Source organism: Actinophytocola sediminis, from assembly GCF_054779715.1.
Genome location: NZ_BAAGXS010000057.1, coordinates 57,214 through 161,020 on the forward strand (window position 1 = coordinate 57,214; position 103,807 = coordinate 161,020).

General features: G+C 70.6%; 112 protein-coding genes and 2 pseudogenes (1 of these 114 cut by a window edge). 42 read left to right on the plus strand and 72 right to left on the minus strand.

Features of this window, described 5'->3' with window-relative positions; translation table 11 throughout:
- From glpX to ACYVIP_RS28600, 3 genes are all read left to right on the plus strand, one after another.
- Positions 1-247, plus strand: partial view of a class II fructose-bisphosphatase gene (gene glpX, locus ACYVIP_RS28590; protein WP_460401812.1) — the end only. 818 nt of this gene lie to the left of the window's left edge; 247 of the gene's 1,065 nt are visible here — the last part of the coding sequence; its start codon lies off the left edge, out of view; the stop codon is at positions 245-247.
- Between the two features lie 188 nt (positions 248-435).
- Positions 436-1,020, plus strand: a complete 585-nt coding sequence (locus tag ACYVIP_RS28595) for a L,D-transpeptidase (protein WP_460401814.1) — start codon at positions 436-438, stop codon at positions 1,018-1,020.
- Positions 1,021-1,031: 11 nt separating this feature from the next.
- Entirely contained in the window at positions 1,032-1,379 is a 348-nt protein-coding gene (locus tag ACYVIP_RS28600) for a DUF2784 domain-containing protein (RefSeq protein WP_460401816.1), read from the plus strand.
- Here ACYVIP_RS28600 and ACYVIP_RS28605 read toward each other — a convergent pair.
- Complete coding sequence (locus tag ACYVIP_RS28605; protein WP_460401818.1) at positions 1,372-2,364, minus strand: NAD(P)/FAD-dependent oxidoreductase; 993 nt, start codon at positions 2,362-2,364, stop codon at positions 1,372-1,374. The two genes, ACYVIP_RS28600 and ACYVIP_RS28605, sit on opposite strands and share 8 nt — an antisense overlap.
- A gap of 88 nt (positions 2,365-2,452) precedes the next feature.
- Here ACYVIP_RS28605 and ACYVIP_RS28610 point away from each other — a divergent pair, with 88 nt between their 5' ends.
- Positions 2,453-3,847, plus strand: a complete 1,395-nt coding sequence (locus ACYVIP_RS28610) for a class II fumarate hydratase (protein ID WP_460401820.1) — start codon at positions 2,453-2,455, stop codon at positions 3,845-3,847.
- Complete coding sequence (pdxR, locus tag ACYVIP_RS28615; RefSeq protein WP_460401822.1) at positions 3,848-5,212, plus strand: MocR-like pyridoxine biosynthesis transcription factor PdxR; 1,365 nt, start codon at positions 3,848-3,850, stop codon at positions 5,210-5,212. It abuts the gene before it with no gap.
- Here the strand turns inward: pdxR and ACYVIP_RS28620 are convergent.
- Positions 5,199-6,245, minus strand: coding sequence for a MerR family transcriptional regulator (locus ACYVIP_RS28620; RefSeq protein ID WP_460401824.1), 1,047 nt, complete (start codon positions 6,243-6,245; stop codon positions 5,199-5,201). The genes pdxR and ACYVIP_RS28620 overlap by 14 nt on opposite strands.
- A 67-nt stretch (positions 6,246-6,312) precedes the next feature.
- On the opposite strand from ACYVIP_RS28620, the gene ACYVIP_RS28625 reads away from it, so the two are divergent.
- Genes ACYVIP_RS28625 through ACYVIP_RS28635 form a run of 3 tightly spaced genes read left to right on the plus strand, consistent with a single transcriptional unit; the run spans position 6,313 to position 7,428 of the window.
- On the plus strand, positions 6,313-6,750 hold the full coding sequence (locus ACYVIP_RS28625) for a hypothetical protein (protein WP_460401826.1): 438 nt from the start codon (positions 6,313-6,315) through the stop codon (positions 6,748-6,750).
- Entirely contained in the window at positions 6,747-7,094 is a 348-nt protein-coding gene (locus ACYVIP_RS28630; RefSeq protein WP_460401828.1) for a DUF5615 family PIN-like protein, read from the plus strand. Before ACYVIP_RS28625 ends, ACYVIP_RS28630 begins: the two co-directional genes overlap by 4 nt.
- Positions 7,095-7,143: 49 nt before the next feature.
- Positions 7,144-7,428 (plus strand): hypothetical protein, encoded by a 285-nt coding sequence (locus tag ACYVIP_RS28635; RefSeq protein ID WP_460401830.1) that lies wholly within the window; start codon positions 7,144-7,146, stop codon positions 7,426-7,428.
- On the opposite strand, the gene ACYVIP_RS28640 is transcribed toward ACYVIP_RS28635, so the two are convergent.
- Both ACYVIP_RS28640 and ACYVIP_RS28645 read right to left on the minus strand, forming a co-directional pair.
- Positions 7,409-7,594 carry a DUF397 domain-containing protein gene (locus ACYVIP_RS28640; RefSeq protein WP_460401832.1) on the minus strand — a complete coding sequence of 62 codons (186 nt, stop codon included), beginning with the start codon at positions 7,592-7,594 and terminating at the stop codon, positions 7,409-7,411. The two genes, ACYVIP_RS28635 and ACYVIP_RS28640, sit on opposite strands and share 20 nt — an antisense overlap.
- Before the next feature lie 14 nt (positions 7,595-7,608).
- A complete protein-coding gene (locus ACYVIP_RS28645; protein ID WP_460401834.1) occupies positions 7,609-8,457 on the minus strand; it encodes a helix-turn-helix domain-containing protein in 849 nt (282 codons plus the stop codon).
- A gap of 115 nt (positions 8,458-8,572) precedes the next feature.
- On the opposite strand from ACYVIP_RS28645, the gene ACYVIP_RS28650 reads away from it, so the two are divergent.
- Genes ACYVIP_RS28650 through ACYVIP_RS28665 form a run of 4 tightly spaced genes read left to right on the plus strand, consistent with a single transcriptional unit; the run spans position 8,573 to position 13,460 of the window.
- Positions 8,573-8,860, plus strand: coding sequence for a hypothetical protein (locus tag ACYVIP_RS28650; RefSeq protein WP_460401836.1), 288 nt, complete (start codon positions 8,573-8,575; stop codon positions 8,858-8,860).
- 7 nt (positions 8,861-8,867) lie between these two features.
- Positions 8,868-10,379: an ATP-dependent DNA ligase gene (locus ACYVIP_RS28655; RefSeq protein WP_460401838.1), complete on the plus strand. Its 1,512-nt coding sequence runs from the start codon at positions 8,868-8,870 to the stop codon at positions 10,377-10,379.
- Positions 10,380-10,403: 24 nt separating this feature from the next.
- Positions 10,404-11,837 carry a GuaB1 family IMP dehydrogenase-related protein gene (locus ACYVIP_RS28660; protein WP_460401840.1) on the plus strand — a complete coding sequence of 478 codons (1,434 nt, stop codon included), beginning with the start codon at positions 10,404-10,406 and terminating at the stop codon, positions 11,835-11,837.
- 45 nt (positions 11,838-11,882) lie between these two features.
- Positions 11,883-13,460 (plus strand): P-loop ATPase, Sll1717 family, encoded by a 1,578-nt coding sequence (locus ACYVIP_RS28665; RefSeq protein ID WP_460401842.1) that lies wholly within the window; start codon positions 11,883-11,885, stop codon positions 13,458-13,460.
- Here ACYVIP_RS28665 and ACYVIP_RS28670 read toward each other — a convergent pair.
- The 3 genes from ACYVIP_RS28670 to ACYVIP_RS28680 all read right to left on the minus strand — a co-directional run bounded on the left by ACYVIP_RS28670 (position 13,440) and on the right by ACYVIP_RS28680 (position 16,635).
- A complete protein-coding gene (locus ACYVIP_RS28670) occupies positions 13,440-14,135 on the minus strand; it encodes a DUF998 domain-containing protein (RefSeq protein ID WP_460401844.1) in 696 nt (231 codons plus the stop codon). The two genes, ACYVIP_RS28665 and ACYVIP_RS28670, sit on opposite strands and share 21 nt — an antisense overlap.
- An 81-nt stretch (positions 14,136-14,216) precedes the next feature.
- Positions 14,217-15,554, minus strand: a complete 1,338-nt coding sequence (locus tag ACYVIP_RS28675) for a PhoH family protein (protein WP_460401846.1) — start codon at positions 15,552-15,554, stop codon at positions 14,217-14,219.
- Between the two features lie 289 nt (positions 15,555-15,843).
- Positions 15,844-16,635, minus strand: coding sequence for an isoprenyl transferase (locus ACYVIP_RS28680; protein WP_460401848.1), 792 nt, complete (start codon positions 16,633-16,635; stop codon positions 15,844-15,846).
- Between the two features lie 38 nt (positions 16,636-16,673).
- On the opposite strand from ACYVIP_RS28680, the gene ACYVIP_RS28685 reads away from it, so the two are divergent.
- The 3 genes and pseudogenes from ACYVIP_RS28685 to ACYVIP_RS28695 all read left to right on the plus strand — a co-directional run.
- Positions 16,674-17,111 (plus strand): CoA-binding protein, encoded by a 438-nt coding sequence (locus ACYVIP_RS28685; RefSeq protein WP_460401850.1) that lies wholly within the window; start codon positions 16,674-16,676, stop codon positions 17,109-17,111.
- Between the two features lie 100 nt (positions 17,112-17,211).
- The gene (trhA, locus tag ACYVIP_RS28690; protein ID WP_460401852.1) at positions 17,212-17,838 is read left to right on the plus strand and encodes a PAQR family membrane homeostasis protein TrhA; all 627 of its coding nucleotides are present in this window, start codon (positions 17,212-17,214) and stop codon (positions 17,836-17,838) included.
- A gap of 266 nt (positions 17,839-18,104) precedes the next feature.
- Positions 18,105-18,341, plus strand: a pseudogene (locus ACYVIP_RS28695) (UTRA domain-containing protein); the annotation flags it as partial.
- 389 nt (positions 18,342-18,730) lie between these two features.
- Here ACYVIP_RS28695 and ACYVIP_RS28700 read toward each other — a convergent pair.
- Entirely contained in the window at positions 18,731-20,875 is a 2,145-nt protein-coding gene (locus ACYVIP_RS28700) for a hypothetical protein (RefSeq protein ID WP_460401854.1), read from the minus strand.
- 447 nt (positions 20,876-21,322) lie between these two features.
- Here ACYVIP_RS28700 and ACYVIP_RS28705 point away from each other — a divergent pair, with 447 nt between their 5' ends.
- Together ACYVIP_RS28705 and ACYVIP_RS28710 are read left to right on the plus strand one after the other, a co-directional pair.
- On the plus strand, positions 21,323-21,523 hold the full coding sequence (locus ACYVIP_RS28705) for a hypothetical protein (protein WP_460402020.1): 201 nt from the start codon (positions 21,323-21,325) through the stop codon (positions 21,521-21,523).
- Positions 21,524-21,560: 37 nt separating this feature from the next.
- A complete protein-coding gene (locus ACYVIP_RS28710) occupies positions 21,561-22,037 on the plus strand; it encodes a hypothetical protein (RefSeq protein ID WP_460401856.1) in 477 nt (158 codons plus the stop codon).
- 135 nt (positions 22,038-22,172) lie between these two features.
- Here the strand turns inward: ACYVIP_RS28710 and ACYVIP_RS28715 are convergent, their stop codons facing one another.
- From ACYVIP_RS28715 to mca, 4 genes are all read right to left on the minus strand, one after another.
- A complete protein-coding gene (locus ACYVIP_RS28715; protein ID WP_460401858.1) occupies positions 22,173-22,766 on the minus strand; it encodes a hypothetical protein in 594 nt (197 codons plus the stop codon).
- A gap of 122 nt (positions 22,767-22,888) precedes the next feature.
- The gene (locus ACYVIP_RS28720; RefSeq protein ID WP_460401860.1) at positions 22,889-24,895 is read right to left on the minus strand and encodes a thioredoxin domain-containing protein; all 2,007 of its coding nucleotides are present in this window, start codon (positions 24,893-24,895) and stop codon (positions 22,889-22,891) included.
- Between the two features lie 5 nt (positions 24,896-24,900).
- Complete coding sequence (locus tag ACYVIP_RS28725; RefSeq protein ID WP_460401862.1) at positions 24,901-25,221, minus strand: hypothetical protein; 321 nt, start codon at positions 25,219-25,221, stop codon at positions 24,901-24,903.
- Positions 25,218-26,099, minus strand: a complete 882-nt coding sequence (gene mca / locus ACYVIP_RS28730) for a mycothiol conjugate amidase Mca (protein ID WP_460401864.1) — start codon at positions 26,097-26,099, stop codon at positions 25,218-25,220. Before mca ends, ACYVIP_RS28725 begins: the two co-directional genes overlap by 4 nt.
- Positions 26,100-26,248: 149 nt before the next feature.
- Here mca and ACYVIP_RS28735 point away from each other — a divergent pair, with 149 nt between their 5' ends.
- Together ACYVIP_RS28735 and greA are read left to right on the plus strand one after the other, a co-directional pair.
- A complete protein-coding gene (locus ACYVIP_RS28735) occupies positions 26,249-26,689 on the plus strand; it encodes a DUF4307 domain-containing protein (protein WP_460401866.1) in 441 nt (146 codons plus the stop codon).
- A 176-nt stretch (positions 26,690-26,865) separates the two neighbouring features.
- On the plus strand, positions 26,866-27,363 hold the full coding sequence (gene greA, locus ACYVIP_RS28740; protein WP_460402022.1) for a transcription elongation factor GreA: 498 nt from the start codon (positions 26,866-26,868) through the stop codon (positions 27,361-27,363).
- Between the two features lie 62 nt (positions 27,364-27,425).
- Here greA and ACYVIP_RS28745 read toward each other — a convergent pair whose 3' ends face one another.
- The gene (locus ACYVIP_RS28745) at positions 27,426-27,902 is read right to left on the minus strand and encodes an Lrp/AsnC family transcriptional regulator (protein WP_460401868.1); all 477 of its coding nucleotides are present in this window, start codon (positions 27,900-27,902) and stop codon (positions 27,426-27,428) included.
- A 135-nt stretch (positions 27,903-28,037) separates the two neighbouring features.
- Here ACYVIP_RS28745 and hppD point away from each other — a divergent pair, with 135 nt between their 5' ends.
- Positions 28,038-29,225: a 4-hydroxyphenylpyruvate dioxygenase gene (gene hppD / locus ACYVIP_RS28750; protein WP_460401870.1), complete on the plus strand. Its 1,188-nt coding sequence runs from the start codon at positions 28,038-28,040 to the stop codon at positions 29,223-29,225.
- Between the two features lie 52 nt (positions 29,226-29,277).
- On the opposite strand, the gene ACYVIP_RS28755 is transcribed toward hppD, so the two are convergent.
- Positions 29,278-30,168: an alpha/beta fold hydrolase gene (locus ACYVIP_RS28755; RefSeq protein ID WP_460401872.1), complete on the minus strand. Its 891-nt coding sequence runs from the start codon at positions 30,166-30,168 to the stop codon at positions 29,278-29,280.
- Positions 30,169-30,319: 151 nt separating this feature from the next.
- On the opposite strand from ACYVIP_RS28755, the gene ACYVIP_RS28760 reads away from it, so the two are divergent.
- Complete coding sequence (locus tag ACYVIP_RS28760; protein WP_460401874.1) at positions 30,320-30,571, plus strand: hypothetical protein; 252 nt, start codon at positions 30,320-30,322, stop codon at positions 30,569-30,571.
- 9 nt (positions 30,572-30,580) lie between these two features.
- Here the strand turns inward: ACYVIP_RS28760 and ACYVIP_RS28765 are convergent, their stop codons facing one another.
- From ACYVIP_RS28765 to ACYVIP_RS28775, 3 genes are all read right to left on the minus strand, one after another.
- Positions 30,581-31,738 carry a cystathionine gamma-synthase gene (locus ACYVIP_RS28765; RefSeq protein WP_460401876.1) on the minus strand — a complete coding sequence of 386 codons (1,158 nt, stop codon included), beginning with the start codon at positions 31,736-31,738 and terminating at the stop codon, positions 30,581-30,583.
- 107 nt (positions 31,739-31,845) lie between these two features.
- Entirely contained in the window at positions 31,846-33,126 is a 1,281-nt protein-coding gene (locus ACYVIP_RS28770) for a hypothetical protein (RefSeq protein ID WP_460401878.1), read from the minus strand.
- A gap of 100 nt (positions 33,127-33,226) precedes the next feature.
- Positions 33,227-34,603 carry a cystathionine beta-synthase gene (locus ACYVIP_RS28775; RefSeq protein WP_460401880.1) on the minus strand — a complete coding sequence of 459 codons (1,377 nt, stop codon included), beginning with the start codon at positions 34,601-34,603 and terminating at the stop codon, positions 33,227-33,229.
- A 241-nt stretch (positions 34,604-34,844) separates the two neighbouring features.
- Here ACYVIP_RS28775 and ACYVIP_RS28780 point away from each other — a divergent pair, with 241 nt between their 5' ends.
- Positions 34,845-35,657, plus strand: coding sequence for an SGNH/GDSL hydrolase family protein (locus tag ACYVIP_RS28780; protein ID WP_460401882.1), 813 nt, complete (start codon positions 34,845-34,847; stop codon positions 35,655-35,657).
- Positions 35,658-35,695: 38 nt separating this feature from the next.
- Entirely contained in the window at positions 35,696-36,916 is a 1,221-nt protein-coding gene (locus tag ACYVIP_RS28785; RefSeq protein WP_460401884.1) for an acetyl-CoA C-acetyltransferase, read from the plus strand.
- Here ACYVIP_RS28785 and ACYVIP_RS28790 read toward each other — a convergent pair.
- Positions 36,909-37,646: an NAD(P)-dependent oxidoreductase gene (locus tag ACYVIP_RS28790; protein WP_460401886.1), complete on the minus strand. Its 738-nt coding sequence runs from the start codon at positions 37,644-37,646 to the stop codon at positions 36,909-36,911. The two genes, ACYVIP_RS28785 and ACYVIP_RS28790, sit on opposite strands and share 8 nt — an antisense overlap.
- A 91-nt stretch (positions 37,647-37,737) precedes the next feature.
- Here ACYVIP_RS28790 and ACYVIP_RS28795 point away from each other — a divergent pair, with 91 nt between their 5' ends.
- A complete protein-coding gene (locus ACYVIP_RS28795) occupies positions 37,738-38,394 on the plus strand; it encodes a TetR/AcrR family transcriptional regulator C-terminal domain-containing protein (protein WP_460401888.1) in 657 nt (218 codons plus the stop codon).
- On the opposite strand, the gene ACYVIP_RS28800 is transcribed toward ACYVIP_RS28795, so the two are convergent.
- Positions 38,391-39,686, minus strand: a complete 1,296-nt coding sequence (locus ACYVIP_RS28800; protein ID WP_460401890.1) for a geranylgeranyl reductase family protein — start codon at positions 39,684-39,686, stop codon at positions 38,391-38,393. The genes ACYVIP_RS28795 and ACYVIP_RS28800 overlap by 4 nt on opposite strands.
- A 148-nt stretch (positions 39,687-39,834) precedes the next feature.
- Here ACYVIP_RS28800 and ACYVIP_RS28805 point away from each other — a divergent pair, with 148 nt between their 5' ends.
- Both ACYVIP_RS28805 and ACYVIP_RS28810 read left to right on the plus strand, forming a co-directional pair.
- Positions 39,835-40,383 (plus strand): DUF4328 domain-containing protein, encoded by a 549-nt coding sequence (locus ACYVIP_RS28805; protein ID WP_460401892.1) that lies wholly within the window; start codon positions 39,835-39,837, stop codon positions 40,381-40,383.
- A gap of 24 nt (positions 40,384-40,407) precedes the next feature.
- On the plus strand, positions 40,408-41,073 hold the full coding sequence (locus ACYVIP_RS28810) for a DUF4328 domain-containing protein (protein WP_460401894.1): 666 nt from the start codon (positions 40,408-40,410) through the stop codon (positions 41,071-41,073).
- Here ACYVIP_RS28810 and ACYVIP_RS28815 read toward each other — a convergent pair.
- The 8 genes from ACYVIP_RS28815 to ACYVIP_RS28850 all read right to left on the minus strand — a co-directional run bounded on the left by ACYVIP_RS28815 (position 41,039) and on the right by ACYVIP_RS28850 (position 47,188).
- Positions 41,039-41,776, minus strand: coding sequence for a demethylmenaquinone methyltransferase (locus ACYVIP_RS28815; RefSeq protein ID WP_460401896.1), 738 nt, complete (start codon positions 41,774-41,776; stop codon positions 41,039-41,041). The genes ACYVIP_RS28810 and ACYVIP_RS28815 overlap by 35 nt on opposite strands.
- A gap of 22 nt (positions 41,777-41,798) precedes the next feature.
- A complete protein-coding gene (locus ACYVIP_RS28820; RefSeq protein ID WP_460401898.1) occupies positions 41,799-42,920 on the minus strand; it encodes a glycosyltransferase family 4 protein in 1,122 nt (373 codons plus the stop codon).
- An 82-nt stretch (positions 42,921-43,002) separates the two neighbouring features.
- Positions 43,003-44,070, minus strand: a complete 1,068-nt coding sequence (gene paaE, locus ACYVIP_RS28825; RefSeq protein ID WP_460401900.1) for a 1,2-phenylacetyl-CoA epoxidase subunit PaaE — start codon at positions 44,068-44,070, stop codon at positions 43,003-43,005.
- On the minus strand, positions 44,071-44,565 hold the full coding sequence (gene paaD, locus ACYVIP_RS28830) for a 1,2-phenylacetyl-CoA epoxidase subunit PaaD (RefSeq protein WP_460401902.1): 495 nt from the start codon (positions 44,563-44,565) through the stop codon (positions 44,071-44,073). It abuts the gene before it with no gap.
- Positions 44,562-45,458 carry a 1,2-phenylacetyl-CoA epoxidase subunit PaaC gene (gene paaC / locus ACYVIP_RS28835; RefSeq protein WP_460401904.1) on the minus strand — a complete coding sequence of 299 codons (897 nt, stop codon included), beginning with the start codon at positions 45,456-45,458 and terminating at the stop codon, positions 44,562-44,564. Before paaC ends, paaD begins: the two co-directional genes overlap by 4 nt.
- Positions 45,459-45,465: 7 nt before the next feature.
- A complete protein-coding gene (gene paaB, locus ACYVIP_RS28840; RefSeq protein WP_460401906.1) occupies positions 45,466-45,759 on the minus strand; it encodes a 1,2-phenylacetyl-CoA epoxidase subunit PaaB in 294 nt (97 codons plus the stop codon).
- A complete protein-coding gene (paaA, locus tag ACYVIP_RS28845) occupies positions 45,756-46,694 on the minus strand; it encodes a 1,2-phenylacetyl-CoA epoxidase subunit PaaA (RefSeq protein ID WP_460401908.1) in 939 nt (312 codons plus the stop codon). Before paaA ends, paaB begins: the two co-directional genes overlap by 4 nt.
- Positions 46,695-46,738: 44 nt before the next feature.
- Positions 46,739-47,188 (minus strand): DUF3592 domain-containing protein, encoded by a 450-nt coding sequence (locus ACYVIP_RS28850; protein ID WP_460401910.1) that lies wholly within the window; start codon positions 47,186-47,188, stop codon positions 46,739-46,741.
- A gap of 171 nt (positions 47,189-47,359) precedes the next feature.
- Here ACYVIP_RS28850 and ACYVIP_RS28855 point away from each other — a divergent pair, with 171 nt between their 5' ends.
- Complete coding sequence (locus ACYVIP_RS28855) at positions 47,360-49,744, plus strand: immune inhibitor A domain-containing protein (protein WP_460401912.1); 2,385 nt, start codon at positions 47,360-47,362, stop codon at positions 49,742-49,744.
- Positions 49,745-49,811: 67 nt separating this feature from the next.
- Here the strand turns inward: ACYVIP_RS28855 and menD are convergent, their stop codons facing one another.
- Together menD and ACYVIP_RS28865 are read right to left on the minus strand one after the other, a co-directional pair.
- Positions 49,812-51,494, minus strand: coding sequence for a 2-succinyl-5-enolpyruvyl-6-hydroxy-3-cyclohexene-1-carboxylic-acid synthase (gene menD / locus ACYVIP_RS28860; protein WP_460401914.1), 1,683 nt, complete (start codon positions 51,492-51,494; stop codon positions 49,812-49,814).
- Positions 51,491-52,807, minus strand: coding sequence for a hypothetical protein (locus ACYVIP_RS28865; protein ID WP_460401916.1), 1,317 nt, complete (start codon positions 52,805-52,807; stop codon positions 51,491-51,493). Before ACYVIP_RS28865 ends, menD begins: the two co-directional genes overlap by 4 nt.
- Before the next feature lie 72 nt (positions 52,808-52,879).
- Between ACYVIP_RS28865 and ACYVIP_RS28870 the strand changes: the two genes are divergently transcribed.
- From ACYVIP_RS28870 to ACYVIP_RS28885, 4 genes are read left to right on the plus strand one after another with little or no spacing between them, the layout of a single operon-like run.
- Positions 52,880-53,803 (plus strand): 1,4-dihydroxy-2-naphthoyl-CoA synthase, encoded by a 924-nt coding sequence (locus ACYVIP_RS28870; protein WP_460401918.1) that lies wholly within the window; start codon positions 52,880-52,882, stop codon positions 53,801-53,803.
- 30 nt (positions 53,804-53,833) lie between these two features.
- Positions 53,834-53,980, plus strand: coding sequence for a hypothetical protein (locus ACYVIP_RS28875; protein WP_460401920.1), 147 nt, complete (start codon positions 53,834-53,836; stop codon positions 53,978-53,980).
- A 59-nt stretch (positions 53,981-54,039) separates the two neighbouring features.
- On the plus strand, positions 54,040-55,170 hold the full coding sequence (menE, locus tag ACYVIP_RS28880; protein WP_460402024.1) for an o-succinylbenzoate--CoA ligase: 1,131 nt from the start codon (positions 54,040-54,042) through the stop codon (positions 55,168-55,170).
- A gap of 34 nt (positions 55,171-55,204) precedes the next feature.
- Entirely contained in the window at positions 55,205-56,080 is an 876-nt protein-coding gene (locus tag ACYVIP_RS28885; protein WP_460401922.1) for a 1,4-dihydroxy-2-naphthoate polyprenyltransferase, read from the plus strand.
- Here ACYVIP_RS28885 and cds1 read toward each other — a convergent pair.
- Genes cds1 through ACYVIP_RS28900 form a run of 3 tightly spaced genes read right to left on the minus strand, consistent with a single transcriptional unit; the run spans position 56,073 to position 57,916 of the window.
- Positions 56,073-57,164, minus strand: a complete 1,092-nt coding sequence (gene cds1 / locus ACYVIP_RS28890) for an L-cysteine desulfhydrase Cds1 (protein ID WP_460401924.1) — start codon at positions 57,162-57,164, stop codon at positions 56,073-56,075. The two genes, ACYVIP_RS28885 and cds1, sit on opposite strands and share 8 nt — an antisense overlap.
- Positions 57,165-57,168: 4 nt before the next feature.
- Positions 57,169-57,462 carry a DUF4229 domain-containing protein gene (locus ACYVIP_RS28895; RefSeq protein WP_460401926.1) on the minus strand — a complete coding sequence of 98 codons (294 nt, stop codon included), beginning with the start codon at positions 57,460-57,462 and terminating at the stop codon, positions 57,169-57,171.
- Entirely contained in the window at positions 57,452-57,916 is a 465-nt protein-coding gene (locus ACYVIP_RS28900; RefSeq protein WP_460401928.1) for an Lrp/AsnC family transcriptional regulator, read from the minus strand. Before ACYVIP_RS28900 ends, ACYVIP_RS28895 begins: the two co-directional genes overlap by 11 nt.
- Positions 57,917-58,062: 146 nt before the next feature.
- Here ACYVIP_RS28900 and ACYVIP_RS28905 point away from each other — a divergent pair, with 146 nt between their 5' ends.
- Together ACYVIP_RS28905 and ACYVIP_RS28910 are read left to right on the plus strand one after the other, a co-directional pair.
- Positions 58,063-58,278 (plus strand): BldC family transcriptional regulator, encoded by a 216-nt coding sequence (locus ACYVIP_RS28905; protein ID WP_460401930.1) that lies wholly within the window; start codon positions 58,063-58,065, stop codon positions 58,276-58,278.
- Between the two features lie 79 nt (positions 58,279-58,357).
- The gene (locus tag ACYVIP_RS28910) at positions 58,358-58,600 is read left to right on the plus strand and encodes a hypothetical protein (protein WP_460401932.1); all 243 of its coding nucleotides are present in this window, start codon (positions 58,358-58,360) and stop codon (positions 58,598-58,600) included.
- A gap of 6 nt (positions 58,601-58,606) precedes the next feature.
- On the opposite strand, the gene ACYVIP_RS28915 is transcribed toward ACYVIP_RS28910, so the two are convergent.
- The 20 genes from ACYVIP_RS28915 to ACYVIP_RS29010 all read right to left on the minus strand — a co-directional run bounded on the left by ACYVIP_RS28915 (position 58,607) and on the right by ACYVIP_RS29010 (position 78,372).
- Positions 58,607-59,968 (minus strand): AAA family ATPase, encoded by a 1,362-nt coding sequence (locus ACYVIP_RS28915; RefSeq protein WP_460402026.1) that lies wholly within the window; start codon positions 59,966-59,968, stop codon positions 58,607-58,609.
- Positions 59,969-60,419: 451 nt separating this feature from the next.
- Positions 60,420-61,136 carry a hypothetical protein gene (locus ACYVIP_RS28920; protein WP_460401934.1) on the minus strand — a complete coding sequence of 239 codons (717 nt, stop codon included), beginning with the start codon at positions 61,134-61,136 and terminating at the stop codon, positions 60,420-60,422.
- A gap of 102 nt (positions 61,137-61,238) precedes the next feature.
- Positions 61,239-62,183 carry a c-type cytochrome biogenesis protein CcsB gene (gene ccsB, locus ACYVIP_RS28925; protein ID WP_460401936.1) on the minus strand — a complete coding sequence of 315 codons (945 nt, stop codon included), beginning with the start codon at positions 62,181-62,183 and terminating at the stop codon, positions 61,239-61,241.
- The gene (gene resB, locus ACYVIP_RS28930) at positions 62,183-63,727 is read right to left on the minus strand and encodes a cytochrome c biogenesis protein ResB (RefSeq protein WP_460402028.1); all 1,545 of its coding nucleotides are present in this window, start codon (positions 63,725-63,727) and stop codon (positions 62,183-62,185) included. Before resB ends, ccsB begins: the two co-directional genes overlap by 1 nt.
- Before the next feature lie 38 nt (positions 63,728-63,765).
- On the minus strand, positions 63,766-64,593 hold the full coding sequence (locus tag ACYVIP_RS28935; protein WP_460402030.1) for a cytochrome c biogenesis CcdA family protein: 828 nt from the start codon (positions 64,591-64,593) through the stop codon (positions 63,766-63,768).
- 101 nt (positions 64,594-64,694) lie between these two features.
- Entirely contained in the window at positions 64,695-65,264 is a 570-nt protein-coding gene (locus ACYVIP_RS28940) for a TlpA family protein disulfide reductase (RefSeq protein ID WP_460401938.1), read from the minus strand.
- Positions 65,261-65,893: a histidine phosphatase family protein gene (locus ACYVIP_RS28945; protein WP_460401940.1), complete on the minus strand. Its 633-nt coding sequence runs from the start codon at positions 65,891-65,893 to the stop codon at positions 65,261-65,263. Before ACYVIP_RS28945 ends, ACYVIP_RS28940 begins: the two co-directional genes overlap by 4 nt.
- Positions 65,890-67,200: a glutamate-1-semialdehyde 2,1-aminomutase gene (hemL, locus tag ACYVIP_RS28950; protein WP_460401942.1), complete on the minus strand. Its 1,311-nt coding sequence runs from the start codon at positions 67,198-67,200 to the stop codon at positions 65,890-65,892. The genes ACYVIP_RS28945 and hemL overlap by 4 nt, the downstream gene beginning before the upstream one ends.
- A complete protein-coding gene (locus ACYVIP_RS28955; RefSeq protein WP_460401944.1) occupies positions 67,190-67,543 on the minus strand; it encodes a hypothetical protein in 354 nt (117 codons plus the stop codon). Before ACYVIP_RS28955 ends, hemL begins: the two co-directional genes overlap by 11 nt.
- 31 nt (positions 67,544-67,574) lie before the next feature.
- Complete coding sequence (locus tag ACYVIP_RS28960; protein ID WP_460401946.1) at positions 67,575-68,126, minus strand: hypothetical protein; 552 nt, start codon at positions 68,124-68,126, stop codon at positions 67,575-67,577.
- A 28-nt stretch (positions 68,127-68,154) separates the two neighbouring features.
- On the minus strand, positions 68,155-68,580 hold the full coding sequence (locus tag ACYVIP_RS28965) for a hypothetical protein (protein ID WP_460402032.1): 426 nt from the start codon (positions 68,578-68,580) through the stop codon (positions 68,155-68,157).
- A 26-nt stretch (positions 68,581-68,606) separates the two neighbouring features.
- A complete protein-coding gene (locus ACYVIP_RS28970) occupies positions 68,607-69,176 on the minus strand; it encodes a hypothetical protein (protein ID WP_460401948.1) in 570 nt (189 codons plus the stop codon).
- Positions 69,177-69,206: 30 nt separating this feature from the next.
- Positions 69,207-70,178, minus strand: a complete 972-nt coding sequence (gene hemB / locus ACYVIP_RS28975; RefSeq protein ID WP_460401950.1) for a porphobilinogen synthase — start codon at positions 70,176-70,178, stop codon at positions 69,207-69,209.
- 9 nt (positions 70,179-70,187) lie between these two features.
- Positions 70,188-71,774 carry a bifunctional uroporphyrinogen-III C-methyltransferase/uroporphyrinogen-III synthase gene (locus ACYVIP_RS28980; protein ID WP_460401952.1) on the minus strand — a complete coding sequence of 529 codons (1,587 nt, stop codon included), beginning with the start codon at positions 71,772-71,774 and terminating at the stop codon, positions 70,188-70,190.
- 40 nt (positions 71,775-71,814) lie between these two features.
- Positions 71,815-72,780 carry a hydroxymethylbilane synthase gene (hemC, locus tag ACYVIP_RS28985; RefSeq protein WP_460401954.1) on the minus strand — a complete coding sequence of 322 codons (966 nt, stop codon included), beginning with the start codon at positions 72,778-72,780 and terminating at the stop codon, positions 71,815-71,817.
- Positions 72,777-74,090 carry a glutamyl-tRNA reductase gene (locus tag ACYVIP_RS28990; protein ID WP_460401956.1) on the minus strand — a complete coding sequence of 438 codons (1,314 nt, stop codon included), beginning with the start codon at positions 74,088-74,090 and terminating at the stop codon, positions 72,777-72,779. Before ACYVIP_RS28990 ends, hemC begins: the two co-directional genes overlap by 4 nt.
- A complete protein-coding gene (locus ACYVIP_RS28995) occupies positions 74,087-74,914 on the minus strand; it encodes a redox-sensing transcriptional repressor Rex (protein WP_460402034.1) in 828 nt (275 codons plus the stop codon). The genes ACYVIP_RS28990 and ACYVIP_RS28995 overlap by 4 nt, the downstream gene beginning before the upstream one ends.
- A 114-nt stretch (positions 74,915-75,028) precedes the next feature.
- Positions 75,029-76,549: a molybdopterin-dependent oxidoreductase gene (locus tag ACYVIP_RS29000; protein WP_460401958.1), complete on the minus strand. Its 1,521-nt coding sequence runs from the start codon at positions 76,547-76,549 to the stop codon at positions 75,029-75,031.
- Between the two features lie 57 nt (positions 76,550-76,606).
- Positions 76,607-76,837, minus strand: a complete 231-nt coding sequence (locus ACYVIP_RS29005; RefSeq protein WP_460401960.1) for a glutaredoxin family protein — start codon at positions 76,835-76,837, stop codon at positions 76,607-76,609.
- Positions 76,837-78,372 carry an AMP-binding protein gene (locus ACYVIP_RS29010; protein WP_460401962.1) on the minus strand — a complete coding sequence of 512 codons (1,536 nt, stop codon included), beginning with the start codon at positions 78,370-78,372 and terminating at the stop codon, positions 76,837-76,839. The genes ACYVIP_RS29005 and ACYVIP_RS29010 overlap by 1 nt, the downstream gene beginning before the upstream one ends.
- Positions 78,373-78,562: 190 nt before the next feature.
- Between ACYVIP_RS29010 and ACYVIP_RS29015 the strand changes: the two genes are divergently transcribed.
- From ACYVIP_RS29015 to ACYVIP_RS29025, 3 genes are all read left to right on the plus strand, one after another.
- Entirely contained in the window at positions 78,563-79,201 is a 639-nt protein-coding gene (locus tag ACYVIP_RS29015; protein ID WP_460401964.1) for a sigma-70 family RNA polymerase sigma factor, read from the plus strand.
- Positions 79,202-79,299: 98 nt separating this feature from the next.
- Positions 79,300-80,559: a DUF5667 domain-containing protein gene (locus ACYVIP_RS29020; RefSeq protein WP_460401966.1), complete on the plus strand. Its 1,260-nt coding sequence runs from the start codon at positions 79,300-79,302 to the stop codon at positions 80,557-80,559.
- Between the two features lie 76 nt (positions 80,560-80,635).
- Positions 80,636-81,559, plus strand: coding sequence for an HAD family hydrolase (locus tag ACYVIP_RS29025; protein WP_460401968.1), 924 nt, complete (start codon positions 80,636-80,638; stop codon positions 81,557-81,559).
- A gap of 48 nt (positions 81,560-81,607) precedes the next feature.
- Here ACYVIP_RS29025 and ACYVIP_RS29030 read toward each other — a convergent pair whose 3' ends face one another.
- The 13 genes from ACYVIP_RS29030 to ACYVIP_RS29090 all read right to left on the minus strand — a co-directional run bounded on the left by ACYVIP_RS29030 (position 81,608) and on the right by ACYVIP_RS29090 (position 93,187).
- Positions 81,608-82,576 (minus strand): lysophospholipid acyltransferase family protein, encoded by a 969-nt coding sequence (locus ACYVIP_RS29030; protein WP_460401970.1) that lies wholly within the window; start codon positions 82,574-82,576, stop codon positions 81,608-81,610.
- The gene (locus ACYVIP_RS29035; RefSeq protein WP_460401972.1) at positions 82,569-83,486 is read right to left on the minus strand and encodes an NAD-dependent epimerase/dehydratase family protein; all 918 of its coding nucleotides are present in this window, start codon (positions 83,484-83,486) and stop codon (positions 82,569-82,571) included. The genes ACYVIP_RS29030 and ACYVIP_RS29035 overlap by 8 nt, the downstream gene beginning before the upstream one ends.
- Before the next feature lie 190 nt (positions 83,487-83,676).
- Positions 83,677-83,778, minus strand: a complete 102-nt coding sequence (locus tag ACYVIP_RS29040; protein WP_018684825.1) for a 30S ribosomal protein bS22 — start codon at positions 83,776-83,778, stop codon at positions 83,677-83,679.
- Between the two features lie 142 nt (positions 83,779-83,920).
- Positions 83,921-84,139, minus strand: a complete 219-nt coding sequence (locus ACYVIP_RS29045) for a helix-turn-helix domain-containing protein (RefSeq protein WP_460401974.1) — start codon at positions 84,137-84,139, stop codon at positions 83,921-83,923.
- A 130-nt stretch (positions 84,140-84,269) separates the two neighbouring features.
- Complete coding sequence (proC, locus tag ACYVIP_RS29050; RefSeq protein WP_460401976.1) at positions 84,270-85,097, minus strand: pyrroline-5-carboxylate reductase; 828 nt, start codon at positions 85,095-85,097, stop codon at positions 84,270-84,272.
- A gap of 38 nt (positions 85,098-85,135) precedes the next feature.
- Positions 85,136-85,984 (minus strand): thioesterase family protein, encoded by an 849-nt coding sequence (locus ACYVIP_RS29055; protein ID WP_460401978.1) that lies wholly within the window; start codon positions 85,982-85,984, stop codon positions 85,136-85,138.
- Between the two features lie 57 nt (positions 85,985-86,041).
- Entirely contained in the window at positions 86,042-86,968 is a 927-nt protein-coding gene (locus ACYVIP_RS29060) for a proline dehydrogenase family protein (protein WP_460401980.1), read from the minus strand.
- A 141-nt stretch (positions 86,969-87,109) separates the two neighbouring features.
- Complete coding sequence (locus ACYVIP_RS29065; protein WP_460401982.1) at positions 87,110-87,892, minus strand: sugar phosphate isomerase/epimerase family protein; 783 nt, start codon at positions 87,890-87,892, stop codon at positions 87,110-87,112.
- 7 nt (positions 87,893-87,899) lie between these two features.
- A complete protein-coding gene (locus ACYVIP_RS29070) occupies positions 87,900-89,282 on the minus strand; it encodes a hypothetical protein (protein WP_460401984.1) in 1,383 nt (460 codons plus the stop codon).
- Between the two features lie 79 nt (positions 89,283-89,361).
- Positions 89,362-90,300 carry a Ppx/GppA family phosphatase gene (locus ACYVIP_RS29075; protein ID WP_460401986.1) on the minus strand — a complete coding sequence of 313 codons (939 nt, stop codon included), beginning with the start codon at positions 90,298-90,300 and terminating at the stop codon, positions 89,362-89,364.
- Positions 90,301-90,344: 44 nt separating this feature from the next.
- Complete coding sequence (locus ACYVIP_RS29080; RefSeq protein WP_460401988.1) at positions 90,345-91,031, minus strand: response regulator; 687 nt, start codon at positions 91,029-91,031, stop codon at positions 90,345-90,347.
- The gene (locus ACYVIP_RS29085) at positions 91,028-92,182 is read right to left on the minus strand and encodes a sensor histidine kinase (RefSeq protein ID WP_460401992.1); all 1,155 of its coding nucleotides are present in this window, start codon (positions 92,180-92,182) and stop codon (positions 91,028-91,030) included. Before ACYVIP_RS29085 ends, ACYVIP_RS29080 begins: the two co-directional genes overlap by 4 nt.
- A 108-nt stretch (positions 92,183-92,290) precedes the next feature.
- Positions 92,291-93,187, minus strand: coding sequence for an oxidoreductase (locus tag ACYVIP_RS29090; protein ID WP_460401994.1), 897 nt, complete (start codon positions 93,185-93,187; stop codon positions 92,291-92,293).
- Between the two features lie 95 nt (positions 93,188-93,282).
- Between ACYVIP_RS29090 and ACYVIP_RS29095 the strand changes: the two genes are divergently transcribed.
- Positions 93,283-93,951, plus strand: coding sequence for a helix-turn-helix domain-containing protein (locus ACYVIP_RS29095; RefSeq protein WP_460402036.1), 669 nt, complete (start codon positions 93,283-93,285; stop codon positions 93,949-93,951).
- A gap of 107 nt (positions 93,952-94,058) precedes the next feature.
- On the opposite strand, the gene ACYVIP_RS29100 is transcribed toward ACYVIP_RS29095, so the two are convergent.
- The 5 genes from ACYVIP_RS29100 to ACYVIP_RS29120 form a co-directional block, all read right to left on the minus strand.
- Positions 94,059-94,808: a phosphoglyceromutase gene (locus ACYVIP_RS29100; protein WP_460402038.1), complete on the minus strand. Its 750-nt coding sequence runs from the start codon at positions 94,806-94,808 to the stop codon at positions 94,059-94,061.
- Between the two features lie 437 nt (positions 94,809-95,245).
- Positions 95,246-95,725, minus strand: coding sequence for a type III secretion system chaperone family protein (locus ACYVIP_RS29105; RefSeq protein ID WP_460402040.1), 480 nt, complete (start codon positions 95,723-95,725; stop codon positions 95,246-95,248).
- Between the two features lie 23 nt (positions 95,726-95,748).
- Positions 95,749-97,044, minus strand: a complete 1,296-nt coding sequence (gene mshA, locus ACYVIP_RS29110) for a D-inositol-3-phosphate glycosyltransferase (protein ID WP_460401996.1) — start codon at positions 97,042-97,044, stop codon at positions 95,749-95,751.
- Between the two features lie 13 nt (positions 97,045-97,057).
- Positions 97,058-97,906, minus strand: a complete 849-nt coding sequence (locus tag ACYVIP_RS29115; protein WP_460401998.1) for an alpha/beta fold hydrolase — start codon at positions 97,904-97,906, stop codon at positions 97,058-97,060.
- Positions 97,879-99,033 (minus strand): L,D-transpeptidase, encoded by a 1,155-nt coding sequence (locus ACYVIP_RS29120; protein ID WP_460402000.1) that lies wholly within the window; start codon positions 99,031-99,033, stop codon positions 97,879-97,881. Before ACYVIP_RS29120 ends, ACYVIP_RS29115 begins: the two co-directional genes overlap by 28 nt.
- Positions 99,034-99,149: 116 nt before the next feature.
- Between ACYVIP_RS29120 and ACYVIP_RS29125 the strand changes: the two genes are divergently transcribed.
- From ACYVIP_RS29125 to ACYVIP_RS29135, 3 genes are all read left to right on the plus strand, one after another.
- Positions 99,150-99,890: an SDR family NAD(P)-dependent oxidoreductase gene (locus ACYVIP_RS29125; RefSeq protein WP_460402002.1), complete on the plus strand. Its 741-nt coding sequence runs from the start codon at positions 99,150-99,152 to the stop codon at positions 99,888-99,890.
- 310 nt (positions 99,891-100,200) lie between these two features.
- Positions 100,201-100,392, plus strand: coding sequence for a hypothetical protein (locus ACYVIP_RS29130; protein WP_460402004.1), 192 nt, complete (start codon positions 100,201-100,203; stop codon positions 100,390-100,392).
- Positions 100,393-100,394: 2 nt separating this feature from the next.
- Positions 100,395-101,111, plus strand: a complete 717-nt coding sequence (locus tag ACYVIP_RS29135; protein WP_460402006.1) for a Crp/Fnr family transcriptional regulator — start codon at positions 100,395-100,397, stop codon at positions 101,109-101,111.
- On the opposite strand, the gene ACYVIP_RS29140 is transcribed toward ACYVIP_RS29135, so the two are convergent.
- Positions 101,108-102,208, minus strand: coding sequence for a UDP-N-acetylmuramate dehydrogenase (locus tag ACYVIP_RS29140; protein ID WP_460402008.1), 1,101 nt, complete (start codon positions 102,206-102,208; stop codon positions 101,108-101,110). The genes ACYVIP_RS29135 and ACYVIP_RS29140 overlap by 4 nt on opposite strands.
- 25 nt (positions 102,209-102,233) lie before the next feature.
- On the opposite strand from ACYVIP_RS29140, the gene ACYVIP_RS29145 reads away from it, so the two are divergent.
- Together ACYVIP_RS29145 and ACYVIP_RS29150 are read left to right on the plus strand one after the other, a co-directional pair.
- On the plus strand, positions 102,234-102,734 hold the full coding sequence (locus ACYVIP_RS29145) for a DUF2505 domain-containing protein (protein WP_460402010.1): 501 nt from the start codon (positions 102,234-102,236) through the stop codon (positions 102,732-102,734).
- The gene (locus tag ACYVIP_RS29150) at positions 102,713-103,519 is read left to right on the plus strand and encodes a methyltransferase domain-containing protein (protein ID WP_460402012.1); all 807 of its coding nucleotides are present in this window, start codon (positions 102,713-102,715) and stop codon (positions 103,517-103,519) included. Before ACYVIP_RS29145 ends, ACYVIP_RS29150 begins: the two co-directional genes overlap by 22 nt.
- On the opposite strand, the pseudogene ACYVIP_RS29155 reads toward ACYVIP_RS29150, so the two are convergent.
- Positions 103,509-103,807: pseudogene (locus ACYVIP_RS29155) on the minus strand (hypothetical protein); the annotation flags it as partial. The gene ACYVIP_RS29150 and the pseudogene ACYVIP_RS29155 sit on opposite strands and share 11 nt — an antisense overlap.

A 103,807-nucleotide genomic window follows, 5' to 3' on the forward strand; every position in this document is an offset into this window, starting at 1 on the left:
CCTGGTCAGCGGTGACAACGCGTTCTTCTGCGCCACCGGCATCACCGACGGCGACCTGTTGCGCGGCGTGCACTACCGCAGCGGCGGCTGCACCACGCAGTCGATCGTGATGCGGTCGAAGTCGGGCACCGTGCGGATGATCGACGGCTTCCACCGGCTGACCAAGCTGCGCGAGTACTCGACCGTCGACTTCGACCGGATCGAGCGGACGGTCGACGACGACTCGCCACTGCCGCCCCTGCCCTGATCGGCGGAAGTCAACCAAATCCACCTGGATTCCGTATGGAGCGGTGGAAGCCGGGTGCGGGCCCCCCGTACCCGCATCCGGCATCTGCTTACGTCCATAGGTAACGGTTCGCGCACGGCGTCCGGTCAACCGGCAACCTAGATCGCCGCTATGGCGTCTTCCCTGCCAAAGGGCCGGAAGGAGCCATGATGCGGCTGCGCACGATGATCCTGAGCCTGACCGCGACCGCGGTCGCCCTGCTGTCGGCCTGCGGGTCGGCGGACACGGCGACCCCGCCGCCGTCGACGCCGGTACTGCCGTCGGTGCCGCCGCATCCGACCACCACCACCTCGCCCACCCCACCGGTGACCAAGCTCCCGCCGCCACCGAAGGTGGCCGAGGCGGAGGTGACCATCACCAAGACCACGCCACCACCCCCGGCCGGCGTCCCGTGCGGCGGCGGCGTGGACGCGTGCATCGATCTGTCGGCGAACAAGTCGTGGCTGTTATCCGGCGGCGAGCTGGCCTACGGCCCGGTGCCGATCACCCACGGCAGGCCCGGCTACCTGACCCCGCCGGGCAAGTTCACCGTCGGGTGGAAGGACATCGACCACCTCAGCAGCGAGTTCAACAACGCGCCGATGCCGTACTCGGTGTTCTTCAACGGCGGCATCGCCTTCCACGAGGGCAGCCTGAGCGACCTGTCCCACGGCTGCATCCACCTGTCCAACGCCGCGGCCAAGGCCTTCTACGACGGCCTCGCCGTCGGTGACGTCGTGCAAGTGGTCCCGTAACGTCTACTGCCGTGGCCAGTCTGCTCGCCGAGCTCACGATGGCCGTGCACTTCGCGGTGCTGGCGTTCATCGTGTTCGGCGCGTTCCTGGCGTGGCGTTGGCCTCGGCTGTTGCTCGTGCACCTGCCGTTCGCCCTGTGGGGGCTGGCCATCGCCACGCTGAACTTCCCGTGCCCGCTGACCGCCCTGGAGGACAGCCTGCGCGACCGGGCGCAGGTGGGCTTCATCGAGCGCTACGTCGACGGCGTGCTCTACCCCGACCAGTACCTGGTGCTGTCCAGGGTGCTCGCCGCGGCGCTGGTGCTCATCGCCTACACCGGCGCGATCGTGCGCTGGCGGGCGCGGGCCCGGGTCAGCTGACGTCGCTGGAGTGGCCGGGGAACAGGTGCGCGTCCGGGTCGAGCGCGACCGCGATGTTGTTCACCGCGGTGGCCGCCTCGCCGAAGCCGGTGGCGATCAGCTTGACCTTGCCCGGATAGGCGGCGACGTCGCCCGCCGCGTAGATCCGGTCGCGCGCGGTGCGCATCGTGGTGTCCACCGCGACCGCGCGGCGCACGATCTCCAGCCCCCAGGCCTCGATCGGACCGAGGTCGGCGGTGAAGCCAAGCGCGGCCACCACCGTCTGCGCCGGCAGCACCACCGGACCGGCCTCGCCCTTGACCTCGAGCTCCACCTCGGCCAACGTGCCGGACTCGTCCCCGCGCAGCGCGACCACCTGCGCGTCGGTGACGATCGGCACACCGAGCTCGCCGACCTGCCGCACGGTCGCGGCGAAGGCCCGGAACTTGTTGCGCCGGTGGACCAGGGTCACGCTGCGGGCCACCGGGTGCAGTGACAGCGCCCAGTCGAACGCCGAGTCGCCGCCGCCGACGATCACCACGTCCTGGTCGCGCAGGGCCTCCAGCGCCGGCACGAAGTGCACGACCCCCCGGCCGAGCCATTCCTCACCTGCCGGCAGCGGCCGAGGGGTGAACTCGCCCATGCCGGCGGTGATCAGGATCGCGCCGGTGCGGATGACCAGGTCACCGACCTCGACCTCGTACTTGCCGTCCACTTCGGACAGTGAGCGGGCCGGGCGGCCGAGCAGGTAGTTCGGCTTGAACTGGTCGGCCTGCTCCACGAGCGAGGCGATCAGGTCCCGGCCGAGCACGGTCGGGAAGCCGGCGATGTCGAAGATCTGTTTCTCCGGATACATCGCGGTCACCTGCCCGCCTGCCTCGGGCAACGAGTCGACGACCGCGGTCTTCAGCTCGCGGAAGCCGGCGTAGTAGGCGGCGAACAGTCCAGTCGGACCAGCACCGACGATCAGCAGGTCAACCTCGGTCGGTGACTCGGCGGAACTCATGCACACCTACCCTACCGATCGCGGACAGTGGCCAGCACCACCACAAACTACCCGGGCGATCGTCGCCGTGGCAGGACAGACTGAATACGTGAGCGACACTGTGTTCAGGATCGAGTACGACACGATGGGCGAGGTCGAGGTTCCGGCCGCGGCGCTGTGGCGGGCGCAGACCCAACGCGCGGTGGACAACTTCCCCATCTCCGGCAGAGGCCTGGAACGCACCCAGATCCGCGCACTCGGCCTGCTCAAGGCGGCCGCCGCCCAGGTCAACCAGCGTCTTGGCGTGCTGGACGACGACCTGGCGCAGGCCATCGCCGCGGCCGCGACCGAGGTCGCCGACGGGCGCCACGACGACCAGTTCCCGATCGACGTGTTCCAGACCGGCTCCGGCACCTCGTCGAACATGAACGCCAACGAGGTCATCGCCACCCTGGCCAGCCGGGCGCTCGGCCGCGACGTGCACCCCAACGACCACGTCAACGCCTCCCAGTCGTCCAACGACACCTTCCCCACCACCATCCGGATCGCCGCGACCGAGGCCGTGCTGCGCGACGTGCTGCCCGCGCTGGACCACCTGGCCGAGACCATCGAGCGGCGCGCGGCGCAGTGGGCGCGGGTGGTCAAGTCGGGGCGCACGCACCTGATGGACGCGGTGCCGGTGACCCTGGGCCAGGAGGCGGGCGCGTGGGCCGCGCAGGTCCGCTACGGCGTGGAACGGCTGCGGGACACGCTGCCCCGGCTCGGTGAGCTGCCCATCGGCGGCACCGCGGTCGGCAGCGGGCTGAACGCGCCAGCCGGTTTCGGCGCGGCGGTGGCCCAGGCGCTGGCCGAGCTGACCGAGCTGCCGTTGACCGAGGCCAGGGACCACTTCGAGGCGCAGGCGTCCCAGGACGGCGTGGTCGAGGTGTCCGGGCAGTTGCGCACGGTCGCGGTGTCGCTGTACAAGATCGCCAACGACGTGCGCTGGCTCGGCTCGGGGCCGAGGACCGGGCTCGGTGAGCTGGCGCTGCCGGACCTGCAGCCGGGCAGCTCGATCATGCCGGGCAAGGTGAACCCGGTGATCCCGGAGGCGACGATGATGGTCGTCGCGCAGGTGATCGGCAACGACGCGGCGGTGACCTTCGCCGGCAGCCAGGGCAACTTCCAACTCAACGTGATGCTGCCGGTCATCGCGCGCAACGTGCTGGAGTCCGCGAGACTGCTCGCGGCGGTGGCGAACCTGTTGGCGGACAAGGTGTTCGCCGGGGTCGAGGCCAATGTTGACCAGCTGCGGGAGTACGCGGAGTCCTCGCCGTCGATCGTCACGCCGCTCAACCGCTACCTCGGCTACGAGGAGGCGGCCTCGATCGCGAAGGAGTCGTTGGCCAACCGCCGCACCATCCGCGAGGTGGTGCTGGCGCGCGGGCATGTGGCCGCCGGCAAGCTCACCGAGCAGCAGCTCGACGAGGCGCTGGACGTGCTCCGGATGGCCAACGGCGGCTGAGTGGCGCCGGACTGGACGACGCTGCGGGAGCTGCTGCTGCCCGCCGCCGGCGCGCGCGGTCGCCGGGTCGAGTCCGCGCTGCGCGGCGCGATCCGCGACGGCCAGCTCGCGCCGGGCGTCCGGCTGCCGTCCAGCCGCGACCTCGCCGCCCAGCTCGGGGTGGCCCGTGGCACGGTCACCGCCGCCTACGGGCAGCTGGTCGCCGAGGGCTACCTGACCAGCAGGCCGGGGTCGGGCACCCTGGTGGCCGAGGCGCTCGGCCGGCCAGAGCCGCCGGCCACCCCCACTCAGCAGCCGCGACGCTGGCGGTTCGACCTGCGACCGGGACTGCCCGCGCTGAGCGCTTTCCCGCGCGCCGAATGGGTTTCCGCGACCAGGGCGGTGCTCACCGAGCTACCGGACGAGGCCCTCGGCTACCCCGACCCGGCCGGTCTGCCGGAGCTGCGCGCGGAGCTGGCCGGCTACCTCGGCCGGGTGCGCGCGGTGACCGCGACCGCGGCCGACATGGTGATCACCCACGGTGCCGCCGAAGGACTATCGCTGCTCGCGTCGGTGATCGGCGACCGGATCGCGGTGGAGGACCCCGGCCATCCAGGCCAGCTGGAAATGTTGCGCACCAACGGATCCATCCCCGTACCGACCACAGTAGACAGTCAGGGCATCGACGTGGCCGCACTGGCCGCCGCCGACTGCCGCGCGGTCGTGGTGACCTCGGCACACCAGTTCCCACTCGGCGTCGCGCTGCACCCGGCGCGCCGGCACGCGCTGCTGGCCTGGGCCCGCGAGCACGACGGCCTGATCATCGAGGACGACTACGACGCCGAGCACCGCTACGACCGCCCGGCGCTGCGGGCGATGCAGGCGATGGCGCCCGCGCGGGTGGCCTACCTCGGCAGCGTCAGCAAGACCCTCGCCCCGGCACTGCGCCTCGGCTGGCTGGTGCTGCCACCGGCCGTACTGGCGAAAGTGGTGCGGCGCAAGGAGGTCACCGACCTCGGCTGCTCCCCGCTGCCGCAGGCGGCGTTCGCCAGGCTGCTGCGTTCCGGCGGCTACGACCGGCACCTGCGACGCACCAGGGCGCTGTACCGCGCTCGCCGCGACGCCCTGCTGGCCGCGCTGGCCGACCGGTTGCCGAGCTGGCAACCGGTCGGCGTCGCGGCCGGACTGCACGTCGTGCTTCGCCTCCCGCCGGGCACCGACGACGCCGCGCTGAGCGACCGGCTCGCCGACCGCGGGATCAACGCGCCCGCCCTGTCGACCTACGCGCGCCGGCCGCCGTACCCCGGCCTGGTGCTCGGCTACGCCGCGACCACCCCCGACCGGCTGCGCGCGGCGGTCGCCGAGATCGCGGCTATCGCGCGGTGATGTCGGCGACCACGCAGCTGATGTTGTCCGGCCCGCCGGCCTGGTTGGCCTGCTCGACGAGCTGTTCGACCGCCTCGTGCGGCGAGCTGATCGAGGTCAGCGCGGCGCGCAACGCGTCGTCGTCCAGCACGGTGTGCAGCCCGTCGGAGCACAACAGGTAGCGGTCACCGGCACGGACCTCGTGCAGCCGCACGTCCGGCTCCGGCCTGCCGTCGCGGGTGAGCGCCCGCAGCAGGATCGACCGCTGTGGGTGGGTGGCGACCTCGTCGTCGGTGAGCTTGCCCTCGTCCAGCAGGGACTGCACGACGGTGTGGTCGTGGGTGATCTGGAACAGCGCGCCGTCACGCAGCAGGTAGGCCCGCGAGTCGCCGATGTGCACCAGCCCGAGCCGCGAGCCGGACCAGAGCAGCGCGGTCAGCGTGGTGCCGCCGTCCTCGGCGGCCATCCGCTCCCGCACGGCGGCGCCGGCCTCGCGCCCGGCCTCGGCCATGACGTTGAGCAGGTCCCCGGCCGGGACGGCGGAGTCCAGCCCGCGCAACGCGTCGATGGCGACCGCGCTGGCCGCCGCGCCGCGCTCGCCGTACCCGTCGGCGACGGCGAGCAGCCGGTCGCCGGCGTAGGCGCGATCCTGGTTGGCGGCGCGGATCAGGCCGCGGTCGGTGCGGACGGCGTAGCTGATGGTGAGTGGTGGGGTTGGCATGGTGTCGTCCTTCCCGGACAGGTGGCGCACGAGGAAGGCGGCGAGGTCGCGGCGGGCGGCGGTGTCGGTCTCGACCTGCCGCCAGTACTCGGCGACCGCGTCGGCGGCCGCCGGACCTGGCAGGTCGGCCACGGTCCTGATCGTGGCCAGCGGCATCCCGAGCTGACGCAACCAGGCGACCAGCCGCGCCCGCTCCAGCTGGGCCGGCTCGTAGAACCGGTACCCGTTGACCGGGTCGACCCGTGCCGGCCGCAGCAGCCCCAGCTCGTCGTAGAGCCGCAACGCCTTCGGCGAGAGCCGCGACGCCCTGGCGAACACCCCGATGGTGAGCATCCGACCTCCTCGTACCTGAACGGCTCCACCGTGTGGCCTCCCCCTCGGGCAAGGTCAACCACCACCCGTGCGGTTCGAGGACGAGGTGTTGCGCCGCCTCGATCGCTATGTACGTGACCATCCCGGGACCTCACTGTCCTCGGTGACCAGTGCCTTCGTCGACGAGGCGATGCGCACCGAGGACCACCCGGGCATCATGTTCCGGCCGGGTCCAGCCGGCCGGCGAGCCGGGCTGGTCGCGGGGCCGGACGTGTGGCAGGTCATCGACACGCTGCTCACCGTGCGGGAGTCCGCCGCCGGTCTCGCCGACGACGCGCTGGTCGCCGAGACCGCCGAGATGATCGGGCTGGCACCCTCCCAGGTCCGGGTCGCGGTGCGGTACTACGCCGCCTACCGCGCCGAGATCGACGGGTGGATCACCTCGAACCGTGAACTCGCGGTTCGTACCGAGCAGCAGTGGCTGGCCGAGCGGGAATTGCTGCGCGGAGAGACCAGCGTCCAATGACCGTCGCCCTACTGCTGGACGAGATGTACCCGCACACGCTCGCCCTGACCCTGCTGGACAAGGGACACGACGTGACCGCCGTTGCCTCGACGGTCGAGCTGGTCGGCAGGGACGACCAGCTCGTCCTCGAGGCGGCAACCGCCGACGGCCGTTGTCTGGTCACCGAGAACGTCCGGGACTTCACGATCCTGGCCAGGTACGCCAGGCATGGCGGAATTCTGTTCGTGGCGACCGGCCGCTGGCCACGGACTCGCCCCGGCATCCCCCGACTCGCGAACGCCCTGCACGAGGCCCTGTCCACCGGCCGCGTCCCCGGCCAGGACGACATTTGGTGGTTGACCTGAGCTGGCCTGGCCGGGCGGGATCGGCGATGCGCCGCTACTATCCGTGTCCGTGGTCACCAGTTTCCCCGGCATCGTGTTCCGGCCAAGCCCTGCCGGCCGGGCCGGACTGTTCGGTGGGCCGGACGTGTGGGAAGTGGTCGACACCCTGCTGACCGTGCGGGAGTCCGCACCCGACCTGACGGACGACGCAGTCATCGCCGAAACAGCCGAACTGATCGGGCTACTGCGGTCCCAGGTGCGGGTGGCGATGGCCTATTACGGGGCCTACCGCGCGGAGATCGACGAGTCGATCAGCTGTAGTCGGCCTGCGGGAGCTACCCCACCGAACCCCTGAGCGCGTCGAAAGCGCTAACAGGAACGGCCAGCACCGGACCATCGGTGTTCTTGGAGTCCCGTAACCCGACCACCTGACCGGCCAACGCGACCTCGACACAGTTCGCGACGTCGCTGCTGCGTGTGCTCTTGCGCCAGCGGACGGTGTCCCAGTCCAACGCGTACATCACTCGCGCTCCTCTCATCTCAACTCGCCGACGATCGCATCGATGAACTCGAGCGTTGCAGCCGGTGCAAGGGCCACACTCAGGATATGCCCCAGCGCCAACCGGTAGCCGGCCAAATCGGCATCCTCCTCCAGGAACATGCCGGTGATCTGGTTTTCGACGTACACAATTCCCGGCTCATCGGCGAACTCCAGCAGCATGAAAGGCCCGCGAAGTCCGGCGTTCTCACCCTTCCGAGTCGGCACCACCCGTAGGCCGACGTTCGGCCGCTCGGCGAAGCTCAACAAGTGCCGCAACTGCCTGGCCATGATGCCCGGCTCGCCCACTGGCATCCGCAGGGCCACCTCGTGGATCACGGCGAGAAACTGCGGCGCATGCGTACCGTCGAGCACGCTCTGCCGAGCCATTCTGCTGGCGATGAGATTATCCAGCTCAGCGCTGGACAGAGTGGCGTTCATGCTCTTTATCATCGCCCGACAGTATTCGCCGGTCTGCAACAAACCAGGAATGAGGAGCGACTCGTAGTTCTGGATCCTGGTCGCCTTGTTCTCGAAATCGACCAGGGCCCGCCACAGTTTGGGTAGACCGGCCTGGCGTTCCCACCATCCTTTCTGGTCACCGCGCCGGAGCAGGTCAAGAAGTTCCTGCCTTGCCGCGGCCGACACCTGGTAGAAACCCAGTAGTGCGGCCACATCGTCGACCTGGAGACCGGAGTGGCCGGTCTCGATTCGACTGATTTTGCTGGCTGAGACACCCAGTGTCTTTCCGACATCGACACAACTCAGCCCACGCTGTTCCCGAAGTCTGCGAAGTTCTGCGGCGACCGTACGCGACCGCACCGAAGTATGGGGATTTCCTGTCACCGGTCGATGTTCACCGGCTGCATCGACTGCACGCAATCACACAATCGGGGGATCCCATGCAGCAATTGCAACGCGCGAGGGTTGCGCAAGCCAACACCACGGAGGACAAAACGAAATGAACAGTACCGAGCACGACAACGCGGCCGTCACCCGGTTGGCCAAAACGGCCGTCGACCGGCGCTGGTCCATACCCGCCCACGAAGGCCACGGGCCGGTGACCATGGCCCTGCTCCTCCCCGAAGTCCGGATCACCGACTCCGAGGACCGCTACATCGTGATCTCGCCCCGCCAGTCCGGACTCGTCGGCGACCGGCTGTCCGACATCGCCGCGTGGCTGCGCGACTACGACGACGAATCCGGCTTCTACCTGGGCGAACGCGATTGTCGGTGCCCGGAGGCATGATGGGTTCATGCAGCTGTCCGATGTCGTGACCACCTCCGCCGCGGTCTCCGCGACGCGGTCACGCCTGGCCAAGATCGAGGCCATGGCGGGGCTGCTGCGCCGCGCGGGCGACCAGATCAGGACGGTCGTCGCGTTCCTCGCCGGCGCGCCGGCGCAGGGCCGCATCGGCGCCGGCTGGCGGACGCTGGTCGGCCTGGACGTACAACCGGCCCCCGAACCGTCACTCACCGTCGCCCACGTCGACGCCACGTTCACCGAGATCGCCACCACCAGCGGCAGCGGCTCGGCCGCCCGCCGCACCGCGTTACTCAGCGCGCTGTTCGGCGCGGCCACCGAGGCCGAACAGCGCTTCCTCCTGCACCTGCTCACCGGCGAGCTTCGGCAGGGCGCGCTGGAGGGCGTCATGCTCGACGCCATCGCGGCCGCCGCGACCGTCGGCAAGGAGGACGTACGACGCGCGTTCATGCTCTCCGGCCGGCTGGCCGACACGGCCGAGGCCGCGCTCACCGGCGGCCACGCCGCGCTGGCCGAGTTCGGGCTCACGCTCGGGCGGCCGATCCGGCCGATGCTCGCCTCCCCCGGCGAGTCGCTGGCCGACGCGCTGACCATGGGGCAGGTCGTCGTCGAGTTCAAGCTCGACGGCGCGCGCATCCAGGTGCACAAGGACGGCGACGACGTGCACGTCTACACCAGAACCCTGCGCGAGATCACCGGCGCGGTGCCCGAGCTGGTCGAGCTGGTGCGCGGGCTGCCCTGCCGGCAGGCGGTGCTCGACGGCGAGACCCTCGCGCTGGACGACAACGGCCGCCCCCGCCCGTTCCAGGAGACGATGAGCCGCTTCGGCGCCACCACCGAACAGGAGTCGCTGCTGCACCCGTACTTCTTCGACTGCGTGCACCTCGACGGCGTCGACCTGGTCGACGCGCCGCTGCGGGAACGCGCCGCCGCGCTGCGGCGGGCCGTGGGACAGGCGCTGGTCATCCCCGGCGCGCTGGAACCGACGGCCGACCAGGCCGAACAGGTGCTGGCCGACGCGCTCGACCAGGGGCACGAAGGGGTCGTGGTCAAGGCACTGGACTCCACCTACCAGGCCGGCAGGCGGGGCAAGTCCTGGCGCAAGATCAAACCGGTGCACACGCTCGACCTGGTGGTGCTCGCCGCCGAGTGGGGCCACGGCCGGCGCACCGGCTACCTGTCCAACCTCCACCTCGGCGCCCGCGACCCCGACGGCGGACCGTTCGTCATGGTCGGCAAGACCTTCAAGGGCCTCACCGACGACCTACTCACCTGGCAGACCAAGGAGTTCCCCCGGTACGAAACCCACCGCACGGACTGGGCCGTGCACCTCCGACCCCACCTGGTCGTCGAGATCGCGCTCGACGGTGTCCAGGTCAGCACCCGCTACGCGGGCGGTGTCGCGCTCCGGTTCGCCAGGGTCGTGCGCTACCGCCCGGACAAGGAGCCACAGGACGCCGACACGATCGCCGCCGTCCGCACGCTGTTATCCAGGGCGGGGTAAGCCAGGGCGGCTACGCTCCCTAAGGTGCGTTTCCTCAATGACCGGACACCCGGCCACGACCTGACCTACGACGATGTCTTCCTCGTGCCAGGTCGCTCCTCGGTGGCGTCCAGGTTCGACGTTGATCTGTCCACTTCGGACGGTACGGGCGCGACGATCCCCGTGGTAGCGGCCAACATGACCGCGGTCGCCGGGCGGCGGATGGCCGAGACCCTCGCCCGCCGGGGTGGGCTGGTGGTGCTACCCCAGGACGTCGAGCCGGCCGCGGTGGCCGACATCGTGGCGTGGGTGAAGTCCCGGCACCCGGTGTGGGACACGCCGCTGGTGCTCACCGCCGCCGACGCGGTGGCCGACGCGCTGAACCTGCTGCCCAAGCGGGCCCACGGCGCGGTGGTCATCGTCGACGGCGACGGGCGCCCGGTCGGCGTGGTCGACGAGGCCGCGTGCCTGGACGTCGACCGGTTCACCCGGCTCGGCGAGGTCGCCAACCCCGACCTGGTCACCATGCCGATCGGCACTCCGCCGCGCGAGGTGTTCGACCGCCTGCACGGGCGCGGGATCGCGCTCGGCGTGGACGCCGACGGCCGGCTCACCGGCGTGCTCACCGGCGTCGGCGCGGTGCGTGCCGAGCTGTACCGCCCGGCGCTCGACGCGCGCGGCCGGCTGCGCGTGGCGGCCGCGATCGGGGTGAACGGCGACGTGGCGACCAAGGCCGAGGCCCTGGTCGCCGCCGAGGTCGACACGCTGGTCGTGGACACCGCCCACGGGCACCAGGAGAAGATGCTGGCCGCGCTCAAGGCCATCCGCGGCACCGACCCCGGCGTGCCGGTGGTGGCCGGCAACGTGGTCACCGCCGACGGCGTGCGCGACCTGGTCGACGCGGGCGCCGACGTGGTGAAGGTCGGCGTCGGCCCGGGCGCGATGTGCACCACCCGGATGATGACCGGCGTCGGCCGCCCGCAGTTCTCGGCCGTCCTGGAGTGCGCCGAGGCCGCCCGCGACCTCGGCAAACGGGTGTGGGCCGACGGCGGCGTGCGGCATCCACGCGACGTCGCGCTCGCGCTGGCCGCCGGCGCGTCCAACGTCATGGTCGGCTCCTGGTTCGCCGGCACCTTCGAGTCGCCGGGCGACCTGCAGCGCGACGAGCAGGGCCACCCGTACAAGGAGTCGTTCGGCATGGCGTCCAAGCGGGCGGTCAGCGCCCGCACCCGGGGCGACGGCGCGTTCGACCGCGCCCGCAAGGCGCTGTTCGAGGAGGGCATCTCCACCTCGCGGATGCGACTGAACCCGGCCGCGCCCGGCGTGGAGGACCTGCTCGACTCGATCTGCTCGGGCGTGCGCTCGGCCTGCACTTACACCGGCGCGACCACCCTGGAGGAGTTCTACCGCCGCGCGATCGTCGGCACCCAGTCGGCATCCGGCTTCGCCGAGGGGGCGCCCCTTCCTCGGGGCTGGTAAGCCCAATCTGTGGGACAATCGGCCCGGATATCCCCGGGGGCACCCATGACCGACCTGCTGGATGTGGTGAGCGGGCTCTACTTCGGCCGCGACGACGCCGAACACGACGCCGTCGACGGACTGCTCCGGCATGGGTTCCTCGCCACCAGCGCGTTCGAGGAAGCACTGTGGGGTCGCAAGAGCCTCATCATCGGCCGCAAGGGCTCTGGCAAGAGCGCGATCTGCATGCGCCTGGCCATGCCGGAGGTCACCCAGGGAAACCACCTGCTGATCACGCCGGACGACACCGCGGCCGGTCAGCTGCGCGGGTTCGAGCTGGCCGGGCTCACCAGCGAGGCCGCCAAGTCGCTGATCTGGCGCTACGTGTTCGCGATCCACATCGCCCGCTATCTCGTCGACCGCCACGCCCGCCGCGTGCACGACCGGCGGGAGCCGAAGTCGGTCAAGCGGGTGCGCCGGTTCCTGCGCGCCAACGGTGAGCTGGCCGAGGCGCGGCTGCCAAACCGGATCGCCATGGCCGCCAAGGGGTTGCGCGGGAGCCTGGCCCTCGGGGCGTTCGGCATGTCCCTGTCCGCCGACTTCGGCACCGCGTCCGAGGGCGTCCGGGCCGCCGAGCAGCTCGCGATCATCGAGCGCGGCGTGGCCACGGCCGTCACGGATCTCGGCTGCGCCGAGGCCCACCAGCCGTTGTTGTTGCTGGTGGACAAGCTCGAGCACATCTGGCCCGCCGAACCGGACAACGAGGCCCTGATCACCGGGCTGCTGGTGGCCGGCAAGCACGTCGCGCACAGCTACGGGCGCGCGGCCAGAACCGTGGTGTTCCTGCGTTCGGACATCTACGACTCGCTCACCTTCAGCGAGGCGGACAAGTTCCGCAGCGACGAGATCCGCATCGACTGGTCCCGTGAGCAGTTGGTCGAGCTGGCCGTCACCAGGGCCACCGCCTCCCTCGGCCACCACGTGACGAGCGACTACCTGTGGGGCACGGTCTTCCCGGCCACCGTTGATGGCGAACCCGTCGTCGACTACCTGTTCTCCCGCATGCTCCCGCGCCCGCGCGACGCGATCCAGTTCCTCAACCTCTGCCGGGACACCGCCAGGGGCGCCGGACACGACCGCATCCTGGAGCAGGACGTCATCAATGCGACTTTTGGCTTCTCCCGGTGGAAGACCCTCGACCTGGTCAGGGAGTTCAGCTCGACACTGCCCTTCCTGGAACGCGTACTCGCCATGTTCCAGAACGGCGACCTCATCGTCACCAGGGACACCATGGCTCGTCATCTCGCCGAGTTCGGCGACGCGTTGCGGGCCCAGTTCCCGAGGTTCGCCGCCGCGTTGACCCCCGACGGTCTCACCGAAGTGCTGTACCGCGTCGGCTTCCTCGGGATTCGCCGGGGCGGCGACATCACCTACATCACGAACGCGGCCCTGCCGATCCAGCCCGACGAGAACGAGTTCCACGTACACCCGTGCTTCCGGCCGGCACTCACCCTCCAGCCGCGGCCGACCGAACTGGTGCACTACCACCCGGTACAGAAGGCCGTCGTCCTCGGCAACCTGCCGAGCGGCAACGTGTACATGGGCAACGCGGACGTCTGGGTCTCACCGTCCGACGAGGACTGACCGCGGCGCCCGGAACCGCAGCGGCAGCAGCACCAACTGGGCCAGCAGCCCCAGCTCCAACACGTACAGCAGCCGCTGGAACAACCCGTTCAGCTCCTGCAACGCCGCCGGCATCGCCCCGAAGTGGCTGGTCATGAACAGCGTCAGCACCACCGAGGTGACCACAACGCCGGCATACAAGGACTTCCGGTAGCCGGCGAGGTAGGCGACCCCCCGCAACTGCCTGGCCACCAACACCACCGCGATCGGCACGCAGTAGAACATCACCCCCGCGGCATACCGGTGAATCTGCGCGGACAGCGAAAGCGACTCCCCGAGATCGGTCGGGAACACCGCGGCCAACACCGACCCGACCACCGCCAACCCGAGCGCGACCCGCAGCAACCCGTTGTCCAGCAACCGAACCGACGCGAGCCCCCGGATCACCCCGACCCCGACCACGCAGATGCACAGCAGCGCCGCGCCGAACATCCAGCCGATCTCCGGCACGAAGACGTAGTCGGACATGGTCGTGTCCACCACGCTCATGTCGTGCCACGCGGTGATCGTCAGGTTCGTCATGAACAGCAGCGAGCAGACGATCCCGGCCAGCCCGAGGCGAACGGCGAACGCGGACGGTCCGGGCGCGGCGCTGTCGGTGGCAACGCGGGGCCTGGTCAGCACGATGTTGGTCACGCGTTAACGCTCTCGCGCCGGCCGCCCCCGAACCATCCGGGAAACTCCCGGAATGACTCGGGGGCTACCCCTACCTTGGTCTCAGGAAGCGTGCTCCTCGAGCATCTCGGTCACCAGCGCGGCGATCGGCGAACGCTCCGACCGGGTCAACGTGACGTGCGCGAACAACGGGTGGCCCTTGAGCTTCTCGATGACCGCCGCGATGCCGTCGTGCCGGCCGACGCGCAGGTTGTCCCGCTGCGCCACGTCGTGGGTGAGCACCACCCGCGACCCGCTGCCCAGTCGGGACAGGACGGTGAGCAACACGTTGCGCTCCAACGACTGCGCCTCGTCGACGATCACGAACGAGTCGTGCAGCGACCGGCCACGGATGTGGGTCAACGGCAGCACCTCGAGCATGCCGCGGTCGAGCACCTCCTCGATCACCGGGCGGCTGACCAGCGCGCCGAGGGTGTCGAACACCGCCTGCGCCCACGGCTGCATCTTCTCGCTCTCGGAACCGGGCAGGTAGCCCAACTCCTGCCCGCCGACCGCGTACACCGGGCGGAACACGATGACCTTGCGGTGCAGGTTGCGCTCCATCACCGCCTCCAGGCCGGCACACAACGCGAGCGCCGACTTCCCGGTGCCCGCCCGCCCACCGAGCGAGACGATGCCGACCTCCTGGTCGAGCAGCAGGTCGAGCGCGACGCGCTGTTCGGCGGAGCGACCGTGCAGGCCGAACGCCTCCCGGTCGCCACGCACCAGCGCGACCGTCTTGTCCTTGGTGATCCGCCCGAGCGCGCTGGCCGACGAGGCGATCAGCCGCAGGCCGGTGTTGCACGGCAGGTCGCTCGGCTCGATGCCGTAGTCCGCGAGGTCGAGCTCGCCGTCGCGGTACAGCGCGTCGAGCGCCTCGGCGGGGAGCTCGAGGTCGGCCATCCCGGTCCACCCGGACGGCGTGACCTCCCCGGCCCGGTACTCGTCGGCGTCCAGCCCGACGGCCGCGGCCCGGACCCGCAACGGGATGTCCTTGGTGATCAGGGTGACGCCGGGGGTGTGCGCGGCCATGTTGAGCGCGCAGGCGAGGATGCGAGCGTCGTTGGAGTCGGTGCGGAACCCGGCCGGCAGGACGGACTGGTCGGCGTGGTTCAGCTCGACGTGCAGGGTGCCGCCAGCTGGTCCGATGGGGATCGGCCGGTCGAGCCGGCCGTGGCGTTCTCGCAGGTCGTCGAGCAGGCGAAGAGCCTCTCTGGCGAACCAGCCCAACTCGGGGTGGTGCCGCTTGCCTTCCAACTCGCCGATCACGACCAGCGGTAGTACGACCGCGTGCTCGGCAAACCTGGTCACCGCCCAGGGGTCCGACAGCAGAACGGACGTGTCGATCACGTAGGTACGGCGCAGGTCACCCGAGGTGGCAGAGGAACGCGAAGCAGTCACGACAACTCCAACGCGAACGCGGCACCCACGTTCGCTCCTCGTCGGGCCGGTCACCTGCCCAGGTCGGGCGATCAGATCAGCGTCCGCAACCTCCCGGACGCTGATCGCGTCGCCCACAAGGGCCGGGTGCCGGCCCTCTCGATCGTCACCTTCACGACCTGGGCCCTCCCGGGACGGATCGCGTGGGCACGACCCGTCACTTCGGACGCTACCCGGGGTAGGCCGTACCCGACAGGCAACAACGGGGGTGATTTTGTGCGCACCGAGTGGGATGTCAGCGACTGACCTGTCAGGACCCGAACCGGCGGTGCCTGATCGCGTAGTCGCGCAAGGCGCGCAGGAAGTCGGTCCGGCGAAAATCTGGCCAATAGGCCTCGCAGAACCAGAACTCGGAGTGCGCGGACTGCCAGAGCAGGAAGCCGGAGAGGCGCTGCTCGCCGGAGGTGCGGATGACCAGGTCGGGATCGGGCTGGCCGGAGGTGTAGAGATGCTCGGCGATGTGGTCGACGTCGAGAACCTCGACCAGCTCCTCGATCGTGCGGCCCTTCTCCGCGTGCTGCTGGAGCAGCTTGCGCACCGCGTCCGCGATCTCCCGTCGGCCCCCGTAACCGACCGCGATGTTGACCTCCATACCGGTGCGCCCGACCGTGCGCTGAGCGGCGGCGGAGAGTCGATCGGCGGTCTCCTTGGGCAGGATGTCCAGGGCGCCGATGATCCGCAGCCGCCACGAGTTGCCCTCGACCGCGAGCTCGTCGACGACCCCCTCGATGACCTCGAGCAACGGCGCGAGCTCGGCCGGCGGCCGGGAGACATTGTCGGTGGAAAGTAACCAGAGCGTGACTAACTGGACATCGGACTCGCGACACCAGCCGAGCAGTTCGAGGATGCGCCGAGCCCCCGCCCGATGCCCGTCGGCGACGTCGGTGAAGCCGGCCTCCCGAGCCCATCTTCTGTTGCCGTCCAGCACCACGCCGACATGGCGGGGGTGGCGGCCGGCAGCCTGCTGGATCAGCCGGCGGTCGTAGACGCCGTAGACGATGCGGGAGGCTTTCTTGCGGATACTCCGCCAGCGAGGACTCACGTCCCCGCAGGGTACGCCAGTGGGAGGAGACTGGCGGCATGCAGCGAACCGATATGGATCCGCGCTGGCAGGAGCTTGAGGTGATCGAGCGGCTCGTGCGGGAGGCGCGGACGGTCGCCGTAGTGGGATTGTCGGACAATCCGCGCCGCCCGAGCTTCGGGGTGGCGGGGTACCTGGCACGGAGCGGCCTGGAGATCTTCCCGGTGAACCCCGGTCTGACGACCTGGCAGGGCCGCATGGCGTACCCGTCGCTGTCGGCGCTACCCGGCCCGGTGGACATCGTCGACGTCTTCCGACGTAGCGAGCACGTCCCGTCGATAGCCCACGAAGCGGTGGCCGCAGGCGCCGGCGCCCTGTGGATGCAACTGGGGGTAATCAGCCCCGAAGCCGCCGAGATCGCCGCGGCAGGTGGCCTGGACGTGGTGATGGACCGTTGCCTGGCGGTGGAGCACCGCGAGGTCGTCGGCTGGTCGTGACCTCGGTCACTCTGCGCCAAACCTACGGTCCCGTAGCCTGAGTGACGTGCCCTCCGCGACGCTGACCTCAGACTCACCGCCACGGGTGATAAAGCCGCGCATGCGCGGAGTGATCCACTACTGGTCGTTCCTGGTGTCGGTAGCGACCGGGGCGACGCTGATCGCACTGGCCGCGGCCACCGTGTCGACAACGGCGGCGGTGGCGACGTCGATCTACGGCGCGACAGTGCTGGGGCTGTTCGGGGTGAGCGCGCTGTACCACCGGCGGTGGTGGCAGAGCCTGCGGGTGCGGGCGTGGATGAAGCGCCTCGACCATTCGATGATCTTCATCTTCATCGCCGGGACGTACACGCCGTTCTCACTACTCGCGATGCCCCAACCGACGGGGTACGTGGTCCTGTCGATCGTGTGGAGCGGGGCGGCGCTGGGTGTCGGGCTGAAGCTGCTGTGGCCGAACGCGCCACGATGGCTGGGGACGCCGATCTACGTGGCGTTGGGGTGGGTGGCGGTGTTCGTGCTGCCCGAGTTGCTGGCGCATGCCGGAGTGGCGGCGTTCGTGCTGCTGCTGGTGGGCGGCGCGTTCTACACCCTGGGCGCGGTCTTCTACGCGACCCGCTGGCCGGACCCGTGGCCACATGTCTTCGGCCACCACGAGTTCTTCCACGCCGCCACCGTCCTGGCCGCGATCTCCCACTACATCGCGATCTGGCTCGCCATGTACGCCTAGCTGCAATTATGCTGATTGGATCATGGCTCAGGCCGTCTGCAAGGGAGCTGTGGATCGCCCGCTTGACCCTTTCATGACTGGTCGGCATCAGGTGCGTGTGCCCCCGTCTCAACCCACCCCCGACGTCGATCCCCAGCGACGAGGTCGGTCATCCGCCACCTGAACGAGTACCACGCCAACAACGAGCCTGTACAACTTGTGACACCTACGTCTGCTAATCAGACGCCGACGGGACATCTCTCACGGAGCCCAAGACCGGCACAGGAGGCATCTACGGCCGCCTAAAGAACAAGGGCCACATCACGACCACCGGCCGCCACGAGATCATCGCGAGAATGCGCACCATCAAGGAAGCCGAGTTCCTCCAACCACTGTCCGGCGCCCCCATCCTGGACGTCCTCCATACCAGCTTCGACCAGCGCGGCGACCCGTTCGAAATCACCCGCTTCGTTCACCGCGCCGACAAGTCCGAACTCGTCTACACGTTCGACATCGAGAACTGAAGTTCGAACGTCCAGCAAGGGCACGTTGCTCATCAGCACCCTCACACTCGTCTGGGATTCCAAAGCCCGTATGTCCTCGGCACCCTCCTCCTCTTGGCCGTCGTCGCCACCGCCGCGACACGCTCCCGACCGACCATCGCCATCTGAAGACACGGTGGCCCTGGTCGCCAACGCAAGACGTCCTACCTAGGGTTCGCGCTCGGCGAGACCCGCGTGGACTCCCAACTCGCCGGAGCCGCAAATCTGACGTCGAAGTCCACTACTCACGACACAATACAAGAATGTCTGTCCCACCATCTTCCTAATAATACGCCGTAGCCCGTGTACAACACGACACTTCAAACCTCCAATACACGCCGACAGCCTGTCCTTAGGACACCTAACCCAACCTACCCTACTTGATTATCGTTAAGAACGGAGAGGAATCTCAAAATCGACTCCGTTGGGCTCCCGTTTATAATATCCTGAAAACTGATCCCATACCCAGACAGGACCGACGTGTTTAAATAGTAGTGATTTGAGGCTTTTTCAACAACGCCGATTTCACACAGGCGGGACATGTAACGTTTGCGCTCCGAATTATCCTTGATCACCCGATGATCCAAAAGATCAGCAAAAACACTGGGCATTGAACCGATCCCTTGCGCAAATCGTCTCAGAAGCGATCTCAATGTCAGATATCCGCCCGCGTCGACATAGTCTTCAACATCAGGCGAATCGACAAAGTACGGAATTAGCGCAGATACCGGATGCCTTCCTACTATTTGAAGAGAATTAGGCCTCGGACAGTCAATAGTTAGGTTCTTGCGAACCTCGATCGCACCGGCAACAATTGAATTAACGCCACCAATTGGATCCACGGATAAACCATCAATATCAACAATAAGTTCATTGCAGTGAATTGATACACGTGGCCCGATAGTGAACCGATCCCGCTCACCCGACAATCCTAACGCAGAATCGGTGCGAATAAACGTTCTTCTCAGTTCATTCTTAATCTCTAGGAAGCCAGACAGATCCACGATATCGAAATCTAAGATAACTCGATAATCTCGCAGATTGGACCCTATTACTATTAGAAATAATTGCGCCGAGCCATCCTGCTGGAAATACATCGAAAGAGGCGTACCCCCGACAGTAAAAGCTTGATTATAGGACTCCAAAATCTTAGCAACAAATCCTTCGCTAAGTTCGGCTGATCCATCGGTCTCCTTCGGGGAGAATTCGTGCACGAACTGATAGAAGAAAGGGCCAACCGAAGTCACCTCGGCAGCAGGTTCCCTATCTAGAACCGTACGACAACTAACATCTATGGTCGCCTTTGCGCGGATATAGTCAGCAAAGACCACATTCACAGCCTTTCGATCGGCCAAGAATGGATGGTCCGCAATCTGCTGGTCCGCAAACGCGTCATACTCCGAGCGGATGCTACTCGGAACATCGGCAGGAACAGGTGCCGCAAATCCGATGTTTAGATTCCGAGCCACGAGTCGGATTCCTTGTTCCTCCGGCGTGTACATAAGCGCGAATCGGTCCCAATCGTCGTCGGCGGGAAGCTTGGCGCGCAACTGAGGGACCACTTGATCGGTGAACTTCTTCTGTTCACGCGTCAGGATGTTTTCAATGATTTCGAGAAGTACCTTGGCAGGGGTAGCCCGGAATGATCGATCATCTCCCTGCTCCTTCTTCGGATTCGAGACCGCTAGATACTCAGCTAAAACAGCAAGAACAGGAGCATATCCAAGAAAACTGCCCAGTTCACCCCAACGGTCCGACGGGTTCGATACCACCGATGAAGTAAGGGCCGAAGCTACTTCCCTAATCCTCTTGTCACGCAAAGCACCGAAAGGCTCCGGGTGCCTACGTGCAACGTCATAGAATCTGCCCGACCCAGGATGCAGTTCGTGCTGCACATCCAAATAGGAAGCAATGTATGCACATGTTTGTTGATAGGTAAAGAATTCGATAGTCATCGACATAAATGCCGTACCGTGTTCACCGAAATATGTTTTTATCAAATTCGCAGTATCTGGCCTACTAAATAGCACCACATTTGGAGAGCGCCGACCCTGGGGCGATGCAGCAAGTTTCCGAACATTGTCCAGAAATGCTTCGAAATTCGTCGTTCCAGCACGCAAATGCGCTTCGTCCAGTGCATCAATTATTATGCCAGCCGCTCCTGTTGAAACCTCCGCCAAGAATGGCGAATCGAAGCCGAAAGCATCGTGTATCAGTCCAGTCAACGAATACGAGCCAACCTGGGCCTTCGCAGTATCCACCAATGGCCATTTAAGTCGCTCAGCCAATGCCAAGGCGGCGGCAGATTTACCAACAGCACCAGCGGCCTCAATAATCACGACACGCGCGTCTGGATTTTCCTCCCATCCCGTTAGCCGAGGCCAAACATATCCCTTTGGCGCACGCGGAAGTACATTTATTGCCTTGACTTCATCATCCGTTTTAAACGGCTGACCAGATGTTTTCACTAAGGCGATCGCAAGACTTTCCAAGGTATCAATCAACGTTTTCCTCATTTTCATTCATCATAGACATTTCATCACCGCAGTTTGGCTCTGTGGGATCAAGGCGCCTTACCCCGTCACGTTGGCAACATGGCCCGCATCCATCGCGGCACGGCTGGCTCCCGCTCGGTTCACGCCGGCCGACCAGCGCAGCGCAGCCCCGAGCACGCTCAGCAGCGCCACCTCCGGTGGCGCGCATAAACATCCACGTAAAGTCACATCGTCGGCTGGAGCGTCCACGTATCACGGCGAGCCAACATTTCACGTCCGGTAATCGTCTAACACCGGGTCGACAAGGCGAGAGGAACGGCGACAAGTAGGCACCAGTCCGAGTAGTTCGATCATGTCGGCCAGCGGTCAGGAGGATGGCACATTGGGGAGGAATCATCTTATCAGCCGCAGCATGCGGCCGACGAACTCAACGTGACGTAGCAGGCTGTCTCGAAGCAGACCGCGGATCTGGAGCGGGAACTCGGCAGCCGGTTGTTCACCCGCACCGCTCGTGGGGTCGAACTGACGCTGAACGGGCGGCGTTTCTGCCACACGCGCTGGGCATCGTCGCGGGGGTCGAGCGTGCGGTCACGCGGTCCGGCCGGGGTCGCGGGCCGTTCGGGTCGATGTGCTCGGTCTGCGGGCCGCTCAGACTGTTGTGCTGCATGACTACTGGCGGGCGCGTCCCCAGGTCGACCTTGATGTGGTGACATTCAAGGTCAACGATCCGCGGGTGGTGGTCGGCGCCGTTCAGGCGGGTGAGGTCGATGCCTTGTTTCGGGCTATCGTCGACCTGGCAACGCTGCCGCGCGACGTGCGGATGATCCGGGCTTTCGACTCTCCGCTGGAACTTCTTGTTGGGCCTCGGCATCCGCTCGCCGCTGCGCGAACAGTGGAACCTTCGTGGCAGCGGTCGCATCGGATCTGGGTGCCGGGGACCGTGGCTCGAATTGAGTGGGCAGAGTTCTATGATCAGCTCGTTACCGAATTCGACCTTCGGATCGATCCTGCCTCGCCGAACTTCGGTAATGAGGTGCTACTCGACGCCTTGGCGGACTCTGCTGGACTAGCAACGTTTTCGGTGCGCGGGATCGGCATCTTTGGCCGATCGGTCACGATCTGCGACGCATTCCGATTGCGAATCCTACGCTTGCTTATCCAATCTTTTTTCTCTTTCCCATAACTGATCCGCATCCTGGTTGCGGGCGATCGTCGATCATTTCGGGAGTCTGGCTCGGGTTTCCGGGGCGGTTTGGCTGCCTACGTGGGCGACGGCCGCCCCCGACCCGGGGGCGGCCGTCGGTTCTCGGGTGTCGATCTAGAGTTCTGGGCCCTTGGCCCGCAGGTCGTCCACTGTGGACATGGCGTTGCGCAGTTCGGTCAGCCATTCGTCGGCGTGTTCGCCTACCAGGCGGACGGCCCAGGCCAGCGCTTCGGAGCGCGACCTCGCCACGCCGGCGTCCACCAGGGTGTCCAGGATCAGGCGTTCCTCCTGGCGTAGGCGCGTCATCACCGGGACCGACAGTGTGGTGAACAGTTCCTCGGTGTCGCCGATGCGAGCACCCCAGGCGACCTTTCGGCCGTAGCGGTGCTCTGCCTGCCGGGCGATCTCGATGCGCTCCTCGCGGGTCTCCTCGCGGTAGCGGCTGATTCGGCCCGACTCGGCGGCTGCCCTGGCGGCGTCGTCGGCGAACTCGCCTTCCAGCGGCTGGAGTTGGCCTACGACGGTGATCTCCTCGCGGTCCACCACCACCAGGGGTGGCTCGGTGAACCAGCCGTCCGGCAACCGGCCGGCGAACCAGGCCGCCGCGTCGTCGGCCGACGGGAGATCAGCCTTCTGCCAGCCGCCCCTGCCCTTGGGTGGGCCGCCCCAGCCTCGGCCAGGGCCCCAACGGTGTCCTCTTGGTCCCATCTCATCCACCCCGCACTGTTCGAACATGGCAGCCTCCGACCGGCTGACTTACATGATTACATCAATACCGAGCTTACAGAAGGCGAGCGTCAGCGCCATGATGTTCGCTCGGGGTGGAAACGTCAGGCCAGGGCGGACAGCAGGTCCGCGACCTCGGTCACGGGGCGGTCGCAGACGTAGCCGTGGCAGACGTAGGCCGCGGGCCGGCCGTCGACCAGCGGGCGGTCGGCCAGCAGGGGAGCCTCGTCCGGAAGGCCGGCCAGGACGACCGCGCCGCCGGGGGCCTTGCGGGTCGCGGTCTCGACCAGCGCGGTGCGGCGGTCGTCGGTCGGGTCGCCGACGATGGCCACCTGGATCGGGCCGGCCGCGGCGGCCTCGGCCACCGCGAGCCAGTGGCCGGCGAAGCGGGGGGCCCGTTCGGCCAGCAGGCCCGCTCTGGCTATCGCGGCTTCGGCGGCGGTTCGGTAGGTGCTGGCTTGGGTGGGCCCTACCAGCGCCGATGCGGTGAGCAGGGCGGAGGCGGTGGCGGACGCGCCGGAAGGGCTGGCGTTGTCCGCTGGGTCGGAGGGGCGCCAGACCAGGGCGTCGGCGTCGTCGGCGGTGTCGTGGAAGGCGCCGTCGGCGGTGGGGTCGGTGAAGTGGGCCAGGGCGGTGTCGAGCAGGCCGGTCGCGGTGGTCAGCCAGCGGGGGTCGGCGGTGGCCTGGTGCAGCGCGAGCAGGCCTTCGGCCAGGCAGCCGTAGTCCTCCAGCACGCCGGCGGCCTCGCCGGCGACGCCGTCGCGGGACGCTCGGCGGAGGCGGCCGTCGACCAGGTGCAGGTCGACGACGAGGGTGGCGGCGGCTATGGCGGCGTCGATCCATTCCGGCTCGCCGAGGGCGGCGCCGGCGTAGGCCAGGGCGCCGATCGCCAGGCCGTTCCAGGCGGTCACGACCTTGTCGTCGCGGCCAGGCTGGGGGCGCTGGTCGCGGGCGGTCAGTAGGGCGGCGCGGACTTTGTGCCAGCGGGCGGGGATGTCGGGTTCCTGCAGCAGGCGCAGGGTGGATGTGCCGTGTTCGAACGTGCCGTGGGCGGTCACGTTCAGCAGGGTCGCGGCCCAGGTGCCGTCGTCCTCGCCGAGCACCTCGACCAGCTGCGCGGGGGTCCAGGCGTAGGTCAGGCCTTCGACGCCGTCGGTGTCGGCGTCAAGGGAGGCGGCGAAGCCGGACTCCGGGGTGCGCAGGCGGCGGAGGAGGAACTCGGCGGTCTGGGTGGCCACCTCGCGGTGGCGTGGCGACCTGGTGCGCAGCGCGAGGTGCGCGTAGAGGCGCAGGAGCAACGCGTTGTCGTACAACATCTTCTCGAAGTGCGGCACCACCCAGCCGGCGTCCACGCTGTACCTGGCGAAGCCGCCGTCGAGCTGGTCGTGGATGCCGCCGGCGGCCATCGCGTCGGCGGTGCCCTCGACGATGGACAGTGCCTCGACCGAACCGGTTCGCTCGTGGTGGCGGAGGAGGAACTCCAGCACCATCGACGGCGGGAACTTGGGCGCGGTGCCGAAGCCGCCGTTCCTGCGGTCGTACTCCGGCAGCATGGCGGCGGCCGCGCCGGCCAGCGCCTCGGTGTCCACTGTGGATGCTGGGAGGGCTTCGGTCTGCTTGGCCAGCTGGGCGACGATGCGCTCGCCGGCCTCGCGCACCTCCGCGCCCCGGTCCGACCACGCCTCGTCGACCGCCTCCAGCAGCTGGCGGAACGACGGCTGGCCGGACCTGGACGTCGGCGGGTAGTAGGTGCCGCAGTGGAACGGGGCGCCGTCTGGCGTCAGAAAACACGTCATCGGCCAGCCGCCGTGGCCGGTCATCGCCTGGGTCGCGGTCATGTACACCGCGTCCACGTCCGGCCGCTCCTCGCGGTCGACCTTGATGTTGACGAAGCGCTCGTTCAGCACCTCGGCGATCTCGGTGTCCTCGAAGGACTCGTGGGCCATGACGTGACACCAGTGGCAGGCCGCGTAGCCGATCGACAGCAGGATCGGCACGTCGCGGCGGCGCGCCTCGGCGAACGCCGCCGGCGACCACGGCCACCAGTCGACCGGGTTGTCGGCGTGCTGGAGCAGGTACGGGCTCGTCGCGTGTGCCAGCCGGTTCGCCATGGGCCTCAGCTCTTCGCGGAGTCGGCGTCGCCGTTCTCGGCCGAGGCCTTCCTGTCGTCACCCTGATCATCACCCTGATCATCACCGTCGGGCTCCGGCGGGTCGAAGCTCTCCGGGACGCGCTTGAGGTGCTTGGTCATCGAGCGCACCAGGACGATCACCGCGACGGCGAACAGCAGGATCACCAGCAGGCCGACCGGGGAGGACTTGCCGAAGTCCTCCCCGCGCCCACCGGGATCCTCGTTCGGGGTCGACGGCGGCTGGGCGACCAGGGCCACCGTGGCGTCAACCTCGGCGGTCGCCTGGTCCATACCCAGCAACGTCATGCGGTTACCTTTTCGCTGATGCCCGAGAACAGGTCATCCTCCGGCAGGGTCGTGTCCACGAGGGACCGCACCAGCTCGTACTCCTCGTACGGCCACACGTCGCGCTGAACCTCCAGCGGCACGGCGAACCACCGGCTGTTGGGGTCGATCTGCGTCGCGTGGGCGAGCAGCGCGGCATCCCTCTTCTCGAAGTATTCCCCACACTGGATCCTGGTGGTCACGCGGCCGTCGACGTCGCCGCGCGAGCTGTCCCACTTCGCCAGCCACTCCTCGTAGGGCGACTCCATCCCCCTGGCCAGCAGCGCGTCGTGCACCGCCTGCAGTCTGGCCCGGGAGAACCCGTGCGAGTAGTAGAGCTTCAACGGGGTCCACGGCTCGCCCGCCTCGGGGTAGAGGTCCGGGTCGCCGGCCGCGTCGAAGGCCGGCACCGACACCTCGTGGGTGCGGATGTGGTCCGGGTGCGGGTAGCCGCCGTTCTCGTCGTAGGTGATCACGACGTGCGGCCGGAACTCGCGCAGCGCCGCGACCAGCCTGGGCACCGACTCCGCCAGCGGCACCAGCGCGAAACAACCCTCCGGCAGCGGTGGCAGCGGGTCGCCCTCTGGTAACCCGGAGTCGACGAAGCCGAGCCAGCGGTGGGAGACCCCGAGGATCTCCGCCGCCCTGGCCATCTCCTTGCGCCGGTAGTCGTTCATGTTCTCGAGCACCTCGGGGCGGTCCATCGCGGGGTTGAGGATGTCCCCGCGCTCCCCTCCCGTGCAGGTGACCACCATGACCTCGTGGCCTTCGGCCACGTACTTGGCCATGGTCGCGGCGCCCTTGCTTGACTCGTCGTCCGGGTGCGCGTGCACCGCCATCAGCCTCAGCTTCTCCGCCATCGTCCCTCCGCCATGATCCCGTCCTCCCAGACGCTCACCCCAGCCATACCCCGCAGTCCGCCTGCCGGATACTCGACCTGGTTGTACGAACCAAGCTCGCGGGGAACATTGTTCCCGGCGGCTCCGACAATCCGGCTGGAGGCCCAGGCATGAGTGCGCCGACACCGACGAAGCTCGAGGACCGGTACGGGACTCGGCCACGCCGGCGGTCGCGTCGCAGCTACTGGTTACTCGGCGCGTCGGCCATCCTGTTCGGCGCCGTGATCGCCTGGATCGGCTACACCAACCTCGGCACCGCGCCCATCGAGACGCAGGCCACCAGCTTCGACAACCTGCCGGACAACACCATGCGGCTCACCTTCGAGATCACCAGGGACACCCCGGACCGCCCGGCCGTGTGCATCGTGCGCACCCGGGTGCTCGACGGCAGTGAGGGCGGTCGCAAGGAGGTCCTGGTCGGCCCCGGCGCTGCGTCCACCCGGGTGACGACGGTCATCCGGAGCACCGCCGAACCGGTGACGGCCGATGTGTTCGGCTGCTCGTACCAGGTTCCGTCATACCTGTCCACGGGCCTGCCGCCATCAGGGTGAACTAGTGTTCGCCGCTCGGCGGAATCGGACAAATCAGTCAGGGTCGTTCAGGCATTCGTGATAGCCTGTCGTACCTGCACGGTCCCAGGGGGGCCGTGTTTTTCCGTTCCGGGTGTTCGCCGCCGCCCGGGAACTACCGACCCGAATCCGCGGGACCCGGAAGTATGAGCGAGGAGTTGGTGACCGTGAGCGACACCCAGGTGACCTGGCTGACCCAGGAGGCCTACAACCGGCTCAAGCAGGAGCTTGACGAGCTCGTTGACAATCGCCCGGTTATCGCCGCGAAGATCAACGCCAGCCGTGAGGAGGGTGACCTCAAGGAGAACGGGGGTTACCACGCGGCACGTGAAGAGCAGGGCCAGGCCGAGGCGCGGATCCGTCACCTGCAGGAACTGCTGCGCAACGCGAAGGTCGGCGAGGCACCGGCCAACGACGGGCTGGCCGAGCCGGGCAAGGTGTTGACCATCCGGTACGAGGGCGACACCGACACCGAGCACTTCCTGCTCGCCACCCGCGAAGAGGGTGCCGAGGGAGAGCTCGAGGTCTACTCACCGGAGTCGCCGCTCGGCAGGGCGTTGCTCGGCGCCAAGGAGGGCGAGACCCGCTCCTACGAACTGCCCAACGGCAACACCCAGAAGGTGACGCTCGTGAAGGCCGTGCCCTACACGGGATAAATCCCCGACTGGGGGAAATCACCCGATGTGACGAATAGGCCCATTTCATCACCGGAATGGGCCTATTTGGCATGTCCGGCGACTCGCTCCAGTAGTGGCCGGACCCGGGGCGGCACGGGCGTGGACAACGCGATCGACGTCGAGGTCCGGCGCACCCAGCGGACGTCGACCACCTCGTCGATGACCCGCTGCAGGTCGGCGTTGGAGCGGGCCACCATGCGCACCAACAGGTCACCCTCGCCCGTGGTGGCGTGCACCTCGCAGACCTCGTCGATCGCGGCCAGCCTGGCGGCGACCTCGATCCGCCTGCCCTGGGCGATCTCCAGCACGGCGAAGGCGGTCAGGCCGTAGCCGATGGCCGCCAGGTCCACCTCCGGCGGGAACCCGCACAGCACCCCGCGCTGCTCGAGCCGGTCCATCCTGGCCTGCACGGTGCCCCGCGCGACCCCCAGCCGCCGCGAGCACTCCAGCACGCCGATCCGCGGCTCGTCGGACAGCAACAGCAGCAACCGGGCATCGAGGGCATCCAGCTCAGTCATCTACACAGAATGCCTCACTCCGTTCACCGAACCGCGCGGACAGCTGGACGAGTTGTCCAGTAATTCGGTCGACAGTTGCGCAGACTGCCAAACGACCGGATCCTGCGGTTACCGCAACCAGGGAGGAGACGCGCGATGACTGACACCCTTGGCCAGCAGCGCCAACTCGACGACGTGAGCCTCGATCAGCTCCGCCAGCTCGTCGGGCTCGTCGAACACGACGAGTCGAAGGACCCGTTCCCCGTCCGGGCGATGGACGCGGTGGTGTTCGTGGTCGGCAACGCCACCCAGACCGCGTGGTTCTACCAGGTCGCGTTCGGCATGCGGCTGGTCGCCTACTCGGGCCCGGAGACCGGCAACCGGGACCACAAGTCGTTCGTGCTGGAGTCCGGCTCGGCCCGCTTCGTGCTCAACGGCGGGGTCGGCCCGGACAGCCCGCTGCACGACCACCACCGCAAGCACGGCGACGGCGTGGTCGACCTCGCGCTGGAGGTCGGCGACGTGGACCGCTGCGTCGAGCACGCCCGCGCACAGGGCGCCACCGTCCTGGAGGAGCCCAACGACGTCACCGACGAGCACGGCACCATCCGCCGCGCCGCGATCGCGACCTACGGCGAGACCCGCCACACGCTGGTCGACCGCTCCCGCTACACCGGCCCGTACCTGCCCGGCTACGTCGAGAAGTCCTCGTCGGTGCCCGCCGGCAAGCGGCTGTTCCAGGCCGTTGACCACTGCGTCGGCAACGTCGAGCTCGGCCGGATGGACCACTGGGTCGACTTCTACAACCGGGTCATGGGCTTTGTGAACATGGCCGAGTTCATCGGCGACGACATCGCCACCGAGTACTCCGCGCTGATGAGCAAGGTGGTGTCCAACGGCAACCACCGGGTGAAGTTCCCGCTCAACGAGCCGGCGATCGCGAAGAAGAAGTCGCAGATCGACGAGTACCTCGAGTTCTACGACGGCGCGGGCTGCCAGCACATCGCGCTGGCCACCGGCGACATCGTGGCCACCGTGCAGGCGATGCGCGCGGCCGGGGTGGAGTTCCTGGAGACCCCGGACTCCTACTACGACGACCCGGAGCTGCGGGCGCGGATCGGGCAGGTGCGGGTGCCGATCGAGCTGCTCAAGGAGCACCGGATCCTGGTGGACCGGGACGAGGACGGCTACCTGCTGCAGATCTTCACCAAGCCGATCGGCGACCGCCCGACGGTGTTCTACGAGCTGATCGAGCGCCACGGCTCCCTCGGCTTCGGCAAGGGCAACTTCAAGGCCCTGTTCGAGGCGATCGAACGCGAGCAGGACCGCCGGGGAAACCTGTAGCCAACGCGCTGAAGGACGCCTTGGTACGCGACCAAGGCGTCCTTCATGGCAGTCAGGAGTCCAGGAACTCGGGGACCATGAGCAGCAGCAGGTTCACCCGCTGCGAGGTACCGATGTGGGTGGTGCCGGGCAGGATCGCCAGTCGCGACTGCGGCACGCCGACGATGTCGCCGTTCACCCCGCCGCCGGTGGCCCGGAACATCTCCACCCCGTGCTCCGGCTTGAAGATGTCCGAGTCGCCCATGACCGTGAGCACCGGGACGTCCATCGCCGCCAGCGCCGAGGCCGGCACGTGCACGGTGTGCTCGACCAGGTCCTTGACCTTCGCCACGAGCGCGTCGAAGTTCTCCGGGTGCGGTGAGAGGTCGAGGTACTCCTGGTGGAACGGGGTGCCGTAGAGCATCTCCGGCCGCAGCTGCGCCATCGACTCCAGGTGCCCTGGGTGGTAGCCGTCGTTGGCGATGGGCACCGACTGCAGCACCAGCTTGCGCACCTTCTCCGGGTGGGCGAGGCCGACGTGCAGCGCGACCGAGGCCCCCATGCTGTAGCCCCACACGTCGGCCTGCTCGATGTCGAGGTGGTCGAGCAGCGCGGCGGTGTCGTCGGCCATCAGCTCGGGCCGCAGCGGGCGGTCGATGTCGGCGGTGTGGCCGTGGCCCTGCATCTCCACCGAGATGACCTGCCGGGTGCGCGACAGCGGCCGGACCAGCTCGCCCCAGGAGGTGCCGGTGGCGGAGAAGGCCCCGTGGACCAGCACGACCGGCGGCTGGCTGGTCCGCTTGCCGTGCACCTCGTAGTACAGGTGCAGGCCGTTGACGTCGGCGTAGTGGCCCCGGCCCCCGGCGTGCTCCGCGCCGGCGCCCGCGGTGCCCGGGGCGACGGTGAGCACCGCGGCGGCGGCCGCGACGGCGGTGACGGTGATGGCCCTGGCGATCCGGTTCATGTGCTGCTCCCTGGTCGGTGTTTGCCGACGCGTCGAGCGAGCGGACCCCGGATCGACAGGTGGCGACAGGAAATGTCGGAAGCCAGGTATTCTCAGACGCAAGCAGCGTGGATGGGATACAGCGATGGCCGTTGGGTCTCGAGTCGCGGGAGTGCTCCCGCTAGCCGGTGCGTCGTTGGCCGCGTTGGCCCTGGCCGGGGTCGCCGTCTACAGCGTCGGCCAGGCCGGCTGCGCCAACCCCGGCCACTACGTGGAGCACGACAACGGGCAGGTCGAGCTGGTGGACAGCTGCCTTGACCCGGCGCATCTGCCGAAGCCGGACAAGTACCAGCACGAGGACACGCCGCCGCCGGCCGAGCCCGCGGTGAACGAGCTGGCCGACCGCACGGTCAAGGCGCCGTAGCGCCCGCCCTCAGCCGAGGGCCTGGAGCAAATCGCCCACCAGGTCGGTGGCGTCCTCGATGCCGACCGACAGCCGCAGCACATCGCCGGGCACCTGCAGTGGTGAGCCGGTCGTGCTGGCGTGGGTCATCCGGCCGGGGTGCTCTATCAGCGACTCGACGCCGCCGAGGGACTCGCCGAGGATGAACAGCTCCGTGCGGGCGGCGACCTCGAGGGCCGCCTCCTCGCCGCCGGCCACCGAGAACGACACCATGCCGCCGAAGCGGCGCATCTGCTTGGCGGCGATCTCGTGGCCGGGGTGGTCGAGCAGGCCGGGGTAGTAGACCTTGGTGACCTTCTGGTGGCCGAGCAGGGCCTCGACCACGCGCTCGGCGTTGTCGCTGTGCCGCTCCATGCGCAGGCCGAGGGTCTTTCCGCCGCGCAGGGTCAGCCAGGCGTCGAAGGGGCTGGGCACCGCGCCGACCGCGTTGCGCAGGAACCCGAACTGCTCGTGCAGCTCGTCGTCGGAGGTGATCAGCGCGCCGCCGACGACGTCGGAGTGGCCGCCGAGGTACTTGGTGGTCGAGTGCAGCACGACGTCGGCGCCGAGGCCGAGCGGCGACTGCAGGTAGGGGGTGGCGAAGGTGTTGTCCACGACCAGTCGCGCCCCGGAGACGGCGGCGACCTGGGCCAGCGCGGCGATGTCGGCGATGCCCAGCAGCGGGTTGGTCGGCGTCTCGCACCAGATGACCTTGGTGTTGGGCTGGACCGCCGCGCGCGCGGTGTCCACGTCGGCCAGGTCGACGGTGGTGTACTCGACGCCCCAGTGGGTGAGCACCTTGTCCAGCAGGCGGAACGTGCCGCCGTAGGCGTCGCCGCCGAGGATGACGTGGTCGCCGGGGCGGGTCATGGCCCGCAGCGCGACGTCGCCGGCGGCCATGCCGGAGGAGAAGGCCAGCGCGTGCCGCCCGCCCTCCAGCGAGGCGAGCGCCTCCTCGAGCGCGGTTCGAGTGGGATTGGCGGTTCTGGAGTACTCATACCCGCCGGAACGCAGCCCACCGACCCCGTCCTGGGCGAACGTGGAGGTGGCGTAGATCGGCACGATGACCGAGCCGGTTTGCGGATCCGGGCGCTGACCAGCGTGGATCGCGCGCGTCTCAAAGCCCCAACGGCTCATGTCTTCACCCATGGTCACAGATTATTACCCGCCACTGACGAGCCCAGCATGTGGAACTCACAGAGCGGCGAACGCCGGCGTCCCGTAAACGGGTCCGCCGGCGTTCACTCAGTACTCGTTCACCACTGGGGCGGCGGGCCACCCTGCTGCGGGGGCTGGCCGTAGCCGCCTCCCGGCGGCGGGCCGCCGAAGCCCTGCTGCTGGGGCGGCTGACCGAAGCCGCCCGGCGGCTGGCCGAAGCCCTGCTGGGGCTGGCCGAAGCCCTGCTGCGGCGGCTGGCCGAAGCCACCACCGGGCGGGCCACCGAAGCCACCAGGACCACCGGGGCCGCCCAACACGGACTCGCCGCCGAGGAACTTCTTGGTCTGCGGGAGGTACCCGAGCGCACCGATGCCGCCGACGATGATGCCGCCGATGAGCCCCCACACCGCGCTGGTCGGCGTGCTCGTCGGGACCCGCTCGTCGATGCCGCCGAACAGGATCAACTCGAAGATCGCGAAGACCAGCATCAGCGCGCCGCTGGCCACCAGCACGAGCGTCGCCAGCTTGTGCTTGAGGTAGATCAGCACCCCGCCGCCGATGGCGCCGATCCCGCCGAGCAGCATCCCGATCGAGCACAGCCAGATCATCCCCGGCGCCGGCAGGCCGAACTCGTCGCGCGCCTGCTCGGGGATCGCGTCATAGGCGTCGGAGTATTCACCGATGTCGCCGAGGTCGACCAGCAGGAAAATGGTCGTGAGCAGGCCGAGCAGCGCGGCGACGCCGGCCAGGCCCCACGAGATCATCTGGGTGTTCTGCCCCTGCCCGCCGAACGACGGGCCGGCGCCGAGGCCGGTCTGCTGGGCGAAGCCGCCGGGCGGCTGGCCGTAACCCGGCTGCTGGCCGAAGCCCTGCTGCTGGGGCAGCTGACCGAACTGCTGCGGCTGGCCGTAGCCGGGCGGCGGCTGCTGGGGCTGGCCGAAGCCCTGCTGGGGCGGCTGGCCGAACTGCTGCTGGGGCGGCTGGCCGAAACCACCCGGCTGCCCGGGGAACCCACCGGGCGGCGAGGCGTCCGCGCCGGGCGGCGGCGCGTAGGGCGGCTGCTGCGGCGGCATCGAGCCGGGCGGCACCATCTGTGTCGCGCCGGCGTCCGACCCCGGCTGCTGGCCGTACTGACCTGGCTGTACGACCTGGGTGGCACCCGAGTCGGGCACGGCGGGTGGCTGCTGACCGGGCTGGATCGCCTGGGTGCGCTCCACACCGTCGGCGCCTGGTTGGCCGCCCGGTTGGACGACCTGCGTCGGACCAGGGCTGGCGAGCGCCGGGTTCTGCGGGTCCTGCCCGGGCTGCTGCTCACCTTCCCCGTGTTGCGGTGCCTGGCCGCCCTGCCATGGCTGGTTCGGCGGCTGCGGAGAGCTCATCGGGTTCCAACCCCTTCAGAATTGTCAAGTTGTGTTCGGGCCAACGCTAGTGCATCCAAACGGGGGACATGCGGCAACGGGTCTGGTCCAACAATCGCCGTTACCGACCGGCCAGAAATCCGAGCAGGTCATGGCGGGTGACCACGCCTGCCGGCTTGCCGTCCATCAGCACCAGCGCGCCGTCTGCCTCGGCGAGTGCCTGCATCGCGGCGGTGACCTGTTCACCAGCGCCGATCGTCGGCAGCGGCGGCGACATGTGCATGTCGAGCCGGTCGGCCAGGTTCGCCTTGCCGGTGAACAGCGCCTCGAGCAGGTCGCGCTCGTTGACCGCGCCGACCACCTCCGCGGCCATCACCGGCGGCTCGGCGTTGACCACCGGCATCTGGCTGACGGAGAACTCGCGCAGGTAGGCGACCGCGTCCGCGACCGTCTCGGTCGGGTGCGCGTGCACCAGGTCGGGCATCAGGCCGCCGGTCCCCTTGCGGCGCAGCACGTCGCCGACGGTCGCGCCGGAGTGCTCCGGGGGCAGGAAGCCGTAGGAGGCCATCCAGTCGTCGTTGAACACCTTCGACAGGTAGCCCCGGCCGCCGTCGGGCAGCAGCACGACCACCACGTCGTCCTTGTCCAGGCGCCTGGCCAGCCGGATGGCCGCGGCCGCCGCCATCCCGCACGAGCCGCCGACCAGCAGGCCCTCCTCGCGGGCGAGCCTGCGGGTGACCTCGAAGGACTCGCCGTCGGAGACCGCGATGATCTCGTCGGCGACCGACCGGTCGTAGGTCTGCGGCCAGAAGTCCTCGCCGACGCCCTCGACCAGGTACGGCCGGCCGGTGCCGCCGGAGTACACCGAGCCCTCCGGGTCGGCGCCGACGATCCGCACCCGGCCGTCGGACACCTCCTTGAGGTAACGGCCGGTGCCCGAGATGGTGCCGCCGGTGCCAACGCCGGCGACGAAGTGGGTCACCCGGCCCTCGGTCTGCCGCCAGATCTCCGGGCCGGTGGCGTGGTAGTGGCTCTCCGGGTTGTTCGGGTTGGAGTACTGGTCGGGCTTCCACGCGCCCTCGATCTCGGTGACCAGCCGGTCGGAGACGTTGTAGTAGGAGTCCGGGTGCTCCGGGGCGACCGCCGTCGGGCACACCACGACCTCGGCGCCGTAGGCCTTGAGGGTGTTGCGCTTGTCCTCGCTGACCTTGTCCGGGCACACGAACACGCAGCGGTAGCCCCGCCGCTGGGCGACCATGGCCAGCCCGACCCCGGTGTTTCCGCTGGTCGGCTCGACGATGACGCCGCCTGGCCGCAACTCGCCGGCGGCTTCGGCCGCCTCGATCATGCGCAGCGCGATCCGATCCTTCACACTGCCGCCAGGGTTGAAGTACTCCACCTTGGCCAGCACGGTCGCGGACACCCCCTCGGCCAGCGAGTTCAACTTCACCAGCGGCGTGTTGCCGACCAGATCCATGACGTGTTCGACGTACTCCACCTGCACTCCTTGTCAACGATCGTGTCCCCCGGCACGCCGCGAGCGTAGCCCGGCCGCGATAGCACGGCCTGACCAGTTCTGCCCAGCCAACTCGAGCCAACCTTGAGTGAGCCGCCAGTGACAAGGAACACACTTCAATCGAGCGTCGATCCGGCGTCGCGGCGTCGTCGGCGTACGCGATGTACGGGGAACCGGTGGTTCACTGGACGTTATAGGGAGGACGGCGTTGGCAGGAGTGCGGATGCTCAGAGCACTGGGCCTGATCGCCGGTTCGGTCGGCGGACTGTCCGGTGCGGCGATCAGTTTGCTCAATGGCCAGTCGAAGAAGGCACGCACGATCATCGGCAAGTCCCGTGCGCTGCCGCTCAACGCTGACGGCGGATACCTACCGGACGGTAGCGGTCCGGTCACCGAGGACCTCGACGACACGCTGTCGTTCGCGGTGCTCGGCGACTCCCTGGCCGCCGGCCTCGGCTCCGAGACCACCACCCAACTGCCCGGCGTGCTGCTGGCCAAGGGACTCGCCGAGGAGGCCGGCCGGCCGGTGCGCCTGACCACCCACGCGGTCAGCGGATCGCGCACCTCCGACCTGGACGAACAGGTCGACGTCGCGCTGATCGACCCGCCGGACCTCGCCCTGGTGATCATCGGCGGCAACGACGTGACCAGCAAGATGCGGATCGGCACGTCGGCGATGGTGCTGGCCAAGCAGGTGCGCAGGCTGCTGCGCACCGGCAGCACGGTCGTCGTCGGCACCTGCCCGGACCTGGACATCATCCAGCCGATCCCCCAGCCGCTGCGGTCGATCGCGTCGCGCTGGGGCCTGGCGCTGGCCAGGGCGCAGCGACGGGAGCTGGAGCGCCTCGACGGGGTGTCCACGGTGTCCATCGCCGCGCTGCTGACCCCGGAGTTCCTCCGCCGGCCAGACGAGCTGTTCAGCGACGACCGCTTCCATCCCAGCGGCGCCGGCTACGAGCTGGCCGCGGAAATGCTGCTGGCCCCGTTGTGTGATGCTGCCGGCTTGTTGGGGAGCGGACACCTTACTCACGCGTAACCTCCCTGCCAGGGCATCACTGACAAGGGAGTTACGCCATGCCAGACGCGGTCATCGTTTCCGCGGCCCGGTCGCCGATCGGCCGTGCCGGCAAGGGTTCGCTCGTGGACATCAGGCCAGACGATCTCGCCACCCAGATCGTGCGGGCGGCGTTGGACAAGGTGCCGGAACTGGACCCGACCCAGATCGACGACCTCATGCTCGGCTGCGGGCTGCCCGGCGGTGAGCAGGGCTTCAACATGGGCCGCGCGATCGCCGTCGAGCTCGGCTACGACTTCCTGCCCGGCTGCACGGTGACCAGGTACTGCGCGTCCAGCCTGCAGACCACCAGGATGGCGTTGCACGCGATCAAGGCGGGCGAGGGCTCGGTGTTCGTCAGCGCCGGGGTGGAGACGGTGTCCCGCTACGAGTACGGCAGCGCCGACAGCTGGCCGAACACGCACAACCCGCTGTTCGCCGACGCCGAGGCGCGGACCGTCGCCTCGGCCACCGAGGGCGCCACCGAATGGCACGACCCGCGCCAGGACGGCGCGGTGCCCGACGTCTACATCGCGATGGGCCAGACGGCCGAGAACCTGGCCCAGCTCAAGGGCGTGACCAGGGAGGACATGGACCACTTCGGCGTCCGGTCGCAGAACCGGGCCGAGGAGGCGATCAAGGCCGGCTTCTGGGCCAGGGAGATCACCCCGGTCACCCTGCCCGACGGCAGCGTGGTGGACACCGACGACGGCCCCCGGCCGGGCGTGAACTACGAGAAGACCGCGACGCTCAAGCCGGTGTTCCGGCCCAACGGCCGGATCACCGCCGGCAACTGCTGTCCGCTCAACGACGGCGCCGCGGCGCTGGTGATCATGAGCTCGGACAGGGCGGCGGAGCTCGGCGTGACGCCGCTGGCGCGGATCGTGGCCACCGGGGTGTCCGGGCTGTCGCCGGAGATCATGGGCCTCGGCCCGGTGGAGGCGTCGAAGCGGGCGCTGGCGCTGGCCGGGATGACCATCGACGACATCGACCTGGTGGAGATCAACGAGGCGTTCGCCGCCCAGGTGATCCCCTCCTACCGCGACCTGAACATCGACATCGACAAGCTGAACGTGAACGGCGGCGCGATCGCGGTCGGCCACCCGTTCGGCATGACCGGCGCCCGGATCGCGACCACGCTGATCAACTCCCTGCAGTGGCACGACAAGCAGTTCGGCCTGGAGACCATGTGCGTCGGCGGCGGCCAGGGCATGGCGATGATCCTGGAGCGGCTCAGCTAGCGGTGCGCTGCCCGGCGGATCCCGGCGCGGATCCGCCGGCGTGCGCCAGCGCGCTCGGGGACGCGCACCCGACGATGGCCGGCGCCTCGCGTACCAGCGTGTCGTCGGTGAGCGCGGCCACCATGAACAGCGCGAAGTCCACCCGCCTGGTCAGGTTGCTGGCCAGGACCGGGTCGCCGACGTGCCGGCTCCACACCGGCAGGCCCTGGCTCGCGCCCTCCTCCAGGTCGCTGCCGCGCACGACCGTCCAGCGGCGGTCGCTGGCGAAGATCCGCTGGCAGGCCGCCACCTGGTCGTCGATGTCGACCGCGCGCACGAGGCGGGCCAGCCGGGTGGCGACCCGCACGGCCAGCCGGAACTTCCAGGAGTACTGGTCGAGGCCGTCGCGGGTGATGTGCCAGCCGCAGGAGAAGACCAGCCGCGCGCCGGGCTCGGCGTGGTCGAGGACCGCCCGCGCCGTGCCGGACGAGTACTGCCGCACGCCCCAGGGCACCAGCACGGTCAGCACGCCGTCGCAGCCGGCGACCGCCTCGCGGATCACCTCGCGGTCGTCGGTCTGCCCGGCGACGATCGTGATCCGGTCGGCGAGCGCGGCCAGCTTGTCGACGCTGCGTTCGCGGCACACGCCGACGACCTCGTAGCCCTGGTCCAGCGCGTGCCGGACCAGGTACTGCCCGAGCTTGCCCGACGCGCCGACGACACAGGCCTTCCTGATCTGGTCAGTGCTCATGTCCCACTCCTTAACTTACGTTGTAAGTCACGCTACGCTTACACTGTAAGTTCCGTCAACGGGCAGTGAGAACGGGCAGTGGGGACGTCAGATGACCGAGCGGCGCAAGCGGACGCCACTGAGCCGGGAGCGGGTGGTCACCGCGGCGATCGCGCTCGCCGACGAGAAGGGCCAGGCCGGGGTCACCATGCGGGCCATCGCCACCCGGCTCGGCGTCGAGGCGATGTCGCTGTACAACCACGTCGCCGGTCGCGAGGGCGTGCTCGACGGGATGGTCGACGCGGTGTTCGGCGAGATCGACCTGCCCGGCGCCACGACGGACTGGCGGGCGGCCATGCGGGACCGGGCGGCCTCGGCGCGCGCGGTGCTGGCGCGCCATCCGTGGGCGGTCGGGCTGCTGGACTCCCGCCGCCGGCCCGGCCAGGCGACCCTGCGCCACCACGACGCCGTCCTCGGCGCCCTGCGCGCGGGCGGCTTCTCCGTCGCGCTGGCCGCGCACGCGTTCTCGGTGATCGACAGCTATCTGTACGGGTTCGTCATCCAGGAGGTGAGCCTGCCGTTCAGCGACCGCGCCGAGCTCGACGAGGTCGCCGGCGACATCCTGGCCGGCCTGCCGGCCGACACCTACCCACACCTCGCCGAGATCATCACCGAGCACGCGCTCACGCCCGGCTACGACCACGCCGACGAGTTCGGGTTCGGCCTGTCACTGATCCTCGACGCGCTACACCCCGACGAGGCTGGCTAGACGCTGGGCGCCATCCTGGTGGCGGCGGTGATCATGCGGTCGAAGGCGTCGCCGTCCCTCGGGTCGTACAGGCCGGCCAGCAGCTTGAGCACCAGCTTCATCAGCGTGGTCCTCGGCAGGCCGTACTTCGTCGCGGTGCGCATCACCAGCGGGTTGCCGATCAGCTTGCTGAAGATGTTGCCCAGCCGGTAGTAGCTGCCGAGCGCCTGCTTCATGGCCAGCGGGTACCCGGCGAGCGCGCGCTCGCGCGACGGGCCCTCCGGCCGGGCGAGGGCCTGCACAACGCACTCCGCGGCCAGCTTCGCCGACTCCATCGCGTACCCGATGCCCTCGCCGTTGAACGGGTTGACCATCCCGCCGGCATCGCCGACCAGCAGCATCCCGCGCGCGTAGTGCGGCACCCGGTTGAAGCCCATCGGCAGCGCGGCGCCGCCGATCTTGCCGGTCGCGTTGTGCTCGCGGAAACCCCACTCCTCCGGCGTGCCGTCCAGCCAGGCCCGCATCAGCGCCCGGTAGTCGGTCTTGCCGAAGGCCTTGGACGTGGACAGGATGCCCAGGCCCACGTTGACCGTGCCGTCGCCCATGCCGAAGATCCAGCCGTAGCCGGGCAGCAGCCGGGGATCGGCCGGGTCGGACTTGTCCCACAGCTCCAGGTGCGACTCGAGGAAGTCGTCCTTGCTGCGTGGCGAGGCGTAGTACCGCCGCACGGCCACGCCCATCGGCCTGCTCTCGATCTTCTCCAGCCCCACCGACAGCGCCAGCCGCGCGGACACCCCGTCGCACGCGAGCACGATCGGCGCCCGGTAGCTGACCGGCGCCCGGTCGGGGCCGACCTTGGCGGTCACGCCGATGACCCGGCCGTCCCGGTCGTCGGTGATCGCGCCGGTGACGGTGGTCTGTTCGAGCAGCCGCGCACCGGCCCGCGACGCGGTCTTGGCCAGCATCTCGTCGAAGTCCTGGCGGGTGCGGACCACGCCGTATGGCGGGAAGGTCGCCAGGTCCGGCCAGTCCAGCTCCATGGTCACGCCGCCGCCGACCACCCGCAGGCCCTTGTTGTGCAGCCAGCCGGCCTCCTCGCGGGTGTCGATGCCGAGGTCGATGAGCTGCTTGACCCCGCGTGGGGTCAGCCCGTCACCGCAGACCTTCTCGCGGGGGAAGGTGCTCTTCTCCAGCAGCAGCACGTCCAGCCCCGCACGGGCGAGGTAGGTCGCCGCGGTCGACCCGGCAGGACCGGCCCCGACCACGATGACCTCGGCGTCCTCCGCTGCTTTGCGTCGGCTCGGGGTTCCCATCCGGCGGCTCCTCGGCAACAGGGCTTGTGAAAACGTTCACGAACGAGCTCATTCTATCGGCCGGCAGAACCACCGGTACGTGCCGAAACAGACAGCCAGTGATCAACGACACCTAGGTAACATCGAACGAGCTATGCCTGGGGGCGACATGGCGAGTCCGGAACCGGCGCGAACCCTGCCACTGCTCGGCCCGACCGCGGCGTCATCGACGCTGGTCGCGGCCTCCTGCCTGGCCGCGGTGCTCGACGCGTGGGCCACCTGGAACCACCGCGACGTCGCCACGGCCTACGACGCCGGCATGCCCGGGATCGGCGTGGCCGACCTCACCAGCGCGGACTCCACCGAACGCACCGTGGACGCGCTGTTCGTGATCACGATGATCGCCACCGCGGTGGCGCTGCTGGTCTGGCTGTCCCGATTACGCGCGAACGCCCGGCTGCGGGGCCGGGTCGGGCACCGCGCGCCGCGCGCGCTGGCGGTCGGCTGCTGGCTGGCGCTCACCCTGTTCGCCACCGCGACCACCCTGCTGTCCGGCGCGAACGCCACCGCCGCCGAGCTGACGACGCTGGCGTGGGTCAACTCGGTCGGCGCGGGCGCGCTGTGGGTGGCCGGCGTGCCGCTGGTCCTGGTGGTCCGGCAGACCATGCACCGGATCTCCCTGGAAACGGATCGCCCCGGCCAAGCGATGCGTGAGTGACCGACCACTCACCAGGAGCAGCGCGTGTCCCTGAACCAACCCCGGTTACCCGTCGAGATCCCGTCGAGCGGACAGCAGCGCGGACTCGGGATCGCCGCGGTCGCCCTGATCGCGCTCACCTGTGTGGTGAGCGTGCTCGAAGCCGTGACGACCTGGAACGGGTACGGCTTGGCCGAGGACTACCTCGCCGGCGGCACCGGCGTCACCGGCACCGATCTGGTCGACGCCGACGACCTGACGCTCACCATCGGCCGCGTCCTGCTGTTCGTCGGGTTGCTCACCCCGGTGGTGTTCCTGGCGTGGCTGTGGCGAGCGCGGCAGAACGCGGAGCTGATCAACCGGCAGGCGCAGGACCTCGCTCGCGGGTGGACGATCGGCGGCTGGTTCGTCCCGGTCATCAACCTCTGGTACCCGTACCGGATCGTGTACGACATCTGGCGGGTGAGCCACCCCGGCGGCGTACTGGTGTCGAACCACCTGGTGCGCTGGTGGTGGACCAGCTGGATCCTCACCTGGCTCGGATCGGTGTGGCTGCGGGCCGCGTCGCGGCAGGAGGGCGATCTGGACGCGCTGTGGAACGTCACCCTCGCCAACACCGCCACCACGGTGTTCCACTGCCTGGCCGGGGGGTTCGTGATCGTGCTGATCCGGCAGATCACCGCGTGGCAGGCGGCTCCTCGGCCGGCGTGACCGCCTCGAGCGGCGCGGTGGGTTTGGTGGCCCGGTGCAGGGCCACCACGCCCATGGTGAGGTTCAGCCACTCGACGTCCTGCCAGCCGGCCTCGGCGATCAGCTCGCCGAGCGTGCGCTGGTCGTGCCAGTCGCGCATCGACTCGGCGAGGTAGCTGTACGCCTCGCGGTTGGAGGAGAACGGGCTGGTGATCCTGGGCAGCAGCCGCAGCACGACGTGGTGGTGCAGCCAGCGGATCAGCCGCCACGGCGGCTGGGACACCTCACAGATGACCAGCCGGCCGCCAGGGCGCACCACCCGGCACATCTCGCGCAGCGCGGCGACCGTGTCGTTCATGTTCCGCAGGCCGAAGGACACCGTGACCGCGTCGAACGCGCCGGTGGCGAAGGGCAGGTGGAACGCGTCCGCGGCGACCTTGGGCACCTCGCGGTGCGCGCCGCTGCGCAGCATGCCGAGGGAGAAGTCGGCGGCCACGCACCAGGCGCCGGATCTGGAGTACTCCACGGTCGACACCGCGGTGCCGGCGGCCAGGTCGAGGATGCGGTCGCGCGGCGTGGCATCGAGGACACGGCGGGTCAGCCAACGCCAGCGCCGGTCGAACCCCAGCGTCATCACCGAGTTCGTCCGGTCGTAGCCCTGCGCCACGTCGTCGAACATCTCGGCCACGTCGCGAGGGTCCTTGTCCAGGCCAGCACGAGACATGGGCCAGACCCTACGGCAACCGTTATGCGGCCAGCATCGCGGCGCTGACCTGGTCGTAGTGGCCGAGCAACTCCCCGCACACCGCCGACCAGGTACGGGACAGCACGGACTCGCGGGCGGCCAGGCCGATCCGGCGGCGCAGCCCGCGACTGCGCAGTCGCTCCACAGTGGACCAGAGTTCGCCGGCGAAGCGGTGGTCGTGGTACGGCTCGATCAGGAACCCGGTCCGGCCGGACTCGATCAGGTCCTGTGGCCCGCCCGAGTTCGGCGCGATGACCGGCAACCCGGAGGCCATCGCCTCCTGCGCGGCCTGGCAGAAGGTCTCGTGCGGTCCGGTGTGGACGAACACGTCCAGGCTGGCGTACGCGGTGGCCAGCTCCTGCCCGGTGCGGAAGCCGAGGAACGCGGCGTCGGGCAGCAGCCTGCGCAGCTCCGGTTCCTCCGGGCCGTCGCCGACCACGACCACCCGCACGCCGGGCAGCCCGTGCAGGGTGGCCAGTCGCTGGACCTGCTTCTCCGGCGCGAGCCTGCCGACGTAGCCGACGAGCAGTTCCCCGCGCGGGGCCAGCCGTTCACGCAGGCGCAGGTCGGCGTGCCATGGCGCGAACTGCTCCTGGTCGACGCCCCGGGCCCACAGGTGCACCCGGGGCACGCCGTGGTCGGTCAGCGCGCGGACCGAGGCGAGCGAGGGCGCCAGTGTGCGGTCCGCGGCGCTGTGCAGCCTGCGGATCCACCGCCAGGCCGTGCCCGCGCCGTGGCGCAGGCCGCACGCGGCGGCGAACCCGGCGACATCGGTCTGGTAGACCGCGACGGTCGGCACGCCGAGCCGTCTGGCCGAGCGCAACCCGGCGATGCCGAGCACGAACGGCGAGGCCAGATGCACGACGTCGGGCGCGAACTCGGCCAGCGCGGCGTGCACTCTTGGCGACGGCATGCCGATGGGCAGGGCGGTGATCATCGGCAGGTCGATGGCCCGGACCCGGCGGACGGGAGCGTGCAGGTAGCGCTCCGGGCCGGCCATGCCGGGGGCGATGACCAGCGCCTCGTGGCCGTGGGCGTGGAGGTGTTCGATGACGCGGAGGACCGAGTTGGTCACGCCGTTCACCTGCGGCAGGAAACTCTCGGTGACGATGGCGACGCGCACGTCCGTACGGTGACAACCCGGGCTGCCGGGAGCAGAACGCCGACATGGCCACCGCGCGAACGTTGCCGGAACGCTTGCCGCTTCAGGCGTCGTAGTCGACCGTGATGGTCGGTGAGCGCGGCATCGACTGGCAGGTGAGCACGAAGCCGGCGTCCAGCTCGTGTTGTTCCAGCGCGTAGTTGCGACGCATCTCCACCTCGCCGCTGACCAGCCGCGCCCGGCAGGTGCCGCACACCCCGCCCTTGCAGGCGAACGGCAGGTCGGCGCGCACCCGCTGCGCGGCGTCCAGGATCGGCAGGTCCGCCGGCAGCGTCAGCGTGGTCTCCCGGCCGTCGAGCACCACCGTCACCGTCGCCGCCGGTCCCTCCACTGTGGACTCATCGGCGCGCTTGACCTCCGGCGGCGGTTCGTCCACATAGAACAGTTCGCGGCGCACCCGGTCGGCCGGCACACCGTGCGCGGCCAGCGCGGCCTGCGCGTCGGTGAGCATGCCGAACGGGCCACACAGCCACCAGCGGTCGACATCCACCGTCGGCACGATCGTGCCGAGCAGCCTGGTCAACCGCTCGGCGTCCAGCCGCCCGGAGAACAGCTCGACCGCGCGCGGCTCGCGGGAAAGCACGTGCACCAACTGGAACCGGTCGGTGTAGCGGTCCTTGAGGTCGGCCAGCTCGTCGCCGAACATCACCGTGTCCGACCGGCGGTTCCCGTACAGCAACGTCACCCGACTGTCCTCATCGGACCGCAGCAGCGAGCTGACGATCGAGAGCACCGGCGTGATCCCCGATCCGGCCGCGACGAACACGTGCTGGGCGCCCCGCCGCTCCGCGTCCGGGGTGAACCTGCCCTGCGGCGGCAGCACCTCGAGCAGGTCGCCCGGCCGCACCGAGTCCACCAGCCTGCTGGAGAACAGCCCGCCGGCCACCCGGCGCACCCCGATCCTCGGCGCGGCCTCCGGTGGCGCACAGATCGAGTACGACCGGCGCTCCTCCACCCCGTCCACGTCCTGGCGCAGCGTGAGGTACTGCCCTGCCTGGAAGGCAAAGGTCCTGGCCAGCTCGGCGGGCACGGCGAAGGTGACCGCGACCGCGTCCTCGCAGAGGCGGTCGACCCGGGAGACCGGGAGCTGGTGGAACGTCCGGCTGCTCATCTACAGCTCCTTGACGTGCTCGAACGGTTCCCGGCAGGACTCGCAGCGGCGCAACGCCTTGCACGCGGTCGCGGAGAAGCGGGACAGCTCGGTGGTCTTGGCGCAGCCGCAGCGCGGACACTGGACCTGGCTCGGCGGCGGGGTCAGGTTCAGCGGCACCGGGCCGGCCGCGCGCGGGCCGATCCGGGCCGGCGGCGCGATGCCGTGCTCAGCGAGCTTGCGGCGACCGGCGTCGCTGATCCAGTCGGTGGTCCAGGCCGGCGCGAGCACGGTGCGCACCTCGACGTCCCGGTAGCCGGCCGCGGCGAGTTGAGTCCGCAGGTCGTCGCGCATCTCCTCGATGGCCGGGCAGCCGGAGTAGGTGGGCGTGATGGTGACCACGACCCGGCCGCCGGACTCGGTCACCTCACGCAGCACGCCGAGGTCGGCGAGGGTGAGCACGGGCAGCTCGGGGTCGAGCACGCGCTCGGCCACCGCACGCGCCGAGCCGGTCACCAGACGGCTCCGGGCAGCGTGCGGGCCAGGTGCTGCATCTCGGCCAGCAGGTAGCCGAACGCCTCAGTGTGCACGCCGTCGCGGCCCGCGCGGCCGGCGACCTTGGCCAGCGGCGGAATGTCCGGACGGGACAGGTCGGCGGCGGCCAGCACGGTGTCCAGCACCTCATCGACCTCCGGCCGCACGGTCGACGGGTCGACGGCGACCGCGGGCAGGGCCAGCTCGACCGGGTGCTGGCCGAACAGCTCGTCGACCACCGGCCAGACCGTGGCCAGGCCGGCGATCATCCGCTCCCGGGAGTAGTCGGTGCCGCCGGCCAGGCGCAGCGTCCACTGGGCGGCGTGGTCGCGGTGGTAGGCCAGCTCCTTGACGCCCTTGGCGGCGATGGCGGCCAGCACCGGGTCGCTGGAGTGCGCGAGCTGGGTCAGCACCGCCAGGCGCCAGGACGAGAACACCAGCAGCCGGGCGATCGTGGTGGCGAAGTCGCCGCCGGGGCCGGGGCCGCAGTCCAGCTCGACCAGCCGGACGTTGCGGAACTCGTGCTCGTCGCGCAGGTAGGCCAGCGCGTCCTCGTCCCGGCCAGCGCCCTCGACCTCGCCAGCGCGGGCGAGCAACAGCCTGGCCTGGCCGAGCAGGTCCAGCGCGATGTTGGCGAGCGCGACGTCCTCCTCCAGCTCCGGCGCGCGCGAGCACCACTCGGACAGCCGCTGGGACAGGATCAGCGCGTCGTCGGCCAGCATCAGGCAGTAGGCCGACAAGTCCACAGTGGACACATCGGTCGGCACCGCGCGGTCCACACCGGACAGTGGATCGTCGAACCCGGTGCCGAACGCCCAGTTGCCGTCGTCCCCGGACTCCTCGGTGAGCGCGTCGTACGCGTTGTCGAAGCTCATGAGGGCCTCACAGGTGCGGTACGTCGTCGGGGATCGAGTAGAACGTGGGGTGGCGGTAGACCTTGTCCCCTGCCGGCGCGAAGAACGGGTCCTTCTCGTCCGGCGAGGACGCGGTGATCGCCACGGCGGGCACCACCCAGATGCTCACGCCCTCGTTGCGCCGGGTGTACAGGTCCCTGGCGTTGCGCAGGGCCATCTCGTCGTCCGGCGCGTGCAGCGAGCCGACGTGCACGTGGTTGAGCCCGCGCTTGCCGCGCACGAACACCTCGTAGAGCGGCCATGCCGACCTCGGCCCGGTCATGCGACCTCCTGTGACTCGGCCTGCTTGGCGGCGTACTCCGCGGCCGCCTCGCGTACCCACGCGCCGTCCTCGTGGGCCGCGCGCCGGTGGCTGATCCGCTGCCGGTTGCACGGCCCGTCCCCGCCGACGACCTGCCAGAACTCCGCCCAGTCCAGCTCGCCGAAGTCGTGGTGGCCGCGCTCGGGGTTCCAGCGCAGCTCCTGGTCGGGCAGCGTCACGCCGAGCGCGGCGGCCTGCGGCACGGTCATGTCGACGAACCTCTGCCGCAGCTCGTCGTTGGTGTGCCGCTTGATCCGCCAGGCCATCGACTGGGCGGTGTTGGCCGACTCCCCGTCGGCGGGGCCGAACATCATCAGCGACGGCCACCACCAGCGGTCGACCGCGTCCTGGACCATCCGCCGCTGCGCTTCGGTGCCGCGCATCATGGTCATCAGCAGCTCGTAGCCCTGCCGCTGATGGAAGGACTCCTCCTTGCAGATCCGGATCATCGCCCGCGCATAGGGGCCGTAGGAGGTCCGGCACAGCGGCACCTGGTTGACGATCGCCGCGCCGTCCACCAGCCAGCCGACCACCCCGACGTCGGCGAAGGTCAGCGTCGGGTAGTTGAAGATCGAGGAGTACTTCTGCCGGCCCTCGATCAGCTTGGTGGTCAGCTCCTCACGGTCGGCGCCGAGGGTCTCGGTGGCCGCGTACAGGTACAGCCCGTGCCCGGCCTCGTCCTGCACCTTGGCCAGCAGGATCGCCTTGCGCCGCAGCGAGGGGGCGCGGCTGATCCAGTTCGCCTCCGGCTGCATGCCGATGATCTCGGAGTGCGCGTGCTGGGCGATCTGGCGGATCAGCGTCCTGCGGTAGCCGTCGGGCATCCAGTCCCTCGGCTCGATGCGCTGCTCCGCGCCGACGGTCTGGTCGAACTCACGCTCCAGTTCAGCGTCCACGGGCCGATGTTACACGTTGACTGTTACACGTTGACGCTGGATTTTCAGACTGGTGTTACATCCCGCAGTGGACGCCGCAGCGCCCACACCGACGGGATCAGCACCGCCCAGACCGCCAGGATGGTCAGCCCGACCGGCAGCAGGGTGAGCACCGCGCCCCGGCCGGCCACCCGGACCAACTCCGGGTCGTCCTGCCGGAACTCGACCTCGACCACGTCGCCGACCTCGAGGTCGGCCGGGTAGAGCACGCCGGTCTGCGGGATGTGCTCTGCCCCGTCCGGGGTGTAGAAGCGGACCAGGGTGCGGCTGAAGGTGTCGTCGAGCACCTCGGCGTTGACCACGACGAGGTCCCCGTCGATGGCGATGTCCTCGGTCCACGCGGCGACCGCGAGCACCACGCCGAGGAAGGTGACGATCCCGCCGAAGGCCAGCAGCGACCGCGCGACGATCCGCCGGACCAGCCGGCGTCGAGCATCGGTCCCCTGCCCCACCACGTCGGCGAGCCTAGCCGGTGGCCGTGGCACGCATCCTGGCTGGCGCACCACTACTGGATTAACCCAGTTGGATTACACCTTTCGCCGGGTTCTTTGGATATGCACATTACGTAGGATCGCGCTCGCGTTGAGAATCACTCTTTCGAGTGATCTGCGCTTTCGGAGCGATCCATGGAGGACGCGTTGCAACGAAGAATTCTCGTCGGCCTGACGAGTGTCGCCGTGGCGGCGGCCGGGCTGGCGGTACTGGGACCGGCCGCGCAGGCGGCACCCACCCCGGCAGACCAGGTCAGCGCCCCCGGCGTGGACGACCTGCCGAGCCCGGCCGAGCAGAAACGGCGGGCGCTGCGCGAGGAGGCACTGTCCGATGTGCTCTCCGGGGAGCGCACGACGGAGAAACGCGGCTCGAGCACCGTGGTGAACATGGGCGAGAAACCGGGGCCGAACACCGGGCGGTCGGCCAGGGCCGGCAAGGTCGACCAGTACGTCGAGCTGTCCAGGGAGAAGACGGACAGCATCTTCGTCGTGCTGGTCGAGTTCGGCGACGAGCGACACCCGTCCTACCCCGACCAGGACACCGCGCCGAACGTGCCGGGACCGGTGACCTACGACGGGCCGCTGCACAACCAGATCCCCGAACCCGACCGCACGGTCGACAACTCCACGATCTGGCAGCCGAACTACGACCGCCAGCACTTCACGGACCTGTACTTCTCCGATGACCCGACCGTGGACTCGGTCGCGAACTACTACGAGAAGCAGTCCTCCGGCCGCTACTCGGTGCAGGGCACCGTGTCCGACTGGGTCAAGGTCAACTACAACCAGGCCCGCTACGGCCGGTCCAACGGCTACCCGTGCACCGGCAACGTGTGCAACAACTCGTACAACCTGGTGCAGGACGGCGTGAACCAGTGGTTCGCCGACCAGGTCGCGGCCGGTAAGACCCCCGAGCAGGTCAAGCAGGAGCTCGCGCGCTACGACGTGTGGGACCGCGGCGACTTCGACGGCGACGGCAACTTCGACGAGCCCGACGGCTACCTCGACCACTTCCAGATCGTGCACGCCGGTGGCGACCAGGCCGACGGTGACCCGGTGTACGGCGAGGACGCGCTGTGGAGCCACCGCGCGTTCGCCTTCAGCAACACCACCTCCGGCCCGGACGGCAACCTCCAGGGCGGCACCGAGATCGGTGACACCGGACTGTGGGTCGGCGACTACACCATGCAGCCGGAGAACGGCGGCATCGGCGTGTTCGCGCACGAGTACGGCCACGACCTCGGCCTGCCGGACCTGTACGACTACTCCGGCGGCGGCGCGAACCACATCAACTGGTGGTCGCTGATGGCCCAGCAGCGGGTGTCCGGGCCGGGCGAGGTGCTCGGCAGCCGGGTCAACGACATGGACCCGTGGTCCAAGCTGCAGATGGGCTGGCTGGACTACGAGGTCGCGGTGGCCGGGCAGACCAGGACCCTGGAGCTCGGGCCACACGAGTACAACTCCGCCAAGCCGCAGGGCCTGGTCGTGGTGCTGCCGGACAAGGAGGTCGAGTTCCAGTACGGCGAGCCGGCCGCCGGGGAGAACCAGTGGTGGTCGACCAAGGGCGACGACCTGGACACCACGATGACCAGGACCGTCGACCTGACCGGCGCGTCCACCGCGTCACTCGACCTGCAGGCCAGGTACCAGATCGAGGTGGACTTCGACTACCTGTACGTGCAGGCCTCCACCGACGACGGCGCCACCTGGACCTCGCTGGACGGCACGCTGGACGGCGCGCCGTTCCCGCGCGACGCCGACGGCCAGCCCGCGTTGACCGGCACGTCGGAGGACGCGTGGGTCGACATGAGCGTGCCGCTTGACCAGTTCGCCGGCTCGTCGGTGCAGCTGCGGTTCCGGTACATGACCGACGGCGCGTGGGTGGAGAACGGCTTCTTCGCCGACGAGATCAGCGTGACCGCCGACGGGCAGCCGCTGTTCACCGACGGCGCCGAGGACGGGGCGAACGGGTGGACGCTGGACGGGTTCCGGCCGACACGCGCGGTGGAGACCGAGCTGTTCGACAACTTCTACATCGCGTCGAACCGCACCTACGAGTCCTACGACCAGTACATGGAGACCGGGCCGTACAACATCGGTGACCCCACCAAGCCGGACTGGGTGGAGCACTTCCCCTACGAGACCGGGCTGCACGTCTGGTACTGGGACACCTCCCAGTCGGACAACAACACCAGCCAGCACCCCGGCCAGGGCCTCGCGCTGCCGGTCGACGCCCACCCGGCGCCGATCTACAACCTCGAGGGACAGATGTGGCGGGAGCGGATCGCGGGCTACGACGCGCCGTTCTCGGTGGCCAAGGCGGACTCGTTCACGCTGCACGTGAACGGGAAGCCGAGCTACGTCCGTGGGCAGGCGGCGGTGCCGCTGTTCGATGACCGGAAGAAGTACTGGTACGAGGAGCAGCCGTTCTCCGGCGTCAAGCTCCCCGCCACCGGCACGACCCTGAAGGTCCTCGCCGAACAGGGAACCTCGCTGAAGGTCCGCCTCGGCACCCGGTAAAACCTCTTACAGCACAAGGAAAGCGGGCCTCCCACGTTTCGTGGGAGGCCCGCTTCTCCGTGGTGGGTCAGGGGTGGGTGGCCTCGGTGGTGATGGTGTGCAGGCGGGCGTGGAGTTCGCGCAGGAGGGCGCGGTCGGTGTGCACCTCGACGACGCGCAGGCCGGGGGCGGGGGTGATCGCGGAGCGGAGGGCGGCGCGGTCGGCGGCCAGGGTGTGCGGGACGTTGAGGGCGGTGCAGAGGGTGGCCAGGTCGGCGGCGTGCGGGGTGCCGAAGACGCGTTCGAAGCTCGCCTTGTGTTCGGCGGCGCCCTGTTCCAGCAGGGAGAAGATGCCGCCGCCGTTGTCGTTGTGCACCACGACGGTCAGGTCGGGGCGCGGTTCTGGCGGGCCGATCAGCAGCGCGTTCAGGTCGTGCAGGAAGGTCAGGTCGCCGACCAGCGCGTAGGTCGGCACGCTGGTGGACAGCGCCACCCCGGCCGCGGTCGAGACGTTGCCGTCGATGCCCGAGACGCCGCGGTTGGCGTAGATGGCGATGTCCGAGCGGGGCTCGGCCACCAGGTCCACGTCCCGGATCGGGTTCGACGAGCCGAGGAACAGGTTCGCCCCGCTCGGCAGGCCGGCGACCAGCTCGGCGGCCAGCTGCAGGCCGGTCGGCCACTCCTGCTCGCTGAGCAGCTTCTCCACCGCGGTCTGCGCGCTCATGTCGGCCTGGCGCCAGGCCGGCAGCCAGTCGGCGTCGATGCCCTCGATCAGCCCGAGGTCACCCTGGTCGAGCCAGCAGCGCGCCTGCGACACCACGTGCTGGGCATCGGCCCAGCCAGGCACGTCGCCGATCGCGTACACCCGCACCTGGCTGAGCAACCTGGCCACGCCCCGGGACAACGTCGGCCGGCCGACGACCACCACCACGTCCGGCCGCAGCTCCGCTGGCAGCTCGTCGGCCGCGAGCAGCAGCGACCCGTGCCGCAGCACGATCGCCCCACTGGACAGCGCCGCGGCCCGCGCGGTCGGCTCGGCCAACACCGGCCACCTGGCGCTCTCGGCCACCGACGCGGCGGCCACCGCCCGGTCGGCCCGGTCGGAGCCGATGATCATCAGAGTCCTGGCGGGCAGCGGGAAGTCCATCCCGCCCCGGGGCAGCGGCGGCGGCGCGGACACCGTCCAGCGCTGGCCGTCTGGCCTACCGTCCAACGAATCCGGCCACGGCGGCTCGAACGTCGGCACCAGCGGCTCCCGGAACGGGAGGTTCACCTGCACCGGACGGCCGTGCTCGGCCTCGGCCACCGCGCGGCAGACCAGGGCGCGCCACACGCCGTTCTGCCCGGCGATGCGCTCGGCGACCGGGAACTCGACCGACGTCGCGGCCGGGCCGTACAGGCCGCGCTGGTCGATCGTCTGGTTGGCGCCTACCCCGAGCAGCTCCGGCGGACGGTCCGCGGTCAGCGCCAGGATGCCGACCCCGGCATGGCTCGCCTCGAGCATCGCCGGGTGCAGGTTGGCCGCCGCCGTGCCGGAGGTGCAGGTCACCGCGACCGGCCGGCCGGCGCCCCTGGCCAGGCCGAGGGCGAGGAACGCCGCCGAGCGCTCGTCGATCCGCACGTGCAGGGTCAGCCGGTCGGCCTGCGCCGCCTCGAACAGCGCCATGGCCAGCGGCGCGTTGCGCGAGCCTGGGCAGAGCACCACATGCGGCACCCCGCAGCGCACCAGCTCGTCCACGATCACCCAGGCCTGGGCGGTCGCCGGATTCATCCCCACCACCAGCCCTGCATGACCCGCGCCCGCAGCGCGGCCAGCATCAGCTCGTGGCCGAACTCGTTCACCCCGACCGGCCGCTCGGCCTCGTCCGAGCCGAGCGCGCCGAGCACCCGCAGGCCGGCCAACGCCTCCGCGCGCAGCGCCAGCACCTCGGCGGTGGGCTCCACGTCCCCCGCGCCGGGCCGCCAGTCGTACTCGTCGAGGACCACCGCGATCCGGCGGTCGAGCGACCCCCGGTCGACCCGGTCCTCGAGCAGCAACATCGTGAACACGGTCTCCAGCACGTGTTGGCGGTACTCCGGGTCGGCCATGCCGATCAGCCTGCTGATCACCGCGCCGAACAGCGCCAGGTCGTCGACGATCGCGTCCTCGCCGAGGTAGGTGAGCCGCAGCCGGCCACCGTCGACGTCGACCAGGTCACAGTTCTGGGCCAAGTCGCGCAGCTGACCGACCGGCGGCCAGTGCGTCTCGCTGCGCCCGCCGCCCGGCCAGACCTGGTCGCGCGGCAGGGCGTCGACCAGCTGGGCGACCAGCTCGGTCGGCAGGTAGCCCGCCCTGGTCAGCTTGGCGCCCTGGTCGGCGCAGGCCTCCAGCAGCAGGCGCAGCGGGGCCAGCGGGGTGGTCGGGCGCAGGTCGTGGCGCGGGGTGCCGGCGATGTCGGGCTCGGTGCGCACCAGCAGCTCGCGCAGCGCGGAGCTGGGGGTCTGACGCGCCCAGTAGCGGATGCGCTCGCTGGTCATCGCCTGCGCGACCGTGCGCCTGCCCTCGTCGGCGAGGTTGCTGTTCAGCAGGTCGACGGCCAGCACCAGGCGCATGGTGTCGGTGCCCGGGGTGGCCAGCGGGATCTGCCCGTCCTCGATGGCGGTCTCCAGCGCGCGGGCGATCGCGTCGAACGCGGCCGCCTCGTAGGGACCCGGCTCCGACAGCCAGGCGATGTCCAGCTCGTCGGGGGGCAGCACACCGGACTCGTCCATCGCGCTGATCGCCAGCTCCGCGCAGCGGTCCTGGTCCTCGGCGGCGGCCAGCACCCGCTCGGTCCACTGGCCACGGCAGATCTCGGCGTACCTTGGCTCGCCGGTGAGCTCGAAGAACGCCCCGAACGCCTCGGCCACCGGCCGCCAGTCCACCGGGTCGCCGGCACGCACCAGCCTGGGCAGGATCAGCCACAGGTAGCGCTGCACGTCGAACTGTGAGGCGCGGTAACGGGCGTCCCCACCGGACAGACCTCGCCACGCCTCGCTGATCCGGCGGCCGGAAGCGAGGTCCCGGTCACACAGCAGGTCGAGCGCGGAGTCGACGTCATGCACTGGGTCAGCTTGACACGCCGCCCCAACAACCCGCGATTCACCGGGCGGTACCTCCAGCGATTCGCTGCCCATATGCTCGCCGGCGTGGCGACCCAACCCGTTTCCGAGCTGTTCGATCACACCGCGTGGCGGACGGTCGACGGCTTCGACTTCACCGACATCACCTACCACCGCGCCGTGGACACCGGCGCCGTGCGGATCGCGTTCGACCGGCCGGAGGTGCGCAACGCGTTCCGCCCGCACACCGTCGACGAGCTGTACCGCGCGCTGGACCACGCGCGGATGAGCGCCGATGTCGGCTGCGTGCTGCTCACCGGCAACGGCCCGTCGCCGCGCGACGGTGGCTGGGCATTCTGCTCCGGCGGCGACCAGCGCATCCGCGGCCGCACCGGCTACCAGTACGCCGCCGGCGAGACCGCGGACACGGTCGACCCGGCGCAGGCAGGCCGGCTGCACATCCTCGAGTGCCAGCGGCTGATCCGGTTCATGCCCAAGGTCGTGCTCGCCGTCGTGCCCGGCTGGGCGGCCGGCGGCGGCCACAGCCTGCACGTCACCTGTGATCTGACGCTGGCCAGCGAGGAGCACGCGCGCTTCAAGCAGACCGACGCCGATGTCGGCAGCTTCGACGCCGGGTACGGCTCGGCCTATCTCGCGCGGCAGATGGGCCAGAAGTTCGCCCGCGAGGTGTTCTTCCTTGGCCGGGCGTACACGGCCGCCGACATGTACCGGATGGGCGCGGTGAACGAGGTGGTGCCGCACGCCGACCTCGAGCGGACCGCGCTCGAGTGGGCGCGCGAGATCAACGGCAAGTCACCGACCGCGCGGCGCATGCTGAAGTACGCGTTCAACCTGATCGACGACGGTCTGGTCGGCCAGCAGCTGTTCGCCGGTGAGACCACGCGGCTGGCGTACATGACCGACGAGGCCGTCGAGGGCCGCGACGCGTTCCTGGAGAAGCGCGACCCGGACTGGTCGCCGTATCCGTTCTACTACTAACGCTCTCCTTTCTCCCCGAAGGGAAACCACATGGCCATCACCCTCGCCGTACTGGTCTCGTTGCTGGTCGGGCTGGTGTTCGGGTTCGGCCTCGGCCGTCGGCAGGGCATCTCCGAGGTCCGGCGCCAACTGCTGCGCGCCCAGCGCCGGGGCGAGGACCTGACCGACTTCCTCTGATCCGGGGTCGTGCGGCGACCATAGGCGCCGGCACCGACAATGACGTCGTGGCTGACGGCGTGCGGGTGGTCCTGCTTGACGGAACGGATGGCGTCGGCGAGCTGACCGACGCGCTGCGCGTGGCGCTGGCCGGCGACGGACCCGCGGTTCTGCCGCTGTCCCGCGCCGACCCCCGACACGACGACCTGGCCGCGCGGATGGCGCCGGACCGCCGGGTCGAGCCGGGCACCGCGCTGATCATCACCACGTCGGGGTCGACCGGCGCGGCCAAGGGCGTGCTGCTGTCCTCGGCCGCGCTGACCGCGTCGGCCAACGCGACCCACGCCCGGCTCGGCGGCCCCGGCCGGTGGCTGCTCACGCTGCCGGCCGAGCACGTGGCGGGTGTCCAGGTGATCGTCCGGTCGCTGCTCGCCGGGCACGAGCCCGTGGTCCGGGACCCGGCGCAAACGTTTGCCGAGACCGCTGACCAGTTCCTGCGCACCTCCGGGCCGCACTACACCGCGCTGGTGCCCACCCAGCTGGCCCGCCTGGTCGCGACCCCCGAGGTGCTGCGCCGGTTCGACGCGGTGCTGCTCGGCGGCGCGGCGACCCCGGCCCCGCTGCTCGACCGGGCGCTGGCGGCCGGCATCCGGGTGGTGACCACCTACGGCATGTCCGAGACCGCCGGCGGCTGTGTGTACGACCGGCGCCCGCTGGCCGGGGTCCGCGTGCGGACCGCGGGCGGCGTGATCGAGCTGTCCGGGCCAACCATCGCCAGCGGCTACCGGCTGGACCCCGAGGCCACCGCGACCGCGTTCACCGACGGCTGGTTCCGCACCGGCGACCTGGGCACCGTGCACCAGGACGGCACCCTCGAGGTGCACGGCCGGGCGGACTCGGTGATCAACACCGGCGGCGTGAAGATCGCCCCGGCCGCGGTGGAGGGCGTGCTCACCGCGCAGCCAGGGGTGGCCGAGGTGTGCGTGGTCGACCTGCCGGACGACGAGTGGGGGCAGGTGGTCGCGGCCGCGGTCGTGCCGGCCGACCCGGCGGCGCCACCCGAGATCGACGCCCTGCGCGCGGCCGTGCGGGCCGCGCTCGGCGGGCCGGCGGTGCCCAAGCTGGTCCGGTTCACCGACGCGCTGCCGCTGCGCGGGCCGGGCAAGATCGACCGCCGGGGAGTGCGCGCGGCGCTGCTGGGGTCTGCCTGACCGGGCCGGCGAGCGGGCGGCGATGATGAGCGCCATGGTCGCTACCGCCGCGCAGTGGGTTCAGGGGGCCCGGGTTCGGACGTTACCGAACTCGGTCGCGCCGGTCATCGTCGGCGCGGGCGCGGCCGGCGCGGTCGACCGGTTCAACTGGTGGGCCAGCGCACTGGCGCTGGTGGTGGCCCTCGCCCTGCAGGTCGGGGTGAACTACGCCAACGACTACTCCGACGGCATCCGCGGCACCGACGCCGCCAGGGTCGGCCCGCTGCGGCTGGTCGGGTCGGGGCTGGCGCGGCCGGCGACGGTGCGGCTGGCGGCCTTCGCCTGTTTCGGGCTGGCCTGCGTCGCCGGGCTGGTGCTGGTCGCGTTGACCGGGCTGTGGTGGATGGTGGCCATCGGGGTGGTGAGCGTCGCGGGGGCCTGGTACTACACCGGCGGCTCGCGGCCCTACGGGTACTCCGGCTGGGGCGAGGCGGCCGTGTTCGTGTTCTTCGGGCTGGTCGCGGTGTTGGGCACGCAGTACGTGCAGGCCGAGCGGGTGACCTGGCCGGGGGTCGCCGGGGCGCTGGCGCTCGGCGCGTTCTCGGCGGCCGTGCTGGTGGCCAACAACCTGCGCGACGTGCCGACCGACCAGGCGACCGGCAAGCGGACGCTCGCGGTCCGCCTCGGCGACCGGCGGACCAGGGTGCTCTACGTGCTGCTGGTGGCGGTGCCGTTCGTGGTGACGTTGCTCGCGGCGACGGCGACGCCGTGGGTGCTGGTGGCGCTGCTCGCGGGGGTCGTGGTGGCGCCCGCGGTGCGGATCGTGCTGGCCGGCCGGGACGGGCTCGCGCTCATCCCGGTGCTGCGGGACACCGCCATGGCCATGCTGGCCTGGGCGGTACTGGCCGGCCTGGCCATGGGGCTCAGCTAGGCCAGGTGCCGGTGGACAGGAACGTGGCTACGGTCGTCTCGTGCTCGGTCAGGGACAGGCCGTTGGCCGCGAGCCAGCCCTGGTCGTAGTAGGTGTTGGTGTACCGGTCGCCGGCGTCGCAGAGCAGGGTGACCACGCTGCCCGCGCGACCGGCCGCGCGTAACTCCGCGACCAGCTGGAACGCGCCCCACAGGTTGGTGCCGGTGGAGCCACCGACGCGCCGGCCGAGTAACGGCTCCACCGCGTGGATCGCGGCCAGCGACGCCGCGTCCGGGACCTTGATCATCCGGTCGATCACCTGGCCGATGAACGACGGCTCCACCCTCGGCCGGCCGATGCCCTCGATCCGCGAGCCCCGGCACGCGGTCAGCGCCGGCTCGGAGTCGCGCCAGGCGTCGAAGAAGACCGAGTGCTCCGGGTCGACCACCGCCAGCCGGGTGTGCAGCCTGCGGTAGCGCACGTAGCGGCCGATGGTCGCGCTCGTGCCGCCGGTGCCGGCGCCGACCACCACCCACTCCGGCTCCGGATGCGGCTCGAGCGCCATCTGCTCGAAGATCGACTCGGCGATGTTGTTGTTGCCGCGCCAGTCCGTGGCCCGCTCGGCGTGGGTGAACTGGTCCATGAAGTGGCCGTCGAGCTCGTCGGCGAGGCGGTGGGACTCCACGTAGAGCTGGCTTGGCTCATCGACGAAGTGGCAGCGGCCGCCCTGGCGCTCGATCAGCTCCACCTTCTCCGCGCTGGTCGTGCGCGGCATCACGGCGATGAACGGCAGGCCGAGCATCCTGGCGAAGTAGGCCTCGGACACCGCGGTCGACCCGGAGGAGGCCTCGATCACCGGCGTGCCGCCGACGATCCAGCCGTTGCACAGCGCGTACAGGAACAGCGACCTGGCCAGCCGGTGCTTGAGCGAGCCGGTCGGATGGGTCGACTCGTCCTTGAGGTAGAGCTGGACGTCCCAGTCCAGCGGCAGCGGGAACGGGATCAGGTGCGTGTCGGCGCTGCGGTTGGCGTCCGCCTCGATGATGCGCACCGCCTCGCACACCCAGCTCCTGGTCGCCTCGCTGCACCGGTCGATGGCCGACACCCGGCTAGTCCTCCTGCTCCTCGCCACGCAGCTGCGCACGCAGCCGGTCGCGTTCGGTGTCGCGGGTGGCGCCCCGCTCGGCCAGGCCGGTGGTCACCCGCTGGTTGAGGCGGCGGAAGATCAGCATCCCCAGCGGGAAGCCAACCACGACCGCGACCGCGAGGCTCACCAGCAGCGGCACGCCGAACACCACCAGCAGCACCGTGACCACGGCGACCAGCAACAGCCGCGCCGCCGTGTACAGCGCGATGTCGCGGCCGAGTGAGCCGGCTGGGCCGCCGGTCGGTCTAGTCGTCACTGCCATCGACCTCCGCGGTGTTCGGCCGGCCCTCGAACCGCGTCGAGAGGACCAGCGTGGTCCTGGTGCGCGCGATGCCGTCGATGCGCCGCAGCCGGCCGAGAGTCTGCTCCAGCTCGTCGACGTTCGCGACCCGCACCTTCACCACGAACGACTCGTCGCCCGCGACCCGGTAGCAGGACTCCACCTCCGACAGCAGCGCGAGCGACGCGGCGACGTCCTCGTCGTCGGCGACGTCGGTGGAGTGGATGCCGATCAGCGCGGTCACGCCGAGGCCGACCGCGGACGGGTCGACCATCGCGTGGTAGCCGGTGATCACGCCGGTGGTCTCGAGCTTGCCGACCCGCTCGTGCACGGCGGAGGCCGACAGGCCGACCTGCCGGCCGAGCTCGGCGTAGGTCGCCCGGCCGTTCTCCCGCAGCGCGGCGATGATCCGCTGGTCGACGGTGTCCACGCCCGGGACTCTAGCGTCCCGCCCAGGACGCCCGAACCAGCCGTTTTGTCCCTTACTACCTCTTTACCATCAGACAACCGTTCGAGTACCTGACGGGCGAGATGCCACGATTGGCAGGTCCGGTTCCTGCACCAAGAGGAGGACACGTGACCACAGCTCACGTTGGCGAGCGGCTGCTGACCCCCGGCGAGGTCGCCGCGTTGTTCCGGGTCGACCCCAAAACGGTCACCCGCTGGGCGACCGCCGGTCGCATCGGCTCGATCCGGACGCCGGGCGGCCACCGTCGCTTCCGGGAGTCCGAGGTCAAGACCCTGCTCGCGGAGCTGACGACGGAGGCGACCAAGTCCGACGGACCCGCGTGACATATCGGCCACCCCCCACGCCCCCGGAAACGGAACAAACGGGCTAATCTCGGTAGCAGAACTTTCGGGAGGTGGCACGATGCTGTATTTGCTCGCCGCGGTCGGCGCGGTCTGCGTCGCCGTGTTGTTGTGGCGGGCGTTCGTGTCGAACCCCGCTGAGGTGAGCGAACGTCGACCGACGCGACCGACCCGGCCAACCCGCCCAGGACGTCCGAGTCGTCCGGCGCCGCTGGCCCCGGACGACGATCCGGAGTTCCTCCGCGGGCTCGGCAAGCAGAAGCCGCCGGCCGACCCCGACGGCAAGCAGCCGCCGGCGGCCTGAGGCCGGTCAGCGCATGTAGTAGAACTCGCTCGGGAAGCCGTCGGCCACGGTCGCGGCCAGGTCGAGCAGTGCGAGCCGGGTCGGCGCGCCGAGGCGGTCGAGCTCGATCTCCGCGCCCTCTTCCAGATGCGGGTCGAACGGGATGCGGCACACGGCCCGGCAGCGGGCGCCGAAGTGTTGACCGAGCTTGTCCAGGTCGACCGAGCCCGCCCGGGGGCGGACCGAGTTGATCACCGCCACCGAGCGGGAGACCAGGTCGCGGTAGCCGTGCACGTCCAGCCAGTCCAGCGTCGCCGACGCGCTGCGGGCGCCGTCCACCGAGCCGGAGGACACGATGACCAGCGAGTCGGCGATGTCCAGTACGCCCTTCATCGCCGAGTGCATCAGGCCGGTGCCGCAGTCGGTGAGCACGATGTTGTAGAAGTGCTCGAGCAGCGCGACCGTGCGCCGGTAGTCGTCCTCGCTGAAGGCCTCGGAGACCGCGGGGTCCTGCTCGCTGGCGAGGACCTCCAGCCGGCTGGGGCCCTGGGAGGTGTAGGCGCGGATGTCGCTGTAGCGGTGGATCCGGTCGGCGTCGCGCAGCAGGTGGCGGACGGTCGCGGTGGTCTCGAGCGGGATCTTCTGGCTCAGCGTGCCCCGGTCGGGGTTGGCGTCCACGGCGATCACCCGGTCGCCGCGCAGTGAGGCGAAGGTCGAGCCGAGAGTGGTCGTGGTGGTGGTCTTGCCGACGCCGCCCTTGAGGCTGAGCATGGCGATCTTGTAGCAGCCGCGCAGGGGTTGGTTGACCCTGGCGATCAGCTCGCGGCGGTTGAGGTCCGACGGGCTCTCGCCGACGTTGATCAGGTGACCGCTGGCCACGTAGACGGCCTTGCGCCAGCCGGACTGGGGGCGGCGCTTGGTCTGCTTGATCAGTTTGGCGGAGGTGAGCTCGTCGGCGGACCGGCGGTCCTGCCTTGCCTGCGCCTGCTGGTGCTGTTGTTGCTGGTAGACGGTCTGCGGGTAGGGCTGCTGCACCGGCTGCGGGCCGGAGGGGGTGGCCTCGGCGTAGCCGGGCGGGGCCTGGTGCGGGCCGGAGGCCGCCGGGTCGCTGTACTGGTGCGGGCCGGTGGTGTTCGGGTTCCCGTACTGGTGGGGACCGGACGCGGCCGGGTCGTTGTACTGGTGCGGACCGGAGGCATTCGGGTCGCCGTACTGGTTTCCGTACTGGTGCGGACCGGAGGCGTTCGGATCGCCGTACTGGCCGGCGGCGTTCTGGTTCCCGTGCTGCGGCGGACCGGAGGCGTTCTGGTCGTTGTACTGGCCGGCGGGGTTCTGGTTTCCGAACTGCTGCGGGCCGGACGGGGTCCGCTCGACGTAGTGCGTGTTCACCGTGGCCGGGTCGACATACTGCGGCGTGCTCGCCGGCTGGCCGGCGGCGGCCGAACTCGGTTGCTGCTCTTCGGGACCCGGATCGGTGTAGTGCGGTTGGGGGTGCTGACCGGGCGGCGTCGGACCTGTCGAACCGGTGCGGGCGTCCTCCCCGAAATGGGACACCGGCTGCTGGGGACCGAAATCCCCGCTCGCCGCGGCACCCTCGGCTCGCGGCCGCTGCCCGGATGGCAGCCAGGAGAAATCCGGACCTGCGCCAGCCGTGTCCGGCTCGCCGTCGCGCGCACTCACCGCTGGGTTCCTCCCTGAAAACTGCCCGGACCGCTCCGCCCGCGACGGTAGTCGCAGCATTGGGCGAGCGTCGACACGGGGCCTGCCGGTCTTCGCACCAGCAACCGTGACAGTTCGAGCAGCGTTCAGACAGGGTCCGCGCGGTGTCCGCGCCGAAACGTTAGCTACCGAGCAGGTCCCCAAGCGGGTTGATCATCGTCATGGCCGGCTGGTCGCCGCCGCTGAGAATGCCGGTCACCGGCGCCAGCACGTCGCCGACCGTGTCGGTAACCGGGGTGACCACGTCGCCGACGGTGTCGGTCACGCCCTCGACCAGACCGGTCTGCTGTTCCTGGGCCGGGGCGGGCGTCGGCGCGGGGGCCGGGGCCGGTGTGGGAGCCGGGGTCGGTGCTGGCGTGGACACCTGGCCGCCGCCGGAACCACTGGAGGAACCACCGGACGAACCGTTCCCGCCGGTGGCCGGGGACTGGTAACGCTGGTCGGGGACCGGGGCCGGCACGTTGGTCACCGGTGCGCGCTCGGCGGGTCTGGTCTCCGCCCGCGCGCTGTCGTCATCCCGGTCGCTGCTCGGCGGTGCGACGGCCGGGCCGCCGATGTCGTTGTTGCTGTGGCCAGGCGAGGCGGGCGCGTGTTCCGGCGCGGCGCCGGTGGCCAGTGGCGCGGCGTTCTCGGTCAGGCCGAGCGCGCCGGCCGCGAACGTGCCGGCGACGAGCAGCGCACCGGCGGCCACCCCGAAGCTCCACCGGCGGGCGCCGGCGCGCTCGTCGACTTCCTCGGGATCGTCGAAGGTCTTGCGCAGACCCAGCGGATGATCGCGACGTAAATGCCGCTCATCTGGTACTCGTTCGTGACCGCCGTAGGTAGCCGCGTAGCTCACTTGCACCCTCCCTGGCCTGAATCTCTCACCCGTACGGGTGACAGAGGCGAACCCCGGTGGCGGAGAGTACTGATCTCTTGGCAGCTTGTCTAATAAGGCTGGTCAGCCGCCCGCGTACGAGTGCAGGCCGGCGACCACCAGGTTGATGAAGAACAAGTTGAACAACATGGTCGCGAACGCCACGATGTTGATCACCGCGGCCAGTCCGCCGCGCCAGCCGGCGAGCGCCCGCGCATGCAGGTACGCGGCATAGATGATCCACGCGATGAACGTGACCGTCTCCTTGGGATCCCAGTCCCAGAACCGGCCCCACGCCGACTCGGCCCAGATCGCGCCGAAGATCACGCCCGCGGTGAAGACGGGGAAGGCGAACACCGTGGTGCGGTAGGCGACCTGGTCGAGCACGGCCGCGGCGGGCAGCCTGCGCCCTATCCGCCAGTCGCTGACCTTCACCAGGTAGAGCACCGACGCCACGCCCGGCACGAGCACCATGCCGCTGCCGAGCGCGATGGCGAAGACGTGGATCACCAGCCAGTAGGACTGCAGCGCCGGCTGCACCGGAGCGGCGTCGCTGTAGAGAACCACGCCGCCGAGGAACATCAGCACGATCACCGGCAACAGCACCCACACCGACAGGTGCTGGATGGGGAACCGGCGCAGCACGATCAGCCAGGTGATCACCGCGACCAGGCACACCGTGGCGCCGAACTCGTACATGTTGCCCCACGGCACCCGCTCGGTGGCGAGCCCGCGCAGCGCCAACGCGGCCAGGTGCATGGTGACCCCGAGCACGATCAGCGCGACCGACATCCGGCCGAACCGGCGGGCCCGCTCCCCGGTCGGCCGATCCGGCTCGTCGCCGGTGGTCTCCTCGGGCGGCGGCGCCGGCGCGCCGGCGCCGACCAGCTCGCGCGCGCGCTCGACCCGGGGCGCCCGGCGGCCGAAGGCCTGGTCGAACAGGGAGAACAGCATCGCGAGCACGTAGACGCCGACGGCAACGCCGTAGCACCAGTCGCTGTAGGTGGAGAGCGTCTCGTTGACCGGCATCAGGTTTCCCTTCCCGCGGCGACGTCCTGTTTGTCGACGTCAGTCGCTGCCCCCTGCGGCAACAGATCGTCGGCGATCCTGCCGAACTCCTCGCCGTAACCGGCCTGGTCGGTGCGTGCCAGACCGCCGAGCAGGACCACGGTACGACGATCACCGTCCTCGCCGGTGCCCGGGGTTGCCCGCACCCACACCCGCCGGCGCTTGATCAGCAGCGACGTGCACAGGCCGAGGACCAGCAGCACCGCGAAGCCGAGCACCCACACCTGCGCCGGGTCGTGCGAGACCTGGAGGTAGGCGAAGCGCTCGACGTCGTCGAAGCGGACCACGGTGCCGTCGTCGAGCCGGACTTCCTCGCCGGGACGCAGGTTGGCCCTGGCCACCCGCTCCAGCTTGCCCTCGTCCACGAGGGACTGATCGATCTCGAAGATCGACTGGCCGCGGCCGGAGTTCGTGCCGAGGTCGCCGCGCATGACGTCGATCGCGACGGCCGGATCGCGCAGGTCCGGGAACGCCGAGCCGAGCAGGTCGCCCTGCAGGGCCGCGGTCGGCGCGAACAGGCCGGTGACCGCGAGCTGCTGCTCGCGCCGCTGCGCCGGATCGGTGACGCCGGGCGGGTCGAACTTGGTCGCGCCCTCGGACAGGTAGGTGAGCTGGTCGACCGGCCGCCACTGGACGGTCTGCGTGCGCTGCTCGCCGTTGGGGAAGGTGATGGTGAACGTCGGCGCGTAGCCGTTGCCGAGCAGGTAGACCCGGTCGCCGGCGATCCGCAGCGGGTCGTTCACCTCGAGCGGGTATGGCCGCCAGGTGTTGGTCGTGAGGTCATCGCCGACCTGGTACTCGATGTCGGCGCGGAAGAAGTCGGCCTGCCCGTTGGCCAGGTAGTGCGCGTTGAAGCCGTTGACCCGCACGCAGAACTCGTTCAGCTCGGTGCCGTCGACCCGTAGGCCGGGGCTGAACGAGTCGTAGGCGAAGGTGCCGGAGTTGCAGAACTCCGCGCCGTCGGCGAGGACGACCACCTGGCCCTCGTAGCTGAACATCTTGCCGAGCGCGAGCGCGACGATCAGCCCGAGCATGGCGAAGTGGAACACCAGGTTGCCGGTCTCGCGCAGGTAGCCGCGCTCGGCGCTGATGCTGACCGCGCCGTCGGCCTCGGTCCGCTCCTCGATCCGCCAGCCGCGTAACCGCTGCCTGGCCGCGCGCATGACCTCGGCGACGTCCTGGTCGGTGTCGCCCTGCCGGTGGTGTGGCAGGCGGGCGAGGTTGCGGGGGGTGATGACCGGCCGGGCGCGCAGTGCCCGCAGGTACTCGAAGGTGCGCGGGGTGAGGCAGCCGACGAGGGAGACGAACAGCAGCAGGTAGATCGCGGAGAACCAGACGCTGGCGTAGACGTCGTAGAAGCCGAGGTCGCCGAGCAGCGTGCCCCACCAGCCGTTGGCCGCGATGAACTCGTCGACCTTGACCGCGTTGAGGTCGCGCTGTGGGAGCAGTGCGCCGGGCATCGCCGCGAGCGCGAGCAGGAACAGCAGGAACAGCGCCGTGCGCATCGAGGTGAGGCCGCGCCAGGTGTTGCGTAGGAAGGCGATCACAGCGGGAGCTCCGTGGTTTGGACCACGGCGTCGCGCAGCCAGGCGGTGAGCTCGCCCCAGAGCCCGGTGACCAGCAGCACGCCGACGACGAACAGCAGGCCACCGCCGACGAGCTGGATGGTGCGGCTGTTGGCGCGCAGCCAGCCGCTGGTGCGCACCGTCCAGCGGGCACCGAGTGCGATGACCAGGAACGGCAGGCCGAGGCCGACGCAGTAGAGGAGCACCAGGAAGTAGCCGCGGGCCGCGGTGCCCCCGGTGCTGGTTGCCATGATCATCACACTGGACAGCGTCGGCCCGAGGCAGGGCGTCCAGCCGAGGCCGAAGATCGCGCCGAGCACCGGCGCACCGGCCAGGCCGATCCGGGGCACGCGGTGGATGCGCACATCCCGCTGCAGGCCGGGGATCAGGCCGACGAACACCAGCGCCATGGCGATCGTGACCACGCCGCCGATGCGCTGCAGGAGGTCCTCGTTGACCAGCAGCGCGTCCGCGAGCCACACCATGCTGCCGATGGTCGCGGCGAACACGACGGTGAACCCGAGCACGAACAGGCCGGCCGCACCGACCACCCGCCAGCGGCCCGCGACCGGCTCGGGGGCCGGTGCCGGCTCCGGCACCGACTCGGCCGGGGCGCCCGCACCCGCGGCGACCTTGACCGGCGGGGCGTCCGCGCCGACCAGTGCCGCGAGGTAGGCGAGGTAGCCGGGGACGAGCGGGACCACACAGGGCGAGGCGAAGGAGATCAACCCGGCGAGCAGCGCCACCCCACCGGCCAGCAGGAGCGGGCCGTCGAAGGCGAGAGTGGTGGGATCCACGGCCCTCAGGGTAAGCACCGGCACCGACACCCCGACCGCGGGGCCGTGAATGGTGAACTCGCCCGGTGGGAGCGTTGGACTCGCGAGTCACGAACGTTGGACTCGCGGGGTCAGGGCTCGGCGAGGAGGCGTTCTGTCACCGAGTGCAGGTCCTCGGCGAGGAGGGCCCGGATGTAGACGGCGGCCACTCGGTGTTTGGTGTCCAGGACGATGGTGGAGGGGACGACCGAGCGGGGGTAGCCCTTGAGAGCGAGCAGGGAGCGGCCGGGCGGGTCGTAGATCGACGGGTAGGTCAGGCCGGTGTCGCGGACGAAGTCCTGGGGAGCGGCGCGGTCCGGGTCGCGGACGTTGACGCCAAGGACGGTGAGGCCCTCGTCCTTGTAGTCCTCGTAGAGCTGCTGGAGCTCGGTGGTCTCCGCGCGGCAGGGGCCGCACCAGGCGCCCCAGAGGTTCAGCACGACGACGTCGCCATCGAAGTCGGACACGGCGACGTCCGCGCCCTCGTTCATCAGGTCCTCGCCGGAGATCTCGGGCGCCTCCTGGCGGTCCTCGACGTCGTAGAAGATCTCCGTCTGGCCGCCGGGGGACACGAAGCGGAACTCCGTGCCCCGCACGACCGCGTCGGTGCCGGTCGTGCAGGCCGGCAGGACGAGCAGCAGGACCAACAGCAGTCGTCTCATGCGCCGGTCACCTTCGGGCTGGACGCCCCGGCCGGCTCGGCGTAGCGGATCGCGACCAGGCGCTCGTCGGTGAACACCAGGCTGGTCAACGACGCCAACGAGCACTGGCGGCGGCGTGGGTCGTGCCACAGGCGCTTGCCCTCGAGATACCTGCGGATGGTCCAGATCGGCAGCTGGTGGGAGACGCACACCGCCTCGTGGCCCTCGGCATGCTGCCGCGCGCGGTACACCGCGGCCAGCATCCGGCGGGCGATCTGCAGGTACGGCTCGCCCCAGGACGGCAGGAACGGATTGTGCAGCTGGGGCCAGTGGCGGGGAGAGCGCAGCGCGCCGTCACCCACCGCGACCCGCTGGCCCTCGAACTTGTTGTCCGCCTCGATCAGCTGCTCGTCGGTGGCCAGCGTGAGCTGGTGGGCGTCGGTGATCGGGCCCGCGGTCTGCTGCGCGCGCTGCAGCGGGGAGGCCACCACGTGCCGGATGTCGTTGCCCGCCAGGTGTTCGGCGACGATCAGCGCCTGCCGGCGACCCAGCTCGGACAGGTTGAAGCCGGGCAGCCTGCCGTAGAGGATGCCTGTCGGGTTGTGCACCTCACCATGACGCACCAGGTGCACGGTGGTGTTCGTACTCATGCCGGCCCCTCGCCGGCGGCGGCCGCCGCGGCCGGCAGGGCGGCGGCGATGATCTCGAACGACTCGTCGTCCATCGCCGCGTTCACGAACCAGGCCTCGAACGCGCTCGGCGGCGGGTAGACGCCCCTGGCCAGCAGCGCGTGGAACAGCGCCGGGTACCGGCCGATCGCGGTGGCCTTCGCGGCCGCATAGTCGACCACCGGCTCCCCGGTGAAGAACACCGAAAGCAGGTTGCCGGCGAACTGGACCCGGTGCTCGACGCCGGCCGAGGTCAGCGCCGATCCCAGCAGCTCGCCGAGCCTGTTGGCGTTCGCGTCCAGCGCGGAGTACACCGCCGGGGTCGCGGCCCGCAGCGAGGCCAGGCCGGCGGCGACCGCCACCGGGTTCCCGGACAGCGTGCCCGCCTGGTAGACCGGGCCGGCAGGCGCGAGCGCGGCCATGACCTCGGCCCGCCCGCCGAAGGCCGCCGCCGGCAGCCCGCCGGACATGACCTTGCCGAACGTGTAGAGGTCGCCGGCCACCGGATCCAGGCCGTACCAACCGGCGCCCGACACCCGGAACCCGGTCATCACCTCGTCCATCACCAGCAACGCGCCGTGCGCGGAGCACAGCTCGCGCAGGCCGGCGTTGAACCCCGGCGCCGGCGGCACCACGCCCATGTTGCCGGCCGCCGCCTCGGTGATCACCGCCGCGATCTCCGCGCCGCGCTCGGCGAAGGCGACCCGCACGGCCTCGAGATCGTTGTACGGCAGCACGATGGTGTCCGCGGCGGACGCGCCGGTCACCCCGGGCGAGGTCGGCAGGCCAAGCGTGGCGACCCCGGAGCCGGCGTCGGCGAGCAGCGCGTCCACGTGCCCGTGGTAGCAGCCGGCGAACTTGACGACCACCCGCCGGCCGGTGAAGCCGCGGGCCAGCCGGATCGCGCTCATCGTGGCCTCGGTGCCCGAGTTGACCAGGCGCACCTGGTCGACCGGGCCGACGCGCGCGATCAGCTCCTCGGCCAGCTCGATCTCGCCCTCGGTCGGGGTGCCGAACGACAGCCCGGCCATCGCCGTCGCGCGCACCGCGTCGACCACCGGCGGATGGGCGTGCCCGTGGATCATCGGCCCCCACGAGGAGACCAGGTCGACATAGCGGTTGCCGTCGGCGTCCCACAGGTACGGGCCGTCACCCCGGACCATGAACCTCGGCGTGCCGCCGACCGCCTGGAACGCGCGCACCGGCGAGTTCACCCCGCCCGGGGTGACCTGCCGCGCCCGCTCGAACAGCTCCGCCGAACGGCGTGCGGTACCCACCTCAGTCGTCACGAGCCACCTTCGCCGATCGGTTGACATGCCTTGGCCGGGTGCGCACCCCGAGCACGAGCTGGCGCACCGCGTCCACCACCAGCAGCCCGGCGAGCGCGCCGAAGCCGATCGCGGCGCCGAGCCAGTTGCCGTAGACGCGTTCGGCGATCACCTCGGTGCCCTCCGAGGTCACCGTGACGATCGTGCTGAAACCCCGCGGCCAGGCCCAGAACGCGGCGGCCACCAGGCCACCGGCGACCAGCAGCTCGAGCACCGCGATGATCGCGCGGCCCGGTCGGTGCAGGGTGGCCGGTTCGGTCGGCGGGGGCGCGACCAACTGGCCGGCCGCCTGTGGTGCGGTCACGACGGCAAGCCTTTCATGTGGGGAACTCCGCTCATCGGCGCTGACGCCCGGCCAGACGGCGCTTGCGGTGCTCGGCGAAGAAGCGGGTGGACTCCGGGCGGAACATGTAGATCACCGCGGTGACCAGGAAGGCGACCTCGGCGAGGTTCCACATCAGCCCCAGCTCCGCGCCGCTGCTGGCCATCGCGCTGAGGAAGCTCATCGCGCCGACGACCGCGAACGCGGTGATCACGATCCGGGCCCAGTTGCGGCCGGCGCGCATCTTGGTCGCGAACAGCAGCCACAGGCCGAGGAACAGCGCGATGCCGAAGCCCATCGCGACCCGGAGCATGCCCAGCGTGCCGGCCACGTCCTGCTCGCTGTCGGGCAGTCCGGCGTTGGCCAGGGTGTCGCGGGCGAGCAGCGTCAGCTGTTCGCGGTCGAGCAGCACGGTGACGACCGTGGCGACCGCGCCGACCACCGCACCGGCGAGGCTCGCCTGGTAGGCGGTGTCGACCGCCTTCGGCCGGGGGATCTCGCCGGTCATGCCGTCCCGGATGGGCGGCATCGGCTCCCAGTTGCCGTCATCGTGCTGGTTGGCCACCCCACCATTGAACATGACGACGCCCAGCTCAGGTCTGGTCGGGTTCTACCAGCCGGCGCAGCGCGGCCAGCAGGCCCTCGTCGTCGCGCGCCCAGGCCAGTACGACCGAGCCGCCGGCCAGCCGCAGCGGCACCGAGGAGGTCTTGCGGGGCACCGTCCAGCCACCGCCGAGCACCTTGGCGCCCACCGGCACGCCGACGTCGGTGACCTCGGCGATGTCGGCGACCCGCAGCTGTTCGCGGCCCTGGGTGAGCGTGCCGGTGGTCAGCCGCACCAGGTACACCTTGCGCCGGGCCGACACCCAGATGATCGCGCCGCCGCCGAGTCCGAGCCCGACGACGATCCACGGCAACCAGTGCACCGGCCCGGTCATCGCCTCGACGCCGGCGCCGATGGCGGCGAACAGCGGACCCCACAGCACCGGCCACCAGGTCGAGCCGGCCTCGGCGAACATGACCGGCTCGTCGGACTCCGGCTGGGTCACCGCAGTGGCTGCCGCGGCGGGTAGAAGCCCCGCGCCGCCGGCAGGTACAGCAGCGCGACACCGATGGCCCCGAGCAGGCCGGCCAACTGGCCGAACAGCGTCGGCACCAACAGGAAGTGGAACACCACGACCAGCAGGGTCGCGATGGTGACCAGCATCCGCGCCCGCCGCTGGCCCTCCCTGGCCTTGTAGGCGAACAGCGCCTGAAAGGCCCCGAAGATCACGTTGATGATGATCAACGTCCACAGCGCGTTGGACACCACCTGCTCGGCCTCGGCGCGGGTGATCTGCTCCGCGCCCTCGAGCTTGAGCTGGTTGTCGACCAGCGTGTCCTTGTTGAGCAGCAGGTAGATCGCGCCGAACACGCCGACCACGACGGCCGCGAGCAGCACGTAGAAGCCCCACTTGACAACCGAGGGCACCGGCTTGCCGGTCGTCGCCGCGGCCGCCTCGCGGGCGGTCGGCACGATCGGCCGCGCCTTCTTCTTCACGGGAGGCGGCGGCACCGGTTCCGAAGACACGTCCTCGTCCCGGTCGGCGGCGTCCGAGTTGTCTGGCTTCGTCACGGACCAGGAGGTTACCCGCGACCTACACCGTCAGCGGAGCCAGCCCGCGGCTTCGGCCGCCCAGTAGGTCAGCACGATGTCCGCGCCCGCCCGGCGGAAGGCGGTCAGCGTCTCCAGCACGGCCGCCCGCCGATCCAGCCAGCCGGCGGCCGCGGCCGCCTCGACCATGCCGTACTCACCGGAGATCTGGTAGGCCGCGACCGGCACGTCGCTGATCTCGGACACCGCGCGCAGCACGTCGAGGTAGAGCATCCCCGGCTTGACCAGCACCAGGTCGGCGCCCTCGTCGAGGTCGAGGCGCACCTCGCGCAGCGCCTCCCGGACGTTGCCGGTGTCCTGCTGGTAGGTCTTGCGGTCGCCGGTGAGCTGGGACTCGATGGCGTCGCGGAACGGGCCGTAGAACGCCGAGGAGTACTTCGCCGAGTACGCCAGCACGCCGACCTCGGTGCGGCCGGCCCGGTCCAGCACCTCGCGCACCGCGCCGACCTGGCCGTCCATCATCCCGCTCGGGCCGAGCAGGTGCGCGCCCGCCTCGGCCTGCGCGAGCGCCATGTCGCCGTAGACCCGCAGGGTGGCGTCGTTGTCGACGTTGCCGTCGGCGTCGAGCACCCCGCAGTGGCCGTGGTCGGTGAACTCGTCCAGGCACAGGTCCGACATGAGCACGGTCTCGTCGCCGAGCTCGGCCCGCAGGTCGCGCAGGGCGACGTTGAGCACGCCGTCGGGGTCCAGCCCGCCGGAGCCGACGGCGTCCCGCTTCTCGGGGACGCCGAAGAGCATCAGCCCACCGACCCCGGCCTGCACCGCCTCCACCGCGGCCTTGCGCAGCGAGTCCCTGGTGTGCTGGACGACGCCGGGCATGGTCGCGATCGGCAGCGGCTCGGTCGCGCCCTCACGGACGAACATCGGCAGCACCAGCTGGTTGGGCCGGACCGTGGTCTCGGCGACCAGCCTGCGCATCGCGGCGGTGGTACGCAGCCGGCGGGGCCGGTGACTCGGGAACATGGCTACTCCCTAGCGTCGTGCTCGCTTCGTCTTGCGGGGTGGCGGCAGCGCGCCCTCGGCACGCAGCCGGGCGGCGTGCTCGGCGAGCGCGTCGACCAGCGCCGGTACCTGGGCGTGCTCTGGCTGGACGTCCACCCGCAGGCCGAACTCCCGCGCGGTCTCCGCGGTCTTCGGGCCGATGCAGGCGACCAGGGTGCGGGTGTGCGGCTTGCCGGCGATGCCGACGAGGTTGCGCACGGTGGACGACGAGGTGAAGCACACCGCGTCGAAGCCGCCCGTCTTGATCATCTCGCGGGTCTCGGCGGGCGGCGGCGCGGCCCGCACGGTGCGGTACGCGGTCACGTCGTCGATCTCCCAGCCGCGGTCGCGCAGACCGGCGGCGAGGGTCTCGGTGGCGATGTCGGCCCTGGGCAGCAGCACCCGGTCGACCGGGTCGAGGATGTCGTCGTAGGGCGGGAACTCCTCCAGCAGGCCCTCGGAGGACTGCTCGCCGGAGGGCACCAGCTCGGGGATGATGCCGAAGCTACGCACCCGCTCCGCGGTGGCCTCGCCGACACAGGCGATCTTCACGCCGGAGAACGCGCGGGCGTCCAGGCCGAACTCGGCGAACTTCTCCCACACCGCGCGCACGGCGTTGGTCGAGGTGAACACCAGCCACTGGTAGCGGCCGTCGACCAGGCCCTTCACCGAGCGCTCCATCTGCGCCGGGCTGCGCGGCGGCTCGACGGAGATCGTCGGCACCTCCGACGGGATGGCGCCGTGCAGCCGCAGCCGCTCGCTCATCTCGCCCGCCTGGTCCTTGGTGCGCGGCACCAGCACCCGCCAGCCGTACAGCGCGCGGGACTCCCACCAGGACAGCTTGGTCCGGCCGGCAACTGCCTGGCCGACGGTGACCACCAGGTTGCCGGCGATCTCCCCGGCGTCGGCGGCCAGCGAGGCCAGCGTGGTGTCCAACGTGCGCTGGCCGGAGCCGGTGCCGTCGGCGGTCACCGCGACCGGGGTCTGCGGGGCCAGGCCGTGCTCGCCGAGCGCGGAGGCCGCCTCGGCGAGGTGGCTCGAGCTGGCCAGCAGGACGATCGGGCCGGGCGTGGCCGCGAGGCCCGCCCAGTCCACCTCGCCGCGCACGTCGACCTCGGTGTGCGCCGCGCCGAGCGCGATGCCGGCGTAGGCGGGCACCGCGGTGCCTGGCGACACGCCGGGCACCACGTCGAACGCGGCGCTCGTGCGGGCCACCGCCTGCGCCTCGGCCACCAGTGCGGAGTTGGTCAGTGGGTCGCCGGCAACCAGGCGGATCACCAGGCGACCGGCCTTGGCCTCGGTCACCAGGTCCTTCGCCACGTCGGCCGGGTCGCCGACCGCAGGGCGGACCTCTGCCTTGGCCTGTTCGGTCTGCTCGGCGTCCGCGTCGTCCTCGTCGTGCGCGCTGAGGTCACTGCCGGCCAGCGCCAGCACACCGGGTGGCACGTCCGGATCGGTGACGACGAGCTCGGCCCTGGCGAGGAGCTCCTTGGCGCGGACGGTGAGCAGCCCGGGGTCGCCCGGGCCGGAACCGACGAATGCGATACGACCCGAGCTCTTTCGGGTACGGGTGGTCATGTCTCGGCCGCTTTCTTTAATCAACACGTCTCAGTCGGAACTACGCCTCGGGACCGGACAACACGCCGGCTCCGAGCTCGAGCAGCTCGGCGGCCAACGCACGCCCGAGCTCCTCCCCCGCGGTCAGGTCACCTGTGGCCGAGGCACGCAACAGCTCGACGGCGGTGCCCTCGAGCCCACCGTCGATGGTCCAGTTGACCGCCGCGACCCCGCGCAGCGACAGGCGGTGTACCACCTGGTCGTCCGCGTCGAGATCCTCGACCACATCGGCCAACGCGCCGATCGGCGCACTGCAGCCCGCTTCCAGCGTGGCCAGCATGGCGCGCTCCGCGCCAACCGCCAGCCGGGTACCTTCATCGTCCACAGTGGATCGAAGGAGGTGTTCGGTGTCCATGTCGCTCACCCGGCACTCCACCGCGAGCGCTCCCTGGGCGGGGGCCGGCAGCACCTGGATCGGGTCGAGCACCTCGGTGACCTCGCCCAGCCTGCCGAGCCGGGCGAGCCCGGCCCTGGCCAGCACGACGGCATCCAGCTCGCCGTCGGTGACCTTGCGGATACGGGTGTCCACATTGCCGCGGATCGGCAGGATGGACAGGCCGAGGCCGAGCGCCTGGAGCTGCGCGGCCCGGCGGGGTGAGCCGGTGCCGACGCGGGAGCCGGGTGGCAGCTCGCCGAGCGTCAGCCCGTCCCTGGCCACCAGCGCGTCCCTGGGGTCGGCCCGCAGCGGCACCGCCGCCATCGAGAGCCTCGGGTCGGGCTTGGTCGGCAGGTCCTTGTAGGAGTGCACGGCGACGTCGACGGTGCCGTCGGCGAGCGCGTCGCGCAGCGCCGAGGTGAACACGCCGATGCCGATCTCCGCGATGGGCGCCGACGAGCGGTCGCCCGGGGTCACCACCGTGACGATCTCGACCTTGGCACCGGCCCTGGTCAGCTGGTCGGCGATGGTCCCGGTCTGGGCGAGCGCCAGCGCGCTGCCCCTGGTGCCGATCCGGATCGTGCGGGTCACCGACGCTCACCGTCCGATTTCGCGATCGCGGCCGGCGCGGTGGGGTCGAGCTGGAACAGCTCGCGCAGTGCCTCGGCGTACTCCGCGCCGCCAGGTCCGGAGGCCAGCTCCTTGACCCGCACGGTCGGCGTGTGCAGCAGCTTGTCGACCACCCGGCGCACGGTGTGGGCCAGCTCGCCGCGCACCCCGGCGTCCAGCTCCGGCAGCCGCGAGTCCAGCCGCAGCAGCTCGGCGTCCACCACCTCGGCCGCGCGGCGGCGCAGCGCGGTGATCGTCGGGGTGACCTCGGCGGAGCGCTGGGTGGCGAAGTAGCCGCGCACCTCGTCGGCGACGATCGCGCTGGCCCGCCTGGTGTCCAGGCCGCTTGGCGAGGTGGCGAGCCGGCGCTGCAGGCTCTCCAGGTCGACGATGGTGACGTGCGCGAAGTCAGCGACCGCGGCGGCGACGTCACGAGGCAGGCCGAGGTCGCAGAAGACCAGCGCCCGCGTGCGCCCGGCGACCGCCCGGCCGACCGTCTCGGTGTCGATGACCGTGTCGGACGCGCCGGTGCAGGAGACGACCACGTCGGCGGCGGCGATCTGGCCGGCCAGGTCGCCGAGGCCGACCGCGCTGGCCGGCACGCCCTGCTCACGCTGCAGCTCGGCGAGCCGGGCGCCGGCGCTCTCGGTGCGGTTGGCGACCACGATCTCGCCGATGCCCGCGCGGCGCAGGGCCGCGGCGGCCAGGCCGCCCATCGACCCGGCGCCGACGATCAGCGCGCGGCGGCCGGTGAGCCCGTCGAGCAGCCGGTCGGCGTCGGCGAGTGCCTCGGAGACCACCGAGCCGCCGGCGCGGTCAAGGCCGGTCTCTGAGTGCACCCGCTTGCCGACCCGCAGCGCGCGCTGGATCAGCTCGTGCAGCGTGCGGCCGACGGTGCCGGCCTCGCGGGCGGTGCCGTAGGCGTTGCGCACCTGGCCGAGAATCTGCGACTCGCCGACGACCATCGAGTCCAGTCCGGCGGAGACCGCGAACAGGTGCTCGACGGCGGCGGCCGCGTAGTGCACGTAGAGGTGTTCGTACAGCTGGGCGGCGTCCAGGCCGGAGTGCCGGCCGAGCACGGCCACGATGTCGGCGAGCCCTCCGTGGAAGGCCTGCACGACGGCGTAGACCTCGACCCGGTTGCAGGTGGTCACCATCGTCGCCTCGACGATGTTGTCCCGGCGCAGCAACTCGTCGAGGACCTTGCCCACCTCACCCGCGGGCACCGTTGCGCGCTCCAGCACACGCAGGTCAGCCGACCGATGCGAAAGACCAACAGCGAGCAAACTCATCGACGCACCACCACCCCGTTCGACGCGGCGACCCCATTGACCCGCTGCGCCGGTGTGGCGTTCTCGGCCGGCGCGTGGTCAGCACGCCGGGCGACATGGAAAGACAGGATCTGCAGTTCCACCGCGAGGTCGACCTTGCGCACCTCGACCGTCTCCGGAACCTGGAGCACGACCGGCGCGAAGTTCAGAATGCACTCGACACCGGCTTCGACCAACCGGTCGCACACGGCCTGCGCGGCCGGCGGCGGGGTGGCGATGACGCCGATGGTGACCTCACGGGCCGCGCACACGGCCGAGATGTCGTCTATGTGGGCGACCGGAATTCCCCCGACGGGTACCCCCATCAGGTCAGGGTCGACATCGAACAACGCGGTCACCGGGAACCCTCTGCCTGGGAATCCACCGTAATTGGCGAGTGCGTGTCCGAGATTACCGATCCCGACTACAGCGACGCTCTGCTCGCGCGTGAGCCCGAGCACACGTTCGATCTGGTCGATCAGTACCTCGACCTCGTAGCCGACCCCTCGGGTGCCGTACGAGCCGATGTAGGACAGGTCCTTGCGCAGCTTCGCGGAGTTGACCCCGGCGGCCGCGGACAGCTCCTCGCTGGAGACCGACCCGACGCCCTGTTCCCGCATGCCGGAGAGCACCCGCAGGTAGACCGCGAGCCGGGCGACGGCAGCCTCGGGAATAGCGCGCGCCCGGTCCCGCAACCCGTTGCCGCCGATGGCCGGCATCGGTGTGGTGATCTCGGCCGCGTTCTCGGCGGGCGCGCGGGGTGTTCTACCGGCTGCGTCGGACTGGCCACGCTGCGCCACGCTGATACTCCTCGAAAGACTCGCCCTGGGATGTGCTTACGGTAGCCGCTTGTGAACGCAGGCACAAAGTCCCCGGCCAGGGCCTTTTTCACCGGCTTTCCGCTGGGTTTCCGCCGACGGTCAGGCCCGCACGGTGATCGTGTGCCAGCCGGTCGCGCCATCGGGCGCCGGAGGGGCGAGCGCGTCGGTCTGGGTCTGCCCGTCGCGGTCGGTCGCGCGCACCGCGATCCGGTGCTCGCCGGCCGACAGCTCGACCCGGCACCGCCACATCCGCCAGGTGTTGCGGTCGACCTCGGTGGCCAGCTCGGCGTCCTGCCACCGGCCGCCACCATCATCGATGTCGACGCCCACCTCGACCCGGTCGATGCCGATCGCCGGCGCCCAGGCGACCCCGGCCACGGTCACCGTCGAGCCGGTCGACTCGCCGTCGCGCGGGCTGTCGATCCTCGACTGGGTCTTCACCGGTCCTCGAGCCGACCAGCCGCGCGGCATCCAGTAGCCCTGTTTGGCGGCGAACGTGGTCAGCTCCAGGTCGGTGACCCACTTGGTCGCCGAGACGTACCCGTAGAGGCCGGGCACGACCAGCCGGGCGGGGAAGCCGTGCTCGACCGGGAGCGGCTCGTCGTTCATGCCGATCGCCAGCAGCGCGCCGCGGGCCGGGTCGAGCACCGCGTCCACCGGGCTGCCGGCGGTGAACCCGTCGACGCTGGTGGACAGCAGCTGGTCGGCCTCGGGGCGCACGCCGGCCTCAGTGAGCACCTCGTGCAGCGGGACGCCGATGAAGTTGGCCGTGGACACCAGCGAGCCGCCGACCTCGTTGGACACGCACGCCATCGTGATCGGCCGCTCCACCAGCCGCCGGCCGCGCAGGTCGGCGAAGTCCAGCGTCAGCTCCCGGTCGACCATGCCGTGCACCCGCAGCCGCCAGTCCTGGGCGCTCACCCTGGGCACGGTGAGCGCGGTGTCGATCCGGTAGAAGTCGCGGTTGGCGGTGATGAACGAGGCCGTGCCGGGGAAGTCGGCGCCAGCTGGCAGCCGAGGCGCCCGCTCGGCCACCCGCAGCCTGCCCACCGCGCGCCGGGAGGCCTCCACGTCGACCCGGGAGGCGAGCACCATGCCCAACCCGCCGAGCACGCCGGCGCCGAGCGCCACCCCGCCGGTGACACGCAGGAACCCGCGCCGGTCGTCGCTGGTCGTCCGTTCGGCCCGGCCGTGCAGCAGCCAGAAGACGTACACGCCGACCAGCAGGCTCGCGATCGGCGCGAGGATGCCGAGCTGGCCGAGGTCGGGCCGGCTGACCACGGCCACGAACCCGACCACCCCCAGCCCGGCGGCGATCAGCAGCCCGGGCAGCGCCCGCCGCCGCGACGCCAGCGCGCCGACCAGCACGATGCCGAGCATCACCAGCGTGACGCCGATGAACAGCACCAGCTTGTCCGCGGTGCCGAAGGTGGCCTTGGCCCACTCGGTGACCGGGTGCGGGCTGAGGTCACGTACCCAGTTACCGACCGCGAGGAAGGGCGAGGCCGGCGGGCCGACGAAGCCGGCCACCAGGTGTCCGGCCGCGAGCGCGGCGCCGAGCGCGACCACCGCCACGGCGATCGCCCGGCCACGGCTCAGTTCGGGTTGGTCAGGGTGCACGACTCCACCCTCTGCGCTGGACACCCGTGCCGGCAACCGGATCCGATTACGGAATCCTTACCTGGCCAGTGCCGCGCGCAGCCGTTGCTCCTCGACACGCCAGTAGCCGTGCTCCTCGCCGTCGACGAGGATCACCGGGACGTACTCGCCGTACTCGGCGCGCAGTTCGGGATCGGCGTCGACGTCGGTCACGGTCCACTCGACGTCCAGTTCGGCGCAGATGCGCGCCACCTCGGCCTCGGCCACCTCGCACAGGTGACAACCCTGCCGGGACACCACGGTCACCATCACGCCACGTTACCGCGCAGGCTCGCCCGCCGGACCTTGCCGGTCACCCCGTAGGGCAGGGCGTCGACGAACTCGACGGTGCGCGGGACCTTGAACCTGGCCAGGCCGGCGGTGCAGTGCTCGCGCACGTCGTCCTCGGTCAGCGACGCCCCCGGCGCCAGCACGATCACCGCCTTCACCGACTCACCGGTCCGCTCGTCCGGCACGCCGACGGCCGCGCACTCGGCGACCTCGGCCAGCTCCTCGATGACCCGCTCGACCTCGTTGGGGTAGACGTTGAAGCCGTTGACGATGATCAGGTCGTTGGCCCGGTCGACCAGCCGCAGGTCGCCGTCGGCGTCGAGGTAGCCGACGTCGCCGGTGCGGAACCAGCCGTCATCGTCCGGGCCGTGCGCGCCGTCCGGCCAGTAGCCGCTGAACAGGTTCGGGCCGCGGGCGGCCACCCGGCCGGTCTCCGGCTCGTCGTCGTCGAACCAGCCCTGCTCGTCCTCGTCTGGCACGTCGCCGACCGGACGGCCGTCGGAGTCCACCAACGCCAGCTCGACGCCGGGCAGCGGCCGGCCGACCGAGCCTGGCTTGGCGACCCCGCCGACCAGCGTGGAGGTCAGCACCGGGCCGGTCTCGGTCAGCCCGTAGCCCTCGAACACCGGCAGCCCGGTGGCCGCCGTGATCGCGGCCAGCACCGAGGGCGGCAGCGGCGCGGCGCCCGAGGTCAGCAGCCGCACGGTGGCCATCGCCTCGGCCAGCCGCTCGGCCGGCGCCGCGGCGAAGGCCTGGTACATCGCCGGCACGCCGACCAGCGCGGTCACCCGGTGCTCGGCGCAGGCCGCGAGCGCGCGCTCGACCCCGAAGGTCTCCAGCAGCACGGCGGTCGCGCCGGCCGCGGCCACCTGCAGCAGCCCCGGTCCCAGCCCGTAGGCGTGGAACATCGGCACCGCCAGCAGCACCCGGTCGGTCGAGGTCACCGGCGGCGGGTTCAGCGCCGCGCACTGCTCGACGTTGGACAGCAGCGCCCGGTGGGAGAGCATCACGCCGCGCGGCACCCCCGCGGTGCCCGAGGTGTAACAGAGCACCGCGATGTCCTCGCCGCCGCGCGGCGCGCGCTGGTCGAGGTCGTCGATCTCCGGCGCACCGGCGGTCACGTCGGGGATCGGCAGCACGGTCACGTCCGGCGGTTCGTCGGCCGGACCGGTGACGTAGGCGGCGCCGCTGTCGGCGAGCAACCGGCCGAGTTCGGCGGGCGGGGAGCCGACGCTGGCCGGGACCGCGATGCCGCCCGCGCGCACCACCCCGAACAGCGCCACGACGAACTCCGCGCTGGTCGGCAGCACGATGGCGACCCGATCGCCGGGCACGATCCCGCGCTGCCAGAGAATGGCGGCGAAGGCCGAGGCGGCCCCGTCGACCTGCTGCCAGGTCAGCGTGCGCCCGGTGGCCTGGTCGACCAGCGCGGGTCTGTCCGGGACCCGTGCCGCGGCCTCCGTGACCAGATCGGCGACGTTGCCGGTCAGTGCGTCGATCTTGCGGCCGACCATGGGACCCCTCCGCCCTCGAATGACCCCATCACGTAACTTCCCCGCAGTGTGGCACGACTCACTGGCGTCATGGTCAATGCCCTGACCAGTCTCACCAGGAACCATTACCTACTACGCAGTAACAAGACGTATGCTGCTCAAGGCTCCGGTCGGCGGTGCGGCTGACCGGGAACCGACGAGGGAGAGATCCATGCCGTCCGTACGCCCAGTCCCCCGGGACGCGGCGGGGGCGACGCGCGGTCAGCCGGGTGGCCTCCCGCGTCCGGAACCCGGCGAACCAGACCACGCCGGCTCGTGGGAGCTGGTGCACGCCGCCCAGGACGGCGACAAGTCCGCGTTCGCCGCGCTCTACGACAAGTACGTCGACGTCGTGTTCCGCTACGTGTTGTTCCGGGTCGGCGACCGGGAGCTGGCCGAGGACGTCACCAGCGAGACGTTCCTGCGGGCACTACGGCGGATCTCCTCCATCAGCTACCAGGGCCGCGACGTCGGCGCCTGGTTCGTCACGATCGCCCGTAACCTGGTGCTCGACCACGTGAAGTCCAGCCGCTTCCGGCTCGAGGTGGCCACCGCCGAGGTCGACGACTCCCAGCGGGTCGAGATCGGCCCGGAACAACAGGTGCTGTCCACGCTCACCCGCGCCGCGCTGCTGGAGTGCGTGAGCAAGCTCGGCGACGACCAGCGTGAGTGCATCGTGTTGCGTTTCTTACAGGGACTGTCGGTGGCCGAGACGGCGCAGATCATGGCGCGCAACGAGGGCGCGGTGAAGGCCCTCCAGCACCGGGCCGTGCGCCGATTAGGCCAACTGTTGCCAACGGAGTTGCGGTGAGCCCGAAATCCAGACGTAGAGCCGTAACCGGGACCCAGCCCGCTCGTTCACAACAGGAGATCCTGGATTCGGCTCCAGGAGCAGGACCGGAGCACGATGTGGACACGGGCGGCGAGCACACCGACTACGACGAGACCGTCGTACCGGCACTCGCGGCACTGGTCGGGCTGACACGACCGACGACCGACGAGCGCACTCGCATCCGCGAGCGCGTCCTCGCCGGTCTCGCCGACACCGCCGAGGCGGAGACCGCGCACCCGGTCGCCGTGGCGGAGGACATCGAGCAGGCGCCCGCGAGGGTGGCCACCACGGTGGTGACCGACACCGTCGTCACCTCCACCGATCGAGTGCGGCCCAGGCGTCACCGGGCCGTCTCCGGACGAGTCGCGCGGGCAAGTCGGGGGCCGCGCGGCCGTCGTGGATCGACTCGCGGTGGAGATCGGGACGATCGTCCGGCCAGACCGATGTCCGGCGCGCGGGCCCGCTTCGCCATCGCGGCGGTGGCGGTGCTCGCGCTCGTCGGCTCGCTCGCCGGGATGAGCGTGCTGTTGGCGCGGGACGCGCTGCCCGGCGACGCGCTCTACGGCGTCAAGCGCAGCGCGGAGGCCGCCTCCCTCGGCCTCACCTTCGGCGACGAGTCCAAGGCGCTCAAGCACCTCGACTTCGCCAGCGCGCGGATCAGCGAGCTCGAGACGCTCGCCACGACCTACCCGGACCCGGGCAGCGCGCCGACCGGCTCCTACCTCACCGCGCTCACCGACTTCGACAACGACGCGGCCGCCGGCTCCCGCCAGCTGATCGCGCTCGCCACCCGCGCCGACGGCAGCCAGCTGGAGCTGCTCGGCGCCTGGGCCCGCCAGCACGAGAACCGGCTGGCCGAGATCGACCTGCCGGCGGCGGTACACGCCAGGGAGGCGGCCTCGAGCGCGTTGCTCGGCACGATCGCCACCAGGGCGGACGCGCTGCTGGACCGGATGGACTGCTACCAGATCACCTCCGGTTCGTTCGACGAGGTCGGCGCGCTGCCGGCGACCGGCGCCTGCGAGCGGGTGGCCGGGTCGGGGCCGGCCAGGAACGCGCCGGACCCGAACGCACCGGCGCCGAGCCCGACCTCCGGCGCGGTCGGGCCGACCACCCCGCCGGCCGGTGGCCAGGCCACGCCGACCGAGCAGGTCCCGCCGCTGCTCCCGCTGCCGAGCGTGGCGGGCGTGCTGCCGGGCACCGTGCCGAACCCCGCCGGCGCCGACACCCCGGCCGACGACGACGGGTCGCCGACGATCGAGCTGCCGCTGCCCCTGCCGGGACTCGAGGTGCCACCGCTGTTGCCCGGGCTTCCCGGTATCAGCATCGGTGGTTGATGACCGCAGGACGCGTGCCGACGGCATCGCTACGCTGTCGGGTGGTACAGCTGGTCGAATGCGCGGAGGCGAAGGCGTGTCCCTGTGGCGTGGCCGTGACAGGCAACCCGAGCTCGAACAGCTCGCGACGCTTGCCGGTGAGGCCTCGGCAGAGGCGGCGGTCGCGCTTGAGCGCGCGACCAAGGACGACGTTGTCGAGACCGGCCGGCCGGCACCCCCGGTCGACCTGACCGCGGCCGCGTTCTTCGACGTGGACAACACGATGATGATGGGCGCGTCGATCTTCCACTTCGCGCGGGGAATGGCCGCCCGCAAGTTCTTCACCAGCTCCGATCTGGCCAAGTTCGCGCTGCAGCAGGTGATGTTCCGCGTCGGCGGCCGGGAGACCCACGACGGCATCCGCAACGCGCGGGAGTCCGGGCTGTCCTTCGTCGCCGGCCACTCGGTCGCCGAGCTCACCGCGCTCGGCGAGGAGATCTACGACGAGCTGATGGCCGACAAGATCTGGCCGGGCACGCGCGCGCTGGCCCAGATGCACCTCGACGCCGGGCAGCGGGTCTGGCTGGTCACCGCCACCCCGGTCGACCTGGCGACGATCATCGCCAGGCGGCTCGGGCTGACCGGCGCGCTGGGCACCGTGCTGGAGAGCGCCGAGGGCGTCTACACCGGCCGGCTGGTCGGCGAGATGCTGCACGGCCCGGCCAAGGCGCACGCGGTCCGCGCGCTGGCCGCGCGCGAGGGCCTGAACCTGCGCCGGTGCACGGCCTACTCCGACTCGGCCAACGACGTGCCGATGCTGTCGGTGGCCGGCACCGCGGTGGCGGTCAACCCGGACGGCAGCCTGCGCGAGACCGCCCGCAAACGTGGCTGGGAGATCCGCGACTTCCGCACCGGCCGCAAGGCCGCCAAGATCGGCGTGCCCTCGGTGCTCGGCGCCGGCGCACTGGCCGGCGCGGTGGCCGCCGGCCTCGCCTACCGCCGCCGCGACCGGCTGATCTAACTGCCCTGAATGCCCCATTCAGGGCGTTGAACGTCGCCAATGCCCCATTCAGGGCTTTTCACAGTCTCCGCCGAAGACCGAGGCGCGCCCGGCCACCAGCTGGTCCAGGGTGTCCTGGATGGTGTCGCGCACGGTGGCGGCGAGGTCCATGACCATGGCCTGGTCGTCGGCCGCGGCCGGCGCGGCCAGGTCGGTGCGCACCGGCTCGCCGAAGTGGATGTGCCACTTGGTCGGAAGCGGGATCGCGCCGAGCGGGCCGAGCAGCGGGAACAGCGGGGTCACCGGGAAGTAGGGCAGCCCGAGCAGCTTGGCCAGCGGCTTGATGTCGGCGATCTTCGGGTAGATCTCCTCGGCGCCGACGATCGAGCACGGGATGATCGGCACGCCGGCGCGCAGTGCTGTGGTGACGAAGCCGCCCCGGCCGAAGCGCTGCAGCCGGTACCGGTCGCGGAACGACTTGCCGATGCCCTTGAAGCCCTCCGGCCACACCCCGACAATCTCCCCGGCGCGCAGCAGGCGCTCCGCGTCCGCGCCGCAGGCCAGGGTCTGGCCGGACTTGCGGGCGAGGCTGCCGAGCACCGGGATGCGGAACACCAGGTCGGCGCCGAGCATCCGCAGGTGCCGGCCCTCCGGGTGGTGGTCGTGCACCGCGATCGCGGTCATCAGCGCGTCCCACGGCAGCGTGCCGGAGTGGTTGGCCACCACCAGCGCGCCGGTGCCGGCGGGCAGCGTGCCGGTCACGGTCACCCGGAACCAGTTCTCGTAGACCGCGCGCAGTGGCGGCATGAGCAGCGTGTCGGTCAGCTCCGAGTCGAAGCCGAAGTCGTCCACCGGGTACTCGCCGGTCAGCCGGTGGCGCAGGAAGGTGGCCAGGTCGGGCGGCCGGTGGCGGTGGCGTAACGCGGTGACCGGGGCCGGCGGGCCGGTGACCGGGGCGGTGATCGGGGCCGGGCGGACGTGCACCGCAGAGCCGTCGACCGCCCGCCTCGGCAGCGGGATGATCTGTGCCTCAGCCACCGGTGGCCCCCGTTCGCGCGTACAGGTAGTCGTCGAAGGCGGCTGCGGTCGACCAGCTCGGGGTGTACCCGAACGTGGTCTTGAGCCGGGTCGTGTCGATCACCCGGCCGTAGCTGAGCAGCCGGGCCAGGCCGGGGGACAGCTCGGCGCGCGCGAGCCTGGCCGCGGCCGGCACCGCCGCGCGGGGCATCGGCAGCGACACCCGGCCCGCCCGGCGGATGGCCTGGGAGAGCAGCAGCACGCCGTCCCCGCCGACGTTGAACACGCCCGGCAGGTCGTGGGTGGTGGCCCGGCGCAGCACGGCGACCGCGTCGCCGGGGTGGAGCACCTGCACCCTGGCGTCGAAGCCGATCACGGTCGGCACCACGGGCATGGCGAAGTAGCGGCCGAGCGCGGTGTCCGTGCCGGAGCCGAGCAACTCGGCCAGCCGGACGGTGGTCACCGTGACCTCGGGCCGGCGGCGGGCGAAGCCGTCCACGTAGTGCTCGAGCTCGACCGCGTGGCCCTTGGCGGCGCCGTCCCGCTCGGTGAACACCGCGGGCGAGGTGGGGGACGCGCCGTAGACCTCGGCGGTGGAGCGGTGCACGAGCTTGCGCACGCTCGCCGCGCGCTGGCAGCCGGCGAGCAGCCGCATGGTGGCGACCAGGTCGCGGTCGCGGGCGGCGGGGTCGGCGGGCCGGGCCGCGGCGTGCACCACGGTGTCGACGCCGGCCGCGCGCAGCAGGCTGGGGACCAGTGGGCCGCCGAGATCGGCGGTGACCAGCTCCACCCGCTCGGGCAGCGGGGTGCGCGGGAGGTGGGTGTCCACGCCGATGACCCTGGCGATGCCAGGTTCGGTGGCGAGTGCGGCGGCCAACCGGCCACCGAGATGACCGGCGACACCGGTCACGAGAACGACTTCGGGCGCCATGCGACTCCGTTGAATCGAGCGGAGAGGAGAGAGGACGGCCCGGCTACCACGATGGGCGGGCCACCCGCGACTCTACCGGTCGATCGTGATCGAATCGTCGCTGGCAACGCGTAGTTAACGCAGCTCACAAGGCTTGTTCGCGGATGTCACCTGAATGACGCAACGGCGGCATCCGCGAACGTGCCGTGAGTTACTTCTTCAACTTCCGACGCTGAACTCGCGTCTTCCGCAGCAGCTTGCGGTGCTTCTTCTTCGACATGCGCTTGCGGCGCTTCTTGATGACCGAGCCCATGCGGATCCTTCACTGTAGTCGGTGATCGATCTTGCCTGGGGCGGCAACGACCACTCGACCATCAGGTCACGGACGTGCTCATAAAACCAGGCACAACGGTCGCCAAGGTTACCCGCCGGGTGCGAGCGCCTGGCGACCGGCTCTATCCAGCGTCGAAATACGCGCTGCGCAGGTAGTCGTCGACCGCCTTCTCCGGTACCCGGAAGGACTTGCCGACCCGCACCGCGGGTAGTTCGCCGTTGTGCACCAAGCGGTACACGGTCATCTTCGACACCCGCATCACCGTCGCCACCTCGGCGACGGTCAGGAACTTCACCTGTGCGAGCACTGGATGTTCAGGACCGTTCGTGTTCGCCGGCATGCTTCACCAGCCCTTCGACACGCGTCGCGCCGCTCGGCTTCCCCACCGGCGGTATCGACACGCACGTGCTTCACCCGAGGGTAGCGGGACTGGTGTGACAGATGCGACGCCGTGGACGATTTTTTGCGCCTTAGTCAGGTTGGTGGGCATTACCCAGTTCCTGAGAGCGGTCTCGGGCGGCCTCGATCGCGGCCAACAGGGCCGCCCGCACGCCGTGGTTCTCCAGCTCGCGGATCGCCATGATCGTCGTGCCGGCGGGCGAGGTGACCGCCTCCCGCAGGGTGACCGGGTGTTCTCCGGTCTTGGCCAGCATCGCGGCCGCGCCGACGGCCGACTGGATGATCAGCTTCTCGGCCACCGTCCTTGGCAGGCCGAGCAGGATGCCCGCGTCGATCATGGCCTCGACCAGGTAGAAGAAATAGGCCGGGCCGGAGCCGGACAGCGCGGTCACCGCGTCCTGCTGCGACTCCGGCACCCGCACGACCAGGCCGACGGTGCCCAGCACCTGCTCCACCACCGCCAGGTGCTCGGCGGTGGCGTGCCGACCCGGCGAGATGGCGCTCATCGCCTCGCCGACCACCATCGGCGTGTTCGGCATGACCCGCACGACCGGCACGCCGTCGGGCAGCCGACGCTCGTACAGCGAGGTCGGCAGCCCGGCGCACAGCGACACCACGAGCGTGTCCCGGTCGACCGCCGGCGCCAGCTCGTCCAGCACCGGATCGATGTCCTGCGGCTTGACCGCGACGACGAGCACCCCCGCCTCCTTGGCCGCGGTGGGCACGTCGACGCCACGGATGCCGTAGCGGGTGGTCAGCTCGGCCGACCGCTCCGGGTACCGCTCGGTGAACATGAGCTCGTCGGGCCGCCGGCCACCGGCCAGCAGACCCGACAGCAGCGCCTCACCGATCTTGCCGGCACCAAGGACCGCGATGGCCGGCTTGTCCGCATCAGTCATGCCGGTCAGCCTCCCACGACCCCGGCCGCCCTCGGTCCCTACGTCGCCTTGGCCGACAGCGCGAGCTGGCGCGCCTGACAGATCAGCCTGCCGGTCGCGTCGACCACCGTGGCGTCGGAGTCGAACCACGGTCCGTGCACGGCCTTGCAGTCCATCTGCACCCGCAGCCAGCCGGGAGCCGGCCGGGAGCGCAGCAACGCCGTCAGCTGCACCGTCGGCGACCAGCCGAACCGCCCGAGGTTGAACGTCACCGGCATCGAGATGTCCCCCGCCAGCAGCGCGAACATGGTGTCCACCTGATCGCCGCGCGGGCGGACCCATAACCGCAGCCGGGGCGGGTCGCCGACATGGCCGTGCAGGAAGCCGGCCCCGTTGGGGTCGAGCCGCACGTCACAACCCTCGATCAGCCGGAACACCGAGGCCATCGGCAGCGTGGCCAGGTCGACCGCGTTGCCCGGCGGCTCCGCCGGCTGGTTGGGCAGATCGGTCCAGGCCGCTCGTTCCCGGGGCAGCCGGCCGGTGGTCACCACCCCCTCCACGCACGGCTGCCCGCGTTGTTCGAGGTGGACCGAGACCACGGTCGCCTGCCGGCCCGCCTTGCGCACGTCGGTACGCAGCAGCACTGGTCCGACCTCTGGGGCACGGAGGTACTGGGCGCTGACCGCCAGCGGGTCGGTGCCGGGGGCGCCGGCACCCGCCGCCCCCACCGCCGCTCTGGCCAGCAGCGCGAGCAGGTATCCCCCATGCGGCTTGCCGCCGACCGTCCACGCACTGCCGAGGTCCGCGGTGAAGGTGCCGTCTCCGAGCGAGCGGACCTTCGTTGACGCGGTGAACGGGCCGACGGTTGAACCGGGCCCGCCGCGGGCATCGCCCGCAAGACTGCTCATGATTATTAGCCTGCCACGTGAGGTTGAGCTTGATCAGATCGCGTCGGGGCGAACCCGTCAGGAGCGGGATGTCAAGGCGCGCAAGAAGAACGCCGTATTCGCCGGACGCTCGGCCAGTCGACGCATGAGGTAGCCGTACCACCGCTCTCCGTAGGGCACGTACACCCGCACCGTGTGTCCGAGCTCGGCCAGCCGCCGTTGCTCCTCCGGCCGGATGCCGTACAGCATCTGGAATTCGAAGCTGCCCGGTTTCCGGCCGTGATACGCCGCTCTGGCGTCCACGATCGGCACCAGCCGGGGATCATGGGTGGCGAACATCGGGTAACCATCGCCGGCCAGCAGCACGTTCAGACATCGGACGTAACTCTGGTTGACCTCGTGCCGGTCCTGGTAGGCCGCCTCGGCCGGCTCGGCGTACGCGCCCTTGCACAGGCGCACCCGCGAGCCGTCCCCCGCCAGCCGGGCGCAGTCCTCGACCGTGCGGCGCAGGTAGGCCTGCAGCACCGCGCCCACGCTGGGCCAGGTGCGACGCAGTTCGGCCAGCACCCGCAGGGTCGAGTCGGTGGTGGTGTGGTCCTCCATGTCGAGCGTCACCGTGGTGCCGCTCGCCCGCGCCGCGGTACAGATCCGCGACGCGTTGGTCAGCGCCAGCCGCTCGTCGAGCAGTTGGCCGACCGCGGTCAGCTTGACGCTGACCTCGGCCTGCCCGGCGAGTCCCGCCGCGCTCAGCGCGTCGAGCAACTCCAGGTAGGCCCGCACGGTCTGATCGGCGAGGTCCTCGTCTGTGGTGTCCTCGCCCAGATAATCCAACGTCACCGTCAGGCCGCGATCCACCAGCCGTCTGGTCACGTCGATCGCCGCTTCGGTGGACTCCCCGGCGACGAACCGGCGGACCACGTCACGGCTGACGGGTGCGGCCGCGACGGCACGACGGATCACGTCGTTGCCGGCCGCGGCGAGGATCAAGCTACGTAGCGGGTTCACGAACGCTCCCATTCCACGCACACCGGGCTACCCGCCCCATCCGACGGGTGCCTCGTCGCGTGACTCTACGTTGCGCCGGGCGCGGTCGTCCTGCTGTCGATACCTATTGGCCGACAGCGTGACCGGCAGTATGACCGTGCGCTACTGACCGAGATGCAATCTGGCGAAGCGCAACGCCTCGGCCAGGTCCTTGACCCGGTCTGCCTTGCCGCGCGCCCGCCTGGTGTTGATCTCCACCACGACCTGCCCGATCCCGGTCCGCGCCACCAGCTCGCACAGCGTGGCGCACGGCTGCCCGCCCCGGCCTGGAACCAGGTGCTCGTCGCGGGGCACGCCGGAGCCGTCGGCCAGGTGCAGGTGGGTCAGCCCGGCGCCCATCCGCTCGGCGAGGGCCAGCGCGTCGGTGCCGGCGGCGGCGGTGTGCGACAGGTCGAGGGTGTAGTTGCGGTAGCCGACGTCGGTGGGGTCGATCGAGGGGTGGAAGGCGGACACGGTGCCGCCGAACCGGCGCACCGGGAACATGTTCTCCACCGCGATCGCCACCCCGCTCGCGTCCTCGAGGGTGGCGACCTGCTCGGCGAAGCCCTCGGCGTAGCGCTTCTGCCAGCGGAACGGCGGGTGGATGACCACGGTCCGCGCGCCGAGCTCCTGCGCGGCCTCGACCGACATGCGCAGCCGTTCCTCCGGCTTCGGCGACCAGACCCGCTGGGTGATCAGCAGACAGGGCGCGTGCACGGCCAGCACCGGCACCCCGGTCTGGGCCGACCGGCGGCGCAGCGCGGCCGGGTCCTGGCTGATCTGGTCGGCCCAGACCATCACCTCGACGCCGTCGTAGCCGAGGTCGGCGGCCAGGTGGAACGCGGAGGTCGCCGACTGGGGCCAGACCGACGCGGTCGACAGGCCAACCCTGATCCGCCCGGTCACGGCCAGGTCAGCGATTCAGCAGCAGCAGGGCCGCCGGGGACACGGTCGCGAGCAGGCCGACGAGTACCGCGTACACCGTGGTCTGCAGATCCTCGGCCTTGCGGATCTTCCGCACGATGAACACCATGCCGGCGATCACCGCGAGCGCGACCACCAGCGCGGCCTGCGGGAGCGCGCCCCACATCCAGTTGAAGCCCAGCCACACCGCGGCGCCGCCGAGCACACCGGCCGCGAGCTGGCCGGCCATCACCAGCCACTCGCGGGCCGCCGAGCGGGGCTCGCGCTCGCCGTCCAGCTCGTCCAGCTCGCGGGCGAGGTCCTCGTCCAGGTCGCCGTCGAGGTCCCGGTCGAGGTCGCCGTAGGCGCGGTCGCCGTCCTCGACCCGGTCCCCTGGGTCGAAGCCCTGGTTGAAGCCGGTGTCGAACGGCTTGTCCACGCCGGACTGGTAGCCGCTGTCGTAGTCGGTGCGGTAGCCGGTGCCGTAGTCGCCGCCCGCGTAGTCGTCGTCCGGGTCGAAATCCCGGCTGTCCCGGTCGGGGACCCGTGGCTGGGGTCCGGACTGGAACTGGTCGCGCTGCGGGGGATACACCGGCGGCGTGAGTTGGGTGCGGCTGTCCTGCCCGGGATGGCGCTGGTCGGCCGGCTCCATCGACGGATAGGTCGGAACCCGGGGCAGTTCCTCGGTCATCGGCTCGGGCGGCGGCGGGGCCTTGGCCGAGGACGCTGGCGGCATCGTCTGGGTCGGCGGCGGGTCGCCGTCCAGCCGCGACCGCAGCGACGGGCCGACACCGGTGCGCTGGCCGGGCGGCTGGCCCGGTGGTGGCTTGCGCAGCTGCTGGGATGGCTGCTGACGGGGTGGCGCTGGCAGCTGCTGGGACGGTTGGGGCAGCTGTTGGGATGGCTGCTGGCGGCGCGGCGGCGGCTCCTGGCCCCGGCGCGTGGCTGGCGGGGGTGCCTGGCGGTCGCGGCGCGGCAGGTCGGCCGGCGGGCCGACCACCGGCAGCCTGCTGGAGGACGGCGGGCCGACGACGGGCAGCCTGCTGGAGGAGGGTGGGCCGGTCACCGGGGGCGTGGCCACGGTCGGCGGCCCGGCCGACGGCGGCGGCGGTGGCTGACGACGGCGGGGCGGCGGCTCGACCGGACGCTGGAAGTCGGTGCGGTTGGCCCGGTGTGAGGTGCGCGTGGGCGAGGGGGTGTCGTCCCGGATGACCGGCATCTCGCCGCTCTCCGACATCACCCGTTCGATGATCGCCTGCGCGCCGGTGTCCTCGACATCGTCGGCGCGCCGACGGCGGCGTCGGGGCGCGTTTCCCCCCGACTCCTGACCGTACTTGGCGAGCAACTCAGCGACGGTGCGCTGGGTCGGCTCGGGTCCGCCTTCGTGACTCATTGACTCCACCGTGCCCGGAGACGGGCGTATCGTCCAGCGAATCGGCTTTCGTCGACTCGCACAGCCAACATTATGGGCATCAGGAATCCTCGCCGTTGGTCCGGTCCAGCCGCCGCAGGATGACACCTTCGCGCAGTGCCCACGGGCAGATCTCCAGCTCTGACACACCGATCGCGCTCATCGTGGCCTGCGCCACCAGCGCACCGGCCACCAACTGCGGGGCCCGCCGCTGGCTGACCCCCTCCAGTTCGGCCAGGTCGGCGGCGGACATCCGGGTGATGAACGCGATCAGCTGCCGCAGACCCGTCTCGGTGAGCACCCGGCGCGTGCGCAGCCCGGCCGAGGACGGCGCCGCCCCGGTCAGCCGTGCGAGCGACCGGAACGTCTTCGAGGTGCCGACCACGCGGTCCGGTGCGCCCTGCTTGGCCAACTTCTTCGCCACCGGGGCGAGTTGGTCGGTCAGCCACCGGGCGGTGGCGGTCACTTCGTCGCGGGTCGGCGGGTCGCCGGTGAACCGCTGCCGGGTGAGCCTACCCGCGCCGAGCGGCAGCGACCGGGCGAAGTCGGGTTCCTCGTCGACGCCGCTGGCGATCTCCAGCGAGCCGCCGCCGATGTCGAGCACCAGCAGCCGGCCGGCTGACCAGCCATACCAGCGGCGGGCGGCGAGGAAGGTGAGCCGCGCCTCGGCGTCTCCCGGCAGCACCGCGAGCTCGACGCCGGTCTCCTCGTGTACCCGGGCCAGCACGTCGGCGGCGTTGTGCGCGTCGCGCACCGCGGAGGTGGCGAAGGCCAGCAGGTCCTCGCAGCCCAGGTCGCTGGCCGACTTGCGCGCCGCGGCGACCGCCTCGACCAGGTCGTCGGCGCCGTTGGCCGACAGGCCACCATCGGGGGTCATTCGTTCGGCGAGTCGCAGTATGGAACGCTGTGAGCTGGCGGGCATCGGGTGCGCGCCGCGGTGCGCATCCACGACGAGTAGGTGGACGGTGTTGGAACCGACGTCTAACACCCCGAGGCGCACAGGGCGCTAGGTTACCGGTAGGTCGCGATCCGGGAAGCCTTTCCTCACGATTCGAACTTGTACCCGAGCCCACGCACGGTCACCAGGTGGCGGGGCGAGGCGGGGTCCGGCTCGATCTTCGAGCGCAGCCGCTTGACGTGCACGTCCAGGGTCTTGGTGTCGCCGACGTAGTCCGCGCCCCAGACCCGGTCGATCAGCTGACCGCGGGTGAGCACCCGGCCAACGTTGCGCAACAGGTACTCGAGCAGGTCGAACTCCTTGAGCGGCAGCGCGATCTCGGTGCCGTCGACGGTCACCACGTGCCGCTCGACGTCCATCCGCACCGGTCCGGCGGCCAGCACCTGGGGCAACAGCTCCCCGTCACCCGGCTCGCCGCCCCGGCGCAGCACCGCGCGCACCCTGGCGATCAGCTCACGCGCGGAGTACGGCTTGGTGACGTAGTCGTCGGCGCCGATCTCCAGGCCGACGACCTTGTCGATCTCGCTGTCCCGCGCGGTCACCATGATCACCGGCACGGTGGAGCGCTGGCGCAGCGCCCGGCACACGTCGGTGCCGCTCATCCCGGGCAGCATCAGGTCCAGCAGCACGATGTCGGCGCCGTTGCGGTCGAACTCCTCCAGCGCCTGCTGGCCGGTGCTCGCCACCGCCGCGGTGAACCCCTCCTTGCGCAGCAGGAAGGCGAGCGGGTCGGCGAAGGACTCCTCGTCCTCCACGATCAGCACCCTGGTCACGGCTGTCCTCCATCTGTGGAAACGTCCTTGGACCCGTTGTGGGCCGGGATTCGCAACGTGAACGTGGAGCCGGTGCCCGGGCGGCTCCAGAGTTTGACCTCGCCGCCGTGGTTGGCCGCGACGTGTTTGACGATCGCGAGGCCCAGCCCGGTGCCGCCGGTGGCCCGTGACCGCGCCTTGTCGAGGCGATAGAACCGCTCGAACACGCGTTGCTGTTCGTCGGGGGGGATGCCGATGCCGCGGTCGGTCACCGCGATCTCGACATAGCGGCCGACCTGGCGACGGCTTATCGACACCGGGCTGCCCGGGGTCGAGTAGGAGACCGCGTTCTCCAGCAGGTTGGCGAGCGCGGTGACCAGCAGGGTCCGGTCGCCCTCGACGAGCAGGCCGCCGTCGGGGTCGGTGGCGATGTCGATGCCGGTGGACTCCATGGCCAGCTGGGAGCGCGACAGCGCGTCGCGCACGACGCCGTCGACCTCGACCACGTTCAGCTCCGGCAGGCGCTCGGCGCCCTGTAGCCGCGACAGCGCGATCAGCTCGGTGACCAGCGTGCCGAGGCGGGTGGCCTCGCGCAGGATCTTGCCGGTGAACCGGCGGACCGCCTCGGCGTCGTCCGCGGCGTCCAGCACGGCCTCGGCGAGCAGGGCCATCGCGCCGACCGGGGTCTTGAGCTCGTGGCTGACGTTGGCGACGAAGTCCCGGCGGGTGGCCTCCAGGCGCACCGCCTCGGACTCGTCGGCGGCGTCCACGGCGAGGAACCCGTCGCCAAGTGGCCGGACCTCGCCGCGGACCGCCTCCGGGCCCCGGCCGAACGCGGCGGTGCGGTCGACCAGCGGCAGCTCGATCTCGACCGGCTCGCCGGTCTCCAGGACCAGCTCGGCGGCCTTCTTCGTGCTGGTGTCCACCCGCCGGTTGCGCACCACACCGAGCTCGATGGCGCGCGGGTTGTGCTGCACCACGTCGCCGAACTCGTTGAGGATGACGATCGCGTTGTGCGATGACTGGAACATCCGGCCGACCAGCACGGAGATGCTCGGGCCCTGTGGAGCGCGCTCGGCGGGCCGGTGGCGTAGCCGGGCCACCCAGAAGCCGAGGATGAGGCCGAGCAGCAGCGCACCGGCCGCCAGCAGTGTCCAGACCAGATCGGTCACGTCCCGAATCGTAAGCAGGTCAGGGGTGCCGCCGACCAGTCAAAGGGGGCCTCTGGTGATTGTCCCGACACCAAAGGCGTCGATATTTGCTCACCAGAAAGCCGCAGTTCACCTGATCGTGTCCAACTGGGCCAGTTGGTCGTCGGTGAGTCGCAGCGCGGCGGCGGCGACGTTCTCCTCGAGGTGGGTCGGATCGCCGGTGCCGGGGATGGCGAGCACGTTCGGCCCCCGGTGCAGCGTCCACGCCAGCCGGATCTGGGCGGGGGTCGCGCCGTGCGCCTCGGCCACCTCGGCCACGACCGCGTCACCCTCGGCTTCGGCCACCGGGCCGGCCGGGCCGCCGCCGATGGCGAAGAACGGCACGAAGGCCACGCCGCGCTCGGCGCACAGCTCGACCAGCGCGTCGTCCTCGCGGCGGGTGGTCAGCCCGTACTGGTTCTGCACGCAGACCACGGGCGCGATCGCCAGCGCCTCCTCGAGGTGCTCCGCACTGATGTTGGAGATGCCGAGGTTGCGGATCAGGCCCTGCTCGCGCAGCTCGGCGAGCGCGCCGAACTGGTCGGCGAGCGATCCGGTGCCGCGGTCGAGCGCCTCGCCGATCCGCAGGTTGACCACGTCGAGGTGGTCAAGGCCGAGCTGGCGGATGTTCTCCTCGACCTGGCCGCGCAGCTGGGCCGGGGTGGCTGGCGGCAGCCAACCGCCGGACGGGTCGCGGCCGGGGCCGACCTTGGTGGTGATCACCAGGTCGTCCGGGTACGGCGCGAGGGCGGTGTTGATCAGCTCGTTGGCGTTGCGGTGGGCGGTGAAGTAGAAGGCGGCGGTGTCGATGTGGTTGACGCCGAGGTCGACGGCCCGGCGGAGCACGGCGATGGCGGGCTCCCGAGGCCGTTCGGCGTGGTCCGGGCCGCCCATGGGCAGCCGCATGGCGCCGAAGCCGAGCCGGTTGACGGTGCGGTCGCCGAGCTGCCAGGTGCCGGCGGCCGCGGCGGTGATGGTGGAGGTCATGTCATCCAGCCTGCGCAGGCTGCGATTCGGCCGCCACCGATGGCAACTTGCTGCCGGTAGTGGCCGAATGGTTGCGCGCGGAGAAGACTTGCGGCATGGAGCTGACCGGGCAGGTCGCGGTGGTCCGCGGCGAGGAGGAGCTGTTCGCGCGGACCGCGCACCTGTTCGCGGCCGCCACGGAGATCAACTGTGCGGCCAACGACCTGAGCACCTGGGTCGCCACCCGCCGGTTTCCCGGGCCGGGCAGCGTCGCCGACGAGCACATGGCCGGGTTGCGGTCGGGCCGGCTGCGGGTCCGCAAGATCTACCGGCCGAGTGTGGTGCTCGACCCGAGGTCGGCAAGGCACCTGGCGGCGCGGCGCGCGGCCGGGGCCGACATCCGGATCACGCCGGACGAGATCAACGAGACGATCATCCTCGACCGGCGGATCGTGATCCTGGCCGGCGACTCGACGGGCGGGGAGCGCAGCTACAGCGTGATCCCGCTGCCGGAGGTCGTGCAGGGGGTGGTGTCGCTGTTCGAGGCGGCCTGGCGGGGCGCGACCGAGCTGGCGGTCTACGACGCGCAGACCGCCGAGCTGCGCCTGCTGGCGCCCAGGGTGCTGGAGTTCCTGGCCGCCGGCTGCAAGGACGAGACCGCCGCCCGCGCGCTGAACCTCGGCGTACGCACCTACCGCCGCCGAGTGGCCGAACTCATGACCGCCCTGGGCGCCAACTCCCGCTTCCAGGCCGGCATCCGCGCCCGCGAACTAGGCCTGGTCTGACCCTCCTCCCGCTCCCGGTTCAACGCCCTGAATGCCCCATTCAGGACGTTGAGCGTCACCAATGCCCCATTCAGGGCATTGCAGCCGGGGGTGGGGGGGTGGCGGGGTTAGCGGCCTTGGGCGGCTACGGCGGCGGCGGCTTTGGCGGCGGTTTCGGGGTCGAGGTACTCGCCGCCGGGGGTGCGGGGGGTGAGGTCCTCGGTCAGGTCGTAGCGCAGGGGGATGCCGGTGGGGATGTTGAGGCCGGCGATGTCCGCGTCGGAGACGCCGTCCAGGTGCTTGACCAGCGCGCGCAGCGAGTTGCCGTGCGCGGCGAGCAGCACCGTGCGGCCGGCGCGCAGGTCGGGCACGACCTCGGCCTCCCAGTACGGCAGCATCCGCGCGACCACGTCCTTGAGGCACTCGGTCCTCGGCGCGGCCTCGCCCAGCCCGGCGTACCGGGCCTCGGCGTCCTGGCTGTACTCGCTGCCGAGCTCGATCGGCGGCGGCGGGGTGTCGTAGGACCGGCGCCAGCGCATGAACTGCTCCTCGCCGAACTCCGCGAGGGTCTGCTTCTTGTTCTTGCCCTGCAGCGCGCCGTAGTGGCGCTCGTTGAGCCGCCAGTCGCGCTTCACCGGGATCCAGTGCCGGTCCGCGGCGTCCAGGGCGACGTTCGCGGTGGTGATCGCGCGGCGCAGCAACGAGGTGTGCACGACATCGGGGAGCAGGCCGGCGTCGAGGAGCAGCTCGCCACCGCGCCGGGCCTCGGTCATCCCCTTGTCCGAAAGGGGCACGTCCACCCAACCGGTGAACAGGTTCTCCGCGTTCCAGGTGCTCTCCCCGTGGCGAAGCAGCACGAGGGTTCCGATGGGGTGCATCGATCCAGCCATGTCAGAAAGCGTGCCAGATGCAGCAAGAGCAAGCACTACCACCCATTCGGAGGAGCACAGGGGGCCGAATACACGCCCAGTTGCCTTTCAACGGAGTACCGTGACTGAAAAGTTACCTACGGAACGCGATTAACTTCTCGCCAGATATGCCGTGGCCTTGTGTAACCGCCCGACTTCTGACAGGTTGACACCCGCCCTACCGGATCAGCTCCCACGCACTCCCTGATCCGAGAGGGCAGCAGTACGGCTCGTCTCCCCTGCCGAGCCGTACCCCGCCCGGAATCCCAGGGTGCCCCCCGCCTCAGGGCTCCGACGCGGCGGGAACCCACGCGGCGCGGCTCGAGATCGCGACTCCCCCCTCGCTCGAGCCGCGCCGCGATCCCCCCGGTGTTGTCGGGGGCGGATGAATTCCCAGTCGCAATGCGCTAGCTGTCGTCCTTGCTCGGGATCAGCAGGTGCTCGAAGGCCCGTAGGTTCGCCAGCGACTCACCGCGCGACACCCGCCACTCGTACTCCCGCTGGATCGACGTGGCGAAACCCAGCTCAAGCAGGGTGTTGAAGTCCCCGTCGGCCGCCTCGAGCACCTGACCGAGAATTCGGTCCAGCTCGTCGGGCGTGACCGCGTGCGGCGACAGCCGGCCGACCAGGTAGATGTCCCCGACCTGGTCGATCGTGTAGTGCACGCCGTAGAGCTTCGCGTTGCGGCGCAACAGGAAGCGGTAGACCTCGGCGAACGCCTCGTCCGGCCGCCGGCAGACGAACGCCTCGACCACCAGCGCGTGCTGGCCAAGCTGCAACCAGCAGTTGGTCTGCAGCTTCTTGGTGCCCGGCAGCGTCACGAAGAACCGGCCCGGGGCCGGGTGGTCGTAGACCAACTCCCGCTCGTCCAGTGTGGACATGATCATATTGTCGAGATCGGTCACAGCCGTCACACTGCCACGTCCGCCGAGGCCAACGCGCGACGGAAGGCGCCGTCGGCCTCGACGTAGCCGGCGACCAACGCGTCGGTCGTGCGCTCCCAGGAGAACTCGTTCGCGTGCGCCACCGCGCCCGCCGACAACCGCGCCAACAGCCGGGGATAGGTCACCACCCGGCGCAGCGACTCGGCCCACCGCGCCGGCTCGTGCCCGGCGACGAGCATCCCGGAGGTCATGTGCGCGACCGCGACCGGCAGGCCGCCGACCGCGGCGGCCACCACCGGCGTGCCGCACGCCTGGGCCTCCAGGGCGACCAGCCCGAAGGACTCGTTGTGGCTGGGCACCGCGACCACGTCCGCCGCCCGGTACACCTCGACCAGCGCGGCGCCCCGGCGCGGCGGCAGGAAGCGGACGACATCGGCGATCCCGAGCTCGGCGGCCAGCTCGTGCAACGAGGTCGGCGCCTCCAGCCCGGTGCCCGACGGGCCGCCGGCCACGACCACCACCAGCCGCGAACGCGGCACCGCCCCGGTGGCGATCAGCTCGGCGGCCGCGCGTAACAGCACGTCCGGCGCCTTGAGCGGCTGGATCCGGCCGACGAACGCGAGCACCACGGCCTCCGGTGCGATCCCCAGCGCGGCCCTGGCCGCGGCCTGGTCGCCGGGGCGGAACAGGTCAAGATCCACCCCGGGGGCCACCGTGTTGACCTTCGCCGGCGCGGCGTCGTAGAGGTCGACCAGCTCCGCGGCCTCGACCGCGGTGTTCGCGATCAGCTGGTCGGCCTGGTCGACCACCTGCTGCTCGCCGATCTCCCTGGTCCTCGGCTCCGGCACGTCACCGTCCGCGAGCGCGGCGTTCTTGACTTTCGCCAACGTATGCGCTGAGTGCACCAGCGGCACCCCCCACCGGTCCCGCACCAGCCAGCCGACCTGCCCGGACAGCCAGTAGTGGGAGTGCACGAGGTCGTAGTAGCCGGGCTCGTGGCGCGCCTCTGCCCGCTGCACGCCCGCGGTGAACGCGCACAGCTGGGCGGGCAGTTCCTCCTTGCCGAGGCCCTCAAACGGACCGGCGTGTACGTGCCGCACCAACACCCCGGGCGCCAACTCGGCCACCGGCGGCAGCTCCGAGGAGGTCGCGCGGGTGAAGACCTCGACCGCGATGCCCCGCCTGGCCATCCTGGTCGCGGTCTGGGTGATGTAGACGTTCATCCCGCCCGCGTCGCCAGTGCCCGGCTGCTCGAGCGGCGAGGTGTGCACGGAGAGCACGGCGACCCGGCGCGGCGGCCGGTGGAGCTCGATCACAGACACGCGCGACTCCCGACTAGTGGTTCGAGACCGAGCCAGCGAACCGCGCCAGCACGTCGTCGAACTCCTCGACCCGCTCGGCGAACGGCATGTGGCCCACCTCTGGGAACCAACGCTGACGGGCGCCGGGAATCTTCCCGGCCGCGTACCGCCCGGCCGTCGGATCGATCACCTCGTCGGCCTCGCCGTGCACGACCAGTGCCGGCACGTCCACCGCGGCCAGCACGTCCGCGCTGCCGAGCTCCCGGCGGAACAGGGCCCGGCGCACCGCCGGGGGCACCCGCAGGCAGTCCGCGAGCCTGCGCTGGACCTCGGTGCCGGTCGCCGGTGCCACGGTCATCCGCTCGACCAGCGACAACAGCGCCGGCACGGCCACCGCCGGGTCCTCGGCGAGCACCTCACGCAGCACCGCGCCCAGCGCCCGGCCGACCGTGCCGCCCTGGCGACCGGCGCCGATCTCGGTGATCGCGCCGACCAGCACGATGCCGGCGATGCCCGCGCTGCCGCGTTCGCGCAGGTAGTCGGTGAGCACGAGCCCGCCGTAGGACCAGCCGACGACGATCGCGGGCGCCCCGGCGTGGTCGAGCACGGCGGCGAGGTCACCCGCCCAGACGGCGGGGTCCTGGTAGCCGCCGTCGGCGATCCCGGATTCGCCGTGTCCGCGCAGGTCGGGCGCGATCAGGTGATGGCCGGCGGTCAGGCTCGGATCGGCGAGTTGGGCGGCCCACGCGGCGGAACTGGCCGCCCAGCCGTGCAGCAGCACGATCGGTGGCGCGCCCGGCTCGCCCGCCTCCCTGACCGCGAGCGGTACCCCGCCCGCGCCGGTGAGCAGGCGCACTACGACAGGGCCGACATCGTCTGCCACTGGTCCCACGGGATGAGCCAGTCGTAGACGTCCGAGGTGGTCGGGAAGTTGGACTTGGAGCCGGTGACCTCGACCGGGTCGCCGATCAGCGCGCTGTCGAAGTAGCGCTTGGCATCGGCCTCGAACAGGTTGACACACCCGTGCGAGCTGTTGGTCTTGCCGATGTTGGCCCGGTTCTCCTCGTTCTCGTGGATGAACTCGCCGTGGTTGGAGATGCGCACGGCCCACTTCTTCTTCACGTTGGTGTAGCCGTAGCGCGGGTTGGAGAAGTCGCCGACCGGCTCCTTGGCCATCACGATCACGGTGCCGTTCGGCGTGTTCAGGTTCGGGTCGGCGTCCAGGCCGTTGCTGGAGGGCACGCTGAGGAACAGCTTGCCGTCGCGGTAGACGTTCATCTTGTGTTCCGGCGTGTTGATCTTCACGACCTGGTTGCGGCCGATGGTGAACGTGGTGCTGAGGTCGGCCTTGCCGTACGCGCCGCCGCCGTAGGCCAGGCCGTAGAGCTTCGCGGTGACCTTGACCTCGGTGTTGGCCGGCCAGTACTCCTTCGGCCGCCAGTTGACCTGCTGGTCGTTGAGCCAGGCCCAGGAGCCCTCGACCTCCTGGGAGGTGTCCACGGTGAGCGCCTTCTCCACCGCGGCCTTGTCCTCCACCGGGCCCTCGGGGAACTTGACGCTGACCGGCATGCCGACGCCGACGGTCGCGTTGTCGCCGGGGTTGATCGTGGCGCGCGGGGTCGCGGCGGGAGCCAGCGTGCTGAAGGTGCCCGCCAGCTTCTGTTCCCGGCCGTCGGCGTTCTTCGCGGTGGCGGCGTAGGTGTAGGTCTTGCCGTAGCCGAGCACCTCGCCGCTGGTCCAGCTGAGCTTGTCCTTCGCGATCTCGCCGGCGACCGGCTCGCCTGCCGGACTGGTCAGGGCGGCCTCGGTCAGCTCGCCACCGGCGACGGTGATCTTGACCGGGTCGAGCACGGAGACGTCCTTGGCGCCGTCCTCCGGGGCCAGGGCGATCTTGGCCGGTGGCGCGTCGCCCGCGGTGGCCTGGCCCTGTTCGGCCGAGGTGCACGACGACAGCAGTGCCAGGATCGCCACGAGCGTGCCGACCCGACCGAGTGGCCCTGTTGATCTCACCTGATACCTCCGCCCGTGTGCCTGCGTGTTGTGAGGACGCCCGAGTGCCGATCGAGGTGCGTACCACCAAGTGTGACAGTGGTCATACCATCTCTTCCATGAATCGTTGAAGATTCATGCACGTGAACAAACTTGGCATCGCCGTCGTTACCGGCGCCAGCTCCGGCATTGGCGCGGCGACGGCCCGGGGCCTGGCCAGCAGCGGTTTTCACGTTGTCCTGGGTGCCCGCAGAGTCGACCGGCTACACCCCATCGCGGCGGAGATCGGCGGCACCGCGCTGCCGTTGGACGTGACCGAGCCCTCGTCGATCGCGGCGTTCGCGGCCGAGGTCCCGGAGTGTCGCCTGCTGGTGAACAACGCGGGCGGCGCGCGCGGCCTCGAGCCGGTGGCCGACGCGTCGGAGGAGCACTGGCGCTGGATGTGGGAGACCAACGTGCTCGGCACGCTGCGGATGACCAAGGCCATGCTGCCGGCGTTGATCGGCTCCGGCGACGGGCACGTGGTGACGGTGACCTCGATCGCGGCGACCGAGGTCTACGACAACGGCGCCGGCTACACCAGCGCCAAGCACGCCCAGTCGGCCCTGCACCGGACGCTGCGCGGCGAACACCTCGGCGACCCGATCCGGTTCACCGAGATCCTCCCCGGGATGGTGGAGACCGAGTTCTCGACGGTCCGCTTCGCCGGCGACGCCGACCGGGCGGCCGGGGTCTACCGGGGCCTGACGCCGCTGACCGCCGAGGACGTCGCGGACACGATCGTGTTCGCCGCGACCAGGCCGGCGCACGTGAACATCGACCAGATCACCCTCAAGCCCCGCGCCCAGGCCTCGGCCACGCGCGCCCACCGGGAGTGAGTCGGCGGTGGGCCGCCGGGCTACCACCCCCGACGCCCACCGCCACGGCCCAGGCTCCGCGAAGAACATGCCGCCGTGGCCCTCATTCTTCTCCCGCGTCGTTCGACCCACCCCCCAGGATCAGGGAATTCACCCTCAAATGGTGTCGGTGAGCTATGCCGGTGTCCGACAGGTAAAACCCCATCACCTGCAGAAATTCGCAGACCCACAGCAGGAGGTAGCGCCCGGTGTGCTACCTCTTCTAATGTCCGCCGCGTGCCGTTACCGGGCACAAGAATCCAGGCTCCGCGAAGGCTAAAGGTGTGGACATATGACGCGAGATGTTGTCTCGTTACTCATCGCCGGGCTGGTCGCCCTGGCGTTTCTGCTGCTGATCGGATTTCTCGTCTGGCGACTGACCGCGATGACTCCCGACCGGGTCAGCCGGACCCTGGTCGCCGTTGGCGCGTTGATCGCCAGCCTACCCGCCGTCCTGTATGTACTGCTCGACGTCTCGGCCTGATCATGGGTTTCGGACTCGTTGAGAACATCGTCAAATGGCATCGCCGGGGCACGGACGACCCATGGCTGCCCGACTCCTTCATGGCCGGGCTGTCGCCGGAGTCGATCGGCAGGCTGGAACGGCACGCGACCCTGCTCGCAAACCTGAACCAGATCGACTGGATGGCCGCAGACTCGCCGGTGATCATCGTGCTGTCCGGCACGGTCCGGATCTATCGCCTCCGCCAGGACGGCCACCAGACCATCGATCGCATCGCCGGCATCGGCGACGTGCTCAATGGCGAAAACCTGTTTATCGACCCCGTGCCAGCCAGCCTGCGCGGAAAACTACACACATTGGTAATGGCGGTTCCCCGACACAAGTTCCGCGAGTTGCTGAGCAGCGACGAGGAGATCGCGCGGGCGACGATGCACGCTATGGCCTACTGGATCCGGGAGACCACTCTGCACCGATCCCATTCCGGTAGACGGGTCGACCAACGGTTGTGGGCTTTCCTCGTCACTCTCGGCCGGCGCCACGGCTCACTGTTCGGTGGCAGCGTCGAGTTGGACCTTGGGCTCACCCAGGCCGATCTCGCGGCCGCCATCGGCGCATCACCCAACGCCGTCGAGACCGCGCTGCAGAGACTGCGCCAGGCCGGAAGGCTCAGCACCAACTACGCATGGTGCATGCTGCACGCGCCACCACCGACCGAGGAGGAACTCGACCTGAGTTTCTAGAGGGCGCAGTCGATCAGCACTGGCTCCGGGTGCAGCTCGACGCCGAAGGTGGCCCGCACGCCGTCGCGGATCTCCCTGGCAAGGGCGAGCAGGTCGTCGGTGGTCGCGCTGCCCCGGTTGGTCAGTGCCAGGGTGTGCTTGCCGGACAACGACACCCGGCCGCCAGGACCGACGTGCCCCTTGGCGAACCCGGCACGCTCGATCAGCCACGCCGCCGACAGCTTCGACGCCCCCGGCCCCGCCGGGTACTGCGGCACCGGCACGTCATGACCGACCTGCGCCTCGATCCGACCCCGAACCTCACTGATGTCAGCGTCCAGCACGATCGGGTTGGTGAAGAACGACCCCACACTCCAGGTGTCGTGATCGTCCTGGTCGAGCACCATGCCCTTGCCCCGCCTTAACTCCAGCACCGCCGCCCGCGCCTGGTCGACCGGCACCTGCCGGCCCTGCCGCACGCCGAGCACCCGAGCCAGCTCGGTGTACCGGATCGGCGCCGACAGCCCACCGTCGGTCAGCTCGAAGCGCACCCGCAGCACCACCGCCCGCTCACTGCCCTTGAGCACCGAGGTGCGGTAGCCAAGGCCCAGCTCGTCCACCCCGAGCGTGCGGATCTCCCCACTTGCCCGGTCGAGCAGGTCGACCGACATCAACAGCTGGCCGACCTCGACGCCGTAGGCGCCGACGTTCTGCACCGGCGTAGCGCCGACCGACCCCGGGATGCCCGACAGGCACTCCAGCCCACCGAGCCCGGCCTCGACCGTGCGGCACACCACGGTGTCCCAGTCCTCGCCCGCCTCGACGGTGAGCGCGACCCGGCCGTCGCCGAGCGAGTCGATCTCGCTGCCCCGGTTGGCCACCCGCACCACCGTGCCGTCGAAGCCGGCGTCGGCGATCACCAGGTTGGACCCGCCGCCGAGCACCAGTACCCGCTCGTCACGGCCGTCGGCGGCGCGAACCGCCTCGGCGACGTCCTCTGCCGAGGCGGCGGACACGAAGCGGGCAGCGGGCCCGCCGAGGCGCAGGGTCGTGTACCCGGACAGGGGCACCGCCGCGCGGTCCACAAGCCCGTCCGCGCCAATGGGGAGGCTGGTCATGGGCTCCAACGGTAACCTCCGTCGCATGGCAACCAGCCTGGAGCACCGCACCGCGTTCCCCACACCGGTCGCAACTGTCTACTCCACCCTCGTTGACGAGGCGTTCCTACGCGCGCGGCTTCGTCAGATCGGCGGTAAGAACGCGACTCTGCTCACCCACACCCGCACCGGCGACGACGTCGCGTTCACCATCCGGCAGGGCGTCGAGGCCACCCGGCTGCCCAGTGCCGCCCGCTCGGTCCTGCGGGGCGACCTGGTGGTCGAGCGCGCGGAGCGCTGGCGGCCGGACGGCCAGCGCTACGCCGCGGACACCTCGGTGACCATCAACGGCGTGCCGGGCGAGATCCGCGGCCAGTCCCGCATCGGCGACCAGCGCGACGGCAGCCTGCTGGTGATCCGCGCCGAGGTGCGGGTGAACATCCCGCTGGTCGGCGGCAAGCTGGAGAAGGTTGTCGCCGAACAGGTCACCAAGCTGCTCACGGCCGAGGCGGAGTTCGCCGAGAAGTGGCTGGCCGAGCGCGCCTGAACCCGGTCGGGTCGCCAACGCGGGGCACGACGAACCCGAACCGGTTACGCCGGGTCGACCGCTGGCTCACCGGCACCCCGGCGGTCACCGCCGCGCTGCTGGCCGCCGACGCCCCGCTGGCCGTCGACCTCGGCTACGGCGCGACGCCGGTCACCTCGGTCGAGCTGGCCGCCAGGCTCACCACCGTCCGGCGCGACGTGCGGGTGCTCGGCCTGGAGCTGGATCACGACCGGGTGCGCGCGGCGAAGCCGGCCGCCGACCCGCCGCGCCTGGACTTCGCCGTCGGCGGGTTCGAGCTGCCCGGTGAGCGGCCGGTGCTGGTCCGGGCGTTCAACGTGCTGCGGCAGTACGCCGAGGAGGAGGTCGCCGACGCGTGGGCCACGATGCGCGCCCGGCTGGCCCCCGGCGGGCTGCTGGTCGAGGGCACCTGCGACGAGCTTGGCCGGCGGTGCTGCTGGGTGACGCTGTCGGCCGCCGGTCCACGAACGTTCACCATCGCCTGCCTGCCGGCCGACCTCGACCGGCCGTCGGACCTCGCGCCCCGGCTGCCCAAGGCGCTGATCCACCGCAACGTGCCGGGTGAGCGGGTGCACGCGCTGTTCAGCGAGCTGGACAGCTGTTGGGCGACCGCGGCGCCGTTCGCCACGTTCGGCCCGCGCGCCCGCTGGGTCGAGACCGCCAGGCTGCTCGCGGCGCGCGACTGGCCGGTACGCGACGGCCGCCGGCGCTGGCGGCTCGGTGAGCTGACCGTCGACTGGGCGGCGGTGCGCCCGCTCAGCTCCTAGCTTTCGCCAGCTTCCGCGCCCGGTCGATGAGGTCGTCGACCCGCCCGCGCAGCTCGGGGTCGACCTCGCCGCGCTCGTCGGCCTCGGCGAACTGGGCGACCAGCTTGGTGTAGTGGGAAGTGACGCTGCGGTATCGCTGCTGGAACTGCTTGTTGCTGCTCGCGGCGTACCGGCCGTCCAGGTCGATGATCAGCTTGGCGAGCAGGGCGGCCCGCGTGTTGAGCGCCGCCCGCGCGTCGTCGGCGCGGTCGCGCCCGCCGCGACGCGCCGCGGCCAGCCTGCCGGCCA

What these genes read in the sequence shown, in the direction of transcription:
- ACYVIP_RS28640 (WP_460401832.1), bottom strand. Translation starts at nt 7,594, where the DNA reads ATGTACGCGTTGGACTGGGACACCGTCCGCTGGCGCAAGAGCACACGC.
- mca (WP_460401864.1), bottom strand. Translation starts at nt 26,099, where the DNA reads ATGGCGGAGAAGCTGAGGCTGATGGCGGTGCACGCGCACCCGGACGAC.
- ACYVIP_RS29055 (WP_460401978.1), bottom strand. Translation starts at nt 85,984, where the DNA reads ATGAGCAGTCTTGCGGGCGATGCCCGCGGCGGGCCCGGTTCAACCGTC.
- ACYVIP_RS29010 (WP_460401962.1), bottom strand. Translation starts at nt 78,372, where the DNA reads ATGGTCGGCCGCAAGATCGACGCACTGACCGGCAACGTCGCCGATCTG.
- ACYVIP_RS28745 (WP_460401868.1), bottom strand. Translation starts at nt 27,902, where the DNA reads ATGACTGAGCTGGATGCCCTCGATGCCCGGTTGCTGCTGTTGCTGTCC.
- resB (WP_460402028.1), bottom strand. Translation starts at nt 63,727, where the DNA reads ATGCGCACGGCGCTGTTCCTGCTGTTCCTGCTCGCGCTCGCGGCGATG.
- ACYVIP_RS28685 (WP_460401850.1), top strand. Translation starts at nt 16,674, where the DNA reads ATGCAGCGAACCGATATGGATCCGCGCTGGCAGGAGCTTGAGGTGATC.
- paaE (WP_460401900.1), bottom strand. Translation starts at nt 44,070, where the DNA reads ATGAGCAGCCGGACGTTCCACCAGCTCCCGGTCTCCCGGGTCGACCGC.
- ACYVIP_RS29070 (WP_460401984.1), bottom strand. Translation starts at nt 89,282, where the DNA reads ATGAGTCACGAAGGCGGACCCGAGCCGACCCAGCGCACCGTCGCTGAG.
- ACYVIP_RS28940 (WP_460401938.1), bottom strand. Translation starts at nt 65,264, where the DNA reads ATGAGACGACTGCTGTTGGTCCTGCTGCTCGTCCTGCCGGCCTGCACG.
- ACYVIP_RS28755 (WP_460401872.1), bottom strand. Translation starts at nt 30,168, where the DNA reads ATGAACCGGATCGCCAGGGCCATCACCGTCACCGCCGTCGCGGCCGCC.
- ACYVIP_RS28720 (WP_460401860.1), bottom strand. Translation starts at nt 24,895, where the DNA reads ATGGCGAACCGGCTGGCACACGCGACGAGCCCGTACCTGCTCCAGCAC.
- hemB (WP_460401950.1), bottom strand. Translation starts at nt 70,178, where the DNA reads ATGTTCCCGAGTCACCGGCCCCGCCGGCTGCGTACCACCGCCGCGATG.
- ACYVIP_RS29105 (WP_460402040.1), bottom strand. Translation starts at nt 95,725, where the DNA reads ATGATCATGTCCACACTGGACGAGCGGGAGTTGGTCTACGACCACCCG.
- ACYVIP_RS29100 (WP_460402038.1), bottom strand. Translation starts at nt 94,808, where the DNA reads ATGCACCCCATCGGAACCCTCGTGCTGCTTCGCCACGGGGAGAGCACC.
- ACYVIP_RS29130 (WP_460402004.1), top strand. Translation starts at nt 100,201, where the DNA reads ATGACGCGAGATGTTGTCTCGTTACTCATCGCCGGGCTGGTCGCCCTG.
- ACYVIP_RS28605 (WP_460401818.1), bottom strand. Translation starts at nt 2,364, where the DNA reads ATGAGTTCCGCCGAGTCACCGACCGAGGTTGACCTGCTGATCGTCGGT.
- ACYVIP_RS28875 (WP_460401920.1), top strand. Translation starts at nt 53,834, where the DNA reads ATGGCCATCACCCTCGCCGTACTGGTCTCGTTGCTGGTCGGGCTGGTG.
- ACYVIP_RS28735 (WP_460401866.1), top strand. Translation starts at nt 26,249, where the DNA reads ATGAGTGCGCCGACACCGACGAAGCTCGAGGACCGGTACGGGACTCGG.
- ACYVIP_RS28980 (WP_460401952.1), bottom strand. Translation starts at nt 71,774, where the DNA reads ATGACCACCCGTACCCGAAAGAGCTCGGGTCGTATCGCATTCGTCGGT.
- paaB (WP_460401906.1), bottom strand. Translation starts at nt 45,759, where the DNA reads ATGACCGGGCCGAGGTCGGCATGGCCGCTCTACGAGGTGTTCGTGCGC.
- ACYVIP_RS28855 (WP_460401912.1), top strand. Translation starts at nt 47,360, where the DNA reads ATGGAGGACGCGTTGCAACGAAGAATTCTCGTCGGCCTGACGAGTGTC.
- ACYVIP_RS28725 (WP_460401862.1), bottom strand. Translation starts at nt 25,221, where the DNA reads ATGACGTTGCTGGGTATGGACCAGGCGACCGCCGAGGTTGACGCCACG.
- ACYVIP_RS29045 (WP_460401974.1), bottom strand. Translation starts at nt 84,139, where the DNA reads ATGCCGGCGAACACGAACGGTCCTGAACATCCAGTGCTCGCACAGGTG.
- ACYVIP_RS29125 (WP_460402002.1), top strand. Translation starts at nt 99,150, where the DNA reads ATGCACGTGAACAAACTTGGCATCGCCGTCGTTACCGGCGCCAGCTCC.
- hppD (WP_460401870.1), top strand. Translation starts at nt 28,038, where the DNA reads ATGACTGACACCCTTGGCCAGCAGCGCCAACTCGACGACGTGAGCCTC.
- ACYVIP_RS28790 (WP_460401886.1), bottom strand. Translation starts at nt 37,646, where the DNA reads ATGAGCACTGACCAGATCAGGAAGGCCTGTGTCGTCGGCGCGTCGGGC.
- ACYVIP_RS28945 (WP_460401940.1), bottom strand. Translation starts at nt 65,893, where the DNA reads ATGAGTACGAACACCACCGTGCACCTGGTGCGTCATGGTGAGGTGCAC.
- ACYVIP_RS29005 (WP_460401960.1), bottom strand. Translation starts at nt 76,837, where the DNA reads ATGGTGACCGTGGTGTCCCGGCAGGGTTGTCACCTGTGCGAGGTGGCC.
- proC (WP_460401976.1), bottom strand. Translation starts at nt 85,097, where the DNA reads ATGACTGATGCGGACAAGCCGGCCATCGCGGTCCTTGGTGCCGGCAAG.
- ACYVIP_RS28870 (WP_460401918.1), top strand. Translation starts at nt 52,880, where the DNA reads ATGCTCGCCGGCGTGGCGACCCAACCCGTTTCCGAGCTGTTCGATCAC.
- ACYVIP_RS28655 (WP_460401838.1), top strand. Translation starts at nt 8,868, where the DNA reads ATGCAGCTGTCCGATGTCGTGACCACCTCCGCCGCGGTCTCCGCGACG.
- ACYVIP_RS28990 (WP_460401956.1), bottom strand. Translation starts at nt 74,090, where the DNA reads ATGAGTTTGCTCGCTGTTGGTCTTTCGCATCGGTCGGCTGACCTGCGT.
- ACYVIP_RS28665 (WP_460401842.1), top strand. Translation starts at nt 11,883, where the DNA reads ATGACCGACCTGCTGGATGTGGTGAGCGGGCTCTACTTCGGCCGCGAC.
- ACYVIP_RS28715 (WP_460401858.1), bottom strand. Translation starts at nt 22,766, where the DNA reads ATGGGACCAAGAGGACACCGTTGGGGCCCTGGCCGAGGCTGGGGCGGC.
- ACYVIP_RS29145 (WP_460402010.1), top strand. Translation starts at nt 102,234, where the DNA reads ATGGCAACCAGCCTGGAGCACCGCACCGCGTTCCCCACACCGGTCGCA.
- ACYVIP_RS28630 (WP_460401828.1), top strand. Translation starts at nt 6,747, where the DNA reads ATGACCGTCGCCCTACTGCTGGACGAGATGTACCCGCACACGCTCGCC.
- ACYVIP_RS28620 (WP_460401824.1), bottom strand. Translation starts at nt 6,245, where the DNA reads ATGCTCACCATCGGGGTGTTCGCCAGGGCGTCGCGGCTCTCGCCGAAG.
- ACYVIP_RS28700 (WP_460401854.1), bottom strand. Translation starts at nt 20,875, where the DNA reads ATGAGGAAAACGTTGATTGATACCTTGGAAAGTCTTGCGATCGCCTTA.
- ACYVIP_RS29015 (WP_460401964.1), top strand. Translation starts at nt 78,563, where the DNA reads ATGCCGTCCGTACGCCCAGTCCCCCGGGACGCGGCGGGGGCGACGCGC.
- ACYVIP_RS28765 (WP_460401876.1), bottom strand. Translation starts at nt 31,738, where the DNA reads ATGGGTGAAGACATGAGCCGTTGGGGCTTTGAGACGCGCGCGATCCAC.
- ACYVIP_RS28795 (WP_460401888.1), top strand. Translation starts at nt 37,738, where the DNA reads ATGACCGAGCGGCGCAAGCGGACGCCACTGAGCCGGGAGCGGGTGGTC.
- ccsB (WP_460401936.1), bottom strand. Translation starts at nt 62,183, where the DNA reads ATGCCGGTCAACGAGACGCTCTCCACCTACAGCGACTGGTGCTACGGC.
- ACYVIP_RS28780 (WP_460401882.1), top strand. Translation starts at nt 34,845, where the DNA reads ATGCTCAGAGCACTGGGCCTGATCGCCGGTTCGGTCGGCGGACTGTCC.
- ACYVIP_RS28650 (WP_460401836.1), top strand. Translation starts at nt 8,573, where the DNA reads ATGAACAGTACCGAGCACGACAACGCGGCCGTCACCCGGTTGGCCAAA.
- ACYVIP_RS28785 (WP_460401884.1), top strand. Translation starts at nt 35,696, where the DNA reads ATGCCAGACGCGGTCATCGTTTCCGCGGCCCGGTCGCCGATCGGCCGT.
- ACYVIP_RS29035 (WP_460401972.1), bottom strand. Translation starts at nt 83,486, where the DNA reads ATGGCGCCCGAAGTCGTTCTCGTGACCGGTGTCGCCGGTCATCTCGGT.
- ACYVIP_RS29135 (WP_460402006.1), top strand. Translation starts at nt 100,395, where the DNA reads ATGGGTTTCGGACTCGTTGAGAACATCGTCAAATGGCATCGCCGGGGC.
- ACYVIP_RS29095 (WP_460402036.1), top strand. Translation starts at nt 93,283, where the DNA reads ATGGAGCTGACCGGGCAGGTCGCGGTGGTCCGCGGCGAGGAGGAGCTG.
- ACYVIP_RS29140 (WP_460402008.1), bottom strand. Translation starts at nt 102,208, where the DNA reads ATGACCAGCCTCCCCATTGGCGCGGACGGGCTTGTGGACCGCGCGGCG.
- ACYVIP_RS28885 (WP_460401922.1), top strand. Translation starts at nt 55,205, where the DNA reads ATGGTCGCTACCGCCGCGCAGTGGGTTCAGGGGGCCCGGGTTCGGACG.
- ACYVIP_RS28770 (WP_460401878.1), bottom strand. Translation starts at nt 33,126, where the DNA reads ATGAGCTCTCCGCAGCCGCCGAACCAGCCATGGCAGGGCGGCCAGGCA.
- ACYVIP_RS28815 (WP_460401896.1), bottom strand. Translation starts at nt 41,776, where the DNA reads ATGTCTCGTGCTGGCCTGGACAAGGACCCTCGCGACGTGGCCGAGATG.
- ACYVIP_RS28965 (WP_460402032.1), bottom strand. Translation starts at nt 68,580, where the DNA reads ATGTTCGCCGAGGCCGGCTCGACCTGGTGGCCGGTGCTGTGGGGTCCG.
- ACYVIP_RS29040 (WP_018684825.1), bottom strand. Translation starts at nt 83,778, where the DNA reads ATGGGCTCGGTCATCAAGAAGCGCCGCAAGCGCATGTCGAAGAAGAAG.
- ACYVIP_RS29090 (WP_460401994.1), bottom strand. Translation starts at nt 93,187, where the DNA reads ATGACCTCCACCATCACCGCCGCGGCCGCCGGCACCTGGCAGCTCGGC.
- ACYVIP_RS28595 (WP_460401814.1), top strand. Translation starts at nt 436, where the DNA reads ATGCGGCTGCGCACGATGATCCTGAGCCTGACCGCGACCGCGGTCGCC.
- paaC (WP_460401904.1), bottom strand. Translation starts at nt 45,458, where the DNA reads ATGAGCTTCGACAACGCGTACGACGCGCTCACCGAGGAGTCCGGGGAC.
- trhA (WP_460401852.1), top strand. Translation starts at nt 17,212, where the DNA reads ATGCGCGGAGTGATCCACTACTGGTCGTTCCTGGTGTCGGTAGCGACC.
- ACYVIP_RS28800 (WP_460401890.1), bottom strand. Translation starts at nt 39,686, where the DNA reads ATGGGAACCCCGAGCCGACGCAAAGCAGCGGAGGACGCCGAGGTCATC.
- ACYVIP_RS28910 (WP_460401932.1), top strand. Translation starts at nt 58,358, where the DNA reads ATGCTGTATTTGCTCGCCGCGGTCGGCGCGGTCTGCGTCGCCGTGTTG.
- menD (WP_460401914.1), bottom strand. Translation starts at nt 51,494, where the DNA reads ATGAATCCGGCGACCGCCCAGGCCTGGGTGATCGTGGACGAGCTGGTG.
- ACYVIP_RS28805 (WP_460401892.1), top strand. Translation starts at nt 39,835, where the DNA reads ATGGCGAGTCCGGAACCGGCGCGAACCCTGCCACTGCTCGGCCCGACC.